This window comes from Nocardiopsis sp. NPDC049922, assembly GCF_040660275.1.
In the GTDB taxonomy this organism is placed as follows: domain Bacteria; phylum Actinomycetota; class Actinomycetes; order Streptosporangiales; family Streptosporangiaceae; genus Nocardiopsis.
Map to the genome: position 1 here is coordinate 170,605 of NZ_JBFAME010000003.1, position 111,907 is coordinate 282,511.

A 111,907-nucleotide genomic window follows, 5' to 3' on the forward strand; every position below is an offset into this window, starting at 1 on the left:
GAACATGAGCAACAGGCACCACGACATCGACTACGTCGAACTGACCGTCACCGACCTCGACCAGGCCAAACGCTTCTACACCGAGGCCTTCGGCTGGAGCTTCAACGACTACGGTCCCGAGTACTCGGGCATCCAGAGCCCCGCGGGCGGGGACGCCCCCGAGATCGGCGGCCTCGCCCTGGGCGAACGACCCAGCCCGGGCGGGCCGTTCGTCCTGCTCTACTCCGAGGACCTGGACGCCTCCGCCGAGGCCGTGCGCAAGGCGGGAGGCGAGGTCGTCAACGGCCCCTACGGCTTCCCCGGCGGGCGGCGGTTCCACTTCACCGACCCGAGCGGCAACGAACTGGGGGTCTGGTCGGCCGCCTGACCCGGTCGCATCCACCGGCAGCCGGTACGGTGCCCCCGCCGCCCCGGGCGGCGGGGGCACCGCCCGAGGTCAGCCGCGCTCGAAGTGGCGGCGGCGCTCGAAGTCGGTGACCGACGCCGAGAACGCGGCCAGCTCGGCGCGGGCGGCGGCGGCCTGGTGCCGCACCACGTCCGGGCCGAAGCACGCGCGGGCGATCTCACTGCCCTCCCACGCCAGGACGGCCTCCTCCAGGGAGGTCGGCAGCCGGGGCCCGTCCTGGGCGAACGCGTTGCCCACCGTGGGCTCCGGCAGGGGGAGCGCCTGCTCGATCCCGTACAGCCCCGCCGCGACGATCGCCGCCACCGCCAGGTAGGGGTTGGCGTCCCCGCCGGGCACCCGGAACTCGATCCGCGCCGACTCCCCGGAGCCCACCACGCGGACCGGGCACGTCCGGTTGTCCAGCCCCCACGCGATGCTGCTCGGCGCGAACGCGTCCGGCGCCAGCCGCTTGAACGAGTTCATGTTCGGCGCGTACATCAGCGCGAAGTCGCGCATGCACGCCAGCTGCCCGGCCACGAAGTGCTCCATGTACTTCGACATGCCGTGGCGACCGGTCCCGTCGTCGGCGAAGACCGGCGTCCCGTCCGCGTCGCGCAGCGACAGGTGCACGTGGCAGGAGTTGCCCTCACCGCCGTCGTACTTGGCCATGAACGTCAGCGCCGCACCGGCCTGCGCGGCCAGCTGCCGGGCGCCCGCCTTGTACACGACGTGGTTGTCGCAGGTGCGCAGCGCGTCGTCGTAGCGGAACACGATCTCGTACTGCCCCGGGTGGCACTCACCGCGCGCCGACTCCACGGTCATCCCCGTGCGCTCCATCGCCGTGCGGATCCGGCGCATCAGCGGGTCGATCTCGGTGACCTCGGGGACGGCGTAGTCGGAGTTGAACCGCGTCGCCGGGGTCAGGCCCCGGTAGTCGGCCTCGAACGCGCTCTGGTAGTCGTCCCGGAACACCAGGAACTCCAGTTCGGTCCCGGCCAGCGCCCGCCACCCGCGCTCGGCGAGCCGCGCGAGCTGGGTCTGGAGCACCTGGCGGGGCGCGACGGCAACGGGCGCGCCGTCGGCGCCGTGCGCGTCGCCCAGGACGAGCGCCGTCCCCGGGTCCCACGGCAGGTACCGCAGGGTGGACAGGTCCGGCATGATGTCGAAGTCGCCCAGGCCGCCGCCCCACGGGTCCGTCGCGTACCCCGGGCGCGCCTCCATCTCCACGTCGGTGGCCAGCAGGTACAGGCACGCGCCGAACCCGTCCCGGACGATCCGGTCGGTGAAGTCGCGCGGGTTGACCCGGCTGCCCTGCACCCGGCCCTGGAGGTCGGGCAGGGCGACCAGCACGTCGGCGATCGCCCCCGAGGCCACGTCCGCGCGCAGCTTCTCCAGCGGGACCGGGAAGGGCGGCGGCGGGGGAGACGTCGGCAGCGTCTCGGTCAGCGGCGGCAGGTCGGCGCCGAACCCGGCGGTCACTGCTCCCCCTCCGACGACGGGCCGCGGTGCAGCGGGTTGGGGATGGGCGGCGCGTCGAGGTGGAACTCGGCGTCGCGCTCGGCCCGCTCGTGGTACCCGCCGCCCAGCAGGCGCTCACGGTTCAGGCACACCCGCTCGAACTCGGGCTGGAGCAGGTCGAAGGCGGCGAACCGCTCGGCCAGCTCGGGGAACTCCTCCTGGTAGCGCAGGATCTCGGCGCGCACCAGCTCCCAGAACCGGTCCTCGGCCACGCCCAGCTGCTCCTCGACCAGCGGCGCCAGGTACCGGAAGTGCCCGATGAACAGCGACTTGGCGATCGAGGACGTCAGCTCCCGGGCGTCGAAGCGCATGAGCACGCCCAGCGCCGCCTCGGGCAGGTCCGCGTACTCGGGCAGGTCGGTGTCCAGCAGCTTCATGTCGTCCACGAAGTCCTTGACCGCGAGCCGGGTCGGGCGGTCGCGGTCGTCGTAGACCACGATCGCGTTCTCCCCGTGCGGGTTGAACGCCAGCCCGTAGCGGTAGAGCAGGTGCAGGACGGGCGGCAGGATCGCGCCGAACAGCGCGGTCAGCCACGCCTCGGCGGACAGCCCCGAGCGCTCGACCAGTTCGGCGGTCAGCGCGCGCCCGCGCCCGTCCACGTGCAGCAGGGCGGCGAGCGTGCGGGCGGTCTCGTCCTGGCGCAGCTGCTCGGTGACCGGCTCGCGCCACAGCGCCCCCAGTAGCTGGCGGTGCCGGTAGGGCGCGTCGGGGATGTCCTCCAGCACGGGGTGGCGGACGGCGACGGCGGCCACCTCGCCGGGCAGGATGACCTCGCACCGCTCGGACAGGAAGGCGTCCTTGTCGCGGAGCTGGTGCACCCACGCGGTGCTGGCGGGCGCGGCCCGGCACAGCTCGGTGGGGATGCCCCGGTAGACCATCGTGTTGAGGATGGCCAGCGACAGCTTCACGTTGAGCCGGTCGGGGCGGGTGAGGTTGGTGAAGGTCCGGATCGACTGCTGGGGCAGGTAGGCGTCGGGCACGGTGCCCAGCGAGACGATCAGCCCGGCGGCCACCTCGGCGGCGAACAGCGGCACGACGACCTCGTCCCACTGCCAGGGGTGGACGGGCATCCACACGTACTCGTCGGCGCGCTCGCCCGTCTGGTCCTCCAGGCGCGCGGTGAACCGCTCCAGGACCTCGGGGTCCAGCTCCTGGGCGCGCAGCTCGGGCTGGGACAGCCCGGGCACGCCGTGGTGCTCGGCCAGCGAGCGGTGGACGGCGATCCACGGCAGGCGCTGGGCCCGGCGCTCCTCCGGCGGGTACAGCGCCCGGTCGCCCGCCGAGAAGCCCACCCGGCCCTTGTTGGCGAAGATCCACGGGTGCCCGCCCTGGTGCCCCTCCAGGTGGGCGTGGTCCAGGTCGGCCAGGTGGGCGGCGGTCGCCTCGTCCTCGGCCAGACGGGTGTCGGAGGAGAGCGTGGACATCAGCTCGCCGACCGTGAACGCCTCCACCGCCGGGTCGACGACCCCGGCCGCGCCCAGGTCGCGCAGCAGACCGAACGGGGTGGCCGGTGCGGCGGTGCCGTCAGGGGAGTGCCGCTCGACGCTGCCGGGCTCGACCCGCCAGGCGTCCATACTGGTCCGGCGGCCGGTGAACGTGTAGGCGGCGCCCGCACCGGTCTCGGCCCGCCACCGGCCCTCCCCCTCGGGGGTGGGCCGCAGCGCGTACTCGAAGCACAGCTCCGCGACCATCTTGGCGGTCAGGTGCTCGCAGGCGCGGTCCCACCGCTCCCGGGAGAGCTCGGTGGGCGCGGGCAGCGGATCGGGCGGGGTGACGGGGGGCCGGGTGGCGTGCGTGTTCATGGTGTTCTCGCTTACGGGAGAGTGGTTCAGGGCTGGGCGAGCGGGTTGTCCACCATGCCGTGCATGACGTCGAACTCGGCGTCGCGCTCGGCGCGGTCGTGGAAACCTCCGCCCATGAGCTGCTCGCGGTTGAGCGCGACCCGCCCCACCTCGGGGGCCAGCAGGTCGAACCACGCGAAGCGCTCGGCCAGCTCGGGGAAGCGCTCGTGGTAGGCGACGACCTGCTCGCGGGCCAGCGCCCACAGCCGCTCCTCGGAGACGCCGAGCTGGCGCTGGACGATGTCGGAGAGGTAGCGCAGGTGTCCGGCGCAGATCGCCGACAGCACCGAGTGGGCCAGCTCGCCGGGCTCCCAGCGGTGCAGCATCGCGCGCACGTGGTCGGGGATCTCGGCGTACTCGGGCAGGTCGAAGGGGAGCAGCTCGACGTCGGAGCCGAAGTCCTTCAGGGCGATGCGCACCGGCACGTCGGCCTCGTCGAAGATCAGCACGACGTTCTCCCCGTGCGGGGTGAACGACGCGCCGTACCGGTACAGGTAGTGCAGCACGGGCGGGAACAGCGCCCCGACGAAGCGCCGCAGCCACTCCTCGGCGTCCAGCCCCGAGCGCTCCACCAGCTCGGCGACCATCGCCCGCCCGTCGGTGCCCTCCAGGAGCAGGCACGCCATGGTGCGGGCGCGCTCGCCCGCCGCCAGGCTGTTGTGCACCGGTTCGCGCCAGATCGCGCCCAGCAGCTCGTTGAACCGGTAGGGCGCCTGGGGGAGGCGGTCGAAGACCGGGTGCGGGACGGTCGCGGAGGCGACCTCGCCCAGCATGACGACCCCGCACTCCTCGCGCAGGAAGTCGTCCCGCGCGACCAGCGACTGGAGCCAGGCGCTGGTGTGCGGCGCGCACGCGGTCTGGGTGCCCGACAGTCCCCGCCACACCAGGGTGTTGCGGATCATCAGCGGCACCTTGACGTTGCGCCGGTGCGGCCGGTCCAGGTTCATCAGGGTGCGGATGGACTGGAAGGGGCGGTAGCGGTCGCGGCTGCGGCCGAGCACGACCACCCGGCCCTGGGCGATCTCGGCGGCGAACAGCGGCGCCACGATCTCGTCCCACTGGAACGGGTGGACCGGCAGCCACAGGTAGGCGTCCGGGTCGCCGCCGCGGGCGCGCACGGTCTCGGCGAAGTCGGCGCGCTGGTCGGCGTCGAGCTCCTCCTCGACCAGGCGGCGCCGGTCGGTGCCGGGCATGGTCTGGAAGCGGCCCAGGTCGGGGTGGACGGCGATCCACACCAGGTGGAAGGCCCCGCGCGCCTCGGGGGTGTACCGGTCGACGTCGGAGGCCGAGAAGCCGAGCCTGCCCTTGTTGAGGAACATGCACGGGTGCCCGGTCTGGTACCCCTCCAGGTCCTCGTAGGCCAGGTCGGCCAGGGCGGCGGCGCCCGGGGTGGCGGCCAGCAGGCGGGCGTCGGCGGTGTGGGTGGCCAGCAGGTCGCGGACGACGTCGGCCAGGGAGTCGCCGGGCAGGCCCACGGTCTCCTGGGCGTCGGTGACGAACACCGTGGGGTCCCAGGCCGGGGCGGTGCCCTCCGGGGTGGTCCGGGTCAGGGAGTGGGGGTCGACGTGCCAGGAGCCGAACCCGCCCCGGCGGGCGGTGAACCGGTACTCGACGCCGCCGTCGACCGTCAGCGACCACGCGGGGTCGCCGTCGCCGTCCCCCTCGGCGGGGACGGGCACCACCATCTCCTCGTAGGCGGTCTCGGCGATGACCCGCGCGAGCAGGCGGCGGCCCGCCTCGCGCCAGTCGCGCGCGTCGGGGTGGTCGGCGGCCCCGGTCGCTTCGGGCGGCGCGGTGGTGTCAGTGGACATGCTGGTCCTCCTCGTCACGGTCCCGCGCGGACGGCTGGGGGTCGCGCGCGGTGCCGGGTGCGGGGTCGGTGGCGGTCGGGTGTGCGTGGACGGTCGGGGCCGCGGGGGCGGTGGCGGACGTGGGGGCCGCGTGGGGCACGGGGTCCTCGGGCGGGCCCTCGGGCAGGGCGATGAGCAGGAGGGACAGGACCGCGAACAGCGCGGCCCCGGCGGCCAGCGGCAGCGCGAGGCCGGTGGTGGCCAGCCCCGTCGCCAGCAGCGGGCTGATCAGGGTGGCGCCCACGCGCACGGTCTCCACGGCGGCGAAGGCCGGGCCGCGCGCCCGCGTGACCGCGAACACCCGCAGGTCCAGGGCGACGTGGCCCAGACCGAGTCCGACGCCGAAGACCACCCGGCCCAGGGCCAGGAGGGCGAGATCCGGCGCCAGGAACTGGACGAACAGCCCCAGCGCCGCGACCGCGCACGCGATCGGCAGCAGGGCCCGGCCCAGCACGGCGTGGACGCGGCCGGCGAACGGCAGCACCGCGAGCACGGTCAGCTGCGGCAGGAGGAACAGGGCGGCGGCCACCGTGGGGTCGATCCCCGAGTCCTCGGCGTAGAGGGTGAAGAACGGTCGGACCACCAGGCGGGCCGACTCGGCGGCCAGCACGGCGGCGCACACCGCCACCAGCGGCAGCAGCAGGGCCGGGCGCGCCCAGAAGCGGGCGGGGCGCGCCTCGTCGTGGGCCGACCGGGACGGGGCGGCCTCGGCGGACTCCGTTTCTGCGTCGTCCCTGATCGCGGGCTCGCTCGCGCGGCCGCGCGGCAGATGGCGGTGGCACAGCACCGCCAGCGCCACGTACAGCAGCGCGCACGCGGCGATGCCCCAGCGCGGGTTGGGCAGCGCCATGATCCCCGCGCCCAGGACGGTGGCGGTCACCGTCCCGACGTTGATGATGTAGGTGTGCGCGGTGACGTCGCGCATCCGGTCGCTTCCGCTGCCCACGAAGGCCGGGTAGGCCAGCGCGAAGGACATGGTGACCGCCACCTGCACCGCTGACAGCACCGTGAAGACCGTGTAGGTCGGCGCGGCGGCGATCATCAGCTCCAGGGCGGCCGCGACCACCAGACCCCAGGTGACCAGCGACGCCATCGAGAAGCGGCGCGCCACCAGCCCCCACAGCGGCATCGCGACCAGGGCGGTGACCCGGCACACCCAGATGTAGGTGCCGGTCGCCGACATGTCCGTGACGCCGAACAGCCGCTCGAAGAGCTGGGGGTAGAAGGGGCTCAGGGCCACGTCCGACACCAGGTGCAGGACGATGACGAGCAGATACAGGCGGCGGAAGGCGGGAGCCGTCACTCGCGGTCCTCCGGGGCGTCGGGCGCGCCGAAGGACGTGAAGGCGGTCCGCTCGGGCAGCCGGTACACGGTCCGGCCGGTGACGCTGTTGAGGATGCCGGCCGCCCGCCACGCGCCCAGACCCAGGTCGGGGGTGCCGACGCCGTGCGTGTGCAGCTCGGCGTTCTGCACGTGGATCGGCGCGGTGAGCGCGGGATCGGTGCGCAGGCGGTGGTCGGCGTCGATCGCGAACCGGCCCCGCTCGTCGGTCTCGATGAGCTTCAGGACCGGCTCCAGGAAGTCCGGGCGGCGCTGGGCGTACCCGGAGGCGGCCACGACGCCGTCGGTGCGGGCGGTGAACACTCGGTCCTGCTCGCGGTGGCGGAAGGTCAGCGCCAGGCGGTCGCCGTCCTCGCGGGCCTCCAGCAGTTCGCAGTGGGCGCGCAGGGTCACGTCGACCGGGGCTCCGCCCACGCCGCGCTCGTACAGCGCGTCGTGGATGTCGGAGATGGTGTCGGCGCTGATGCCCTTGTACAGCTGCCACTGGGAGGGCACCAGGCGGTCCTTCACCGGCTGGGGCAGGGCGTGGAAGTAGCGGGTGTAGTCGGGGGTGAAGTGCTCCAGCCCGAGCTTGGAGTACTCCATGGGCGCGAACGCGGGGGAGCGGGTCAGCCAGTTGACCCGGGTGTCGGCGTGCGCGGGGGAGCGCAGCAGGTCGAGGAAGACCTCGGCGCCGGACTGCCCGGACCCGATCACGGTCAGGTCGCGCGCCCCGGCCAGGCCCGGGGCCCGGTCCAGGTACTCGGCGGCGTGGAACACCCGCTCGCCCGCCAGGTCGCGCAGCGCCTCGGGCAGGACGGGTTCGGTGCCGATGCCCACGACCAGGGCGCGGCCGCGCACGGTGTGCGTGGCTCCCGAGGAGTCCTCGTGCTCGACGGTGAACACCCCGTCGTCGTGGTGCACCGAGCGGACCCGGGCGTCGAAGCGGCACGAGTCCAGGTTCTGGGCCACCCAGCGGCAGTAGTCGTCGTACTCGCGGCGCGGCACGTGGAAGCTCTCGGTGAAGTAGAACGGGAAGAGCCGGTCGTGCTCGCGCAGATAGGACAGGAAGGACCACCGGCTGGTCGGGTCGACCATGGTGACCAGGTCGGCGAGGAACGGCACCTGGAGCCGGGCGCCCTCCAGCAGCAGGCCCGGGTGCCAGGAGAAGCCGGGGCGGGCCTCCAGGAAGCGGGCGCTGAGCCCGGGGACGGCGTCGGCGAGAGCGGCCAGGGCCAGGTTGAACGGGCCCAGGCCGACGCCCACGAGGTCGTGGACCTCCGGCGCGGCGCCGGATCCGTCGGTGGGGTTCTGGGCGGCGGTCATCGGGCGTCCTCCGGGTTCTGGACGGCCGCGGACTCGGTGTCGCCGGCGGCGACGACGAGGTCGAGCAGGGCGGCGATGTCGTTGGGGGTGGTCTCGGGGTTGAGGAGGGTGAGCTTGAGCCAGACCCGTCCGTCGATGTGGGTGCGGCCCACCACGGCCTGCCCGCGTTCCAGCAGGCGGCGGCGCAGCCGCGCGTTGACCAGGTCGGTGTCGGGGCCCGCGTCGTAGCGGAAGACCACGGTGGTCAGCGAGGGGGCCGCGGCCAGGGTCAGCTTCGGGGCGGCGATCACCTGGGAGCTGGCCGTCAGCGCCAGGGAGCGGCAGGCGTCCACCATGCGGCCCAGGCCCTCCCGGCCCAGCGCGCGCAGGGTGACGGCGATCTTGAACACGTCCGCGCGCCGGGTGGTGCGCAGCGAGTAGCCGAGCAGGCTGGGGTAGCCCGCCTCCTCGTCGTCGGTCGGGTTGAGGTAGGACACCGACCGCGACAGCGGCGCGAACGAGGCCCGCTCGCGGGTGAGCAGGACGCCCGCCGCCACCGGCTGCCAGCCGAGTTTGTGCAGGTCCAGGCTGACCGAGTCGGCGCGGCCGAGGCCGTCCAGCAGGCCGCGCAGCCGGTCGGAGAACAGCAGGCCGCCACCGTAGGCGGCGTCGACGTGCAGCCACACGCCGTGCTCGGCGGCGATGTGCGCGATGGAGGCCAGCGGGTCGATGCCGCCCAGGTCGGTCGTGCCCGCCGTGGCCACGATCGCGACCGGGACGTCGCCGTCCTCGCGCAGGCGGCGCAGGGTCCGGCGCAGGGCCTCGGGGCGCATGCGGTGCTCGGAGTCGACGGGGACGGTGACGACCGCCTCCTCGCCCAGGCCCAGCAGGGCGGCGGCGCGCTGGACGGAGAAGTGGGCGACCTCGCCGCACAGGATGCGGGGCAGGGCCCCGTTCGCGGCGGCGGCCACGCCCGTGCGGCTGGCGTCGAGGTCGGAGTGGGCGGCCAGCGCGTGGTCGCGGGCCAGGAGCAGCGCGGTCAGGTTGGACTCGGTGCCGCCGGAGGTGACCACACCGCCGGCCCGCTGCCCGTCGTACCCGGCCAGGTCGGCCAGTTCCGCGATGATCCGGGTCTCCATGGCGGTCGCGGCCGGAGCCTGGTCCCAGGAGTCCAGGGACTGGTTGAGGATCGAGGCGACGGTGTCGGCGGCCACGGCGACGGCGAGCGGGGGGCAGTGCAGGTGGGCCGCGCAGTGCGGGTGGGCCGGGTCGGCGGCGCCCGCGGCGAGGGCGGTGGTGAGGCGGTGCAGCACCTCGGCGGAGCGGTCGGGGCCGTCCGGCTGGACGGTGTCCAGCGCGTCGGCGACCATCGCGGCCACCTGCTGGGGGGTCATGGCGGGCAGGGGGCCGCCACGGCGGGCCGAGGAGTCGACCAGGGCTCGGGCGGCGGACTCGACGAGGGAGGCGACGGTGGCCGGTCCGCTGGCGGCCCCGGCGTGCCCGAGGGATCCGGCGAGAGCGGAGGGGGTGAGGGCGGGGAGGGGGCGGTCGGCGGCGTCGGTGACGGTCGTCGGGGGCCCGGTCCTGGGCGTGGTGTGCATGAGGCGTCAGAACTCCGTTTCTGTGACGGGTCGGTAACGCGCGGATGGCGGGCATGGACAGGGGCGTCCGCCGTGGACGGATGCCCGATGGTGTCGTCGGTGTCGGGTGGTCGTGGCGGGGCCGGTTCCGCCGTGGGCGGCGCAGGTCGCCCGGGAGGCTTCGGCCGGGGATCCGACCCGAGCACCTGGCCCGTCCGGACGGGCCAGGTGCTCGGGTCGGACGGTCAGTCGCGCAGCGGCATGATCAGGCAGTGGTGGCGGCGCCAGCCGTCGTGCGGGGCCAGGTCGCCCACGTGCTGCCAGCCGTGGCGCAGGCTCAGGTTGAGGGCGTGGTTGTTGTCCTCGGCCACCAGGGACGCGGCGCGCTCCTCGGGCCGACCGGCGAGGAACAGCGGAAGGCCCCGCTCGACGAGTCCGCTGTTCCGGAAGGGGGTGCGGATGAGCGCCTCGCACACGGCCAGGGTGCGGCCGGGACGCTCGTCGGTCATGTCCTGGGCGTCCACGCCCGGGGCGGGGGTGAAGCCGTCCCACCAGCCGGTCGTGGTCGGCAGCGTGTAGCCGTAGATGAATCCGGCCAGCACGCCGTCCCTGTGACCGGCGGTCAGCCGGAAGCCCGGTCTGGCGGCGCTGAAGGCCAGCCGTTCGCCGAACGGCGGGTCGTTGTGGTCGGGCAGGTGCAGGGCGTGGGCGTAGACCTCCTCGTAGGCCGAGACCCAGGGGCTGAGGTCGGCCAGGACGTCGGCGCCGGTGAGGTTGCGCAGGTCCAGCTGTGTGGTGGTCGGGGCTGAGGTGGCCATGGGGGTCTCCTCGTTGGGGGATTGGGTCGATGGGGATCGGGTCGGGGCGGGCGGGCGCGGTCGAAGGGGGGTGACCAGCATGTTTATTAGGTCAGGCTTACCTAAGTATGTCAACCCTGTGAACTAGAGGGTGTCCGGCGCCACAGCCGCGACGGGCGCGTTCTGGGTGCTCACCGTCATGCGCGGCGCCCTCGGGTGGGCCAGGAACGCGGGCATCGCGAACTCGTGCCCGTAGGCGCCCGCGTTCGGGAACACCAGCACGTCACCGGCGTGGACGGACTCCACGCGCACGTCGCGCGCCAGCACGTCCTCGGGCGTGCACAGCTCGCCGGAGACGGTCACCGGCACACCGGCCACCCCCGGTCGGGGCAGTGACGACGGCCACGCCCGGCCGGGCAGCACCGCGAAGTTGTGGCGGATCTCCCAGGAGGTCGGCAGCTGGAAGTGGTTGATCCCACCCCGCACCACCGCGAAGTGGCCGCCGTAGGCCGACTTCACGTCCGTCACACGCGCCACGTACCAACCGGTCGGCGCGGCGATCCACCGCCCCGGCTCGAAGACGACCTCCACGCCGGGGTCGTCCAACTCCGCGAGCGCGGCGCCGAACGCCGCCAGGTCGAAGGCGGTGTCGCCCTCCTCGAAGGGCACGCCCAGACCACCGCCCACGTCCACGACCCGCAGGTCCACGCCCCGCGCCCTCGCCGTGGCGCGCGCCCACTCCAGACACCAGCGCACGTAGGCCGCGTGCGCGACGGCGTCGGTGTTGCCGCTGACCGCGTGCACGTGGAAGCCCACCAGGTCCAGACCTGGCAGCAGGGAGGCCGTGCGCAGCGCCGAGGGCACCAGCGGCTCGGGCACGCCGAACGGGCCGGGCGTCCCGCCCATGACCAACGCGCCGCTCACCGGCACCCGCTCGGGGTTCACCCGCAGCGTCACCGGAAGGACCGTGCCCGCCTCGCGCGCCGCCGCCGAGATCCGGTGCAGCTCCAGCTCGCTCTCGGCGTTGACGACGACGTCCGCGCCCTCCTCGGCGCGCAGCCTGGCCAGACCGGCCAGCAGTTCGGGGGTCTTGCCCGGGCCGCTCACCGCGATCCGCCCCGGCCGCGGGCCGTGGCGGCGCTCGGACAGCGAGGCGAGGCAGGCGCGCGCCTCGTGCAGCGAGGCGGCCTCGAACCCGTCCACCGCCTCGGCCAGGTGGGCGAGCACGGGCGCGAAGCCGTTGGACTTGGCGGCGAAGTACACCCGGGCCCAGTCGGGCAGCGCGGCGCGCAGCGTCCGCGCGCGCTCGGCGGCCAGGGCGGGGTCGTAGACGTAGCCGGAGCCGGGGTCGGCGGCGAGCGCGTGGGCGGCCTCGCGCACCCGCTCGGGGATCCGGTCGGCGGGCAGACAGGGGGCGTTCTCGAAGGAGCGGGGCGGTTCCACGGCGGATCCTTCCGGTACGGAGTGCCGCCCCGGGCACGCGGGGTGCCCGGGGCCCGGCACGACGGAGGGGCCCGTTCGTCGACCGACGGACGGGCCCCGTAGACGGTCTCGTCTGGTGGTGCGCTTAGCGCTGCGGGTCGACCCCGAAGACCTCGGCCATGTCGTCGAGCACGGCGTGGGCGGCGATCAGGCCGACGCCGGAGATCCAGTGGGCGTCGTCGACCTCGCTCTTGTCACCCTCCAGCTCGCCCCACAGCGGGCTGTTCGAGTACTCCTCCTGCTGCTCGGCGACACCGTCGGCGCCGTCGTCGTCGTAGGCGGCGACGAAGATGCGGTCGGCGTCCAGGTCGAGCAGGCGCTCCTGGCTGTGGTAGGTGACGATGTCGTCGGCGTTGGTGGAGGTGCCCTCACCGGACGGCAGGCCCAGGTCGTCCAGGATCACGCCGATGTAGGAGTTGCGCGTGTACAGGCGCACGCCCTCCGCGTCACCGGCGAAGCGCACGATCGAGACGGTGGGCGCCTCGCCGCCCTCGGCCTCGACGATCGCCTCGCCGATCGCGGCGGCCCGCTCCTCGAACTCGGTGATGAGCGCCTCGGCCTCGTCCTCGGCGCCCAGCGACTCGGCGGTCAGGCGCAGGTTGTCCTTCCACGTCGCGCCGGTGGTCTCCGACATGACGGTCGGCGCGACCTCGCTCAGCTGGTCGTAGCCGTCGCCGTGGCGCACCTCGGCGGACAGGATCAGGTTCGGCTCCGTCTGGGCGATCAGCTCGGGGCTGATGTCCCACAACAGGCCGACCGGGACGGCCTCGTCGTAGGCGCCCGTGTTCCAGTCGCTGTCGACGAGGTACCCGGGCAGCTCCTGGGTGTCCTCGGAGAAGGTCGTGAAGCCGACGACGTTGCCGCCCAGGGCGAGCGTGGCGTCGACGTAGGTGGAGTCCAGCGGCAGGACCCGCTCGGGGGCGTCCGGGATCTCGGTCGATCCCATGGCGTGCTCGACGGTGCGCGGGAAGCCCTCGGCGGAGCCGCCCTGGGTCGCGCCGTCGTCGGAGGCGTCGTCAGCGGGCCCGGCCGCACCGCAGGCGGTGAGCAGGCTGACGGCGGCGGCGACGGCCACGGCGGGAAGGCCCGCGCGGCGCAGGAGGGTGGAGGATGTCATGAGGCAACTCGCAATCGGGGTCGGGACACGTCCTCGCGACCGTGCGAACGGGGGCAGCACTGTCGCCGACGATGTGTTGTCCCAGGCTGGGACGTGGCAAACTTAGATCATCATCGTATGGCTAGGCAAACCTAAGTTAGGTTTACCTGGCTCTCGTCATGAGGGGAGCAGTGGGTGAGTGACACCCCCGGGGCCGCAACGGTCGGCCCCGTCACCACGGCCGGGAGCCCCGCCACCCCCGGCGCCGACGACCCTCCGCGCACGGGGGTGATCGGCGCCCGCCGCGCCCGCCGCCTCGCCGGTCTGGGCCTGCTCGTCGCGGTGCTCGCGCTCGCGGCGCTGAGCAGCGTCCTGATCGGAGCGCGCACACTCGACCCCGGCACCGTCTGGCAGGCGCTGTCCCACGCGGCCGGTGACGAGGCCAACATCATCGTCAACGAGATCCGCCTGCCCCGCACCGCGCTCGGACTGCTCGCCGGGATCAGCCTCGGCCTGGGCGGCGCGCTCATGCAGGGGCACACGCGCAACCCCCTGGGCGACCCCAGCATCCTCGGCGTCACCTTCGGCGCGGCCTTCGCGGTGGTCCTGGGGATCTACTTCCTCGGCATCTCCGACCTGCGCACCCAGTCGTGGCTGGCGTTCGGGGGCGCCGGGATCGCGGTCGTGGTCGTCTACCTCATCGGCTCCGTGCCCGGTCGCGGACCCACACCCATCACCCTGGCCCTGGCCGGAACCGCGGTGAGCTGGCTGATGTACTCGCTGGTCTCCGGGGTCGTCCTGCTCGACCAGGCCACCATGGACAACTTCCGCTTCTGGCGGGTGGGCTCGCTCACCGGCCGTGACCCCTCGGTCATCCCCCAGATGATCCCGTTCGTGGTCGTCGGCGTCGTCCTGGCCCTGGTCAACGCGCGTGCCCTCAACGCCCTGGCCCTGGGCGAGGACACCGCCCGCGCCCTGGGCTTCCGCGTCGGGTGGGCCCGGGTCACCGGCCTGGTCGCCATCACCCTGCTCACCGGCGTGACCGTCGCCGCCTGCGGCCCCATCGCCTTCGTCGGACTCATCGTCCCGCACCTGGCCCGGGCGGTGGTCGGCTCCGACCACCGCTGGCTGCTGCCCTACTCCGCGCTGCTCGGCGCCATCCTGCTCATGGCCGCCGACGTCCTCGGCCGCTTCCTGGCCCCGCCCGGGGAACTCCAGGTCGGTGTGGTGCTCGCCCTCCTGGGCGCCCCCTTCTTCATCTACGTCGTCCGACGCAGGAGGCTGCTCACCCTATGAGTTCCACCCTCGTCCCCACCGACCCCCGCACCCCGACGCCCGCGCTCCCGCGCACCGTGCGCGCCCTGCGCGTGGGACCGGTCGCGCTCCCCGTGCGCCCGAGGGCGCTCACGGTCTCCCTCCTGACCTGCGCGGCCATCCTCGTCCTGGTCAGCCTCAACCTGGCCATGGGCGACACCCCGGTCTCCATCCCCGAGGTGTGGGCCAACGTCGTCGGCACAAGTAGTGACCAGTACTTCACCATCTGGCGGGTGCGCATGCCCCGCGTCGTGGTCGGCCTGCTCGCCGGGGCCGCCCTGGCCGCCGCCGGCGCCATCACCCAGACGATCATGCGCAACCCCCTGGCCAGCCCCGACCTGCTCGGCGTCACCCACGGCGCGAGCGCGGGCGTGGTCGCGGTCATGGCCTTCGGCGGCAGCTACGGCATCGTCACCGGCCCCCTCTCCGACATCGGCGTGCCCGCCGTCGCCCTGGCGAGCGGCCTGGCGGCCGGGGCCCTGTGCTACGCGCTGGCCTGGCGTTCGGGCGTGGACGGCTACCGGCTGCTCCTGGTCGGCGTGGGCATGTCCGCGGTCCTGATGAACGTCACCCTGTGGATGCTCACCCTCGGCGAGGTCAGCGACAGCGGCCGCGCCATGGTGTGGATCGCGGGCAGCCTCACCATGCGCACCTGGCCGAACGCGGTCCCCGTCGCCCTGGCCCTGCTCGTGTGCCTGCCCGCCGCCCTGATCATGGCCCGCACCCTGGACGCCCTGGCCTACGGCGACGACGTGGCCCGGGGACTGGGCGTGCGCGTGGAACGGGCCCGGACCGGACTCCTGGTCCTGGCGGTGCTGCTCGCCGCCTTCGGCACCTCGGCCGCCGGCCCCGTCCTCTTCGTCGCCCTGGCCTCGCCGCAGATCGCCCTGCGGCTGGCCCGTGCGCCCCGACCGCCGGTCCTGCTGTCCGCCCTGGTCGGGGCGGGGCTCGTGTGCGGGGCCGACCTCATCGCCCGGAACCTGTTCGCGACCATCCAGCTCCCCGTGGGCGTGGTCACCGGCAGCCTGGGCGCCCTCTACCTCATCTACCTCCTCGTCCGCGGCAACCGAAAGGTCCAGGCTTGACCACGACCTCCAGCAACCCCACGCGCGTCGACGCCCCCGCCGTCCAGCCCGACCCCGGCGCCCGGGCCCGGCTCAGCGCCCGCGGCCTGACCCTCGCCTACGACGACCGCACCATCGTCGACGACCTGGACGCCGACATCGTCGAGGGCACCATCACCTGCGTCATCGGCCCCAACGGGTGCGGCAAGTCCACGATGCTGCGCGCCCTCGGGCGGCTCATGCGCCCCCGCGCGGGCGTGGTCGAACTCGACGGGCGCGACATCCACCGCGCCCCCACCCGGGAGGTCGCCCAGGTCCTGGGGATCCTGCCGCAGCAGCCGACCGCCCCCGACGGGCTGACCGTCGCCGACCTCGTCGCCCGGGGCCGCCACCCCGCCCAGCGCTGGTACCGGCAGTGGTCGGGGGACGACCACCGCGCCGTCGCCGACGCACTGGCCCAGACCGGTCTGCTGGAGCTGGCCGACACGCCGTTGGACGAGCTGTCGGGCGGGCAGCGCCAGCGGGCGTGGATCTCGATGGTGCTCGCGCAGGGCACCGACCTGCTGCTGCTGGACGAGCCCACCACCTTCCTGGACCTCGTCCACCAGGTCGACGTGCTGGACCTGGTCCGCGACCTGCACCAGCAGGGCGGGCGGACGATCGTCATGGTGCTGCACGACCTCAACCTGGCCGCCCGCTACGCCGACACCATCATCGCCATGCGCGAGGGCAGGGTGGTGGCCAGCGGGGCGCCGACCGAGGTGCTGACGCCGGATCTGCTGGCGGAGGCGTTCGGGCTGGAGGCCGTGGTCGTGGAGGACCCGGTGGCCGGGGGGCCGATGGTCGTGCCCGTGGGGCGGAGTGGGAAGGTGTCCTAGACCGTCGAGGAGGCACCGGAATGGAGCAGCGCCGGGTGGACCGGGCCGTGCGCAGCCTGCGCGGGCTGGCCGTGGGGGACGCGTTCGGCGACCAGTACTTCCTCGCGGAGGGGCGGGCAGCGGAGGCCGTCGCCGCCCGGTGGCTGGCCGACCCCGTGTGGCACTGGACCGACGACACCGCCATGGCGCTGTCCGTGGTCGGGGTCCTCGTCGAGTACGGCCGGATCGACCAGGACCGCCTGGCCGAGGACTTCGCGGGCCGCTACGACCCCGGGCGGGGCTACGGGCCGTCCATGAACCGTCTGCTGCGCCGGATCGGCGACGGCGAACCCTGGCGCGGGCTCGCCGCGGGCCAGTTCGGCGGTGAGGGTTCGCACGGCAACGGCGCGGCGATGCGGGTCGCGCCCCTGGGCGCGTACTTCGCCGACGACCTCGACCGTGCCACCCGGGAGGCGGCCCGCTCCGCCGTCGTGACCCACACCCACCATGAGGCCGTCGCGGGCGCCGTGGCGGTCGCGCTCGCGGCGGCCCTCGCCGTCCGCGGTCGCGGACGACCCGCCCCCGACCGCCGTTCCTTCCTCGACCGGGTCGCCGGAGGACTCGAACCGTCGAAGGTGCGCTCCGGGCTGCTCCGCGCCGCTCGGCTGGCCCCGGGCATCTCACCGGAGCACGCCGCCGCCACGCTCGGGAGCGGCGACGGGCTGTCGGCCGCAGACACCGTGCCGTTCGCGCTGTGGTGCGCGGCCGGACACCCCGACGACCTGACCGAGGCACTGTGGACCACGGTCGCGGGTCTGGGCGACCGGGACACCACGTGCGCGATCGCCGGGGGCGTCGTGGCGGCCCGCTCGGGCCGGTCGGGTCTGCCCGACCGCTGGTCGTCGAGCTGCGAGCCCCTCCCCGCGTGGGTGGGGGCCGTCGCGTCCGGCCACGACGCCGCGGAGCCCCGGACCTAGCGCGCGGGACACGGCCCGAGGGGGTCTGGCGCGGGACGCTCCGGTAGGACATGATCACGTTTCGTGTCGACCGTGGGTGCCCCCAACCCGACCCACTCAGGGATGAGCTGGAGTTGTAGGGGCGTTCACCCTGGTTTCACCACCGCGTGTGGAACCTCGGCCAGGGTCGAGACCGGTCGGCGGCCCGTCCGCCGGTTGACCAGCATCGTCCTTCGCGCCAGCCCCCGGTTCCCCGCCCGGGTGCGGCGCGCGGGAGCCGTCACGATCCCGAGGAGAACGTGTGTCCGAGTCCGCGCCCCACCGCCGCCCGCTGCCGCTGATCGGACAGGTCGGCGGTGGGCGATCCCGCGCGACGTGCCGACTGCGCTGCGATGACGCCTGTTTCCACCCCGCCCCCAACACCAGCGACAACGCCTACTTCGGCGACATCTTCCAGAAGGTGGTCTCCCGGCGCGCCGCGCTCCGGACCAGCGCGATCACCGCCGGCGCCGGAGCGCTCGGGTTCGCCGCCCTGAGCCCCGCCCACGCCGACCGCGGCCCGAACCGCCCCAAGCGCAACCCCCGCGCCACGTTCCGCAGCGTGCTCCCCAACAACGACGACCAGCTCACCATCCCCCGGGGGTACGAGCAGCACGTCATCATCCGCTGGGGCGACCCGGTCGTGCCCGGCGCCCCCGAGTTCGACATCCACAACCAGACCGCCGAGGCCCAGGCGCAGCAGTTCGGCTACAACTGCGACTACGTCGGCTTCCACGAGCTCGACGACGACCGCGCCCTGCTGTGGGTGAACCACGAGTACACCAACGAGGACATCATGTTCGCCGGGTACCCCGGCGGCGACGCGGCCGACCCCGAGCTCATCCGGATCGCCATGGCCGCGCACGGCGGCTCGATCGTGGAGCTGGAGCGGGTGGGCCGCACCGGCCAGTGGCGGCTCGCCGGGGGCGAGCGCCCCTTCAACCGCCGCATCACCGCGACCACGCCCTTCCGCATCGCGGGCCCGGCGGCCGGTCACGAGCTGCTGCGCACCGAGGCCGACCCGGCGGGCACCGAGGTCCTCGGCATGCTCAACAACTGCTCGGGCGGCATGACGCCGTGGGGCACCTTCCTCAGCGCCGAGGAGAACTTCAACCAGTACTTCGGCTCCGCCCCCGGCACCCCCGAGACCGACCGCTACGGCCTGCGCGCCCGCGCGTCGAGCCGCCGCTGGGACCGGGTCGACGAGCGCTTCGACCTGTCCAAGCACCCCAACGAGGCCAACCGGTTCGGGTACGTCGTCGAGATCGACCCGCTCGACCCGGAGTCCGCCCCCGTCAAGCGCACCATGCTCGGCCGCTTCAAGCACGAGGGCGCCAACACCCGCCTGACCGAGGACGGCCGCGTCGCCGTCTACATGGGTGACGACGAGCGCTTCGACTACATGTACAAGTTCGTCAGCGACGGCCAATACGTCGAGGGCTCCCGCCGCCACAACCTCACCCTGCTCGACTCGGGCACCCTGTACGTGGCGCGCCTGGAGGGCAACAGCCCCGCCGAGGAGATCGACGGCTCCGGCGCGCTGCCCTCCGACGGCGAGTTCGACGGCACCGGCGAGTGGATCCCGCTGTGCGACGCCACCGAGAGCTTCGTCGACGGCTTCAGCGTCGCCGAGGTGCTCGTGCACACCCGCCTGGCCGCCGACGCCGCGGGCGCGACCAAGATGGACCGGCCCGAGGACTTCGAGGCCAGCCCGGTCACCGGCAAGGTCTACTGCGCGCTGACCAACAACTCCGCCCGCGAGCCCGGCCAGGCCGACGAGCCCAACCCGCGCGGCCCCAACCGCTACGGGCACATCCTGGAGATCATCGAGGCCAACGACGACGCCGCGGCGACCTCCTTCACCTGGAACGTGCCCATCATCTGCGGCGACCCCGAGGACGACGACACCTACTTCGCGGGCTTCGACAAGTCCAAGGTCATGCCGATCTCCGCCCCGGACAACCTCACCTTCGACGCCCAGGGCAACCTGTGGATCTCCACGGACGGCCAGCCCGGCAGCCTGGGCTACAACGACGCCCTGCACGTGGTGCCCGTCGAGGGCCGCTTCCGCGGCGAGCTCAAGACCTTCGCCACCGTCCCCGTGGACGCCGAGGCCTGCGGTCCGTTCGTCACTCCGGACAACAAGACCGTCTTCCTGGCGCCGCAGCACCCCGGTGACGGCGGTTCGTTCGACGCGCCCACCAGCACCTGGCCCGACGGCGACTTCCCGCGTCCGTCGGTCGTGTGCATCTGGCACTCCCGCCGCCGCGACGTCGGCAGATAGTCCGGGTTCCGGGCCCGGTCACCGCACGGTCGGTGGCCGGGCCCGGCCACGTTCCCCGAGCGGTGTTGACAACCGTGTTCGGGTTGTCCGCAGAATGGCCCATGGCCACCGACCCCTCCGCCCCCGACGGCGACACCGACTTCGTCGACGCCGACCCCGTCTCCGACTCCGCCGAGGCGACCGACCGGCTCATCGCCCGCCTCGACCTCTTCGACCAACGGCCCGACGCCCGGGACCTGCGCGCCCGGATCATGGAGCTGCTCGGCATCAGGCCCGGCGTCTCCGTGGTCGATGTCGGGTGCGGCTCCGGCCGCGCGGTCGCGGAGCTCGCCGACCTCGGGTCGGCGGCGGTCGGGGTCGACCCGGACCCGCGCATGCTCGCCCACGCCCGTGGTCGCCGACCCGACCTGGAGCTGCGCGAGGCCGGCGCCTACGAGCTGCCCTTCCCCGACGGCTCCGTGCACCGCTACCGGGCGGAGAAGGTCTACCACGTCCTCGACGACCCGGCCCGCGCCCTGGCCGAGGCCCACCGCGTGCTCGCACCGGGCGGCCGCCTGGTCCTGGCGGGACAGGACTGGGACGCCTACGTCATCGACTCCGACCACCCCGACACCACGCGCGTGATCGTCCACGCCAGCGCCGACGGCCTGCCCGCCCCGCGCGCGCCGCGGAGCCAGCGGGCGCTGCTGCTGGACGCAGGGTTCGAGCGGGTGCGCGTCGAGGGCCGCGTCCTGACCTTCACCGACCGCGACGTCCTCGGCCTGCTGCTGGGCATGGCTCAGGCCGCCGTGACCGAGGGAGCCGTCAGCGAGGAGCGGGCCGAGGAGTGGACGCTCGACCAGCAGGACCGGGCCGAGCACGGACGGCTGTTCGTCGCGATCCCGTTCTTCCTGGTCAGCGCGGCCAAGCCGACCGAGGAGGCACCCGCCTCGTAGGTGGCCGGGGCGGGTGGTCGGCCCTCGACGCCCGCCCGGTCGCGCTCACGGCGCCGGGATCGGGCGCTCTCGCCGCACGACGGCCCGCACGCCCACGGGCTGGAGCGCGAGCGCCGGACGGGGCCGCACCCGCTCGGGTCCGACCAGCTCCAACCGCACGCGCGCCCGCAGCGCCGAGGCGATCACCTCGACCTCGCGCAGGGCCATCGCGGCCCCGACACAGCCGCGCTGACCCCCGCCGAACGGGAAGAACGCGTAGCGGTGGGCGGGGCCGCCGCCGTCCAGCCAGCGTCGCGGACGGAAGGACGCGGGCTCGGCGAACCACCGCTCGTCCCGGTGGGTCACCCACTGGCTCAGCCCCAGCACCGTCCCGGCGGGCAGCGTGTAGCCGCCCGCCTCGAAGGGGCGCACGGTCTCGCGGCTCATCACCCACGCGGGCGGGTACAGCCGCATGGCCTCCTTGGCGGCCGCCCCGGCGAAGCCCGTCCCCTCTCCGCCGGGGCGCCCGCCCTCGGCCACCCGCCCGTCCGCCTCGGCGTCCCCGCCCAGGGCGAAGAACAGCCAGGTCAGGGCGTCGGCCGTGGTCTCGTAGCCGGACATCAACAGTGTCGCCAGCTCGTCGCGGACCTCCGCGAACGGCGGTGGGGGATCGGCCTCCAGCAACCGGCCCAGCGCCGTGGTCCCTCCGTCGGGTCGGTGCTCGTCGACCAGTTCCGCCAGCACCCGGTCCAGGGCCCGCAGCGAACGGCGCAGCTCCAGGTTGACCGGGGTCGGCACCCAGCGGGGCAGGCGCGGAGCCGAGGTCAGTCGCATGATCGCCCCCACCGCGTCGGACAGGGCCCGCCCGCGCGATCCCAGTTCCCGACCGGCGATGTGCTCGGCGCCGACCCGCATGGCCAGGTCGGACATCGCCTCGTGCACGTCGATCTCCTGACCGTCGTGCCAGGTGTCGACCAGACGCGCGACCGCCTCGCGCGCCGCGTCCTCCAGGTCGTCCAGCCGCCCGCTGCGGAACGCGGGCCGCAGGCGGGCGCGCTTGCGCTCCCAGTCGGCTCCCTCACTGTTCATCGTGGCGAGCGGGAACCCCGTCCCGCCCCGACGGCGGGCGCCCGGCCGGAGCTTGATGACGGTCTCGCCTCGGTCGACGAGGACGCGGCCGATGTCGTCGGGGTGGGCGAGCAGGACGTTGGAGGGGGTGAGCGCGACCACGTCGCCGTGTTCGCGTGCCGCGCGGGTGAGGAAGCCGAGCGGGTCGACGGCGTAGTCGGCGACGTTGGCGGTGCCGCGCCCGTCGCGCGGGCCGGGGGGAGTACGCCCCGGAACGGTCGGGGAGGCCGTCACGGTGTGCGCCCCCGCCACGGGGCGGACCCGCGCCGCGTCCACGGCACGGGTCCTGGAGTCCGATCCTCCAAGGTTCAGGCCTAGTAGTAGATGTAGGGGGCGGTCAGGCGCTGGTCGTCGACGAGGCCGAGCCTGGCGGCGATGCGGTAGGCGACTCTCTTCACGGGGCGGGTCCCTTCCACTCGTTTCCGGACCCGTACGGGTCCGGATAACGGCGGAATCTACCGAGCGCCGTTCTGGCGAACAACTGTCCGAGGAGTGAGGCGGCCCTGTCGCCCGGGTGGTGTGGACATGGCGGCAGGGGGAGTGCGGCCTCCCTGATCTGCGCCGTCCCGCCACCGGTGGGCGACTGTCCGGAATTCGGGTCCGAGAGGTGACACCGTGTTCACCTGACCCGGGTCGTCGGCGCCCGGTGTCCAGGGCTCAGGGTGGCGCTAGGGTGGTGCCCCGCTGGGGCGGACGAGCGCGGAGGGACGGACGAACGTGGCCGATCTGGGGACCAGGCTGGGGCGCCGGGTGGTGGCGGCCGCCGACGCGGCCGTCGCGCGGAGCGGAGCGGTGTCGGTCCTGGACACCTTCACCGCGTTGGGCTGGGTCACCGACCGGGCGGTGGACACCTGGCGCCAAGGCCGGGTCGACGCCCTCCAGGAGCTGGTCCAGGCGCCGCTGGACACCCAGCGCGCCGCGATCGGACTGCTCACCGCCTGGGCGGCGGAACAGGGGATGGAACGGCGCGAGGGCGAGTACCCGGCCGCGGCACGCGACCGCAGGGAACTGCGCTTCACCGCCGACGCCGACCCGGACGACGAACGCGGGTTCCGCGGCCACTGGGTCTCCCCGACCGCGACCGCCGCCCAGCGCGGCCGTGCGGAGCGGCGCCGCGTGAAGGTTCCCGACCTAGAGGTCCAGGAGGCGGCCGGACCGTGGGAGTGCGCGTCCTGCGGGCTGACCGGAGAGGGCCCGCAGCTGGTCGAGGACGGCGCGCCGCACTGCCTGACCTGCGTGGACCTGGACCACCTGGAGTTCCTGCCCGCCGGGGACGCCACCCTGACCCGCCGCGCGAGGAAGGAGAGCGTGCTGTCGGCCGTGGTGGTGCGCTGGGTCCCCTCACGCCGCCGCTTCCGCCGCCTCGGCCTGCTCGTCGAGGAACGCGCCCTGGCCACGGCCGAGGAACAGTGCCTGGCCGACGACGACGCCCGCGCCCGCCGCCGCGAACGCGACGCCGTGCGCAGGGCCGCCCAGGACGTGGTCTTCCAGGAGCGCTTCGCCGCCGAGATCACCCGGCTCCTCCCCGGCTGCCCCCACGACCGCGCCCGGCGCATCGCCGAGCACGCGGGGGCGCGCGGCAGCGGTCGGGTGGGGCGCTCGGCCGCCGGGCGCGACCTCGACCCCGGGGCGGTGCGCCGCGCGGTCGTGGCCTCCGTCCGGCACGAGGACACGCCCTACGACCGGCTGCTCATGGAGGGCGTGCCCCGGGAGGAGGCCAGGGCGCGGATCGCCGACGTTATCGACCGCGTCCTGGCCGGGTGGGCCCGTCCGACTCCACGGTGACCGTGCCCGCCGTGCCGTCGATCGTGATCACCTGGCCGGTCCGGATCTCCCGTGTGGCGTCCCGCACGCAGATGACGGCGGGGATCCCGTACTCGCGCGCCACCGTGGGGCCGTGCGCGACGGGGGAGCCGGTCTCGGTCACCAGCCCGGCCGCCGTCATGAACAGCGGCGTCCACCCGGGGTCGGTCGTCGGCGCGACCAGGATCTCCCCGGGCTCGACGTGCGCGCCGGACGGGTCGCGGACCACCCGCGCCCGCCCGGTGGCCCGACCGGCCGCCGCGGGCGTCCCTGGCAGCGTCCCCTCCTCGGTCTCCGGGCGCGGCAGGATCGCCTCCACGTCGGTGCCGTCGGACATCAGCAGGGCCGGGACGCTCGGCCGCCTCACCTCACGGTCGTGGACGGCGCGGCGTGCGGTGACGAGGGAACGGTGGTCCGCCCCCTCGTGCACGGCCGCGCGCACCTCGTCCAACGTCAGGAACATGACGTCGTCGGCCCGCTCCAGCGGGCCCCGCCGCACGAGGTCCTCGCCGATGAGCAGGAGTTGGCGGCGCATCTCGGCGAACGGGATGAGCCAGGAGAACTTGGCGAGCTCGCGCGACCCGGTGAGCTGGCGCGACCGGCGCATGGCGAAGGAGGCGATCCGTCCGCGGACCGGGCGCCTGGCGCGCCCGCGCAGCGACAGTTCGCTGATCGTCCTGCGGGCCCGCAGCGCGGCCTCGTCGAACCTGCGGTCGGGGGCCTGATCGGGGTCGTCCACCCGCAGGTAGTTGGCGATGGTGGCGAACAGCGGGGAGGGGTCCTCCGCCCAACGCGGCACGCCGATGTCGACCTCGGCCGCGGCGCGGTGGCCGTACACGTCCAGGAAGTCCGCCAGACCGATGTCGGGCAGTGCGCCCCGGCGGTACAGGTCGGTGAGCTCGGCCGGGTCGGTCCCCAGGAAGAGCGCGCGGTGATCGTCCGCGTTCCCGGCCACCCGCCACAGGGCCAGGTCCATCTCCGTGGTGACGTTGTGCGGCATCCCGCCGAGGACGGCGTCGAGCTCGTCCGCGCTGGCCACGCCGTGGAGGAGGGCCGAGGGGAGCGTGCCGAGGATGATCCCGGCGAAGGTCGGCCAGATCACGGCCATCATGGGGGCGCCCAGGATGGGGGCGTAGGCGTCCTCGCTGACGAAGGCGAACCGCTCGGCGGCGGTGGCCTCCGGGCCGGGACGGGGCTGGTTCCGAAAGTCCCGGAGCGCGCGGGCCACCCGGGCCCTGGCCCTCTCCGGACGGGCGATCGTCGCGGCGATGTGCGCCACGGTGGTCGGCAGGATCCGCGCGGCCAACCTCAGGGCGGGACCCGGGGCGAAGGGCAGACCCGGGCGCGGGGCGAACCCCGGGTCGTCCAGGAGGTGCTCGATCGCGCGCCTGACCCGCGGACCGTAGATCTCCATCGCCTGGGGGAGCCGTCCGCGCACGGGCGCGCTGCGCATGGCGTCGGTGAGGTCCAGGTAGAGGCGTCCTCCGACGGGGGTGAGGAGCGAAGCCCCCTCACGGGGATCCACCTCGATGCCGTGGAGCGAGCACCACCTCACCCAGATGCGCGTCAAGCAGTCCATGCCCATGGGGGTGAACGGCCGGAGCATGCCCTGCATGTGCCCGACCTCCAGGTACAGGCGCGGGCCCGGCTTCCCGGTGTCCGGGGGCAGGGGGAAGAGGGTGGTGATCGGCCGGGACTGGAGCAGCCACAGGACGCCGTCGGCGTCGTAGGCCCACTCCACGTCCTGCGGGGAGCCGAAGTGCTCCGCCAGCCGCCTGCCCGCCGCGCGCAGTTCCTCCAGTCGCGCCGCGGTCAGGCACCCGCCCTCGATCGCGGCGGCCGGTTCGCCGTCCACCAGCACGTGGTGGTCGGGGGTGACGCTTCCGTCCACCACGGCCGTGCCCGGGCCGGGGGCGGCGTCCACGACCATCCGGGACCGGCTGCCGGTGAGCGGGTCGGCGGTGAACAGGACCCCCGCGACCGTCGCGTCGACCATGCGCTGCACGACGACCGCCATGTGCGTGTCCGCGCGGTCGATTCCGGCGGCCTCCCGGTAGGCGACCGCGCGCTCGGAGTCCATCGACGCCCAACACCGGCGCACGGCCTCGACGAGGGCGGCGTCCCCGCGCACGTCGAGCACGGTGTCCTGCTGCCCGGCGAAACTGGCGTCGGGCAGGTCCTCGGCCGTGGCGCTGGAGCGCACGGCGACCGGTCCGCCGCCCAGCCGCTCGTAGGCGGCGGCGAGTTCGTCGGCGGGAACCGTCCCGGACGCGTGCGCCTCGGCGGTCAGGCAGAAGCCCGGCGGCACCCGCTCGCCCGACGCGATCATCTCACCGAGACCGGCGGCCTTGCCGCCCACCGTCCCGACCATCCCCGCGTCGACCCGGTCCAGTCCGATCACGTTCATCCCGAAACCTCCGCGAGTGATGCGCGACCAACCTACGCCCCCGCGCCGCGCCCGTCCAGGGACGCGCGACCACCTGAGCACGGCCTTTGCGACGTCTGTTCCGGCATGGTCGAATCGTGGTGCCTCGTCCGGCCCGAGAGCGGAAGGACCCCGCGTGAACGTTCGCCTCCAGTGGTGGGTGCACCCGGTCAACACCCTGATCGCCCCGGCGGCCGGGAGGCCGCCACGCTCGCCCGAACGGTCCTTCGACGCCGCGATGCGCGCCGCCTCCCGGCGCAGCGGACTGCCCTGGCTCCCCGACGAGCCCTTCCTGTCCGACCTGCGCGTCCTGCACGAGGCCTGGCACGCGGTCCCCGACCTCACCCCGATCGGCCGGATCAGCGTCCAGGCCGAGATCAGCCGACGCCTGGAGACGCGCCTGCGCGTGCTCCACCTCCTCGACGTCCACCCGGAGGTCGCCGACGAACCGATCGACCGGCCGGTGGTCATCACGGGCCTGCCCAGGACCGGCACCACCTTCGGACACGGGCTCCTCGCCCAGCACACGGACGCGCGCGCCCCCAAGCTCTGGGAGCTGTGGAGCCCCGTCCCCGACACCGGCAGGCCGGGGGAGCGCACCCAGAGCCGACGCCAGCGCCTGGCCACGGCGCGCACCCTGGTCCGGTCCATGGACGCCATGATCCCCGGCTTCCAGACCATCCACCCGATGCACCCGCTCGAACCGGAGGAGTGCGTCTTCGCCCTCCCACACAGTCTGAGCCACCACGTGCGCGCGCCCGTCCCCGGCTACCGGGCGTGGTTCGAGCGGCGCGACGCCGTGCCCGACTACCTCCACCTCAGGCGGCAGCTCCAGGCGTTGCAGTGGAAGAAGCCGCGGCGGCGCTGGGTGCTCAAGTCGCCGTTCCACCTGCTGACCCTGGACGCCCTGCTCACGGTCTTCCCCGACGCCACGGTGGTGCTGACCGACCGCGACCCGGCGCTCGCCATGGCGTCGTGGGGCAGTCTGGCCGAGGCCGGGATGAGGGTGTACTGCGCCGACGTGGACCCGCGGTGGATCGGCCGGGAGTGGCTGGAGATCTGGTCGCGGGGCGCGGAGCGGGCCAGGGCGGTCCGCCGCGCCCACGACCCCGAACGCTTCCTCGACATGCCCTACGGCGAACTGACCGCCGACCCGGTCGGGACGGCCGAACGGCTCTGGCGGCGCATGGGCGGGGACTTCGACGCCGAGTCCCGCGCCCGGACGCTCGCCTACACCCGGCGCGACCGCAGGAAGGACCCGGGCGGGCACCGGTACGGGCTGGACCGCTACGGACTCGACCCCGACCGGGTGCGCGCCGCGTTCGACTAAGCCTCCGCGTACACGCTCAGGTGCGTGTGGGCCAGGGAGAACAGGGGCGCGGACACGCCCAGCTCGCGGGCGCGGTGGACCAGGTCGCCGATGATGTGGTCGGCCTCCACCGGGTTGCCGTGTGTCAGGTCCCAGTACAGCGTGGTGCTGGTGGTGGCGGTGGTGTCGGAGATGACCGACCGGGCCCAGCGCAGGAACTCCTCGCCCGGCGGGAACCCCGACGCGGTGGCGATCGCGACGGCCTCGTCGGTCATCGCGGAGGTGAACTCGGCGCCGCCGGGAGCACGGTTGACCGACCCGATCGTGCCGCGCATGAGGCAGGTGCAGGCGCCCAGGGTGGCCAGGAACACCCACTTCTCCCACATGCGCTGCCGGATGGCGGGGGTGGGCGTCGTGGCGAACCCGGCGCCGTCCAGGGCCGCGTGCACCTCCTCCAGAGGGAGAACGGGGGTGTCGGACAGCGGTCCGTAGACCAGCTCGGCCAGGTCACCGACCCGCTCGACCTCGCCCTCCGAGCCCAGGCGCGTCTGCACCAGCCCGACCCCGCCGTACACGCGGTCGGCGCCGAACCGGTCGACCAGGGCGTCGACGTGGCGCATGCCGTTGAGGAAGGGCAGGACCACGGTGCGCGGACCCACGGCGGGGGACAGGTCCTTGATCGCGGCGTCCAGGCCGTAGGACTTCACCGCCAGCAGCACGAGGTCGTAGTCCGCGCCGAGCCGGTCGGCGGTGATCGCCGACACCGGCGTGCTCTCCACCCGGCCGTCCAGGTCACGGACGCGCAGGCCGCGTTCGCGCAGCACCTCGGCGCGCGCCGGGCGGACGAGGAAGTCGACGTCGCGACCGGCACGTGCCAGGCACGCGCCGAAGTACCCTCCGAGCGCACCCGCGCCCACGACCAGAATCCGCATGGTTCTCCCACCGTTCGTCGGTCAGCGCCGCACAACGTACGACGACGGGACGTCTCTCCGCAAGGGACATCCGCCCCGTCCAACACCAGAGGGGCGACCGCCCCCGCTCGGCCAACCACAGGGGGGTTGAACGGACACCGTGATCGCCCCGACTCACCCAAGGGGGGTTGGGTTGTCCGGTTCTCGGGTCCGTAGGGGGTTGGGGTTGGTCTCGTGCTGTCCCGGTCACCGCTGGGGGTGTGGCTCGACCCGGAGGGCGTGTTCGCGGAGCGAATTCGTTCCGGAGGGCGAGGTCCCTCACCCACACCCGCCATTTGCCCTCCACAGATATGCAGGACACGGCCACCACCTGGAAACGTGATTCCGAAGTGATGACACCCCCGGCCCCAGGAGCGGGGGGTGGACGGTTCAGGGACCACCGGCCCCAGGCCCCACACAGGTCCGCACGTCCGTCACCGAAGGGGGCTGGGGACACGTGACCGTCCCGATCACCACAGGGGGGTTGGGCGGTCATCATCCTTGGACGCCCCACCACAGGGGGCTGGGGACACCCGACCGCCTCGGTCACCCCAAGGGGGTTCGCGGAAGCGTCCCCGCTCGCCCCACCACAGGGGGGTTGGCCGGACACCTGACCGCTACAGCACTCCAGAGGGTTGGGGACACCCGACCGCCCCGGTCACTACAAGGGGGTTCGCGGAAGCCTCCCCGCTCGCCCCACCACAGGGGGCCAGCCGGACACCCGACCACCCCGGTCACCCCAGGGGGCTAAGGATGGCACAACCACCCCGTCCACTCCAGGGGGGTGGAAAAACACCCCTGCCCGCTCAGCCACAGGGGGCTAGGGACGGTACGACCGCCCCGGCCACCACAGGGGGTGCGGACGGGCCGGGGAATTGCGGCGCGAACGGCGCGAACGGCGCTGTAACAGAGCAGTTCTCGGAAATCGCGGCCTGAGCCCCACGGCCCGTCAGGCGGCCTGCCAGGCGCTGAGGCTCACAGGACCGAACATTCCGCGTAGAAACGGATTTCCAGCCCCGAACCAGCCCCGAACCCGGCGCTCTGGCCTTCCGGCACTCTGGCCCTCCGGCGCTCCGGCCTCCTCGTTCAGGGATCGAACCGCCACCGGGTGGGGCCGTGCGTCGCGTCGTCGAAGGGGAAGGCGTAGACCGTCGTCGGCACGACCGTGTACACCGCGTACGGCGGGGGACCGGCGGTCGGCGCCCCCTCCGCACCGGTCAGCTCCCCGTCACCGGCCGCCGGAGCCCAGCCATACCGCTCGGCGTAGGCGCGGGCGACGCGGCGCACGCGGTCGCGGTCCGCCACCCGCTGCGCCGAACCCTCCACCACCAGGTCCATGCCGCCCGCCTGGAAGGCCAGGCTCACCTGGGGCGCGGCCGACAGCAGCCCCGCCTTGACCGTGCCCTCGCCCGAGGCGAACCACGGTTGGCCGGACACCCACACCGCGAGCACCGGCCGGGTGTGCGGGCGCTGGTCGGCGTGGGGGACCGACAGCCAGTACGTGCCGGTGCAGCTCTCCAGGAGGGGCAGGATCTCCGCCCACGATCCGGGCGCGCCGCCCGTCAGGGCCTCGGCGCGGGGGGTCTGGGGTGTCACGGGGACTCCTTCGCGGTCGCTTCGGGGTGTGCGGACCACGCTAGACCGTGGGAGCGACCCCCTCGGGGATCCACGCCGGGCGCGTCGGTCGGCTACCTCCGCCGATCAGCGCCCCCACTCGTCAGTGCCCCCACCGGTTGCCTGCCTCCGCCGATCAGCGCCCCCACCAGTCGGCTCCCCCCACCAGTCGGCTCCCCCCACCCGTCGGCTCCCCCCACCCGTCGGCTACCCCCACCCGTCAGCGCTCCCGCCGGTGGACGAGGAACGTGGAGACGCCGAAGACGCCGAAGACGACGAGCGCGCCCGCGGCGGTGGCGACCATGACGGCGGCCATGCTCGACAGCGTCACCGGGCCGCCCAGGCCCGCCGTGGCCGCCAGCGCGGAGCCGAGGCCGAACTGCACCGTCCCCAGCAGCGCCGAACCGCTCCCCGCCACGCGCGGCGGCTGGCCGTTCAGGGCGAGCGCGGTCGCGTTCGGGGAGACCAGCCCGGTGCAGACCATCATGGCGAACAGCGCGGCGGTCACGGTGACCAGACCGGCCAGACCGGTGGCCTCCAGCAGCGGCAGCGCGGCGACCGAGGCCAGGGACCCGACCAGGCCCAGCGCCAGCCGCCGGTGGATCTCCACGCGGCGTACCAGGGCGACGTTGACCTGGTTGCCGATGATCATGCCGAGCGTGGTCACCGCGAACACGAGGCTGAACTGCTGCGGGGTGGCGTCGAACCGCGACTGGGACACGAAGGAGAACGCGGAGATGTAGGTGAAGCTCATCCCGAAGCTCAGCGCCAGGGTGAGCGTGGGCCCGGCGAACCGGACGTCGCGCAGCAGCCGACCGAAGAGCCGCAGCTGGGCGGCGGCGCTCGTCCGCTCCCTGCGGTCGGCGGGCAGGCTCTCCGGCAGGGCGAGGAAGACCAGAGCGAGCGTGGCCAGGCCCACCACGCCCAGCGCCGTGAAGATCAGCTGCCAGGGGCCCAGGACGAGCAGCTGACCGCCCAGGACCGGCCCGAGCATCGGGGCGAGCCCGGCCAGCAGGACGAGCCGGGAGAAGAACGTGGCCGCCGCGTCGCCCTCGAACACGTCGCGGACCACGGCGCGCGAGACGACGAGTCCGGCGGCGGCCGACAGCCCCTGCGCGAACCGCAGTGCCACGAACGCCTCCACGCCGGTCACCAGCACGCACCCGAAGGTGGCCGCGGTGAACACCGCCATGCCGACCAGCAGCGGCACCCGCCGCCCCCAGCGGTCGCTGAGGGGGCCCGCCACGAGCTGGCCCAGGGCCAGGCCGACCATCACGGAGGTCAGGGTGAGCTTGACGCTGGCCTCGCTGGTGCCCAGGTCGGCGGCGATGTCCGGCAGCGCGGGCAGGTAGAGGTCGGTGGCCAGCGGGCCGATCGCCGACAGCACCCCGAGGACGAGCACGAGCAGCGCCACGTGGCGGCGCGGGTGCGGCGCCGAGCGTGGCGCCGGGTGCGACGGGGCGGGGTGGGGGACGCCGGGCCCGCCGGTCGGGGCGGGGACCGGCCGGTCGACGGATGCGGCGGGACGGTGTTCCGGGCGTGCGGAAAGCAGGGTCATGGAAGGCTCCAGCGCGGGGCGGGACGAGGATGCGACGCGTCGCGTGCGGGGGCGCCGAGAACCGCCTTCGGGCGGAGCGCCGTCGAACACCGCTCACGGCGGTGCCACCCGCGTCCAACACGGTGCCCGGGGCGGTGAGTCCCCGTCACACGCGCCGATCCGCGTGATCACCGCCACGCGTCGCGATTCCCCTGGCCACGGGCGTTCGCCCGCGCTGTGACGACGCGCATGCCGCTCTTCGACCACGGTCGTCCGCACGCCTGGTAGGGGACCTCACGTCTGGTAGGGGACCTCACGCCTGGTAAGAGGCCTCACGCCTGGTAGGGGACCCCACGTCTGGTAAGAGGCCACACGCCTGGTAGGGACCTCACGTCTGGTAGGGGCCGCACGACCCCCTGCCAGCCGCACGGCCCGCCTCACCCGTCCGGCGCGCCGCCGTTCCTGGGCCGGGCGCGGACGTGCACGCGCTCGCCCTGTCTGCCGAAGAGGCTGAGGATCTCGGCGGGGCCCTCCCCGTCGGTGCCGAACCAGTGGGGGAGCCGGGTGTCGAACTCGGCGGCCTCGCCCGAGGTGAGGATCACGTCGTGGTCGGCCAGGACCAGGCGCACCCGCCCGGAGAGCACGTAGAACCACTCGTAGCCCTCGTGCGCGCGGGGCTCGGGGGTGCTGCGCCGGGCGGGCAGGATCATCTTGAAGGCCTGCAACGGCCCGGGGAAGGCGGTCAGCGGCACCACCGTGCTCCCGTGGACGCGCCTCGGCCGGAGCCGTACACGCGGGTCGCCGACCTCGGGCGCGCCGACCAGCTCGTCCAGGGGGACCTGGTGGGCCTGGGAGATCGGCAGCAGGAGTTCGAGGCTGGGGCGGCGCTGTCCCGACTCCAGCCGGGACAGGGTGCTCCGGGAGATGCCGGTGAGCTCCGACAGCGCGGCCAGCGTCAGGCCGCGGTCGGTGCGCAGCCGACGCAGCCGGGGACCGACCTCGGACAGGGCGCGGGTGATCGTGTCGGGATCGTGCACGTGTCCATCCCACACGCCCGGCGCGGTTGCGGCAAGCGGGCGTGCCGTTTCCGGGAAGGGTGCCGTTTCCGGGAAGGCGGGACGTCGCGGGGCGGGGACGGCGGTTCGGCGACCCGCGTCCCGGAACCGGCAACGGAAGTTGCCCCGCCCCGGACGCCCGCGCACCCTGGTCCTGTCCTGGCTCCGTCCCCGACGGTCGGGGCGACACCGTGCTCCACGAAGGCAGGCGAGACATGAGCGCACACCACGCACACCACGCACACCACGGTGACGACATCGACTGGGAGGGCATGGTCACGCACCTGGAACGCAAGGCGGAGGTGAACGGGCCCTACCTGCGCGCGGCGGCCGACTGGCTGTACGACCTCCTCGGCGCCGACGACTGCGCCGCCACCGTGGGCCGCGTCCTGGACGTGGGCAGCGGACCCGGCGCCATCACGTGCCTGCTGGCACGACGCTTCCCCTCGGCCCGCGTGGTCGCGGTCGACCAGTCGGAGCCGCTACTGGAGCACACGCTCTCACGCGCCGGGAGGGAGGGCCTCGACGGGCGGGTGGAGACCCTGCGGGCGGACCTGCCGGACGACCTGGGGGCGCTGGGCGCCGCGGACCTGATCTGGTCCAGTCAGGCCGTCCACCACCTCGGCGACCAGCAGGGGGCACTGGACGGGCTCGCCGCGGCGCTGCGCCCCGGCGGGCTGCTCGCGATCGCCGAGACCGGTCTGCCGCCGCGCTTCCTGCCCCGCGACATCGGCATCGGGCGTCCCGGGCTCCAGGCGCGCCTGGACGTGCTGTGGGAGGAGTTCTTCGCGGACATGCGCGAGGGGCTGCCGGGGTCGACGGCGGTCGTGGAGGACTGGCCCGCCATGCTCGCGCGGGCCGGTCTGGTCCCTTCGGGGAGCAGGACGTTCCTCACCGACCACCAGGCGCCGTTGGACAGCCGGGTGCGGGAGTACCTGCGACTCCACCTGACGCACGTGCTCAGCGCGCTCGGCGGGGGGCTCGACGCCGAGGACCGCGCCACGCTGGAGCGCCTGGTGGACCCGGACGTGCCCACCGGGGTGCTGTGGCGCCCGGACGCGTTCTACCTCTCGGCCACCACGGTGCACACCGCGCGCGCGTGCACCGAGGACGGCTGACCCGGGCCCGGAGACGGTGGGAGCACACCGCGCTCCCGCCCCTCACTCCAGCTCCCCGCCCCTCACTCCTACTCTCACTCCTCGCTCCCGCTCCCCGCTCCTACTCCCACTCCTCACTCCCGCTCCTAGTTCCTCGCCTTCCAGTCGATGAGGACCACGGGCTCGTCGCCGAGCACCCGCGCGTCGTGGCCGGGCGGGACGCACGCGATCTGGCCGGCCTCGAACGTGGTCTCGGCGCCGTCCCGTGTCCGGCAGAGCAGCGAACCGGAGACGACGTAGCCGCAGTGGTCCAGCATGCACAGGTCGGTGCCCGCGAGCGGGCCGACGTGCTCCGACCAGTGCCAGCCCGGTTCGAGGGTGAGCCGCATGATGTCCGTCCCGCCGACGTGCACGATGTCGACGCGGCTCAGCTCCATCTCCTCGCTCTCGGCCGGTGCGGCGAAGTCGCCCACCTCGGCCCGCGTCGCGTGCTCCTCGTCGAAGGCCTGCACGGTGGCCTGGTGGACGATGCGGCCGTCCCTCAGGTCCAGCATCGTCATGCTCATGACCTTGCTGCCGTCGGGGTAGGAGCACCGCTCGGTGTAGGCGGCGTGGTCGCCCTCGACGACGCACTGGAGCACCTCGTGGGTCATGTCCCTGGCGAACAGCTCCCGCATGCTGGCCGCGATGGCCTCCCGGCCGTGCAGGACGGTCGGGGCGCTGGGCGGGGTGTGCCGGTCGAACATCTCCAGCTCCGCGTCGTCGGAGAACTGCGCGAGGAACGTGTCGGCGTCGCGCGTCTCCACGGCCCGCTTGAGCAGGTCGGCGTCGAAGGGGCGGGCGGTTTCGGCTGCGGCGGACATGATCCGCCTCCTTCCGGACGCGGGCGTGTGCGCTTCCACTTCCAGCGTGCGCCCGACGCCGGTACCGGTTCACCCAAGGGACGGTCAGGTGACGGTCAGCGGAGGCCCGGCGCACGGGGCGGCCGGGAAATGGTCCAAGTCCTTCCCTTTTTCGACGGCGTTTCCACGGCGTGGCGGAGCAGTTTCGCCGCGATGACGCGTTCCCGGGCGCGGTTCCGGGCGCCTTCCCGGACGCGGTTCCGGGCGCGGTTCCGCGCCGCAGGATTTCCCGCGTTCCGGTCCGGTGATCTCCCAGGCCGGAGTTCTCCTCATCCGTGTGGCCGGTTTCGGTCAAATCGCACGGTATAAGTATCCGGCGCTCGGACTTTCCGGACGGAAGGGCGAACGGGGCCTTCGGATTCGGTCCGTCCGGGTAGCGGCGACGGATCTCCGGTCGGGTACGGTGGTCGTCGTCGAGATCCGTTTCCCGTTCGGTTTTTCGCACATCTGCTGATCTCCGGGTGGGGTCCCGTGGCGTTTACCCGTTCGTTCTGGCCAAGGGGCTTCGCCGGCCATTTCGGAAGGGACGTGGGCATGGGGACGAAACAGAAGTTCGACGGCCTGAGTGAAGACTACGACCGGTATAGGCCCCGGTATCCGAAGGAATTCTTCAGGACCATCGCGGCCGAGCTCTCGGCCTTTCCCGAGACGACCGTCGTCGACGCGGGCGCGGGCACCGGAATCGCACTGGAGGGACTGCGCCCCGTGCTGGGGGAGGCCGCCCGCTACCTGGCCGTCGACGTGTCCGAGGACATGGTGGACCGCGGCCGGGAGAAGTTCCCGGACGTGCGGTGGACGGTCGGCGCCGCCGAGCCGTTCGTCGAGGGGCTCGACGCGCCCGTCCAGCTCGTCGTGGCCGCGCAGGCCTACCAGTGGATGGACCGACCCCGGTTCGTCGCGGCCTGCGTGCGGGCGTTGGCGCCGGGCGGCCTGCTCGCGGTCATGCAGAACAACCGCGACTACACCCTCAGCGCGTTCCTCGACGCCTACGAGGACCTGCTGGAACGGCACAGCCCCGGCTACACCCGCCGGTACCGCGACTTCGACATCGCCGGTGAGCTCGCCGCGGGCTTCGACCCCACGGGCGGCCACGTCGGCGTCTTCGTCCTCACCTGGCGCGACCGCGTGGACGTCGCCGACTTCGTGCACATGGCCGCGTCCTCGACCCGGGTGCGACGGGCGATCGACCACGAGGGCGCGGGGTTCCTCGACCGGGTGCGCGAACTGTGCGGGGCCCACGCACACGACGGACGTCTGGAGATCGCCTACCGCTCCGAACTCTTCCTGGGCAACCGCGGCTAGGCAGCTCCGTTGGGCCGTTGGGCCGTTGGGCCGTTGCTCCGTTGGGCCGTTGCTCCGTTGGGCCGTTGCTCCGCTGGGCCGTTGCTCCGTTGGGCCGCTTCGCGGCTACGGGGACGGACGAACCCACGAAGTGGCGCTGGCCTCGCACATCCCATTTGATGATCCGCACAAGATCGCAGATGCGATCCTGTCTCCCGTGGAAGGGTCGCTGAAGCCAGTGCTATGTTCTCCCCATGCCCACGTACCGGATCAGTGACGCCGCGGAGCTCCTCGGCGTCAGTGCCGACACCGTCCGGCGCATGGTCGACTCCGGTCGGCTCCCCGCCACGCGCGACGAGTCGGGCCGACGCCTGCTCGACGGCGCCGCACTCGCCCAGCACCTGCGCGCCGTCCCCGAGGACGACCCCGCCCGCGCGTTCTCCTCCGCGCGCAACCGCTTCCGCGGACTGGTCACCAGCGTCACCCGCGACGGCGTCATGGCCAGTGTGGAGATCCAGGCCGGACCCCACCGCGTGGTCTCCCTGATGAGCCGCGAGGCCGCCGACGAACTCGGTCTCCAGGTCGGCGGCCTGGCCACGGCGATCGTCAAGTCCACCAACGTCGTCGTCGAGACCGGCGGAGGCCGCCATGCCTGAGACCCCCGTCCCCCGGCGCCCCCGCGGCGCCGCCCTCCGCTGGGCCGTCCCCCTCATGGCCGGGGCCCTCGCCCTGACCGCCTGCTCCCCGGCCGAGGACACCGGCCAGGCCGCCTCGGGCGCCGACGCGGAGCAGGCGGCCTCCGGCACCCTGACCGTCCTGGCGGCCGCCTCCCTCACCGACGTCTTCACCGACCTCGCCGAGGAGTTCGAGGCCCGCAACCCCGACGCCGACGTCGAGCTGAGCTTCGCGGGCAGCAGCGCCCTGGCCGCCCAGATCAACTCCGGCGCCCCCGCCGACGTCTTCGCCGCCGCCGACACCGACACCATGGCCCTGGTCGTCGACGGATCGGGGCTGGACACCGCCTGGGCCGCCGACCACGGCGACCACGGCGAGGACGGCGCGATCTTCGCCACCAACACGCTGCGCATCGCCGTGCCCCCGGGCAACCCCGCCGGGGTCGGGGGCCTGGCCGACCTCGCCGACGGCTCCGTGACCACCGCCCTGTGCGCGCCGGAGGTCCCGTGCGGCGCGGCCACCGCCGCCGTCACCGACCAGGCGGGCGTCGAGATCGCGGCGGTCACCCTGGAGGAGGACGTCCGCGCCGTCCTGACCAAGGTCGAACTCGGCGAGGTCGACGCCGGGCTGGTCTACGCCACGGACGTCGCCGCCGCCGGGGACGCCGTCGAGGGCGTCGACTTCCCCGAGTCCGCCTCCGCGGTCAACGCCTACCCCCTCGGTGTCCTGGCCGACGCCCCCGAGCCCGAGCTGGCCGCCGCCTGGGTCGACCTCGTCCTGTCCGACACCGGCGCCGACGTGCTCACCGCCGCCGGGTTCGGGGCGCCGTGACCACCCCCGCCCCCACCCCCGCCCGCGGGCGCGCGCTGCGCGCCCGCTCCGGGCGTGTGCCCTGGGTCCTCGTCGTCCCCGCCCTGCTCGGCGTCGCCTTCCTGGTCCTGCCCCTGGTCGGCCTGCTGGTCCGCGCCCCCTGGGCGACCATGGGCGAACGGATCACCGACCCGGCGGTGCTGTCCGCGCTGTGGCTGTCCCTGTCCACCGCGACCGTCGCCACGGCCGTCTGCCTGGTCCTGGGCGTGCCCCTGGCCTGGCTGCTGGCCCGCACCGAGTTCCCCGGGCGGCACCTGGTCCGCGCCCTGATCACCGTCCCCCTGGTCATCCCGCCGGTGGTCGGCGGTGTCGCGCTGCTCCTGGTCCTGGGACGCAACGGGCTGGTCGGCCGCCACCTCGACGCCTGGTTCGGCCTGACACTGCCGTTCACCACGGCCGCCGTCGTCATCGCCCAGGTGTTCGTGGCGATGCCCTTCCTGGTCGTGAGCGTGGAGGGCGCGCTGCGCGGGGCGGACCGCCGCTTCGAGGAGGCCGCCGCCACCCTCGGCGCCAGCCGCACCACCGTCTTCGCCCGCGTCACCCTGCCCACGGTCCTGCCGGGCGTCGGCGCGGGCGCGGCCCTGTGCTGGGCCCGCGCCCTGGGCGAGTTCGGCGCCACCATCACCTTCGCCGGAAACTTCCCCGGCACCACCCAGACCATGCCCCTGGCCGTCTACATGGCCATGCAGCGCGACCCCGAGGCCGCCGTCGTGCTCAGCCTCGTCCTGCTGCTCGTCTCCCTGGCCGTCCTGGCCAGCCTGCGCGGGAGGTGGACATGACCACGACCGACGACCGGCACGCCCCGGCGGCCGGACCCGGGGCCGAGAGGCCCGCGCTCGACGCCCGCCTGCGCCTCACCCGGGGGGACTTCACCCTCGACGTCTCCCTGGAGGTCGCCCCGGGCGAGGTCCTGGCCCTGCTCGGCCCCAACGGCGCGGGCAAGTCCTCGGCCCTGCGCGCCCTGGCCGGGCTGGTCCCGCTCACCGACGGGCACGTGCGGATCGGCGGCCGGGACGAGACCACGACACCGGTCGAACGCCGCCCCATCGGCGTGGTCTTCCAGGACTACCTGCTCTTCCGCCACATGAGTGCCCTGGACAACGTCGCCTTCGGGCCGCGCTGCCAGGGCCTGTCCAAGGCGGCGGCGCGCGCACGGGCGGCCGTACTGCTGGAGGGCATGGACCTGGCCGCCCACGCGCGCTCCCGGCCGGGCCGGCTCTCGGGCGGTCAGGCCCAGCGGGTCGCGCTGGCCCGGGCGCTCGCGGTGCGCCCCCGGCTGCTGCTCCTGGACGAGCCGATGGCGGCCCTGGACGCCAGCACCCGCGTCGACGTGCGCGCGCGCCTTCGCCACCTGCTGGAGGGGTACGACGGCGCGGCGGTCCTGGTCACCCACGACCCGCTGGACGCGATGGTCCTGGCCGACCGCGTCGCCGTGGTCGAGTCGGGCCGGATCGTGCAGCAGGGGACCCCGGCCGAGGTGGCCCGGCGGCCCCGCACCCCGTACGTGGCGCGCCTGGTCGGGCTCAACCTCTTCCGGGGCGCCGCCGAGGGGACCGAGGTGACCGTGGAGCGGCCGGACGCGGCGGAGCCCCCGGCGGTCCACGTACACGAGCCGCACACCGGCGAGGTCCTGGTGGCCTTCCCGCCGAGGTCCGTCGCCCTGTACGCGGACCGACCGCACGGCAGCCCCCGCAACCTGTGGCGGCTCACCGTGGACGGGGTCGAGCGGTTCGGGGACCAGGTCCGGGTCCGCCTGACGGGGCCGATGCCGCTGGCGGCCGACATCAGCCCGGCCGCGCTGGCCGAGCTGGGACTGGTCCGCGGCACGGTCGTGTGGGCGGCCGTCAAGGCCGCCGAGGTGGAGTGCTATCCGGGGTGACCGCCGCGGGCCGCTCACCGGCGGGGACGCGGTGACGGAGGCCCCGACCAGGGCATACGCCCAGCGGGGAAATGCCCGAATCCGACCGAGGAAAACCCGCGGACCCTGGATATCTGACCCCCACCCGGGGGAGACTGAAAGCACCCGGTGATGACAGTCCTTCCCCCCGGCGGCTGAGGAGGGTGCCATGTCCTTGAGAGAGCATGAGCGAAGAATCCTCGCGGAGATCGAACGTCAGCTCAGCGAGGAGGCGCCGGATCTGGCCGGACGCCTGTCGGCGTTCGGGTCGGACGATCCCGACGCCCCGCTCGACCCCAGCCTGAGCGGGTGGCGGCCGTGGGTGGCGTGCGCCGTGATCGCGGCGGTCACCGCCGGGTTGTTGGTGCTGCTCTTCGTCCTCACCCCGAGCGCGCCGCCGCCCTCACCGCCCGAACCGGCCGAGACCAGCGAGCCCGCCGACACGCCGGTGGCTCCCGCCCCGGTCGGGATGGACCCGGCCGGGACGGCGCCGTGAGCCACGGCGTGCCGGAGACGCCGGTCAGAGCGCGTTGGTGAACCGCGCGGCGATCGGACCGGCCACGGACCCGCCGCCACCGCCGCCCTCGACCACCAGGGCGAAGGCGACGTCGCCCTGGTATCCGACCATCCACGCGTGGGTGGGCAGTTCCCCGTCCTCGTCCGCCGTGCCGAACTCGGCGCTGCCGGTCTTGCCGTACACCTCGCCCTGGAAACCGGCCTCGCTGGCCGTGCCGTCGGTGACGACCGCGCGCATCATCGGCCGGATCGCCTCGGCGTGGGGGACCGGGGTCGGCTCGGGCAGGCCGTCGCGGGCGGGTTCGGTCACCAGCACCGGGTGGCGCCAGGAGCCGTCGGCGATCGCGGCCGGAACGGTGGCCATGTGCAGCGGCGGGGACACGACCTGGCCCTGACCGATGCTCTGCGCCCCCAGCATGACGGAGCCGTCCGGGGTCGGGAAGCTGGGTTCGAGGGTGGGCACCCCGATGTCCAGCGGCGCGTTCATGCCGAACTGCTCCGCGCTGGCCGTCAGAGCCTCCGCTGACGAGCGCTCGATGATCTCGGCGACCAGGGCCGTGTTGCAGGAGGTCGCGAACGCCTCGGTCATCGTCTGCTCGCCGTAGCCGGCCCCGCCCGCGTTGACGAAGTCCCAGCCGCCCGGGTTGTACTCCTCCGGGCACTGCATCGCCGCGTCGGCGGTCAGACCGGAGTCGAGCAACGCGCTGTAGGAGATGATCTTGAACGAGGAGCCGGGCGGGTACTGGCCCTCGAAGGCCCGGTTGAAGCCGCCCGGGACGTTCACCACCGCCAGGATCTCGCCGGTCGAGGGGCGCACGGCGACCATGCCGGCGGGGTCCTCCGCGGTGAGGATCGCGGTGGCCGCCGCGTCCTGCACGGCCAGGTCGATGCTCGTGGTGACGTCCTGGCCGTCGCTGCCGTCGAGGGTCGCGAGCGTGTTCTCCTCGGTGGCCTCCAGCGAGTCGGGGTCCTCGGCCGCGGCCGCGTCGACCCGCAGGATGGTCGTGGCCGCCTGACCGGCCAGCCGCTCCTCGTAGGTCTGCTGGAGCCCCGAGACGCCGATGGTGTCGCCGACGCGGTAGGCCGGGCCGAGCCGCTCGACGTCCTCCGCGGTGGCCTCGCCCAGGGAGCCGACGAGCATCTGGAGCGAACCGGTCGCGTCGTCGAGCTGGGTGCCGTCGGCGGCCAGGACGTGCCCCCGCTCGCCCCAGACCGCGGTGCGGGCCAGGACCTGGCCCTCCCCGAGCTCGGGGTGGGCGACCTCGGGGGCGAACGCGATCCGCCACTCGCCGTCCTCGCGCAGGAGCGGGAGCTCGCCCTCCCACCCCCAGTCACTGGCGTTGGTCAGGCCGACGGTGACCTCGTAGGGCGCACTGCCGCCGCCTCCGTCGACGGTGGGTGCGCCGACCTCGACGGAGACCGACTCCAGGCCGAGTCCCTCGTCGATCGCGGTCATCACGGCGGCGGCGTCGCCCCCGGTGGTGACGGCGGCCAGACGCTCGTAGTCGCGCTCCTCCCAGGCGGTGGAGTACGCGGCGAGCGCCTCCTCCGGTTGGGGGCGGGTCAGCACGAACCAGGACACCCCGCCGCCGACCAGTGCCAGCACGACCACCGCGGCGATCACGCCGATGAGCAGGCCGCGACGGGAGCGCCGTCTCGGCGGTTCGGGGGAGGCGGGATCGCCGGGACCGTACGGCCCCTCGGGGCCCTCCGGGCCGCCGGGGCCGCCCGCACCGCCGTAGAGGTACTCGAATCCTTCGGCGCCCGGACCGCCCGGACCGCCCGGACCGCCCGCGGCCGACCCGGCCGGGTCCGGACGCTGGGGGGTGTGCGGACCGTGGGCCTGATCGGGCCGGTCCCAGCCGTCGCCGTGCGCGGACGCGGGGACCGGATAGGGCGTGTCGCCCTGGTGCCCGGGAACGTCCTGACGTGGGGGGACGTCCGGGCGGAACGGCTGCTCGCGGTGGGCCTGGGCGTCGTCCTCCGAGGCGCCCGTGTACGGCTGGGGGACCGGAGTGCCCCAGTCGTCGTGGAGGCCGTCCGGGATGCGGGGCGCCCCGGGGGCCTGGGGGGTGTCGGGGACCTGGGGAGCCTCGGGGAGCTGGGAGGCGGGTGGGGTCTCGGGGGGAGCCGCGGGTCCGGCGGGGCCGGGGGGCCCGGGCGCGGGGCCGCGGGGCTCCTCCGCCCGGCTCGGGATGCGATAGGGGTTCCCGGGCCGGGGGCCCTGGGATCGCGTGCCGTCCGCGTCGTCGGGCGAACCGGAGGAATCCGGCTGCCGGGGGGACCAATCATCCACGCCTGATCGTCCTTCGCTGCGTTCTGAGGGGACATACCACAATGCCCCACTCCCACCACGAGGCGGGAGCGGGGCACGAGGTTTGATGGTCGGTATGGCGGTCGCCTCTCGGCGCGGGGCACAACGGGGCTCCTGTCCGTACGGTCACCCACCCGGAGGGCGGGGCCGTACGCGGTATTCCGCGAAGGCAATAGTTGAGGCCCGGGGGACACTTGCTACCACACCGACCAACAGTGACTCTAACCCATGCGGCCCGCGCGTTGTTCCGGGACACGGCACCGAACCGCATGAGCGATCTCACGGTGAGAACCGGCCAGGAGTGGGAACACGAAGTGGCCGGTCCCGCAGAGGGGCGCGGGACCGGCCGGGACGCTCGCGCCCAGGACTACTCCTGGCGCGCGATGCTGGTCTGTTCCTCGCGGGAGAGCAGCTTGAGGCGCTTGCGGCCGCGCTCGGCGCCCAGCTCTTCCTCGCGGGCCTCGATCCGCTGCCACCCCTCCCAGGTGGTGTAGCGCACGCCGCGCTCCTCCAGCAGGGCCCGGAAGGCGATCGGGTCGGGCTCGCCGGCGGGGGTGAGGGACTCGCGGTCGGCCACCAGGTTGGTGACGGTCTCCAGCGCGTCACCCTTGGTGTGGCCGATCAGGCCCACGGGTCCGCGCTTGATCCAGCCGGTGGCGTACACGCCGTCGATCGGCTGCTCGTCCAGGTCCAGGACGCGGCCCTCGGCGTTGGGGACGACACCGCGGTCCTCGTCGAAGGGCAGGTCGGCCAGGGGCGAGCCCAGGTAGCCGATGGCGCGGTAGACCGCCTGGACCTCGTGCTCGACGAACTCGCCGGTGCCCCTGACGTTGCCGTCGCCGGTCAGCTCCATGCGCTCGGTGCGCAGGCCGCTCACGCGGTCCTCGCCGAGGATCTCCACCGGGCGGTGCAGGAAGTGCAGGTGCAGGCGGCGCTCGGCGCCCTTGGGGTCGCGGATCGCCCAGTTCTGGAGGACCTTGACGTTCGTCTTGACCTGGTTGGACTCCTCGCACGCCTGGAGGCTGCCCTCGTCCATGTCGAAGTCCTCGGCGTAGACGATGACCTCGACGCCGGGCTGCTTGTCCAGCTCGCGCAGCTCCATCGGGGTGGCCTTGCACTGCGCGATGCCGCGGCGCGCGAAGACGTGGACGTCGGTGATCCGCTTGGCGCGCAGACCGTCGTAGACGTTGTCGGTGATGTCGGTGTCGAGGAGGTCGTCGGCGCTCTTGGCCAGGATCCGGGCGACGTCGACGGCGACGTTGCCCGCGCCGAGCACGGCCACGCTGGTGCCCTCGACGTGCCAGGAGGGGGAGACGTCGGGGTGGGAGTCGTACCAGAAGACGAAGTCCGCCGCGCCGTGGCTGCCGGGCAGGTCCACGCCGGGGATGTCCAGCGGCCGGTCGCGGTCGCTGCCCGTCGCGAAGACGACGGCGTCGTAGTGGTGGCGCAGGTCCTCGAGCTTGAGGTCGACGCCGTACTCGACGTTGCCGTAGAAGGTGATCTCGGGCTTGTCCAGGATCTTGTGCAGCGCCCCCTGGATCTGCTTGATCCGGGGGTGGTCGGGGGCGACGCCGTAGCGGACCAGCCCGTAGGGGGAGGGCAGCTTGTCGAGGATGTCGATGCTGACGGACGTGCCGCACGCGGACAGGGTCTCGTCCTTGGTGAGCAGGTCCGCGGCGTAAATGCCCGCGGGCCCCGCACCCACGATTCCCACTCGCAGTGGTCGCGTCATCGCACAGCTCCAAGTCTTCGCGCCAAGGTCGGACGCCATTGGTTAGGCTTACCTAATCTAACCGGTGGTGGCACCGGGAAAACCTACTATAAAGGTAGGCAATTGCGCTCACCGCCCCGAGGGGGCGCTGGGCGCGCGTGCGGGGCCGCGCGTGCGGCATCCCAGGTGGGAGCCGGGTCGGCGGCCCCTCCGGCGTGCCCCGCAGGGGTCCCTCACCGGGGGTCAACACCCGGTCAAGGGCGGATCAGCCCGCGGCCGGGTGTGGGGAAAGTCACCGTCCGACGCTGGGGCGCCAGGCCGGACGGAGGCGACCGAGGTCAGCTCCGCCGGGGCAGTTCGGCCTTGACCGACGCGGCGAACCGGGGCACCTGTTCCTGGCCGGACAGCTTGGCGATCGCGGCCATGATGGCGTCCGTGGCCGCGCGGCGCGCCTTGGCCCTGTGCGCCTGGCCCTCCCACGCGGACAGGTCCACCGACTCCCCGAACCGCACCCCGACGCGGTTGAACGAGGGGATCCGCCGCCCGCCGGGCAGGATGCGCTCGGTCCCGGCCAGCGCGACCGGAACCACGGGGGCGCCCGTGGTCAGGGCGAGCCAGGCCAGTCCGGTCTGGCCCCGGTAGAGGCGGCCGTCGGGGGAGCGCGTGCCCTCGGGGAAGATCCCGAACACCTCGCCGCCGCGCAGCACGTCCAGGCTGTTGTCCATGGCCTCCTGGGCGCTCTGGCCCGGGCGGCGGTCGACCGAGAGCTGCCCGATGGCGCGCAGCGCGCGGGTGAGGGCCCGCTTGGGCAGGGTTCCCTCGTCGAAGAGCTCCTGCTTGGCGATGAACCGCACCGGCCGCGGACAGGCCACCCCGATGAAGAGCGGGTCGATCAGGGCGAGGTGGTTGGCGGCCAGGATCACCGGTCCCCGCGCGGGGACGTGGTGGACGCCCTCCACGCGCTGCGGCCAGACCAGGCGTGTCGCGGGCGCGAGGACGACCTTGGCGGCTCCGTACAGTGACACGATGAGGTCGCCCCTTCTCCATGGTTGCCGGGTGGTGCGGGGGCCGAGGGCGCCACGGTCCACCGCCGTGTTGCCTCCGAGCCTATCGGGGTCCGGGGGCGGGTGGTGTGTCCCGGTCCAGCGCCCTCGTCCCGCCTTTTTCCTCGTTCGTCCCTCTGCCGTGACGTGCGCCACACGCGCTAGGCTCTTGGTCTAGACCTCTGGCGAGGGCCCGGAGGTCGCGCCGACGCTGAGCGAGGAAACAGCCATGCGGAAACTGGTCGACGTCAGCCACCAGATCACCGACGGGATGACCACCTGTCGTGGCCTGCCGGAGCCGGTCGTGGAGGAGGGGAGCGCCTCCTGGGGCGCCGAGTCCGGTCACGAGGCCAGCAGCGGTCGGGTCACCATGGTCGGCGCCACCGGCACGTACGTGGAGATGCCCTCCCACCGGTACCGGGACGGAGCCGACCTGGCCGACCTCGACCTGGAGCGGGTCGCCGACCTGCCGGGCGTGGTCGTCACCCCCGCCTCCGGTCGTGCGATCGGCCCGGACGCCTTCTCCGGCGTCGACGTGCGCGGCCGGGCCGTGCTCGTGCGCACCGGCTGGGACCGGCACTGGCGCACCGACGCCTACGGGAGCTCCGACCACCCCCACCTGACGGAGGACGCGGCCAAGGTCCTCGTCGACGGCGGCGCCGCCCTGGTCGGCATCGACGGGATCGGCGTGGACGACACCTCGCCCGCCGCCGAGGGCGCCCGCCCCGCGCTCGCCGTCCTGTTGGCGGCGGGCATCCCGGTCGTGTCCCACCTGTGCCTGCTCGACCAGCTGCCCGAGGAGGGGTTCGCCTTCCACGCCGTGCCCGCGAAGGTGCGCGGGATGGCCGCCTTCCCGGTGCGCGCCTTCGCCGTGCTCCGCTGACCGCTGCCCGGTCGGCTCGCGGAACCGCCCCTGGACGCCGGTCTCCTCCCCGGGAACGGGGATCCCTCAGAGGTCGGCGTCCACGTCCTTCTGGGCGCGCCGCCTCTCCCTCTGGGCACGCCGTTCGGCCTCCTGCTGGGCCGCGCGCTCGTCCTGGGCGACCGCGTTGGTCATCGCGTTGGACAGCGCCCGCAGCTCCATGTTGATCCGCGGGTAGGCGGGCAGCCTCGGCAGCGCGCCCAGACGCGGTGTGCGTCGCTCGTCCATCGAGGCGACCAGCTCCTTGAAGGCCAGGTCCACCCGTTGCAGCGTGATGATGCCCACCGGCGTGGGGTGCTCCAGAGCCAGCGCGGACAGCGCCAGGTACCCGGTGCGCTGCGTGGCCACCACCACCGGCCACAGCGGGCGGGTGGAGGCGGCGCGGGGCACGTCGCCGATCGCGCTCTCGTAGACGCCGCGCAGGTTGACCAGGGCGGCGCGCATGTCGCGGCGCAGCTGGTAGCGGCGTTCCGGGCCGAGCGGCAGGTCCTGGTCGAGCACCGCCACCACGCACTGGCGGGCCGTGTCCAGGACGCCGCTGATCGCCTGCGGCAGCCGGGTCGCCGACGCGCCCCGCCACAGCAGCAGCGCCCCGGCCAGCCCGAACACCGAGCCGATCACGGTGTCGATGATGCGCGACTCCGCCAGCGCCGTGATCGGGTGCGGGGAGGCGGTGTAGGACAGCAGCAGGGCCATCGGGGTGAGCGCCACCGACGCGTAGAAGAAGCTGCGCCCCACGACCAGCTGCGTCAGACCCTGGAAGGTTCCGGCCAGGACCACGACCGTGGGGAGCGGCAGGTCGAGTGTGAGCAGGAACGCGCCGACGACCACGCCGATCAGGGTGCCCAGCGAGCGCTGCACCGCCCGGTTGGTGGTCAGGACGACGTTGCCGCCCTGCAGGACGGCGGTCGCGGTGATCGCCACCCAGTAGTAGTGGTCCAGACCGATCCACAGTCCGAACATGCCGCCCAGGGTCACCGTGATCCACATGCGCAGCGCGGTCGGCCGGATCAGGGACTCGGCGCTCAGGCTGGAGCGCAGCGCGCCCCACAGTGCCGGGTAGCGCTGGTCGTCCAAGGCGCGGGCGCGTTCGTCCTCCTCGTCGTGGCCGGGCCGGTGCGCGGACTGGGCCGTCCTGGCCAGCAGCCCGTACAGCCGGGCCTCCAGGGAGCGGGGGCGCATGCCGCGCCGCAGGTCGTCCAGGTCGGTGGGGTCGGGCGACAGATCCGCGTCGGCGATCGCGGGCACCAGCCGGTCGGCGAACGCGGCGGCGCCCTCAGGCAGGGGCGTGGTCCGCGCCATGCACACCTGGGTGGTGGCCAGGTGGATGTCGGACACCCAGCGCAGGAGTGAGCGCAGCCGGGCAGCCTCGGGGGTGGCGCGGTAGCCGCGGGTCTGCGCGAGCAGGACGATCCGCCAGGCCTCGGCGACCGCCACCGACGCGCGGTGCTGGGCGTGGTCGAGTTCGGGGGTCCCGACCGCGCGCAGCAGCGCGGCGAGCTCCCGGTAGGCCTCCGCGACCGCGCGGTACTCGGGGTGCCGGGCGCGGACGGGCGCGCCCGACATCGACACCGCCCAGCCGATCGCCGCGCCCATCGCCGCCACGCCGGCGTGCAGCGGCACGTCGGACAGCCCGCCGGGGGCGATCGTGGAGATCGCGCAGACCAGGACGAAGAAGAGCGGTCCGGGCTTGTCCACCCGCCAGGCGGCGCAGACCCAGGTGGCGAGCCCGGCGATGAGCCCGATCACCGCGACCGACGCCCACACCGACAGCGCCGAGGCCAGCGATCCGAGGGTCACGCTGGCGACGAACCCCAGCCCGACCAGGGCCAGGGCGGCCGACCGGTAGACGTAGGGGGTCTTCTTCTCGTAGAGGACCGTCATGGAGCCCAGGGCCGCCAGGGTGCCGATCTCGGGGCCCAGCAGCCACGCGGCCAGCCCGAAGGACGTGGCCATCGCGACCGCCGCCTGCACGGCGGTGGTCCAGGCCCACGTGCCCGACTCCAGGCCGAACACCGCCTTGAGGTCGACCCTGGGCCGGGGGCGCTCCGCCACGCGGGCGCGCTCGGGTCCCTGACCGGGTGGCCCGCCCAGGTGCATCGGGCCGGTGTCGCCGGTCGTTCCCAGATCTCGCACGACTTCCATCCTAGAACGGGACAAAGGGGAGATTTGTGGCTATTGGTGGGTGTCGGCGGCGCGTGTGTCCGAACCGGCCAGTGCCGGATCGGCCCCGTCGCCGTCCCGGAGCGCGGCCTCGGCGCGCTCGGCGCGTTCCTCCGCGCGGGCGCGTGCCTCCTCGGCGACGGCCAGACGGGCGGCCGCGGCCGTGCGGGACTCGCCGAGCGTGATCTCGGCGTTGCGGCGCTGGGTCTCCAGCTCGGCGGCCAGGCGGGCGCGTTCGGCGTCGGCGCGCTCCAGCTCGGCGGTCAGCCGCGCGCGCTCGGCGTCGGCAGCGGCGCGGTCGGCCTCGCGCCGCTCGTGGGCGCGCTCCACCTCGGTGTCGAAGCGGGCGCGTTCGGCGGTCAGCGCCTCCGCCGCCTCGCGGGCCCGCGCCTCGGCGCCCTCGGCCCGGGCGGTGGCCCGTTCCGCGGCCACGGTGGCCTCGTCGCGCAGCCGGGCGTACTCGACCGCCTCCGCCCTGAGCTGCTCGGCCTCGGCGTGCGCGTGCTGGAGGCGGCGCGCGGCCTCGGCGCGGGCGTGCTCCAGCTCGCCCCGGACCCGCTCCACCTCCCGCCGGGCGCGCGCGTCGGCCTCGGCGACCCGGCGGTGCGCGGCGGCCAGACCGGCGTTGGCCTCGGCGACGGCGGCGTCGCGATCGGCCCTCGCCAGCGCGGCCTCGTCCCGGAGGAGGTCGCGCTCGGACTCGGCCGCGTCCCTGCGCTCCAGCGCCTCCTCGGCGATGCGCTCGGCGGCCTGGGTGGCGGCCACCGCCGACGCCGCCGCGTCCTCGGCCACGCGCCGGGCCGACTCGGCCTCGCGGCGCCGGTTCTCGGCCTCCAACCGGGCGGCGTCGGCCTCGGCCGCGCGCCGGGCGCCCGCGAGCCGGGCCGCCTCGACCTGGGCCTCGGCCTCGGCGGGGTCGGTCATGGTGCGGAAGGCCTCGGCCGCCGAGCGCAGGGTCTCGGCCATCTGCTCGCTCTGCACGGAGAAACGGGTGAGGAGGTCGTCCGCGCGCAGCCGGGCGGCGGTCACCGGTTCGGCGGGGGCGGCGGGGGCGTCGCCCGCGGCGAGCACGGCCTCCTCCTCGCGGCGTTCCGACTCCTGCGCCAGGCGCTGCCGTTCGCGCCAGGCGCGCCACCGGGTGTGCTCGGGCAGGTCGCAGTACTCGGGCGGGCGGCCGGGGGAGGAGCCGCGGGGCACGGGCCGGTCACAGCCGGGGAAGTTGCACGTGTTGGAGTCGGAGGTGGCCACGGGGGTGAGCGTAGCGGTTCGCCGCGCCCCGCGCCGGGCGTGTCGGGGCGGGCGTGCGCCCGCCCCCGTGCCGGGGGACCGCACGGGGGCGGGACGGGGCCACCGGTCCGTGCCTCAGTCGTGCGCGCCGAACCCGTCGACGCGGCAGACCATCGTGGTCACGAACGGCCGGAAGCCCTCCTGCTCCAGGAAGCGGATGTCCTCGGAGCTGGTCGCCAGCGCGGAGAACTCGATGTCGCGCACGCCCATCGCGGAGAGCTGACGGCGCATCTCCTCCAGGAGCTTGGAGCCGACGCCGCTGCCGGCGTACTCCGGGTCGATGGCGAAGGTCTGCACGACCGCGACGCGTTCGCCCCGGTCCCAGCTGCCCTGGGCGTTCTCGCGGATGGTCACCATCGCGTACCCGGCGGGGTCGTCGCCGCTCTCGGCGAGGATCGCCATGGTGTCGGGGTCGGCGAGCCAGGAGACGTACTGGGCGCGGCGGCGGCGCCACGACTCGTCCAGGCTCACGGCGCTGATGATGTCCGCGAGATGCGGGGCCGTCACCGTGTGCTGCTGGTGGAGGGCGCCCCACAGGTCCACGAGCTCGTCCACCTCATGAGCGCCCAGGTAGCGAAAGCTGAGGACGCCGACGTCAGACGGCCGAGGTTTGGTCATCAGCGAAGTTTGCATGTTCTTTCCACCCGTTCCACCAGCATTGGGTGCTGATCCCCTGGGGCGCGTGTCCCAACGGCCCGTGGTTGAACTGTGCGTCTGACTGTACGTGCCGGTACTGACCGGGACATCGCCGACACGAGGAAAGACGGTCACGAGATCACCATAAGGAAAGAAGTTCTGAATTTCTTTGATCGATCACGGCGGTGCGCCACGTGGTCGCCCCTGGACGGTGTGCAGCGAATCACGTGGCGAACTCGGGCAACATGTCGGAAACCTCCGCGAAACACGGCCGTCCTGCCATAAATTGGGACACATGATCGACGTTCGGCGGTTGCAGCTCCTCCAGGCCCTCGATCGCCACCGCACGGTGGCGGCCACGGCGGAGGCGCTCAACGTCACACCGTCGGCGGTCTCCCAACAGCTCGCCGCCCTGGCTCGGGAAGCCGGGGTTCCCCTCGTCGAACGCTCGGGCCGCCGATTCCTGCTCACCGGTGCCGCGCGGGTCCTGCTGGAGCGCGCCCCCGCCATCTTCGCGGAGATGGAGCGCGCCACCTCCGACCTCGCCGAGTACGTCGCGGGCGACCGCGGCGTCGTGCGCGTGGGCTCCTTCGCCACCGGTATCAGCGACCTCGTCGCCCCGGCCCTGGCCCGGCTGCGGGTCAGCCACCCCGGCTGGTCCTTCGAGGTGGTCCAGGCCGAGCCCGAGGAGTGCACCGAGATGGTGCGCTCGGGCCGCCTCGACATCGCCGTCACCATGTCCTCGGAGGACCTGCCCTCGACCGGCGACCCGGAGTTCCGCACCGACCCCGTCATGGTCGAGCTGTTCGACGCGATCCTGCCCTACCAGCACCCGCTGGCCACCCGCACCAGCCTCCACCTGGCCGAGGACCTCGCCGACCAGGACTGGATCATGTCCGCTCCGGGCAGTGCCTGGCACTCGTGCGTGGCCGCCGCCTGCAACCGGGTGGGCTTCCAGCCCCGCGTGGTGCACGCCGTCGACGACTTCAGCGCCGTGTTCGGCATGGTGCAGGCCGGACTGGGCGTGACCCTCATGCCGCGCCTGGCCTGGACCGGGCTGAGCACCCCGCACATCGTCGTGCGCGGGGTGCGCGAGACCGCCCGGCGCCACGTCGTGGCCCTGTCCAGGGCCGGGGCCAACCCCGAACCCCTGCTCACCGCCGTCCGCGAGGCCGCCAGCAAGGTGCCCGTGCCCTCGGTGGGGCCGTTCGCGGTCGCCGGGTAGGGTCGGGCGCCGTATCGCCGCGCCGCTTCACGTCTCCGGGAGCGGCGGAACCTCGTCGAGGACGTCCCGGGCGGCCTCGTGCAGGTACCGCGCCACCACCCGGATCGGTCGCCAGGCCCACCCGCCGGTGCGCCCGGCCAGGAAGATCCGGCGCACGCCGCCCAGCTCCCCGAGGGGCGCGTGGGTCACACCGCGCCGGGTCGACACCGACAGCCGTGACATCACCCCCACCGCCACCCCGGAGGCGACCAGCTCCTCGCACAGCTCCAGGTTCTCGATCCGGTGCGTGATCCGCGGCGTGAACCCGGCGTCGGCGCACATCCGCTGGACCAGGGCCTCCTCGTCCCCCCGGTACGGGCTGGCGAACCACGACGCCCCGGCGAACTCGCGCAGCCGCCGCCGCGTCAGCGTCCGGCTGTCGCCCCGGTCCGAGGGCTGGGACAGCAGCAGCCCCTCCGTCCCGATCGGCCGCACCGTCAGCGTCCCCGGAAATTCCCGGGGCAGCAGGCTGTACTGGTAGACGACCCCCAGATCCGCCTGGCCGTCCTGGAGGAGCGCCAGCGCCTGCTCCGACTCGTACTCGGTCAGGCGGACCTCGATGCCCGGGTGGTCGTCGCGAAGACGGCGCAGCGCGGGCAGCACCACCGGCGCGGCACTGGTGTACATGACCAGGTGAACGCGGCCGGCGGGGGCGCCCTCACCCTCGAACTCCGCCTGGGCGGCCTCCACGCGGGCCAGGATCCCCACGGCGTGCTCCGCCAGCCGCCGACCGGCCGGGGTCAGCCGCACCCGGCGTCCGTCCGGGACGAGCAGCGGTACGCGGGTCTCCCGTTCCAGGACGGCGAGGTGCTTGGAGACCGCCGAGGTGCTCATGCCCGTGACCTCGGACACAGCCGCCATGGTGCCCAGGCGCTCCAGTTCGACCAGCAGACGCAGCCGGGTGAAGTCCATCTACCAAAACTACATGGTCCGTCAACCACTGGTTCGTGGACAGAAACGGACGAGATCGATCCAATGGTCGGGTGATCCCCTCATCCATCTCCTCGCTCCGCCGTGCCGACGTCCGGGTCCCGGCCCCGTTCCTGCTGCTCATCGGCATGTTCACCCTGCACACCGGCAGCGCGCTGGCCGTCACCGCCTTCGACCAGGCCTCCCCCGCCACCGTCACCTGGCTCCGGCTCACCTGGGCGGCGCTGCTGCTGCTCGCCCTCGGCGGTCGCTCGCTGTGGCGGGCCGTGCGCGAGGCGACGTGGCGCGAACGCGGCTCCGTGGTGATCCTGGGCACAGCGAGCGCGGGGATGATGCTGTTCTACTCCGAGGCCACCGCCCGGATCGAACTCGGCACCGCGACCTCCATCGAGTTCCTCGGCGCCCTCGTGGTGGCCGTGGCCGCCATGCGCCGCCGCCGCGAACTCGTGTGGATCGCCGCCGCCGGAGTCGGCGTGGTCTGCCTCACCCGCCCCTGGCAGAGCGACCTGGACGTGCTCGGCCTCGGCCTGGCCCTGGCGGGCGCGGTCTGCGTCGCCGCCTACATCGTGCTCACCCAGCGGGTCGGCGCGGGCTTCGGCGCCGTCCACGGCCTGGCCCTGGCGATGACCGTCGCCGCGCTGGTCAGCGCCCCCCTGGGCGCCCCCGCCGCGATCGCCTCCCCCGACCTCGACCTCATCCTGCTCACCCTGGGCATCGCGCTCCTGTTCCCGCTCGTGCCGTTCCTGCTGGAGATGGTGGCACTCCAGCGCATGAGCCGCACCGCCTACAGCACCTTCGCCAGCCTCGAACCCGCGGTCAGTCTCGTCATGGGACTGCTCATCATCGGCCAGGCCCCCGCGGCGGTGCAGGTCGCGGGTATGGTCCTGGTGGTGGTGGCCGGTGTGGGCGCCTCCCGGGGCGACGGCGGGGGACGAGCGGCCCCATCCCCGGAACCAGACACGCGTCACTCGTGTCACGACGGCTCCGCGGCACGAAACGACGCCACGATGCACTAATTTGGTCCGATCATGGCCGCGACATCTGATCTCGAACTCCTGCGTGCCCACGAACCGGTGCTCATGTGCACCAAGGGGGAGCTCTTCTTCCCCACCCGCGTGGACAGCTACGTACGCAACTGCAGCCTCTGGATCGAGGAGCCGGGCGGACGCGAACGCGTCCTGGTCCCGGCCGGGGAGCTGACCCTCGAACGCCTCGGCCAGGCGGAGGAGGAGTGGCCCGGCCGCCACAAGCACCTGCGGTTCGTCCAGGAGGAGTCGATCCGCGAGGAGGCGCGCCGGTTCCGCGGCATCGCCCGCACCGTCATCCCCAAGAGCGGGCGACTGGCCGCCGTCGGCGTCCTCGGCCGCATCCTCGACATCCTCATGAAGTTCTCCCTGCTCATCCGGGGCGCCGTCCCCGGCGGGGTGACCTTCGCGGCCGTGACCCGCTACCGCGAACGCGTCGACGACGGCGGCGCCACCTACTACGGGCGCGTCATCCGCGAGGGCGGCTACGTCATCCTCCAGTACTGGTTCTTCTACGCGATGAACGACTGGCGGACCATCTACGGCGGCGTCAACGACCACGAGGCCGACTGGGAGCGCGTCACCGTCTACCTGGCGGAGAACCCCGACGGCACCTGCCGTCCGGCCTGGGTGGGCGCCTCCTCGCACGAGTACCAGGGCGACGACCTGCGCCGCAGCTGGGACGACCCCGACCTGCACCGGGTCGGCGACCACCCCGTGGTCTACGTCGGCGCCGGATCGCACTCGCACCAGATGCTGCCCGGCGACTACCTCATCCAGGTCGACCCCGCCGTCCTGCGCGGGGCCGTGCGCGCCTACCGGAACGTCACCCGCCTCCTCTTCCGCGCCGACAGCGCGATCAACCGCCACGGCATCGGCGTCCCCTTCGTCGACTACGCCCGCGGCGACGGCATGCGCGTGGGACCCGGCGGCGACCGCGAGTGGAACCCCGTCCTCATCGACGACGACACCCCCTGGATCCGGGGCTTCCGCGGCCTGTGGGGACGCGACACCGGCGACTTCTTCGACGGGGAACGGGCCCCCAGCGGCCCCCGCTACGAACGCGACGGGACCATCCGCCGCTCCTGGGCCGACGCGCTGTCGTGGGTCGGCCTGCACAAGGTCGCCCCCACCGAGACCGCCGCCCGCGCCGAACTGCGCAGCCACGTGGACACCCTGGACGCGCGGCTGCGCGAACTCGACGCCGACATCGTCGCCCGCCGCGACCGCCTGCGCCAGCTCGACTCGGCGCGCATGGTCCTGCACCGCCAGGCCAGCTCCCGCCCGCTCGCCCGCGAGCACGCCGAGCGCATGGAGACCCTGGAGAAGGAGCTCGCGGAGCGCTACGAGGAGCGCGTCCTGACCGCCGACGAGCGCGACACCCACCTGCGCGCCCTGGCCGACGACACCCCGCTCGTGCCCGAGCCCACCGGCCACCTCAAGGCCCCGCACCTGCCCTACTCCTCGGGCAAGCAGCGCAGCACCCGCTTCCTCCACCTGTGGGTCGCCCTGAGCACCCCGCTGCTGCTGATCTCCCTCGGACTGACCCTGTTCCTGCTCACCGGTCAGGTCACGCTGTACGCCATGCTCGGCGTCGTGGTGGGCTTCGCCGCCGTCGACGCCCTGGCCCGCCGCAAGTTCCTCCAGTTCCTCACCGGGCTGGCGATCCTCGCGGTCGTGGTCGGGGTCGTCGTGGGCGTGGTGGCCGCCTTCATCGCCGACTGGCGGATCGCCCTCGCCGTCCCCATGGCCGTGGTCGTCGTGGTCCTGCTCGTGGTCAACGTGCGCGACCTGCTCCGCCGCTGACCCCCCGCCGGGGCGCGCCCCGGCGGGGAGGGGAGACCGGGGGAGAATGGAACCATGACCGACCCGCTCTTCGGCGCCCCGCCGGTGACCGTCGCCCCCGGCGCCGTCCACCTGCCCGGCTGGCTGTCGCCCGAGGACCAGGTCGACCTGGTCCGGCGCTGCCGCCGGTGGGCGCGCGCCGGGATGGTCCAGCACGCCATGCCGCGCGGCGGCGTCATGAGCGTGCGCATGCTCAGCCTGGGCTGGTACTGGGAGCCGTACCGCTACTCCCGCACCCTGCCCGACGGGACCCCCGTCCCGCCCTTCCCCGGCCTCTTGGGCACGCTCGCCGAGCGCGCCGTCGCGGACGCCCTCGGCGCGCCGCCCCCACCCGACGCCGCCCCCTACGACGTCGCCCTCGTCAACTTCTACGGCGCCCACGCCCGCATGGGCATGCACCAGGACCGCGACGAGCGCTCCGACGCACCCGTGGTCTCCCTCAGCCTCGGCGACGCGTGCGTGTTCCGCTTCGGCAACACCGAGACGCGCACCAGGCCCTACACTGACGTGGAGCTGGGCAGCGGCGACCTGTTCGTGTTCGGTGGCCCGTCCCGCATGGCCTACCACGGCGTCCCGCGCACCCGCCCCGGCACCGCGCCGCCCGCGTTGGGCCTGGAGGGGCGGCTCAACATCACCGTCCGCGCCTCCGGCCTGGCCCCCTGACCCCCCGGACATCGTGACGAGAGGCCGACCGGTGCACGACGACGAGACCGCCTCACGCGAACTGATCCGACTCATGACCGGCCCCTGGGTGGCCAGGTCCGTCGCCGCGGCCGTGCGGCTGGGCGTCATCGACCACCTCGAGGGCGGCCCCCGACCCGCCCCGGAGCTGGCCGAGGCGCTCGGGCTGGACCCCGACCGCCTGGGGCGCCTCCTGCGGCTGCTCGCCGCGGTGGGGGTCGTGCGGCGCTCCCCGGACGGCCACACCCTCACCGCCACGGGCGAACGGCTGCGCCGCGACCACCCCTCCGGCCTGCGCGACCTCGCCCTGCTCTACGACAGCGACCTGTTCACCCGGGCCTGGGAGCACCTGCCCGAGGCCGTGCGCAGCGGGCGGACCGGGGTCGACCTCGCCCACGGCACCGACGTGTTCTCCCTCCTGGAGGCCGACCCCCACGAGGCGGCGCGGTACGCGGCGGGCATGGCGGCCGGGGCGCGCTTCGTCCGGGACCTGCCCGGGGTGTACGACTTCACCGGCGCGCGCACGGTCGTCGACCTCGGCGGAGGCAGCGGGGAACTGCTCGCCGCCGTGCTCGACCACGCGCCCGGCGCGCGCGGTGTCCTCGTCGAGCGCCCGCCCGCCCTGGTGGCCGCCCGCCACCGCCTCGCCGCCCACGTGGAGGCGGGCCGCTGCGACCTCGTCGAGGGGGACTTCCTGGCGACGGCCCCCGAGGGCGGCGACGTCTACGTGCTCTGCCGGGTCCTGCACAACTGGTCCGACGCCGAGGCCGGGCGGATCCTGCGGCACTGCCGCCGGGCCATGGCCCCCGACGGGCGCGTCCTGGTGGTCGAGCGCGTGCTCCCGGACGCGCACGACCCCTGGCTGTCCCTGGTCTTCGACGTGCACATGATGGTCATGACCACCGGGGCCGAGCGCACCGAGCGCCAGTACGAGGAGCTCCTGCGCGGCGCCGGTCTGACCACCGACCGGATCCTCGACCTGCCGCTGGAGATGCGCGTCCTGGTCGCCCGGCCGGTCGGCCCGTAGCGGGGTCGGTCACGCGCCGAGCAGGGCGCGCACCCGTTCGGCGTCCCGCTCGGCGGCCTCCGCCGACTCCCCGGCCGCCGCGAGCCGCTCGCGCCACCGGTCGACCGCCGCCTCGACGCCCTGGCGCACTTCGCGCTGGGCCGCGGCCAGCGACGCCTCGATCTCCTCCCGCTCCCTGCGGCCCTTGCGGTGACCGAACAGGGCCGCGGCCATGCCGAGCACGGTGAGGACCAATGCCAGCACGGATCCGGTCGTCAGCCCCACCAGCAGGAACACACCGGCCAGGCCCAGACCCGACCACATCAGGGCGGGGCCGCCCGTCTCGGTCCGGTGACGGGCCAGGGCCCGCTTCTCGGCGTTCCGCAGGTCGCCGAAGTCCGCTCCGGCACTGGTCAGTGCCACCCGCTCACCCGCCACCGTGGCCCAGGACGCGTCGGCGACCGGCTCGGTGGCCCGGTCCACCAACGATGCGACGGCCGCCAGGACGGCGGGGCGCTGGAGGGTGAGCGCGAAGGCGCGCCGCTGCGGTGGCGCGTCGTCGCGGGCCAGATCCGCGTCGAGGTGGTCGGCGACCGTGCCCACCGTGTCCCCCCACTCCGGTCGCGGACCGGTGCTCCCGCCGGCCTCGACCACCGCCCGCAACTCCCTGGCGCGGGCCAGCAGCGGAGCCTCCTCGGGGGCGCCCTCCTCGACGAGGATCCGCAGGGCCGATTCCAGGAACGCGGTGCTGGCCGCGTCCGGGGCGGTGGGTGCGTCGGGGACCTCGGCGGAGTCCAGAGCGGCGATCCGGGCGACGTTGCCGCGCAGGGCGGCCAGGGCACTGGCCGCCTCCGCCCGCTGGGCCATCGCGTCCGTGCCGTCGCGGCCCCGGCCGGGACGCGGGCGGGGCCGGGGGCCGGCGCCCATGTCGGGCGCGAACAGCGCGTCGGCGGCGGACGCCGACACCTCCTCCCGCGACCACGCGGCCACCGTGGACAGCAGCAGGTCCTCGCGGGCCTCCTCACCGAAGGCGCCGTCGGCGACGAGGATCCACAGGGCGCGCTGGCCGCGCGTCACCCAGGCCGAGGGCGCGGGCAGGTACGGGAGCAGGCCGGCGGTCAGGGCCTCACCGAGGGCGCGGGCGTGCCCGGCGTCGCTGAGCGCGACGGCCAGCGCCGCGAAGTGCCGGGCGCGCTCCTCGTCGCGCTCGGCGGCGTCGTCGAAGCGGACCCGGGCCGTGGCGATGTCACCGCGGAGCAGGGCGTGCAGGCCGTGCGCGGCGGGGACGAGCCAGTAGTCGGGGGCGTCGTCCAGCTCCAGGCGGGCGGGGACGGCCCCGTCCAGCATCTGGAGGGTCCGGTGGCGGGCGATCGCGGTCCGGTCGAACATCGCCAACGTGGCGCGGATGTCGCTCAGCTCGACGAGGGCGTCCTGGGTGGCCGACACGCGGCCGAGTCGGTCCGCCAGGCTGCCCCGAAGGGACGACAGCGCCGAATGCTGGCGTGTCATCGACGCGTGGGCGTCCCCCAGGCTCTCCTCGAGGTCCTGGATCCTTCGGTTCTGTACGTAGTCGGCGAAGTCCATCGATCCCCTTCCCGCCGTGTGGTGGCGTATCCGGGGATCGGACGTGCGCGACGCGTCCGCGGTTCGGTCTCGGAGTATCCGGTGACCGCGTCGTTATCTCGTGGACGCCGTGGGCCCGCGCATGGGCGGATAGGTGCTCAGACGCCCTGGCGCGCGACGGCGCCGAAGGCGCCCACCACCGCGCCGAGCGCGAACATGGACGCCTCGTCCTCGTCCATGTGCACGATCCCGGCGGGGACGCGCACCCGGTAGGGCTTGACCTCGGCGCGGAGGATCTCCAGGCCGTCGATGATCCTCTGGCCCTCCAACATCAGCAGTGCTTCCTCGACCCTGCCCGTGCGGTCGCCGCGTGACCAAATCGACATGTGCTCACCCTAACGACCGCCCGGGCCGGGGACAACGGCGCCGTGGACGGGGTATCGCCCGTGGTCGGGGCGGTTCCGCGCCTGAGCCGCTCCGGAGCGCGCGACGTGCGCGGCGGTCGGGGAGGGGGCCGTCCCGGGGCGCGGGCGGTTGTCCCGGAGGGCGGCGGCGGTGCATTCTGGCCGGGCTCTCCGGACCGGTGGGGCTGGGTGCGGTACCCGTACGCCACCGCGAGTCGGAACCCGACCCAGCCACGCCAACGAGCCTCGACCGTCTCCTGCGAACCCGAACGGACCGGCCGACCGGGCCGCAGGCACACCGGGACACGGTCCCGCGTCCCGCCGTGTCACGCGGCCCGGGTCGTCCCGGACACGGCCCGTGACGGGCGACGACGCCCCCGGGTCCGATCGGGTCCGATCGCTCCCAGAAAGAAATCTACATCGTAAGGGTGGCGTTGTGGTTCGCGCTGTGCCAAGAGCCGGGCGACTCACCCGGCCCGCGCGGGTCAGCGACGCTGGCCGAGGATCCAGTGGCCGCCGGAGGACCAGCCCAGGAACCGGCGCGCCGTCTCGGACTCCCCGTCCGTCGGTTCGCCGCCGTCCAGGACCAGGCGCAGCCCGCCCAGCACGGGGGTGAGCCGTTCGCCCGTCAGGCGCGGCAGGCCGCCCAGGCGCTCCGCGCGGCCTCCGCCCAGCCGTGGCGCGGCCGCGCGCCGACGCTCACCAGGGCGGCCAGATGGTGGGCGTGCAGGAGTCGGGAGAGCGCGGGGTTGGCGACGGCGGCCGTCTCGGCCTCGGCGGTCAGGTCGGGAATCACTGAGGCCAGGACCTCCGCCGACGGGATGACTCCCCACTCGACCAGCTCGTCGGGGGTGCTGGCGCTGGCTCGGACGACGATCGCCCGGAGCGGTGCGGGGACCGGCCAGGTGCCCGGGACGCCCTCCGCCCCGGTCGTGGGGCGCAGGATCGCGTCGGTGTCGGCGATGCCGGAGCCGCCGGTCAGGGGAGCGAGCCGGTCCAGCAGCATCCGGGAGAGCACGTCGTGCGTGGGACGGGCCGCGTGCTCGGCCTGTTCGCGGCGCACCGCCGTGTGCCGGGCCGATCCGGGGACGCCGCGCTTGCGCACCATGGAGTCGACGGCGTGCTGGAGCAGGCCGCGACGGCGCGGGGAGGGGCCGGTCCCCTCCACCGCCTCCCGCAGGGCGGTGAGCAGGACGGCGAGGTACTCCTTGGGCTTGCGGTGCTTGGCGCACAGGGTGTGCTCGGCCGCCAGACGGCGGTACTCCTCCAGCAGCGCCCTCCCGCGCGCGGTCCAGTCGCCGGGGCGCCGGACGTCGACGCGGCCGTCGACCGCGGTCTCCAGCCAGTGCGCCAGCACCCGGTCGGCGAACGGGTTCCACACCGCCAGGGCCTCCTGCTGGACGTGGGGCGGGCCGGTCACGTGGGTGCGCGCGCGAAGGGAGTCGCGGACCTCACCGAGGGTGTGCCGGAAGACCGTGCCGGGGGGTGTGTCCTGACGGGGCGCCGGGCGCGGGGTGAAGCACAGCCGGTCGGCGAACGGCTCGATGTCGGCCAGGACGCGCAGCGCGGCGGCGGTGTCCCCGGCGCGCAGCAGCCAGGCGACGGTGAGCAGCGCGCCCTGTTCGGGAAGGTCCAGCGCGTAGTCGCCGCTGTCGAGCAGGGCGGTGAGTTCGGCCAGCCCCTCCTCGGTCAGCAGGTGCGCGTGGATGGCGTGGCGTCGGGAGGGCAGGCCGTGGCGGGCGGCGAGGGCCTCCTCGTGGGGGCGCGGGGATCCCTCCGCGGCGGCGCCGCCGGTGGCGAACCCGCCGTGCACCACATCGGGGGTGACCCAGGCGGGCAGGTCGCGGACCGGGGTGCGGGAGCCGATGGTGAGCGTGCCGTCGCACATGCCCTCGATGACGCGGGTCCACGCCTCGACCCGGGCGCGCGCCACCGCGCGGACGGCGGGGTCCTCGTGGTCGAGGGCCGTGGTCAGGACCGAGGAGAGTTGCGCGGCGGGGTAGGCGTCGCCGATCGTGATGGGGGTGTCGTTGGGATTCATGCCAGCGCGGCGGGTTCCGCCCCCGCGCCCTCCCGGTCCGGAGCCAGGCGCTCTGCTGCTGAGTCACACGCTGTGTCGGTCCCGGAGGCTGACAGAGGGCCCCGGGGCGGTGCCACCGATTTCTCCGGTTCCTCCGGGTCCGGGCGGGTGCGTCCCGGCTGGGCGCACCCGCGCGGCTGTCAGCGGGTCCTGACGATCGTGGCGAGCAGGCCCGCGATGATCATCATCGACAGGCTCACGATCATGAGCACGACCGCGACGGTTCCGATCATGGTGTGTCCTTACGTTCGTCGTTTCCGGGCACCGTGCGTACGCGCGTCGGCGCCCGACGCGCCGGTGCCGGGAACGGGTGCGGCGCGTACCCCTTCGTGGGGTCACCCTATCTCGGCGTCGCGGGGGTGGCGTGCCGGGGCGGTCGCGCTGACCAGGGACGTGCCCGACCACCCGCGTGCCGGGTCTGGCCGCCGCGGGGCCTTCCGTGGTGCGATGGTGGCATGGGCACACGCGGAGTCCTCATCGACATCGACGGCGTCCTCACCGTGTCGTGGCGGCCGATCCCCGGCGCGGCGCGGGCGCTGGAGCTGCTGCGGCGCGCGGGCCTGCGCACCGTCCTGCTCACCAACACCACCTCGCGCACGCGCGCGGCCATCGCCGGAGCCCTGCGCGGGGCGGGGTTCGACGTGGCCGAGGACGACGTGCTCACCGCGCCGACCGCGCTGGCCGCGTATCTGGCGGGGCACCATCCCGGGGCGCGGTGCCGCCTGGTCAACAGCGGTGACATCCGCGCCGACCTGGCCGGTGTGGACCTGGTGGAGGAGAATCCGGACGTGGTGGTCACCGGAGGGGCCGGGCCCGAGTTCGACTACGCCACGATGGACGCGGCCTTCAACGACCTGCGGTCGGGCGCGCGCCTGGTGGCCATGCACCGGAACATGTACTGGCGCACGGAGGAGGGCATGCGGTTGGACGCCGGCGCCTTCGTGGTGGCGCTGGAGCGGGCCGCCGGGGTGTCGGCCGAGGTGGTGGGCAAGCCGGCGGAGGCGTTCTTCACCGCGGCGCTGGAGCGGTTGGGCCTGTCGGCGAAGGAGACGGCCATGGTGGGGGACGACGTGGTCAGCGACGTGCTCGCCGCCCAGCGGATGGGGATCAGGGGTGTGCTGGTGCGCACGGGCAAGTTCGAGGAGGGCGTGCTGGACCGGATCGAGGGGATGCCCGATCACGTGGTGGGGTCGTTCGCGGACGTGCCCGCGCTGCTGGGGGCGGACGAGGCGCCGTCCGGCCAGGAGGCCCAGGACCGCTGATAGGCGTCGACCAGCCACCGGTCGGCCCAGGCGGCGTCGGCCGCGGGGGGAAGGTCGGCGGTCTCGCACAGCGCGGACAGGCGCCGCTCCAGGTCGTGGGTGCGCTCCAGGGCCTCCCGCCGGGTGTGTTCGCCCCGGCGCAGGGCGCGCAGCCAGGACCGGTCGGGCTCGGGGATCGGCAGCGTGAGGTCGCCGGTCTCCATGAGTTCCACGCCCTGGAGGCCGAGCCGGATCATGTGGTAGGCGTACTTGGTGTCGAAGCCGTGGACGGCCTCCAGTTCGGGCCGGTTGGTGTGCCTGCCGCCCCGGACGCCCTCCATGCGTTCGCGCTGGGCGCGCAGGTAGCCGAGGAAGCGGTGGCCCGCGCGGCGGGAGACGAAGCGCCGGCGGTGGGCGCGCAGGTCGTGGCCGAGCTCGGTGACGGTGACGATCGCGTCGCGGGGGACGAAGAGGGGCAGCAGGACGGTCGGGTTGCCGTCCAGGGCCAGGCGGGTCCACTTGCGCAGGGAGTACACGGTCAGTTCCAGGTCCCCGGCGCCGGAGCGGACGTGGTCGGGCTGGCTGCGGTACATGTACTGCTCGAAGTGGCGCAGTCCGATGACGTACTCGGGCGGCTCCACGCAGACGCCCATCTCGTCGCGGTCGCTGGCGGCGTCGACGGCCAGGCCGTGCACGGTCGAGCCGACCTCGCAGCGCAGGATCATGCCGTGCTCGGCGATGCGGGCGAAGGCGGGGTCGGAGTGCTTCACGGGTCTCCTCGGCGGATCTGGCGGGCAGCGGGGGGCGCGCACGCACGGTAGCGCGCCCGAACGGCGGGACGCGACGGGTGATCCGAGGTGCGGTTCGGGGCCTTTGTGCCGATATCGGTCACCTGGGACTCTTGCCGTGTGAGGGACCGGGGCCGTTTACTGGTCGGGCGTCGCCGGGTCCGGTGGCGCCGCCGATCGACCGCAGAAAGCAGGATCGTGTCCGCCGACAGCCCCAAGATCGACACTTCCGTCCCCCACAACGCCCGCATCTGGAACTACTGGTTGGGCGGGAAGGACAACTACCCGGTGGACCGGGAGATGGGCGAGCAGATCCGCTCGTTCTTCCCGGAGATCGTGGACAACGCGGTGGCCGACCGCGCCTTCCTCGTCCGCGCGGTGACCTGTCTGGCGGAGGAGGGTGTGCGCCAGTTCCTCGACATCGGCACCGGGCTGCCCACCCACAACAACACGCACGAGGTCGCCCAGTCGGTGGCGCCGGAGTCGCGTGTGGTGTACGTGGACAACGATCCGCTGGTGCTCGCGCACGCCCGTGCCCTGCTGACCGGCAGTGAGGAGGGCACCACCGACTACGTGGACGCCGATCTGCGCGACCCCGACACCATCCTGTCGGAGGCGGCGCGGACGCTGGACCTGTCGAAGCCGGTGGGTCTGATGCTGCTGGGCGTGATCAACTTCGTCGACGACGACGCCGAGGTGCGCGCGATCCTGGACCGTCTCCTGGGCGCGCTGGCCCCCGGCAGCTTCCTGGTGGTCTCGCACCCGACCGACGACATCGACCACGAGCGCGCGCACGAGGTGGCGGCGGCGTGGAACGAGAAGGGCACGCCCAAGCTGACGGTCCGGACGGCCGAGGGGATCCGGGCGCTGTTCGACGGCCTGGAGCTGCTGGAGCCGGGGGTGGTCTCGTGCTCCCTGTGGCGGCCGGAGGAGACCGAGGTGGGCGAGGTGCGCCCGGTGGGTGAGTACGGCGGCGTGGCCAGGAAGAACTGACGCGGTGCCGCGCGTGTCCCCGCCCTGGCGGACGGGGTCGGGGACACGCGCGGCAACCGGGTGCGGGCCGGGGCCGGAGGACCGCCGGGTGCGGTCAGCGGGGGCGCTGGTCGATGATGCGGCGGAACTTGCCGACCGACCGTTCGATGCCCTCGGGGTCGACGACGTCGACGGTGACGCTCACCCCGACCCGGTCCTTGACGGTGGCCGTGAGGCGCTGGGCGAGGTCGGCGCGCTGCTGGTCGGTGCGGTCGGGGCGGGCCTCCACGCGCACGGCCATCCGGTCCAGGCGCCCCTCACGGGTGAGCACGAGCTGGAAGTGCGGGGCCAGGCCGTCCAGGCCCAGGACGATCTCCTCGATCTGGGTGGGGAAGACGTTGACGCCGCGCAGGATGATCATGTCGTCGCTGCGGCCGGTGACCTTGTCCATGCGGCGCATGGGGCGGGCGGTGCCGGGGCGCAGGGTGGTCAGGTCGCGGGTGCGGTACCGGATGACGGGCATGGCCTCCTTGGTGAGGGAGGTGAAGGCCAGTTCGCCGTACTCGCCGTCGGGCAGGACCTCGTGGGTGACGGGGTCGAGGATCTCGGGCAGGAAGTGGTCCTCCCACACGTGCAGGCCGTCCTTGGTCTCCACGCACTCGTTGGCCACGCCCGGACCCATGACCTCGGACAGGCCGTAGATGTCGACGGCGTGCAGGTCGAAGCGGTCCTCGATCTCCAGGCGCATCCGCTCGGTCCAGGGTTCGGCGCCGAAGATCCCGACCTTGAGCGAGCTCGTGCGCGGGTCGACGCCCTGGCGTTCGAACTCGTCGAGCAGGGTGAGCATGTAGCTGGGGGTGACCATGATGACGTCGGGCTGGAAGTCCTGGATGAGCTGGACCTGCTTGGCGGTCTGGCCGCCGGAGGCGGGGATGACCGTGCAGCCCAGTCGCTCGGCCCCGTAGTGGGCGCCCAGCCCGCCGGTGAAGAGCCCGTACCCGTAGGCGACGTGGACCTTGTGGCCGGGGCGGCCGCCCGCGGCGCGGATGGAGCGGGCCACGACCTCGGCCCAGCGGTCGATGTCCTGACGGGTGTAGCCGACGACGGTGGGGCGTCCGGTGGTGCCGCTGGAGGCGTGGATGCGGCTGACCCGCTCCTGGGGGACGGCGAACATGCCGAAGGGGTAGTTGTCGCGCAGGTCGGCCTTGGTGGTGTGCGGGAAGTGCCGCAGGTCGGAGAGCTCCCTGAGGTCCTCGGGGCGGACGCCGGCCTCGTCGAACTTCTTCCGGTACAGGGGCACGTTCGTGTAGGCGTGCTCCAGGGTCCACCTGAGCCGCTCCAGTTGCAGGGCGCGCAGCTCGTCGACACTCATGCGCTCGGCCGGGTCCAGCAGGTCGGGTGCGGGCGCCTGGCCGAGGCGGGTGCCGGGGGCGGGACCGGTCGACCGCCGGATGGTGTCGTCGCTGGCCATATGAGACTCTCCGTGTACCGTGCGCGGCGCGCCGCCGGATCGGACGCCTGGACGGGTGCGGCGGCGCGGTCGGCGCGCGAGATGGGCGGCGGCCCGCTACGGGGCGGGCCGACTTGCTTACTGACCGAACGTTCGGTTACTAATGCATTAAGGCAGTCTCCGGGCAGGCGTGTCAAGGAGAGGTGTCGATGAGTTCACACGTGGCGGTGGCGCACACCACCGCCCTCAACATGGGAGGCCCCGCGTGAGCGACGTCTACCTGGTCGACGGGGTGCGCACCCCTCAGGGCCGCTACGGCGGCGCGCTGTCGGCCGTGCGACCGGACGACCTGGCGGCCACGGTCGTGGCCGAGGCCGTGCGCAGGTCCGGAGTCCCCGGCGACTCCGTGGACGAGGTCGTCCTCGGCGCCGCCAACCAGGCGGGCGAGGACAACCGCAACGTCGCCCGCATGGCGGCGCTGCTGGCGGGGCTGGACCCGAGCGTCCCCGGGTACACCGTCAACCGCCTGTGCGCCAGCGGCCTGACCGCGGTGGCCTCCGCGGCCCAGGCGATCCGCGCCGGTGAGGCCGACGTGGTCGTGGCCGGCGGTGTGGAGTCGATGACCCGCGCCCCCTGGGTGATGGCCAAGCCCGGCAGCCCCTGGGCCAAGCCCGGCGAGGTCGCCGACACCTCCCTCGGCTGGCGCTTCACCAACCCCAGGTTCGCCGACCACGACGCCCAGGCCCCGGCGGACGCCTCCCCGAACGACCTGCGCTACACCCTGTCCATGGGCGAGACCGCCGAGGAGGTCGCGGTCCTGGAGGGGCTGACCCGACAGGAGTGCGACGCGTTCGCGCTGCGCAGCCACCGGCGGGCGGTCGCCGCGGCCGAGGCCGGGCGCTTCGACCGCGAGATCGTCCCCGTGACGGTCACCGGCCGCAGGGGCGCCACCCACGAGGTCGGCGCGGACGAGGGCCCCCGCCCCGACACCGACGAGGACTCCCTGGCCAGGCTGCGACCGGTCTTCCGGGCGGGCGGCATCGTCACGGCGGGCAACTCCTCGTCCCTGTCCGACGGCGCCTCCGCCCTCGTGCTGGCCAGCGCCGAGGCGGTCGAGCGGCACGGACTGGCACCGCGCGCCCGCGTGGTGGCCTCGGCCTCGGCCGGGGTGCCCCCGCAGATCATGGGCCTGGGCCCGGTGCCCGCCACCGAGAAGGTGCTCGCCCGCGCCGGGTGGGCGCTCGACGAGGTCGGTTCCGTGGAGCTCAACGAGGCCTTCGCCGCCCAGTCCCTGGGCGTCATGCGCCGACTCAAGCTCGACCCCGAGCGCGTCAACGCCGACGGCGGCGCGATCGCGCTGGGTCACCCGCTGGGCAGCTCCGGCGCCCGCATCCTGGTCACCCTGCTGAACCGCATGGAGCGCGAGGACACCCGGCGCGGCCTGGCCACCCTGTGCGTGGGCGTGGGCCAGGGCGCCGCCCTGCTGGTCGAGCGGGTCTGAGGGGGAGCCTGATGACCGACGTCAAGCACTCCGTCGTCGGCGGCGACGAGGACGGCGACTTCGAGACGCTGCGCGTGGACTGGCGCGAGGACCGCGTGGTGGTGGAGCTGCACCGCCCGCGGGCGCGCAACGCCATCAACGGGACGATGATCGCCGAGCTGCACGAGGTGTGCGCCCGAGTGGAGGCCGCCCCCCGGCCCCTGCTGCTCACCGGGCACGGGGACGTGTTCGCGGGCGGCGCCGACATCGCCGAGCTGCGCGAACGCGGCCGCGAGGAGGCCCTGGCCGGAATCAACAGCCGCCTGTTCGAGCGCCTGCACCGGCTGCGGGTCCCCACGGTCGCGGCCGTGGACGGCTACGCCCTGGGCGGCGGCGCCGAACTGGCCTACGCGTGCGACATCCGCCTGGCCACGCCCACCGCCGTGTTCGCCCAGCCCGAACCGGGCCTGGGCATCATCGCCGGGGCGGGCGCCTGCTGGCGGCTGCGGGAGCTGGTCGGGCTGTCCGTGGCCAAGCAGGTCCTGCTGGGCGGATTCCGGCTGGACGCCGAGGCGGCCCTGCGGCACGGCCTGGTCGCCGAGATCGTGCCCGCCGAGGAGCTGCGGGACCGGGCGCACGCCCTCATCGACCGGATGGCCGCCTCCTCCGCGCTGGCCCTGCGCATGACCAAGATGGTCCTGGACGCCGACGGCGCGCACCCGATCGCCGACGACCTGACCCAGGCGGTGCTGTTCGAGAGCGCCGACAAGCACGACCGGATGACCCGTTTCCTGGAGAGGAAGAAGCGTTGAGCAGCACCGACACGGGCGTGCCCGCGACCGTCGCCGTCATCGGCGGCGGCACCATGGGCGCGGGGATCGTCCAGCAGTTCCTCACCGCGGGCGCGGACGTGGTGCTGGTGGAGGCCACCGACGCCGCCGCCGAGGCGGGCCGGGGCCGGGTGGCCGCCGGGCTGGACCGGGCGCGCGAGCGCGGCAGGATCGACGCCGAACCGGCGGCCTGCCTGGCGCGGCTGACCACCGTCACCGACACCGCCGCCATCCCCGCCGACACCGGGCTGGTCGTCGAGGCGGTTCCGGAGCGGCCCGACCTGAAGATCGCCGTGCTGACCGCCGCCGAGGCGGCCGTCGGCGAGGAGACCGTCCTGGCCTCCAACACCAGCTCGCTGTCGGTGACCGACCTGGCCGCCGCGCTGCGGCGGCCCGGCCGGTTCCTGGGCACCCACTTCTTCAACCCCGTCCCCGCCTCCAAGCTGGTGGAGATCGTCACCGCCCCGGACACCGACGCGGCGGTCGTGGCCGCCGTGCGCGGCTGGGTGGCCGCCCTGGGCAAGACCGAGATCGTGGTCCGCGACGCGCCCGGGTTCGCCACCAGCCGTCTGGGCGTGGCGCTGGGCCTGGAGGCGATCCGCATGGTGGAGGAGGGGGTGGCCTCGCCCACCGACATCGACACCGCCATGGAGCTGGGCTACCGGCACCCGATGGGTCCGCTGCGCCTGACCGACCTGGTCGGCCTGGACGTGCGGCTGGCCATCGCCGAACACCTGGCCAAGGAACTGGGGGACCGGTTCGCGCCGCCCGACCTGCTGCGCCGTAGGGTCGCCGAGGGAAAGCTCGGGAAGAAGACCGGGCAGGGCTTCCACACCTGGGACGAGGGAGAGTAGGCGTGAGCGAGCACAGGGCGGCGGAGTTCGAGGAGAGCGACGGACTGGCCACGGTACGGCTGAACAGCCCCGCGCTGACGGTCGCGGTCAAGGAGGAGCTGCTGGCGGCGCTGCGCGCGGCCGCGGACTCCGAGACCGCGCGGGCGGTGCTGCTGCTGGGGTCGGACCGGGCGTTCTGCGTGGGCCAGGACCTGGCCGAGCACGCCCGCGTCCTGAAGGAGACGCCCGAGCGGGCGCTCACCACCGTCCGGGAGCACTACAACCGGATCGTGCTGGCCCTGGAGGACATCCGCGTGCCGGTCGTGGTGGGTGTCGGCGGGGCCTGCGTGGGCGCCGGGATGGGCTTCGCGCTGGCCGGGGACGTGCGGATCAGCGCTCGCCGGGCCAAGTTCGGCACCGCGTTCACCGGGATCGGCCTGGCCTCGGACTCAGGGCTGGCCTACCGGCTGGTGCGCTCGCTGGGCCAGGCGCGGGCGATGGAGCTGATGCTGCTGGGCGAGATGGTCGGCGCCGACCGCGCGCTGGAGCTGGGCCTGGTCACGGAGGTCGTGGACGACGACGCGTGGGAGAAGCGCGCCCGCGAGGTGGCGGCGCGGCTGGCGTCGGGGCCCACGCTCGCGTTCACGGCGGCCAAGCGCGAGGTGCGCGCGGCGGCCGCGGGCACCCGTGAGCTGCCGTCGCTGTTGGAGGAGGAGGCCGAGCTGCAGAACCGGCTGGGCATGACCGCCGATCACGTCGGCGCGGTGAACTCCTTCCTCGACAAGGAGGCGCCGACCTTCACCGGTCGCTGACCTGCCCGATCCGGTCGCCGGGGGACTTGCCCGGGCGGTCGGATCGGTGGATACTAATTACTGACCGAACGTTCGGTTATGAATGGGGAGCGAGCAATGTCCACCGTGACGGCCCAGGCGCCGCCCGAGGGCGCCGACGTCCGCCAGGCGGAGTTCGACGGCAGGATAGCCGCCGACCAGCGCATCGAACCGCGCGACTGGATGCCCGACGGGTACCGCAGGACGCTGGTGCGCCAGGTGTCCCAGCACGCGCACTCGGAGATCATCGGCATGCAGCCCGAGGGCGACTGGATCGCGTCGGCGCCCAGCCTGCGCCGCAAGGCGATCCTGCTGGCCAAGGTGCAGGACGAGGCCGGACACGGCCTGTACCTGTACGCGGCCGCCGAGACGCTCGGAGTGGACCGCGCCGACCTGACGCAGCGGCTCATCGAGGGCCGCCAGAAGTACTCCTCGATCTTCAACTACCCGTCGCTGACCTTCGCCGACGTCGGCGTGATCGGCTGGCTGGTGGACGGCGCGGCGATCTGCAACCAGGTGCCGCTGTGCCGCAGCTCCTTCGGGCCCTACGCCCGCGCCATGGTGCGCATCTGCAAGGAGGAGTCCTTCCACCAGCGCCAGGGCTACGAGCTCCTCATGCGCATGATGGAGGGCACCGAGGCCCAGCGCGCGATGGTGCAGGACGCGGTCGACCGCTGGTGGTGGCCCTCGCTGATGATGTTCGGTCCGCCCGACGCCGACTCGCCCAACACCGCCCAGTCCATGGCCTGGCGGATCAAGCGCGACACCAACGACGACCTGCGCCAGAAGTTCGTCGACATGACCGTCCCCCAGGCCGAGCGGCTCGGCGTGACCCTGCCCGACCCGGAGCTGGTCTGGAACGAGGAGCGCGGCCACCACGACTTCGGCGAACCCGACTGGGTGGAGTTCAAACAGGTCATCTCCGGCAGCGGACCCAAGAACGCCGAACGGATCGAGCGGCGCCGGGCCGCCCACGAGAAGGGCGCGTGGGTCCGCGAGGCCGCCACCGCCTACGCCCGCAAGCACGCCCAGGAGGCCACGGCATGAGCAGCGACACGACCCCCGCGCGCCCGGAGTGGCCGCTCTACGAGGTCTTCGTCCGGGGCAAGCGCGGACTCAACCACGTCCACGTCGGCTCTCTGCACGCACCCGACGACCACATGGCCCTGCACAACGCGCGCAACCTCTACACGCGCCGCAACGAGGGCGTGAGCATCTGGGTCGTGCGCGCCGAGCACATCACCGCCTCCAGCCCCGACGAGAAGGACCCCTTCTTCGACCCCAGCGGCGACAAGGTGTACCGGCACCCGACCTTCTACCCCATCCCCGACGATGTCCCGCACATCTGAGCGGACGACGGGGCGGGCGCCCGCCGAGGCCGAGGACGATGGGACGAGACCGAGGAAAGCATGAGTGGCGACAACATCTACACGGCCCTGAGCGAGGAGCACGGCGGCGACGCCCGCTGGGCCTTCGGGACCGGGTTCACCGACGCCCTCGCGGGCGTGGACACCACCCTGCCCGAGGGGGTGGACGGCGCCGATCTGGCGCTGTACTGCCAGATGCTCGGCGACGACGCGCTCGTCCAGGCGCAGCGGCTCGTCCACTGGGTGACCGACGCCCCCGAACTGGAGGAGGAGGTCGCCCTGGCCAACATCGCGCTGGACCTGCTCGGCCAGGCGCGGCTGCTGCTCGCGCGGGCCGGACAGGCCGACGGCACCGGTCGGGACGAGGACGCCTTCGCCTACCGCCGACCGGTCGGCGAGTTCCGCAACGTGCACCTGGCCGAGGCGCCCCGGGGCGACTTCGCGCGCGCGATCGTCACCCTCCTGGTGCTCTCCAGCGCCCGCCTGGCCGTGTTCACCCGCCTGGCCGACAGCCGCGACCCCGTCCTGGCCGCGATCGCCGCCAAGGCCGTGCACGAACTCGCCTACCACCGCGAGTACGCGGTCTCCTGGGCACTGCGCCTGGGCGACGGAACCCCCTACTCCCACGAACGCGTGGCCCGGGCCGTGGCCGACGTGTGGCCGCTGACCGGCGAGCCGTTCGCCACCCACCCCGTCGAGGCGAGGCTGGCCGACCGGGGAGTGGCCGTGGACCCGGCGACCGTGCGCGCCGAGGTGCACGACGTCCTCACCCAGGTCCTGACGACCGCCACTCTCGACGCGCCGCCCGCCTTCCCCGAGCCCGCCGTGGCCGGACGCGACGGCGTCCACACCCCCGACCTGGCCCCCCTCCTGGACGAGCTCCAGATGGTGGCCCGCGAGCACCCGGAGGCGACATGGTGACCACCACCAGGGAGCACACGCGCGCCCGCGCCCGGTCGGCGGCCGCAGCGGTCACCGACCCCGAACTGCCCATGCTCACCCTCGCCGACCTGGGCATCCTGCGGGACGTGGCGGTGGAGGACGACGGCGCCGTCACGGTGTGGATCACCCCCACCTACACGGGCTGCCCGGCCATCGCCGAGATGCGCGCCGACGTCGACCGGGCCGTGCGCGCGGCCGGATTCGACCGGGTCGAGGTCCGCACGGCGCTGGCCCCGGCCTGGACCACCGACTGGATCACCGACGAGGGCAGGCGCAAGCTCGCCGAGCACGGCATCTCGCCGCCCGGGAGCGCGCCGCGCCGCGCGTCGGGGCCGATCCCGCTGACCCTGTCACCCACCCGGACCGTCCCGCGCTGTCCGCGCTGCGGGACCGCCGACACCGAGGAGCTGTCCCGGTTCGGTGCGACCTCCTGCCGGTCGCTGCACCGCTGCCGTTCCTGCCTCGAACCCTTCGAGCACGTCAAGGAGGTCTGATGACCACGACCGCCACCGAGACCGCGCCGCCGCGCCGGGGCGCCGCGTTCCACCGGCTGCGGGTGGCCGACGTCGAGCGACTGTGCGACGACGCCGTCGCCGTCACCTTCGACGTGCCCGACGAGCTGGCCGAGGAGTACGCCTTCGCCCCCGGGCAGTCGCTGACCCTGCGCCGTGTCGTGGACGGGGTGGAGGAGCGCCGCAGCTACTCCGTCTGCTCGCCCGTGGGCCAGGCTCCCCGGGTGGGCGTGCGCCTGGTGCCCGACGGCCTGTTCTCCTCCTGGCTCGTCAACGAGGTGCGGCCGGGCGAGGAGATCGAGGTGGGCGTCCCCACGGGCCGGTTCTGCCCCGACCTGACCGTCTCCGGGCGGCACGTGATGGTCGCCGCCGGGTCGGGCATCACGCCGATGCTGTCGATGGCGGCGTCCCTGCTGAGCGCGACCGACTCCCACGTGGTGCTGCTGTACGGCAACCGGCGCAGCGACACCGTGATGTTCGCCGACGATCTGGCCGACCTCAAGGACGCGTTCGGCCCGCGCTTCGAGCTCGTGCACGTGCTCTCCCGTGAGCCGCGCGAGGCCGAGCTGTTCACCGGCCGGTTGGACGCCGCCAAGCTGGAGCGGCTGCTGGACACGGTGGTGGTCGCCGACCCCGCCGACCACTGGTGGCTGTGCGGTCCCTACGGGATGGTGACCGACGCCCGGAAGGTCCTGCGCGGGCGCGGCGTGCCCGGGGAGCGGATCCACCAGGAGCTGTTCTTCGTCGAGGGCGACGAGCCGCCGCCCCAGGCGCGCCACGAGGAGCCCGGCGTGGAGGGCCCGGCCAGCGAGGTCACGGTCGTCCTGGACGGGCGCACCACCACGCTGACCCTGCCGCGGGACGTGCCGGTCCTGGACGCGGCCCAGCGCTACCGCCCGGAGCTGCCCTTCGCCTGCAAGGGCGGGGTGTGCGGCACGTGCCGGGTGAAGGTGTGCGACGGAAGCGTGCGGATGCTGCGCAACTACGCCCTGTCCGAGGAGGAGGTCGAGGCCGGGTACGCGCTCTCCTGCCAGGCGCTGCCCGAGACCGACGCCGTGACCGTGGACTTCGACTCATGAGCGGGATCGGGGAGGCCCTGGGGGGCAACGAGACCGCCCGGCGGATGTTCGAGGCCGACCAGGCGTCCAAGAACCTGGGGATGCGGCTGGTGGAGGCCGGGCCGGGCACGGCGACGGTGGAGATGGCCGTGGGGCCGCTGATGGTCAACGGGCACGGCATCGCGCACGGCGGGTTCGTGTTCACGCTGGCCGACACCGCGTTCGCGTGCGCGTGCAACCGGGACGGGCGCGGGGTGACGGTGGCCTCGGGCGCCGACATCACCTTCGTGGCGCCGGTCCACGAGGGCGACGTGCTGGTGGCCACGGCCGTGGAGCGGGTCGCCTACGGGCGCAACGGGGTGGTCGACGTGACCGTCCGCCGGGGCGAGGACGTCATCGCGGAGTTCCGCGGGCGCAGTCGCACGCTCAACGGCGGCTGAGAGGATACGTGCGTGGGGCCGGGCCGGGAGGGCCCGGCCCCACGTGTGTCCCTGGAGCGGGCGGTGAGAGAGGAGAGGGCCCGTCGGTCCGGCGGACCCGGGCCGGCGCCCGGACAGAGGACACGGCCGCGCATCGAAGCACCCGGTTTCGGAACCCGCACGCCGTTCCCGCCGTCTGCCCACGTGGAATGTCACCGCACACCGAGGAGGCCGCGATGCGGCGGATCCAACGGCACCGAATCATCGCCGGAGCGGCCCTGGGAGCGCTGCCCCTGCTCCTGTCCACCGGCTGCTCGTACAACGTCGTCGTCGGCGGCCCCGCCGTCGTCCCCGCCGATGAGCTCGCCCGGGACGCGAGCGAGACTCTGGTCGAGTCCGGCCGGGCCCCCGAGGACTTCACCTGTTCCCGGGACCTCCCCGCGGACGTGGGCGCCGAGATCCGCTGCGAGTTCACCGAAGGCGGCGAGAGCGTCGGCGTGACCATCACGACGACCTCGGTCGACGGCTCCGACGTCCAGTGGGAGCTCCAGATCGACGAGCAGCCCCTGTAGAGCCGGGCGGCATCCCCCGGGCATAGCTGTGGCCCGCGTCCCCCAACGCGGGCCACAGCGTGCGCGGCCAGTGTGCACTGAGTGCGGTCCGGCCGCTGGGAAGGCGGGTGGGCGTCTGAGTACGTGTCGGTAACCCCCATTGCCGACACGGGCACCAGCACCCGCGCATGGATTGTGTGAGCACCTCGTGGAGAGTTGGGTGGACGGGGTCTTCCGGGGTCCTGTGGGGCGCTTCACCTGTGAGAACGCTTCGTACAGGTCCAGTGTTCCCTACGCCCGGCCCGATTTTCGTCCCTGACGGTAAAAACGGGGTGCGGAGTGGTCCACGGCTCCCTAAGCTGCTCGTCCGATCGGTGCGAGGGAGGTGGCGGTGTGCGCGACGTGTTGACGCTGTGGCGTCCGACGGGCCCCGAGGAGTTGGCCCTGGTCAGGGAGTCCGGGTGGCGCCAGTGGCCCGCCCGCCTGCCCGAGCAGCCGATCTTCTACCCCGTCCTGAACGAGGACTACGCGGTGCGCATCGCCCGCGACTGGAACCTGCCCCGCGACGGCGAGGGCCACGTCACGCGCTTCCACCTGGACGCGGCCTTCGCCGCCCGGTACCCGGTGCGTCAGGCCGGCGGCCGGACGATCCTGGAGCTGTGGGTGCCCGCCGAGGAGCTGGACGAGTTCAACGCGCACATCGTGGGGCCGATCGAGCTGGTGCGTTCGTTCCTGCCCGGCTGAGGACGTCGAGGACCTCGTCGAGGGCGTCGGCCAACACGACCGGCTCGCGGTCGGCCGGGGCGCGGTCGGTGTCGTCGTGGGTGTTCCGGTGCTGGTGGGGGACGTGCCGTCGAGGGTCGAGGGTGGTGGCCATGGGGGGTGTCGGGCGCCCGGTCGGGCGGTCGGCGCCCTCCTCCTTCTCCTGTGCTCTCCAGCCGCGCTCGGCCGCGATGACTCCCGGTGACCGTCGCGGTATCCGCCACTGTCAGGGATAGCACGTTTCGGTGACGTTCAGTGGATACGGAGCGTGCCTGTGGATGAACGCTCGCCCGCCGCCGGCCGGCGGGGAATACCGCGGAGGGGGCCGCTGTTCGGCATGATAGTTTCGCTAGAAACTACTTCTTTGGAAGCTAACTTGGGAGCGGGCCATGCAGTTCGGAGTCTTCACGGTCGGCGACGTGACCACCGACCCCACCAACGGGCGCACGCCCACGGAGGCCGAGCGCATCAAGGCCATGGTCACCATCGCGCTCAAGGCCGAGGAGGTCGGCCTCGACGTCTTCGCCACGGGTGAGCACCACAACCCGCCGTTCGTGCCCTCGTCGCCGACCACCCTGCTCGGCTACGTCGCCGCGCGGACGACGAACCTCGTCCTGTCCACGTCCACCACGCTGATCACCACGAACGACCCGGTCAAGATCGCCGAGGACTTCGCCATGCTCCAGCACCTGGCGGACGGGCGCGTGGACCTGATGATGGGCCGCGGCAACACCGGCCCGGTCTACCCGTGGTTCGGCCAGGACATCCGCCAGGGCATCCCGCTGGCGCTGGAGAACTACAACCTCGTGCACCGGCTCTGGCGGGAGGACGTGGTCGACTGGGAGGGCAAGTTCCGCACCCCGCTGCAGGGCTTCACCTCCACGCCGCGCCCGCTGGACGGCGTGCCGCCGTTCGTGTGGCACGGGTCCATCCGCAGCCCGGAGATCGCCGAACAGGCCGCCTACTACGGTGACGGCTTCTTCCACAACAACATCTTCTGGCCCGCCACCCACACCAAGCGGCTCATCTCCCTGTACCGCCGCCGCTTCGAGCACTACGGCCACGGCACCGCCGACCAGGCCATCGTCGGGCTGGGCGGACAGGTGTTCATGCGCAAGAACTCCCAGGACGCGGTCCGCGAGTTCCGTCCCTACTTCGACAACGCGCCGGTCTACGGCGGCGGGCCCTCGCTGGAGGAGTTCACCCGCGAGACCCCGCTGACCGTGGGCAGCCCCCAGGAGGTCATCGACCGCACCCTGGGCTTCCGCGACTCCTTCGGCCACTACCAGCGCCAGCTCTTCCTCATGGACCACGCGGGCCTGCCGCTCAAGACCGTCCTGGAGCAGCTGGACATCCTCGGCGAGGAGGTCGTGCCCGTGCTGCGCCGCGAGTTCGCCTCCGGCCGGCCCGCCCACGTCCCCGACGCGCCCACCCACGCCTCCCTGCTGGCCGCCCGGCAGGAGGCCGACCCGATCCAGGAGGCCGTTCGATGACCGCCCGTTCGATCGTCACCGTCACGGCGGGGCTGAGCGCCCCGTCCTCCACCCGGCTGCTCGCCGACCGGCTGACCGCCGCCACCCGGGAGGCGCTGGCCGAGCGCGGCGTGCGGGCCGAGACCGCCGTCGTGGAGCTGCGCGAGGTGGCCCACGACATCATGAACGCCATGACCACGCGCGTGCCCACCGGTCGACTGCGCGAGGTCCTGGAGCAGGTGGCCTCCGCCGACGGCGTCATCGCGGTCACGCCGGTGTTCAACGCCTCCTACAGCGGGCTGTTCAAGTCCTTCTTCGACGTGGTCGAGCACGAGGCCCTGGACGCGAAGCCCGTGCTGGTCGGCGCCACCGGGGGCAGCCCCCGGCACTCCCTGGTCCTCGACCACGCGCTGCGGCCGATGTTCGCCCACACGCGCTCGATCGTGGCGCCGACCGGGGTGTACGCGGCCTCGGAGGACTGGGGCTCGGGCGAGGGCGGCGGGCGGGAGCTGACCGAGCGGATCGGGCGCGCGGCCCGCCAGTTGGCGGCGCTGGCGATCGACCACGCGCCGGTCGGCCGGGACGGCTTCGAGGATCCCGTCTCCTTCGACGAGCTGATGAGCGGCCTGGGCCGGTGACGGCCGCCCGCACCTGACCGGGGCGGGGCCGCCACGCCCCGCCCCGGTCAGGCCGAACGCTGTTCGGTAGCGTGTGGCCATGGACTCCACGAGCGTCTACACCGCCTGTCAGAACAGGCTTCTCGACCTGGCCGCCGGGCTCACCGCCGACCGGATCGCCGCCCCCGTCCCCGCGCTGCCCGCCTGGAACGTGCTCCAGACCTACGCGCATCTGGCGGGCGTGTGCGTCGACGTCGGTACCAGGGGCCTGGTCCCGCCCTCCGGAGACGAGGCCACCGCCCGACAGGTGGCCGAGCGCGCCGCAGCGGACCTGCCCGCGATCTGCGACGAGTGGCGCGCCGCCACGCCCGCCCTCCTGGAGGTCTTCGCCGCCCAGGCCAGGTCGCGCTTCAAGCTCCCCGCGCTCGACGTGTGGCACCACGAGAACGACCTGCGCGGCGCCCTGGGCATGGAACCCCAGACCGAGGACGCCGGTCAGGTCGCCGGTCTCATCCTGGGCTTCCACACGCGCGACTGGGACGCGTCCCTGCCCGGCGTGCGGGTGCTGGCCGCCGACACCGGCCAGGAGTGGCTGCTGGGCGCCGAACCCGACCTGGAGTTGCGCGCCACCGCCTTCGAGCTCGCGCGGTCGGTGTCGGGCCGCCGCACCCTCGCCCAGATCGCCGCGCTCGACTGGACCGGCGACCCGTCGGCCGTCGCGGGCCGCCTGCCCACCCTGCCGATCCCGGAGGCCGATCTCTCGGTCTGAGCCGGGCCTGACCGCCGCCGCTGCGGTGCGGGCGTCCATCCTCCGGCCCCGGGCGCGGGCCGGGGGGTCAGCGACGGTAGGGGAGGCGGTCGAGCGCGTCGACCTCGCCCAGAGCGGACCACTCGTTGCGTCCCAGGCGTGCCAACGGCCGCAGTCGGGTCACCTCCGGGTGGCCGTCCACCAGGACGTCCTCGGCCACGGCGGCGTGCACCACCCGGCCGAACACCACCGTGGAGTCGCCCAGTCCGACCGTGGAGTGCAGGACGCACTCCAGGGCCACCGGCGACTCCGCCACGCGCGGAGGCCGTACCGCCTTGCTCGCCTCCCGGGTGAGCCCCACGGCGTCGAACTCGCTCACCTCGGGCGGGTAGGGCGTGCCCGTGGCGTTGACCTGCTCCCGGAGCCCCTCCGGGGCGAGGTGGACCACGAACTCCCCGGTCGTCTCGGCGTTGGTCAGCGAGTCCTTGCGGCCCACCGACGTGAACTGCACGATCGGCGGCTCCGTGCACGCCACGGTGAAGAAGGAGTGCGGCGCGAGGTTGTCCACGCCCGACGCCGAGGTGGTCGAGACCCACGCGATCGGGCGTGGCACCACCACGGCGGTCAGCAGCTGGTAGAAGGCCCGTCCGGGCAGGTCCTGGGGTGTCCATTCGGTACGCATCGGAATCCGCAATCTACCGCACACCCTCGCGCGACTCGGGGCGGCCCCGCCGCGCGCGGTGAGTGCGTGCCGGGGCCGCGCGTGGTAGATGTGCTCTCAGGTCAATTACGGACAGTCGCGACAAGAATCCTCAAAGGAGTCAATCATGCGCAGACCGCTCTCCACCGTCGGAGTCCTCGCCACCGCCGCCGTGCTCGCACTGAGCGCCGCCCCGCCCGCCGCCGCGGCCAGGGGCGAGATCGTCTTCGTCAAACTGGACGGAGCCTCCGTGCACCGCGCGAACCCCAGCGGCTGCCTGCGCGTCCCCGCGGAGACGGCGGGCGTGGTCAACTCGACCAACACCCGTATCAAGGTGATGAAGGGCTCGTGCCACTCGGCCGACGGGCGTGTGGTGGAGGCCAACGACGACGACGTCGTCTTCCCCTGGGAGAAGTACGTCGTCGTGATGTGACGTGACGTCCGGCCGCGGACCGGGATCGGGCCGGTGTGGCCGCATCGGTGCGGGGCATACCGGCGGCATGGAACTGGTCACCGCCGACGACGTCCACGCCGCCGCCACCCGGCTGGAGGGCCGCGTCGTGCGCACGCCCCTGACGGTCGGCCCCGCCGGGGGGCCGCCCTTCCTGGTCAAACCCGAGAGCCTGCAACCCACCGGAGCGTTCAAACTGCGCGGCGCCACCAACGCCGTCGCGCTGCTCGACCCCCACCAGCGCGCGGCTGGCGTGGTCACGCACTCGTCGGGCAACCACGGCCTGGCGCTGGCCCACGCGGCGCGGGAGCAGGGGGTGGCGTGCACGGTCGTCGTCCCCGAGGACGCGCCGAAGGTGAAGGTCGACCGCATACGCGCGTGCGGCGCGCGCGTGGTCCTGGTGCCCCCGGAGCGGCGGTTGGCCGTCGCGCGGGAGGTGGCGGCGGGGGAGGGGCGCACCCTCGTCCCGCCGTTCGACGACCCCCGGGTGATCGCGGGTCAGGGCACGGTGGGTCTGGAGATCCTGGAGCAGTCGCCCGAGGTGACCACGATCGTGGTCCCGGTGGGCGGAGGAGGGCTCGCCTCCGGGGTGGCCACCGCCGCGATGACCGTGCGGCCGCGCCCGGTCCGGGTGGTGGGCGTGGAACCCGAACTGGCCGCCGACGCCGCCGAGAGCCTGCGCGTCGGGCGTCGGGTGGCCTGGCCGGCCGAACGCACCGGGCGGACCATGGCCGACGGGGTGCGGGTGTGCCTGTCGGACCTGACCTTCGCCCACCTGTCGGCGCGGCTGGTCGAGGTGGTGACGGTCAGCGAGGACGAGATCGCCCGCGCCGTGGCCGCCCTGGCGCACGGCGCCCGCCTGGTGGCCGAACCGAGCGGCGCCCTGGCCGCCGCCGCGGTCATGGCGGGCCGGGTGGCCACCGAACCGGGACGGCCCGGGGCGACGGTCGCGGTGGTCTCGGGCGGCAACGTGGATCCGGACCTGTTCGCCCGCCTGGTGCGCCCCGAGCGGGGTTCGGCGGCGTCCGTGGAGTGACGTCCGGGGACCCGCGCACGGCGCGGGCGCCCACGCCGTCGTGCGTCCGCACGGTCGTCGGCCGAGGTCAGCGGGTGGCCGGGTGTCCGTTCTGGCCCGCGATCTCGGCGCTCTCGGTGGCGCGGCGGGCCGCCGCGGCGCGGTCCTCGCGACGGCGCAGGGCCATGTCGGCGATGATGGCCAGACCGAGGGCCAGGACGAACGCGGCGCCGATCAGCAGGGTCCACAGGGCGGTGGCGAAGGACGCGGGGTCGGTCATGGGGACTCCGGGGGTCGGGTGCTGACACCAGAAGCGTAATACCCGTTAACTTCCGCGCCCACTGTTAGCGACAGTGAACTGGCTCATACGGATGGGAGGGATCTGTGCCCCGAAAGGCACTGGCGTCACCATGGGTCACGGGTGTACTACCAGGGTGGTGGCCCACGACGGACGCGGGGTCACCACGTCCGACCCACAGGAGACTCCATGCGGCAGAAGTGCACCGTCCTGCGCGACACCGGGACCCCCGTCACCACCGGCCCCTTCGACCTCAGCGGATTCAGGAGCCCCGCCGCCCGCGCCGCCACCCTCGAAACGGCCGGTGAGCCCGTCGTCGAGGTCCTGGAGATGGACAAGAACGACCTCGAGGACGTCGTGCGGGATCCACGGGTGCGTGCGGTCGCCCCCGTCATGCCCACCCTTCTCATCGAACCCGCGCCCCTCGACTCCGACACCTCCGATACCGCCACCACCGTCGACGACACCCGCACCTGGGGTGTGGCCGCCGTGGGCGCCGACACCTCCTCGGCCACCGGCGCGGGGGTGACCGTGGCGGTCCTGGACACGGGCATCGACGCCGACCACCCGGCGTTCACCGGCGTCGACCTGGTGCAGAAGGACTTCACCGGCTCCGGGGACGGCGACCGGCAGGGCCACGGCACCCACGTGGCGGGCACCGTCTTCGGGCGCGACGTCGACGGCACCCGGATCGGCGTGGCCCGCGGGGTCGAACGCGGCCTCGTCGGCAAGGTCCTCGACGACCGGGGCCGGGGCGACTCCGACATGCTGCTCAAGGGCATCCAGTGGGCCGTCGACCAGGGCGCGCACGTGGTGTCCATGTCGCTCGGCTACGACTTCCCCGGCCTGGTCTCCAGCCTCATCGACCAGGGGTGGCCCGCCGACCTGGCCACCTCCTCCGCCCTGGAGTCCTACCGCGCCAACCTGCGGATCTTCGACTCACTGCTCGACCTGCTCCGGGCGCGCGCGGCGTTCGGCTCGGGCACCGTGGTCGTGGCGGCCGCGGGCAACGAGAGCCGCCGCGGCGTGCACCCCGACTACGAGATCGCGGTCTCCCTCCCGGCCGCCGCCGAGGGCGTGGTGTCGGTCGGCGCCCTCGGCGAGGGGGCCTCAGGGCTGACCATCGCCCCGTTCTCCAACACGTTCCCGCAGATCAGCGCGCCGGGTGTGGGCGTGCTCTCGGCCCGCTCGGGCGGCGGGCTGGTCGCGTTCAACGGCACCAGCATGGCGTGCCCGCACGTGGCCGGGGTGGCCGCCCTGTGGTGGGAGCGCGTGCTGGCCGACTCCTCCCCGCACGCGGCCACGACGGTCACCTCGCGCCTGCTCGCCCACGCCGACACCGGCGCGATCGACCCCGCGGTGGCCGCCGCCGACCGCGGGGTGGGCATCGTCCGGGCCCCGTAACCCGGTCCGCGGACGCGACGGGGCCCGGAGGGCGACACCTCAACCCTCCGGACCTCGCGGGAACGCCCTGCCCGGACGCGCGTCTCGCCCGCGCTAGAGGATGGCGCCGGGGCTGTAGGCGGCCGCCTCGGGGTGCTCCTCGGTGATCTCGATGACGCGTTCCACCACCGCCGCCACCTGGTCGGCCGCCGCGCCGGTGAACGTGATCCGGCTGCCGAGCAGCGCGTCCAGCTCCGCCCGGTTCAGCGGGAACCGCTCGTCCTCGCCCAGCCGGTCCAGCAGGCGGTTGCCCGAGCCCTCCTGGCGCATCGCCAGGGCGGAGGCGACCGCGTGCTCCTTGATCAGCTCGTGCGCGGTCTCGCGGCCCACGCCCGCGCGCACGGCCGCCATCAGCATCTTGGTCGTGGCCAGGAACGGCAGGTAGCGGTCCAGCTCGGCGGAGATCACGGCGGGGAAGGCGCCGAACTCGTCGAGCACGGTCAGCATGGTCTCGACCAGCCCGTCGAAGGCGAAGAACGCGTCCGGCAGCGCCACGCGGCGCACGACCGAGCACGACACGTCGCCCTCGTTCCACTGGTCGCCCGCCAGCTCACCGGCCATGGAGGCGTACCCGCGCAGGATCACGGCCAGCCCGTTCACCCGCTCGCACGAACGCGTGTTCATCTTGTGCGGCATCGCCGAGGAGCCGACCTGGCCCTCCGCGAACCCCTCGGTGACCAGCTCGTGCCCGGCCATCAGCCGCACGGTCTTGGCCAGCGACGACGGCCCCGCCGCCAGCTGCACCAGCGTGGTCAGCACCTCGAAGTCCAGCGAGCGCGGGTAGACCTGGCCGACGCTGGTCAGGCGGTGCTCGAAGCCCAGGTGGGCGGCGACCTCGTCCTCCAGCGACACCAGAGCCGCGCGGTCACCGCCGAGCAGGTCCAGCATGTCCTGGGCGGTGCCGACCGGGCCCTTGATCCCGCGCAGCGGGTAGCGGGCGATCAGCTCCTCCAACCGGCCGTGGGCGACCAGCACCTCGTCGGCGATCGACGCGAACCGCTTGCCGAGCGTGGTGGCCTGGGCGGCGACGTTGTGCGACCGGCCCGCCATCACGGTGTCGCCGTACCGGGCCGACAGGTCGCCCAGCCGCGCCAGCAGCGCCACCACGCGGTCGCGCACCAGCAGCAGGCTGTCGCGGATCTGGAGCTGCTCGACGTTCTCGGTCAGATCGCGCGAGGTCATGCCCTTGTGGACGTGTTCGTGGCCCGCCAGGGCGTTGAACTCCTCGATCCGGGCCTTGACGTCGTGCCGGGTGACCCGCTCGCGTTCGGCGATGGAGGCCAGGTCGACCTGGTCGAGGACCTTCTCGTAGTCGGCCACGACGCCGTCGGGCACGTCGACGCCCAGGCGCGCCTGCGCGCGCAGGACCGCCAGCCACAGCCGCCGTTCGGCGACCACCTTGTACTCGGGGGACCACAGCTGGGCCAGCTCCGCGGACGCGTACCGGGCAGCCAGGACATCGGGGATCAGAGGTTTCGCGCTCACGTCGTCCCACCCTACCGTCCTGAGCTGGGACGGCCGCGCCGGGACCACGGGCACGGGAGGTAGGGCTGGCCCCACCGCGCAGACGGTGGCGGGACCGATTCCGGCCCCGGTGTCCGGCTCCTACCGTTGGGGGCATGACAACGCTCGACACCGCGTCGCGGCGGCCGGGGTCCCTCACCCAGGCCATGGCCCGCCCGCGCTTCCTCCTCACCGTGTGGCCCTGGCGGGCCCTGCTCCACTCGGTGACCACCGTGGTCGTCGGCACCGCCGCGGCCGTGGTGGCGCTGCCCCTGTACCTGCCCTGGGCGATGGCCCTGGGCACGATGGCCAGCCGCCCCTGGGACACCACGCGGATCGGTGAGCCCGTCATCGCCGGGTTCATCGTGGGGCTGGTGACGATCGCGGCCTTCTCCCCGTGGGTCGCCCTCCCCGTGGGCTCGCTGGAGCGTCGACGCCTCCGGATGGTCTCCGCCGGGCCGGTCAACAGCGGCCACCGTTCGCCGCCGCCGGGCCTGTGGGGGTGGGTCCGCACGCGGTACACGGAGGGCGCGACCTGGCGCGAGGTCGCCTACATGTACCTGCTGCTGCCGGTGAGCGGACTCGTACTGCTGGTCCTGGGCGCTCTGGCCAGCACGGGCGCGGTGATGGCGCTCTCCCCGTTCCTGCTGTACGCGGAACCCGACACGGCGATCTCCCTGGGCGCCTACACCGTCACCACGCCGGAGCAGGCGATTCCCCTCGCCATCGTCAGCCCGGTGCTCCTGGTCATGCTGCTCTACACCTCCGGCATGCTCGCCCAGGGGCACGCGGTCATCGCCCGGGCCCTGCTGGTCGGGCCGCCCCGGGAGGAGTTGCGCGCCGAGCTCACCGAGGTCACCGAGTCCCGGGCCCGCCTGGTCAACGCCTTCGAGTACGAACGCCGACGCATCGAGCGCGACCTGCACGACGGCGCCCAGCAGCGGCTCGTCGCCCTGTCCGTGGACCTCGGCCTGGCCCGGCTCGACCTGGAGGAGTCCTCCGAGGCCGACCGGCGGGTCGCCGCCGCCCAGGCCAAGGCCAACGACCTCATCGACGAGCTGCGCGGACTCGTGCGCGGCATCCACCCCCGGGTGCTCACCGACCGCGGACTGCCCGCGGCGCTGGCCGAACTCGCCGACCACGCCCGCGTCCCGACCCGCGTGGACACCGAGATCCCCGGCCGCCTGCCCCCGCACGTGGAGGGCACCGCCTACTTCGTCGTCGCCGAGGCGCTCACCAACGTCCACAAGCACGCCGAGGCCACCGCCGTCACCGTCCACGCGCGCACGGCGCCCGATGACGACCCGGAGCCGGACACGCTCGTCGTCGAGGTCGCCGACGACGGCGCCGGCGGCGCCGACCCGGCCGGGGGCAGCGGCCTCACCGGCCTGCGGGACCGGGTCGCGGTCATGGGCGGCACAATGGACCTGTCCAGCCCCGACGGGGGACCGACGCGTATCAGAGTGGAGCTGCCGTGCGGCCCGATCCCGCCGACGCCGGGGCTGTGACCCCCGTGCCGACCGTCCTGGCCGAGGACGGCGTGCTGCTCCGGGAGGGGCTGACGGGGGTCCTGGAACGGTTCGGGTTCCCGGTCGTCGCCGCGGTGGGCGACGGGGACGCGCTGGTCGACGCGGTCGCCGAGCACCGCCCCGGACTCGTGGTCACCGACATCCGCATGCCGCCGGACCTCACCGACGAGGGGTTGCGCGCCGCCGTGCGCCTGCGCCGGAGCGACCCCGGGCTGGCCGTCGTCGCACTGAGCCAGTACGTCGAGCTGAGCTACGCCTCCGACCTGTTGGACTCCGGCAACGGGCGGGGGGTGGGCTACCTCCTCAAGCAGAGGGTCGGCGACGTGCGGGAGTTCGCCTCGGTGCTGCGTCAGGTCGTGGACGGGGGCACCGTCGTGGACCCCGAGGTGGTCCGCCAGCTGCTCCGCCGCGGCGCCGACCCGTTGCGGCGGCTCACGCCGCGGGAACGGGAGGTGCTGGGCCTGATGGCCGAGGGCCACTCCAACGGCGCGATCGCCCGCCAGCTGACCGTGAGCGACGCGGCGGTCGGCAAGCACGTCGGCAACATCCTCGCCAAGCTCGACCTGCCCCCGGACGAGGGGGCGCACCGCCGCGTCCGCGCGGTCCTGGCCTACCTCAGGGGGCGCGGCGACTGAGGGCCGCCCCCCCGGGGCCGGGTCCGATCCGGGGGTGACCAGCCGGGTCGGGCACTTCGGGCACCCGCCCGGAAGGCGGACCGACCCCGCCGTATCGTGGAGGCGGAGTCCGCGGTGCGAACCCTGTGAGGAGAGCCGGATGCAGCCGACCGTCGCCGCCCCGGAGAGCGTCACCTGGAAGATCCACCTGGACCGCTCGATGTGGGTGGCGGGCGTGCGCGCGCTCATGCTCCAGGCGCTGCACCCCGTGGCGATGCAGGGGGTGTGGCAGCGTTCGGACTTTCGGTCCGACCCCACCGGGCGGCTGCTGCGCACGGCGCACTTCGTGGCGGTCACCACCTACGGCAGCCCCGACGAGGCCGAGGCGCTGGGCACGCGCATCCGCCGGGTGCACCGCGCCCTGGGCTTCACCGACCCCGCCACCGGCCGCGGCCACCGCGTCGACGAGCACGACCTGCTCGTGTGGGTGCACTGCGCCGAGGTCTCGTCCTACCTGGAGACGACCCACCGGGCCGGACTGCCCCTGACCGAGCGGGAGATGGACCGCTACGTCGACGAACGGGCGCGCGCGGCGGTCTACGTCGGCCTGGACCCCGACGACGTTCCCCGCGACGTGGCCCAGATGCGCCGCTACCTCGCTTCGGTCCGGCCCGAGCTGCGGGTCACCCCCGAGGCGCGCCAGGCGGTGCGGTTCCTGCTCTGGCCCAGCGTCCCGGACCACCTGTCCTGGCTGGCCCCGCTCAGACCGCTGTGGTTCCCCGTGGGCGCCCTCGCCTACGCCACGCTGCCCGCGTGGGCCCGGCGCGCCTACGGAGTCCTGCCCGAGGCGCCCGGGGCGGGCGCGGCGGCCACCACCGCGCTGCGCGCCCTGCGCTCGGGGCTGAACCGCGTCCCCGAGCGCTACTACAACCTCGTCTTCGACGAGGCGACCGTGCGCAGCGCCGACGCCGCCCGCGAACGGCTCCTGGCCGCCGGGTACCGGGTCGAGAACGGCTTCCGGGCCCTGCGGGCGCGTACGCTCTTCACGACCCCGCCGGTCCCGGAGCCCCGTACCCCGTCCTGACCGGCGTCCACGCACACGAGGAGGACGACGGTGAGGCACGCCCACGGCACGGGTGTCGAGTCGGGAGCCGCGACGACGGACGCCGCACCGGACGGGACGATCCGGATCACGCGGGTCCACCACGACGATCCCCGGATGGACGGACTGCTCGCCGGACTCCTGGAGGAGTACACCGAGCGCTACGGCGCACGCGGTGCCGCCGACGAGCTGGCGCGCTACCCGGTCACGGAGTTCGCGGCGCCGCACGGGCGCGTGGTGCTGGCCGAGCTCGACGGCGAGGTCGTGGCGGGGGGAGCGCTGCGCCCCTACGAGGAGGGCCGCGCGGCCATGCCGGACACCGCCGAGTTCAAGCGGATCTGGACCTCGCACCGGCACCGCCGCAGGGGTCTGGCGCGTCGCGTCATGGCCGCGCTGGAAGGGGCCGCGCGCGATCTGGACTACACCCGGGTGCGGCTGTTCACCGGCCCCTCCCAGCCCGAGGCGATCGCCCTCTACGACCGGCTCGGCTACCGGCGCCTGGAGCGGCACGAGGTGGCGGAGTGGCCCTACGTGGAGGCCATCGGCTTCGCGCGGGACCTGAGCGTCTGACCCTCGCACGACCGAGCCCTCCGGCGCGCCCTCGTCGGGCGGTCGGCCCGGTGGGCGGCCGTGCGTTATGGGGGTCGCTATGTCCGCGGAGCGGTCAGGCGGGCGGCGCCACCGTACGATGGGTCACACGGGCCGCCACAAGCGGCCGAGGATCCCGCGACCGACGAGGAGAGCCACGACGTGAGCGACCAGCAGCGCCCCGGAGCCGAGCAGGACGGCTTCGTGTTCACCCCACGCAAGAACGGCCAGGCTCAGTCGGTCTCCGACGAACTCGCCGCGTGGATGCGCACGGGGTGGGCCGACACGGAGCGCCGCGACCTGGAGCCCGTCGCCCAGGCCGAGCACACCGCCCGCCGTCGCGCCGCGATCGGCGCCGCCTTCCCCGGCGACCGGCTCGTCGTCCCCGCCGGACAGCTGCTGACCCGGTCCAACGACACCGAGTACCCCTTCCGCGCCGCCACCGACTACGCCTATCTGACCGGCGACACCTCCGACGGCGGCTGCCTGGTGCTGACCCCGCGCGCCGACGGCGGCCACGACGCGGTGCTCTACCTCAAGCCGCGCTCCAACCGCGACAACGGCGAGTTCTGGCTCGGCGGGTACGGCGAGCTGTGGACCGGCCGCCGCAACAGCCTGGGCGAGGCCGCCGACCTGCTGGGCGTGGCCACCGCCGACGTGCGCACCCTGCCCGACGCCCTGCGCGCCGACACCGTGACCACCCGCATCGTGCGCGGCCACGACGTCGAGCTGGACGCGATCGTGGACGAGCTGCGCGCCGACGCCGACGACGAGGCCCGCGCCAAGTCCGCCGAGCTCGACGAGGAGCTGGGCGTCACCCTGGCCGACCACCGCCTGGTCAAGGACGAGTGGGAGATCGCCCAGCTCCAGCTGGCCGTGGACGCCACCGTGCGCGGCTTCAACGACGTCGTCACGGCGCTGCCGCAGGCCAAGGACACCTCCGAGCGCTTCGTCGAGGGCACGTTCTTCCTGCGGGCCCGGGTGGAGGGCAACGACGTCGGCTACGGCACCATCGCCGCCTCCGGGGCCAACGCCACCACCCTGCACTGGACCCGCAACGACGGCCCCGTCCGCGACGGCGACCTGCTGCTGCTGGACGCGGGTGTGGAGACCACCACGCTGTACACGGCCGACGTCACCCGCACCATGCCGGTGTCGGGCGCCTTCACCGACCTCCAGCGCACGGTGTACGACCTGGTGTACGCCGCCCAGGAGGCCGGTATCGCCGCCGTGGCTCCGGGGCGCCCGTTCACCGACTTCCACCACGCTGCCCAGCGCGTGCTGGCCGAGGGCCTGATCGAGTGGGGCCTGCTGGAGGGTCCGGTCGACCGCGTCCTGGAGCAGGGCCTCCAGCGGCGGTACACCCTGCACGGGACCGGCCACATGCTCGGCCTGGACGTGCACGACTGCGCGATCTCCCGCCAGGAGGTCCACCTGTACGGCGAGCTGAAGCCGGGCATGGTGCTCACCGTCGAGCCGGGCCTGTACTTCCAGCCCGACGACCTCACCGTGCCGGAGGAGTACCGGGGCATCGGCGTGCGGATCGAGGACGACGTCCTGGTCACCGAGGACGGGTGCCGCGTCATGTCGGCGGGGCTGCCGCGCACCTCCGCCGACGTCGAGGCGTGGCTGGCCGAGCGCATGCCGCGCTAGCCGCGCACACCCGTGTGTCCGGGCCGTCTCCCCGCGGGGGAGGCGGCCCGTCGTCGTCGGGACACGGTACGCCTCGCCCCACCGGGCGGGACGGCCGTCGAGCTCGACTGACCCGTTCCGGGGCGGCTCTTCGACGCGGCGGCGCCCCCCGGGGGGCGGTCTTCGCCAGCACCTCGGGAGGTGTGAAGGTCGGGCCCGGCCCAGGCGGCGCACCCGGCGCACGCGTCAGAGTCCGGGCCCGCCCCAGCCTCCGGTGAGCAGGTGGAACACCAGGTAGGGGACGGCGATCAGCGGGGTCCAGGCCAGCCACGGACCTGGACTCCGTTTCCTCCACAGCGGGATGGCGACGTCGACGAGCAACGTCAGGAGGATGAGGAGGCCGCCGAAGACGACGAGCCCCGTCAGCACGACGGGGTAGTGGTCGAGCGTGGTGTAGTTGCAGTTCTCGATGCCGGGGGCGCCCATCTCCTCGACGCTCCGGCAGTCCATCGGCAACAGGTAGGTCACCAGCCAGAACACGAAGAACAGGGGGATCAGGGCGAACACGCCCAGGAACAGGTTGGCGACCACGGGCTTCCACACGGGTGTGGGCGGTGGGACGGGCACGGGTGCTCCCTGGGTTGGTGGCACGGCTCGGTGGAGGGACGCTCAGGACCCGCCGGGGGTTGACTCCTGCGGTTGCGGGTTCGCGACAGAACGCACTGACCGGTGGTTTTTCCGAGCATCCTGTGTTCTGGTGAGGAACATGAGGGACGACCGGTTTCGGCATCCGTTCTTCGCCCGCTTCTACACCTGGGTGGCGGGGGCGATGGACGACGCCGGACTGGTCGGACACCGCCGGGTGCTGGTGGCCGGACTCCACGGTCAGGTCCTGGAGGTCGGTGCGGGCCACGGGCCCAACTTCCCCCACTACCCTCGCACCGTCGACCAGCTCACCGCCGTGGAGCCCGAACCCCACCTGCGTCGCACCGCCCAGGGGCGGATCGCGGCCGCGCCCGTACCGGTCAGCGTCGTCGACGGCCGTGCTGAGCGCCTCCCGTTCGAGGCGGCCCGGTTCGACGCCGCCGTGGTGGCGCTCGTCCTGTGCTCGGTCGCCGACCAGGGCGCCGCCCTCGCGGAGATCCACCGCGTCCTGGTCCCCGGCGGCCGGTTGCGCTTCCTCGAACACGTGCGCGCCGACACCGTCTGGATGTGCCGGACCCAGCGGTGGATCGACGCGACCCTCGGCCCGCGCCTGCTCGGCGGCTGCCACTGCGCCCGCGACACCCTCACCGCGATCGAGCGGGCCGGGTTCACCGTGACCGTGCTGGAGAACTTCCTCTTCCCCAATGCCCGCACGCCGCACTCCTTCCACGTGCGCGGTGAGGCGGCCCGGTCCTGACCCGTGGGCCGGGCGGTCGACCGTCGGGGCCGGGAGGCGCCGTCGCGCGTCCCGGCCCCCGGCACACGTCAGCTCGTGCCCGCCAGGGCCTCGGGCACCCCGTCCTCGGGAGAGTCGATGAACTGTCGGCGCATGCGCTGCGCCCGTCAAGTCGCCCCTGTGTCGGCTGGCGTGTCACATCCAACCCCAGCGGGGTCAGAGCCGCGCGGGGAGTGGAGAGGCCCCGCCGTGATCGGCGGGGCGCACGGGGTCAGAGTTTGGCGGTGGCGAGGAAGGCGTCCCACTCGGCGGCGGGGAAGGGGAGGTGGCCGTTGGCCGGGTGCTTGGAGTCCCGGACGGCCGCACCGCAGGGGAGGGAGCCGACCTCCACGCAGTTCTGACCGTGGCCGCTGTAGCTGCTCTTGCGGAAGTTCGTGGGGATGTGGGCTACCTCGACGCAGTCCTGGGCGTGTCCGCTGTAGCTACTCTTGCGAAACTCAAGGTCGGTATTCATGGTGTGCCTTCTAGGGACTTGAGCGTGTCGGTGATCAGCACGGCGGATCGTGTTGTGCTCAGGGCAGATCCCTGAACATCGCCGAAGGTATCACTATGGGCTTCGACCTCGTCCCGTTCTTCTAGGAACATCCCGTTTGAGGCGGTGTCTATATACACGATGGGGAGATCCAGCGGTTCAGGGAAGTCCAGGATCGTGAACGGGGCACAGAGGGCGGCGTGCGAACCCACACTGAACGGTAGGACCTGGACGTCGATGTTCGGTAGCTGGGCCATGTAGAGCAGGTGCGCAAGCTGCCCCTTGAGGACAGAGGTGCTGCCGATGACGCGCCGGAGGGCGGCTTCGTCGATGACGGCGCGGAACCTGGCCGGGTTGCTGCGGGTCAGGACGTTCCTTCGGGCCGTTCGTGCTTCCACCTTGCGTCGAATGCTCTCAGGGTCGGCGTAGCGACCGCCTTTGAGGAGAGCTTCCATGTACTCAGGCGTTTGAAGTAGACCTGGGATCATCTGACTCTGGAACGTTCGGATCAGGGACGCCTCTGCCTCGAGGTCGGGCAGAGCGTGATCCTTGAAGACGTCCTTGTACCTGGACCACCATCCACGCTGCCGGGCGTCCTTCGCCAGCGCCTGCATGACCTGTCGCGTGTCGGGGTCCGTGATCTCGTACAGGTCCATCAGCTTGTCGAGATCACCCGAATTGATGCGTTTTGTCTCGGTGGTCTCCATCTTACTGACCTTGCCCGGGCTCCACTTGTACTTCGTGGCGACCTGGGAGGTCGTGTATCCAGCGTTCTCGCGGGCCTGTCGCAGCATCGTCGCGAGACGGCGAAGCCTGAGTGTCGGGCTGTGGGGAGTGCTCATAGGTGGAGCCTAACGAATAAATCGCTACTTTGTAGTTTTGAGCGGTTGAGAAACTCTACGAAGTAGTCTTACTGTAGATGCGTGGACAGTGACCGGTGTCTCACTCAGTGCTCATGCTGGTCACGCTACTGCGGGCCCGTTCTCCACGTCCTGACAACCGGGAAATCTCCAACGGGCCCGCGTGAACCGTCGCCCACTCCCACACGCCAAGGAGCCTGTTCGCCATGCACTCTCTCGCGCCTCCGCCCGCCCTGCCCGAGGTGACCGTCCCGCTCATGGAGCTCGTCCACCCCTACCAGCGGCACTACTTCACCGGCAGCCCCGACGACGCCCACTACCGCGTCCGTCGCTACGACTTCGGCCCCTCGCCGCTCTACCTGCCGCTGGTCCGCGCCTACCTGGGCACCCTCTCCGCGCACCGCGACGACGAGTACCGCCACCTGTTCACCCTGCTCGGCTCGGAAATGGCCGCCAACGCCCTCGCGCACACCCGCTCCGGCCTGCCCGGCGGCTCCTACTCGCTGCTGGCCGAACGCCACCGTGACGGCATCACCCTCACCTGCCGGGACGAGGGCAGGCCCACCGACCGCGTCGTCGGCCACCGCGACCGCGAGTACCTCGCCCCGGACCCCGGCGGCCTGGACCCCTCCGCCGACGCCGGGCGCGGCCTGGCGATGATCGACGCCCTGTCCACCCGCTGGGGCGACAACGGCCTGCCCGGCCACCGCCAGGTGTGGTGCTTCCTCGCCTACGACCTCGCAGACAGCGCCTGGCCCAGGCTCTGAACCGCCCGAGAAAGCCAGAAGGGCTCAGAAGGGCGCGGCAACGCCCTTCTGAGCCCGGCGAATCAACCCCAACCCGTAGCAAAGAGTCAAAGGAAGGATTCGATGACGCATCGTATCCCCTCCCCGCGCCCGTCCAGCGACCCGCTCCACCGCTCCCGACCGCCACTGCCCCGGCGCACCCCGCTGATCGGCCCCGTGTGCCCGGCGTGCTCGCACCCGTCCTGCCGTCGACGCCGTGCCGAGCGCTCACCCCGTCTGGGCGGCCACCGCGCCGAATTCGCTGCTGAGCACGTACTCGCCGCCACCGTCCAGTCGCGGTACCCGGACCTGACCGTCTGGTACGGCGAACAGACGGGTTCGTACTGGGTGGCTTCCTCCACCGGCCTGGCCGAGGTGCCCGACGCCGGAACCCTGACCCGCCTCCTGGCCCCGACTCCAGAACACCGCTGGTGCGACGCACCTGAGGTCCCAGTTCGCCGTCCACCTGATCCGTGACAACCACGGCACCCGCATGGCACCGGCAGTCCGCAGGTGGCTGGAGGCCCATTTGGACCAAGGATGCCGACGAGATCCTCCAGCGACTCGCCTCGTACTTTGATCGAATTCCTCACGCGAAAGACTGAGGAGCGGCGGTTCCGGCTCCGGAAATCACCGCCGCAGCGGTGATGGCGATGATGTCGCCGAAGCGGCGGACCGCCATCATCCGTGTACCTATGGCGTAGGGCGGTTGATCCGGAACTCCGTCACCAAGGGTTCTCAGGAGGAGCTCATGGCCGAAGAACTCCAACACCGCTGGTCCTGGCTCCGGGTCATCGAGAACCGCTGAAAGGGAGCGGCCATGCTGGATGGCACTACTGACGGCAAACTCGACCGGGTGGTCACCTTGGAGGTCGGGATACGAGTACGCGTCCTCGAGCAGCTCCTGCCAGCCCTCTTGCATGATCTCGATCGCGGTTGCCAGCGCCAGCTCGACCTCCAACACGTGTGAACCGCCAAGGCGCTCCTGATCGAAATTCATCGTCGCGATCGTTGCGCCAGCAACCGGAATCCATTCGCCATCCAGCCTGCACGCCACGGGATCGAGGCTGCCACCGGATGCAGTCATGCCATCAGACCTACTCTCAATAGTCAGTAGCCCGGCCCTGCGGCAGTCGACGGTCACCCACCTGAGGAAAGGCGGTTTTCCAGTGCCCGAGGCAGTGGGTAGGCGCGCTCGGTGGGGAGGAGTCGCCGGGCTCGTGCGGCATGCCCGGTCTGTATCAGGGAAGCGGCCTTGCGGACCTGCGGGGTGAGGTCGGTGAGACTCACCATCCAGTCGTCGGTGAACGCGCGAATCAGATGGCGGCTGATGCCGACCTGGATGCTGTAGTGGTTGAGCGCCGCCCCGCGCGGCGAGCGCTCCGGGTCCCACTGGACATGCACTGCCGCCTCGGCGACCGCCGCTGGGTCCGCGGTCGTGAGCACGGCCTGGGACAGGGCCTCCTCCCAGCCCTCGCGCGTGATCCGCACCGCGAGAACGCGCTCCTGACCGGGTTTGCGGGCCCAGTTGCTGCGGTGCATCAGCCACATGAACGACGGCTTGATCCACGTCATCCTGTGGAATGAGAACGGCGCGACGAAGCGGCCTGCCCGCAGTGCCGCGTCGGCGATGGCGGGTGCGTACGCCTGGTAGACCACGATCGTGCGAGCGTCGTAGTCGGCACGAATCTGATATTGGGGTGTCATGCGCGGCACTCTGCCATCCGTCCCATGAGCCCCGCGAGCCGTTTTCTCGCACCGTGGCTGTGTATCGGATCGGTGACCGGTCCTGGCCAGTTCCCCTGACACGGAGCAGCCAACGGGTTACCGTCATTCGACGACTGGACGGGCCGGTTCGTGACCCAGCTGGCGGCTCCCCGCACGAGGCCGCCCCTCCGCTGGCGCCGATGATCGGCGCGATCGAAGCAGTCACGTCGGCTGCTCCAGACACGCGGACCCTGGTGTGCGATGCTCGTGCCCGGACGAACGCCGACCGCACGAGGGGACCCGCATGGGACTGGACGCCTTCGTCCGCTGCCGGTGCTGGCAGGACGGACTGACCAACCCGCTCCCGGTCGCCCGGGAGTTCGTCACCGAAGTTGAGGGGGACCTCTGCCTCACCCTGCCGTGGGAGGGCAGCGAGGAGAGCCACGCGCGCTTCGACCGCTGGGTGGCCGAGGGCGCCTGCCCCCACCCGGACATGGAGCGGGCATCGGAACACATCGCCAACTGGAGCGGGTACCGCCTGTTCCAGCACGCCTTGGACGCCGGCGGCGGACAGATCCGCTTCCCGGTCCTGTGCGCCCGACTGCCCGACGCCAACGGCGGCACCCTGGAGCCGGAGGAGGCCCGGCTGGCTCTGGAGGAGCTGTGCCGCTTCGACGGCCTCGCCGACCTGGGCACGAAGACGATCCTGCTCGACGAGGACACCGGACAGACCGTCACCACCCATGTCGCCGCGTACAGGGGCGTGTTCATCTACGCCCGCGCCTACCGGGCGGGGATCGACCCCGGAGGATTCTTCCTGTGGGACGGCGGTGCCGATCCCCCGACCGAGCTGTTCCGCTCCCGGCGCTTCACCCAGGAGGCGCTCGCCGACCGATCCGTCAGGTTCACCGCGCTCGACCGCGCGGCGGAGGTCACCCTGGCGGAGATCGCCCCCCTGGGCGCCGCACGGCGCTCGGACACCGCCGGGTACCCGAGGCGGCTGCGGGTGGACACGGTACGCCGCACGCCGCAGGAGTTCGCCCACATCGTGCAGCCGCTGACCGCGGTGTGCGAAGCCTCCGTCGAGACCGGGAACCCGGTCATCTGGTGCTGACCGGCCGTCTCCGGGCGGCCGGGCACGGCTGGTCGGGGCGCGTCGACGGACGGGGGTCGGGCGAACACCGGCGATCAGCGACTCCTCTCCTCCTCGAAGGCGGGCGCACCGCCCGTGCTCTGACCCGTCCGAAGGCCAGCACCGCTCAGCCTCTCTCCTGACGAAACCCCAGGCCAGGACGGCGTGGGGCCGCACGCCGCCTCGCAGTCATGTCTAACTTTCTTGACATGAGGTCGGGTCTTCTTTACATTCTCTGTCATGTCAAAGATGCTTTACATCGCAACGCGTCAGGGGATGGGTTCCACCGTCGGAACCGCCCGGCTGACCGGCCTGGCGTACCTGGGCCTGGCGATCACCGGCGTACTCGGCTTCCTGGCGGCCCGCCCCCGCCTGTTCGTCGCCGACGACGCCGCCGCCACGCTGGCCAACCTCACGGCACAGGAGCCCCTCGCGTGGGGCGTCGTCGCGCTGGAGCTCGGGATCGTCCTGACCCAGGCACTGGCCGCCCTGCTGTTCTTCAAGCTCTTCCGCCCGGTCGACGGCTTCGCGGCCGGTGCCGTGGCGGCCTTCGGCCTGGTCAACGCCATCATGATCCTCGTCAGCGCCGGGTTCCTGGCCACCGCCGCCCACGTCGCGCTCGACTCGCCGCTCTCGGCCACGGACGACACCGCCGCCACCGTTCAGCTCCTGTACTTCGCGAGCGGATTCATGTGGGACGTGGCGGCGCTGTTCTTCGGCCTGTGGCTCATCCCGATGGGCTGGCTCGCGTACCGGTCGCGGTGGATGCCGCGACCGCTCGGGGTGATCCTGATGGTGAGCGGGATGGGTTACGTGGTCAGCGCCTTCCTCGGCTACGTTGTACCCGATGCGGCCGTGGCCAAGGAGATCCTCACCCTCCCGGCCACGGTCGGCGAGTTCTGGATGATCGGCTACCTCCTGACCCTGGGAGTGAGCCGCAAGGCCACGCCGAAGGACGCCGACCACACACGGACGGGCGTCGATGGCTGACGTGCCGGAGCGGACGACGCCGACCCACCGCGTCGTCCGCTCCGGTCATCGTCGCCCGTGTCCCGGCGCGATCGGTGTCGAAAGAGGTGGAGCGGACGTGTCCTACGAGGAGAAGGGCACCTGGGCCTTCCTGGTGGCCTCGGTCGCGGTCTACCTCGCGTACGTGGCAACGGTCCTGAGCAGGGCCGTCGACCCCATCACCGAGACCCCCTACCAGTTCCCGCTGCTGTGGTCCATCGCCGCCTGCGTCGCCGTCGCGGTCGTCCTGCGGGTCCTGATCGAGATCGTCAGGCCGAGCGAGACCCATCGAATCGACCCCCGGGACCGGGAGATCGCCCAGCTGGGAGTACTCCGCTCCTGGGGGTTCCTGATCGCCGCGGCCCTGGCCGCCATGGGGCTGGCGATGCTCGAGGTCGCGCACTTCTGGATCGCGAACCTCCTCTACCTCGGCTTCGTCCTCCAGGCGGTCACGGGCGCGGTCGTCGGCCTGGTCGCCTACCGGCGGGGGTTCTGAGTTGGTCAAGCCGACACGGGTCACCAACCGCATCCGCACCCTGCGGTTCGAGCACGGCGAGATGACCCAGGCCCAGCTCGCCGACGCGGTCGGAGCCACCCGGCAGACCATCATCGCCATCGAGCGGGGCCGGTACTCGCCCTCACTGGAGATGGCCTTCCTGATCGCGCGGGCCTTCGGGGTGGGTCTGGACGACGTCTTCCAGTACCCCGACGACGCGCCCTGAGCGTCCGCCGGTTCCCGCCGTGCGGAGGCTTTCCGCGGCGCCGAGAACACCGTTGCCCCTGGCCCGCGCCGTTCCGTCCGGTGTGCGCGGGCCCGGGGCCACGGGCACGGCCGTGACCCCGCGCCCGGGTCAGCTGGCGAGGTCGGGCGCGGCGGTGCGGGGGTGGCGCGCCTCCACGGAGCTGAAGGCGACGTGTCGCCACGCGGCGAACCAGAGCTGGACCTCGTCGGGGATCCGTTCGGCCGGGTGGTCGCCCGCGATCAGGCACGCTCTGACCAGGGCCCGGGTGAACTCCATCCGTGGCAGGCGGGGGAGTCCGCGTCCGGACAGGACGTAGGAGGTGGTGCTCGGCGGCAGCGCGGCGACCCGGGCGCCTCCGGGCGTGACCGTCGTACCGGCGAGCTGTCGCAGCCGCCGAAGGGAGGGGGCGCCCGCCCACAGACGCAGCTCGGCCAGGGCCGTGACGAACTCCTCCGGGGTCCGCACGGTGCCGGGGTCGGGCGGGGGCGAGGGGACGGAATGACGATTCATGGTCGTGACTCCCGTTGGCAGTTCGGTAACGCGATCCGGGCGGGGAGCGGATCAGGGGATGTGTGCGTCGGTGCGATGGACTTCCCAGGGTCTCGTGGTGGGTGTCCTTCCGGTTTTCTCTTCTCGTGCTCGCTTTCACGACGTGTGATGCTCGGGCGGGAGGAATGGATCCTTTATTCGAACCGCATGGCCAGATTCGGACATGTCGATGAAGTCCGCCCTGCTTCTGGTGTTGGAGAAAAGTGTGTGAACACTGGTGCTGATGAGGCGTCCGGCGAACACTCCTCGGCGGAACAAGAAACGCGACTTCCGCGAGCGGTCCGTGCATCCTCGGCGACGCGCGGTGAGTGCGGCTGTTCCACGCCGTCCAAAACCGTTCCTGTCTGTCTGTTTTCGTTCCCACCCTTCCTTTGCCGGGAGTCCCGCGCATCCTGAATTCGGGAGCACGGGAGGCGACGTGTCCCCCGTCATGTCTCCCGGCGTGTGATTCCGGAAAGGAAGAAGAATGCGGTTGACACGAATCCTGTCCGGCGGCGCGGACCGTCACCTCACCTGGCACTGGGCATTCGCGCTGATCGGCGCCTTCATGGTGCTCTTCGGGGTGCTCAACTTCGCCGAACTGCCCCTGGGCTGGAAGGACCGGACCGACCAGATCGGCGGCTACCTGGACGCCACCGTGGGCCTGGGACCCGAGTGGGTTCCCGCCACCCTGTGGGGGATGAAGTCGATCGAACTACTGCTGGGCCTGGTCGCCCTGGTGGCGGTGGCACGACGGGACCCCAGGTTCCTCGTCGCCGCGATCCTGGGGTGGATGGTGGTCATGACCGGGATGGCCGGCATGGACATCTGGGCGAACGACCGCGCCGAACTCCAGGAGCACACCGTGTACTTCGCGGCCTTCGCCCAGCTCCTGATCGTGGTCGTCGCCCTGGGTCTGGTCCGGCCCGCCAGGCATCTGCTCGCCCGGCTCGACCGCACGGTCGAGGAACCCCGCGTCCGGGTGCCGGAGCAGCGCGAGGTCACTCCTCGCTCGTGAGCGTGTTGTATCCGGCGGCGCGCTCCTGGCCGGACAGACCGTGGATGGCGTCCATGATCCGGTCGGTGATCTCCCGGCGGGCCCTGGCGGGGGAGAGGTGGTCGTATCCGGTGGAGAAGTCCATGGGCGTGCCGAAGCGCACCGTGAACGGGTGCGGCCGGGGGACCGGCGCGCCGATCGGCTGCACGTGCTGGGTCCCGGTCACCGCCACCGGCACCACCGGCGCCTTGGACTCCAGCGCCAGGTGCGCCACGCCCGTCCGGCCCCGGTAGAGCCGCCCGTCGCGCGACCGCGTCCCCTCGGGGTAGACCACGCACGCCTCGCCCTCGCGCAGCCGGTCGAGCATCGTCTCCAGGGAGAGCATCGCGTCGCGGGCGTTGCCCCGCCGTACGGGCATCGCCCCCAGCGAATCGAACAGCGCCTTGGTCGCCCGCCCCCTGACCCCCGTGCCCTCGAAGTAGTCGCTCTTGGCCAGGAACCGGACCCGCCGCGTCCGGACCGCCAGCGGGATCACCACGCTGTCGACGAAGGACAGGTGGTTGCTGGCGAGCAGGACCGCCCCCGTCGAGGGAACGTTCTCCCGGCCCTCGATGGTCGGTCGGCACAGGGTCCGGGCGAGGACCGCCGCGGTCTGCCGCAACGCGCCATAGAGCACGTGTTCTCCCTCACGAAGGTGGTCGGATGTGGACCCCAATGTAAGGGCGACCCGTGGGTAACCATGGCGCGGGGCACGTGAACGACATCACGTCGCGGACGTGGGTGATCGCTCACCAGTACCTCCATGACGTGCGAAAACGCCACACACCAGGCGTGGACACCCGTGGGCTCAGCTCACGCGCCGCCAGTCCGCGTTGGCCCCGCACACCACCAGGCACGGGTTCTCACCCGGCACGCGCCCGGCCAGCCACGCGGCGAACGGCACCGCGGCGGCCGGTTCGGTCGCGATCCGGAACTCCTCCCACAGCCGGTCCTGAGCCCGGGTGATCTCCTCGTCGCTGACCAGCGCGGGCGTGACCGGGTGGGCGCTCAGCACCTCGAACGGCACCCGGCCCAGGATCGCCGCGCCCAGCGCCGAGGCCGCGATCGAGTCCACGGGGCCCGCGACGGGGCGCCCGGCGGCCAGTGCGGCGTGCAGGCTCTGGCAGCCCTCGGGTTCCACGGCGACCACGCGCCGCCCGCCCGCGCCCAGCCGCACCCCCGCGACCAGGCCGCCGCCGCCCACCGCCACGGCGACGGTGTCGCACTCGGGGGCGTCGGCGGCGATCTCCAACCCGATCGTGCCCTGCCCGGCGACGACCAGCGGGTCGTCGTAGGCGTGCAGGTAGCGCACCCCCTCGGTCTCGGCCCGGGTCCGAGCGGCGTCGGCGGCGTCGGCGTACTGCTCGCCCACCCGCACGATCTCCGCGCCGGTCGCGGCCAGCGGCGCGGCCTTGGCCTCGGGGATCGTCTCGGGTACGTACACGGTGGCCCGGATGCCCAGGAGCGAGGCCGCGGTGGCCACGCCGAGGCCGTGGTTGCCTCCGGAGGCGGTGATGACCCGGTCGGCGGGCTCCCCGCCGAGCAGGGCGTTGAGGGCGCCGCGCAGCTTGAACGCTCCGGTGCGCTGGAGGTACTCGAGCTTCAGGGTGAGCGGACGCCCGTCGACCTCGGTACGCATGACCGGGGTGCGGCGGGCGTAGGGAGCGATGCGTTCGGCTGCGGCACGGACGTCGGTGGCCGTGGGCGTGCGCGCGGCACGCGCGGTACTCGGGCTCATGGCCCCATGCTGCCGCTACTGACCATTAACTTAAAGTTGGGTCTGCTAAAGATTGTTAAGCAGAACTTTGTACCTGATTTTGTTGCGCTGGGGAGGGAGTACCCGTGCTCGACGCCAACCGGCTCCGCGTCCTCGTCGAGATCGCGCACGCCGGATCGATCGCCGCCGCCGCCGAACGGCTCTCGTTCACCCCTCCGGCCCTGTCCCAACAACTCACCAAACTCGAACGCGAGGTCGGCTGCCCGCTCGTGGAACGGGGGCGCACCGGCGCCACGCTCACCGAGGCCGGCCGGGTCCTGCTCGACCACGGCGAACGCGTCATGGGCGAGCTGCGCGACGCCGAGGCCGCCGTCCGCGCCATCGCGGGCGAACCCCCGCGCCGCCTGTCCCTGGGCGCCTTCGCCAGCGCGGGCAAGGTGCTGCTGCCCGACACGCTCGCCGCCTTCGGCCACGCCCACCCGCACGTGCGCCTGTCGCTGTCGGACATCGAACCGCCCGGCGGGTACGGCCTGGTCACCTCGGGCGACCTGGACCTGCTCGTCACCCACCGCTACCCGGGCGCGCCCCTGCCCCGGATCGGCGGGCTGCACCGCGAACGCGTCCTGGTGGATCCGCTCATGGTCGTCGCCCCGGCCGGTCACCCCGTCGTCGGGCGCCGGTCCCCGACCCTGGCCGACCTCGCCGACGAGGAGTGGATCTGCGGCGCCCCGGGCATCCCCAACCGGGTCAGCCTGGACACCGCCGCCGCGGCCGCCGGGGTCCGGCTCACCGTGGCCTACGAGACCCGCGACTACGAGGTCGCGCTGGCGCTCATCGAGGCGGGTGTGGGGGTGGCGCTCGTCCCGCGCAGCATCCTCGGCGCCGCCCGGCGGGGAGACTGGGTCAGCCGCCCGCTCCGCGGGACCCGCCTCGCCCGGGACATCTTCACCGTGCACCGCCGTCGACCCTCCGAACCGGTGTCGGCGATGGTGGCCACCCTGCGCCGCACCGCCGCGGGCGTCCTCGACCGGGGCGGGGTCCCCGCCGAGGACGGCGACGCCTAGAGCGACGGCGCGCCGGGCGGGCGCGGCGCGTTCCACCGGTAGCGCAGCGCCAGGACGCGGACGGTGAAGCACGTCGCCGCGCCGCCGACCGCGACCCACCCCGCCCCGAACCCGAACACGTCCACGACCACCACGAACCCCGCGCCGAGCATCGCCGGGATCGCGTACAGGCGCGAGTCGGCGCTCAGCACGGTCGGCACCCGGTTGATGAGCACGTCGCGGACGGTGCCGCCGCCCACCGCGCTCAGCGCCCCCAGGATCGTCGCCTGGAGCGGACCGACCCCCAGCTCCAGCGCCTTGGTCGCCCCGATCACCGCGAACAGGCTCAACCCGGCCGCGTCGAAGAGCAGGATCGGCTTGTTCAGATGGTGCAGCCACCGGCTGAGGAAGAACGCCACCGTGGCCCCCAGCAGCGCCGTGACCAGGTACCGCCAGTCCTGGAAGGTCGCCGGGGTCACCCCGAGCAGGACGTCGCGGATGATGCCCCCGCCGATGGCGGTGACCACGCCCAGGGCCATGACGCCGACGATGTCCACCCGCGCCGAGCGGATGGCGGTCAGGGCCCCGTCCAGGGCGAACGCGAACACGCCCAGCAGGTCGAGGGCGAGGAGGATGGTCTGGGTGGACATACGGGTGCGCCGGGACGGCTTCCTCTCCGGGACGGATGGTGCGACAACCGGCCAGTACACCATGCCGCCCCGCCCCGGCGGCGGGAGCACCCCGGATTCGGCGCGTGTCGCCCCGGCCCGGGTGCCCCTGCCGCCCCGCGCCCGTCGCACTCCCACGCGTGTCACCCCTTCCGCAGTCGGCCGGCAGGCGACACGATCGAGTGGACCGACAGGCACGGGGCGGAGTTGAGGCACATGGAGCACGTCGACGCGATCGTCATCGGCATGGGGCCGGGGGGTGAGACGGTCGCCTCCCGGCTTCTGGACGCGGGGCGCCGCGTCGCCGTGGCCGAGCGCGCCCTCATCGGAGGGGAGTGCGCCTACTACGCCTGCATCCCCTCCAAGGTCCTGCTCCGCCCACCCGAGGCCCGCGAGGAGGCCGCGGGCGCGGCCGGGCTGGAGACGCCCGACCTCGACTGGCCCGCCCTGCGCGCCCACCGCGACGCGATGATCCGCCACCTGGACGACACCGCGCAGGTCCAGGGGTACCGCGACCAGGACGCCCTGGTGCTGCGAGGCGCCGCCCGGATCACCGGGCGCGACCCGTGGCGGGTGGCGGTGGGCGACACCGAGCTCACCGCCGACCACGTCGTCGTGGCCACCGGATCCGAGGCCGTGCGCCCGCCCGTGGAGGGACTGGACGAACTCGGCCCCGCACGGGTCTGGACCAACCGCGAGGCCACCACGCTCGCCGCCATCCCCGAGAGCGCCCTGGTGATCGGCGGCGGCGCGGTCGGCCTGGAACTCGGCCACTTCCTCAACCGGATGGGCACTGACGTGACCCTCGTGCAGCGCGGCCCCCGCCTGCTGGACCGCGAGGACCCGCGCCTGTGCGCCCTGGTCGGGGGGCGGTTCGCCCGCGACGGCGTCGACGTGCGCGTGGGCACCCAGGTGGTGTCGACGGCCCGCGACGGCTCCGGGGTGCTCTCGACCCTCGACGACGGCGCGCGCGTGCGCACCGACGTGGTCCTCCTGGCCTCCGGGCGCCGCCCGCGCGCCGACGGCCTCGGGCTGGAGGACTGGGGGGTAGCCCTGGAGGGCACCGCGCTCCCCGTGGACGAGTGGTGCCGGGCCGCGCCGGGGCTGTGGGGCGTGGGGGACGCCACGGGGCGGGCGATGTTCACCCACGTGGCCAAGTACCAGGGACGCGTGGTCGCCGACAACATCCTGGGCCTGAGCCGGATCGCCGACTACACGGCCGTCCCCCGCGTGGTCTTCTCCGACCCCGAGATCGCCGCCGTGGGCCTGACCGAGGAACAGGCGCGCGAGCAGGGCATCGACGTGGCCACCGCCGAGGTCGACGTCCCCGCGACCACGGCGCGCCCGTGGACCTACACCACCGACCCCGAGGGCACGCTCGGCCTGGTCGCCGACCGCGACCTCGGGGTGCTGGTGGGGGCGTGGGCCTTCGGGCCCCTGGTGTCGGAGTGGATCCACACGGCGGCCCTGGCGATCCGGACCCGGGTGCCGGTCCGGGTGCTGGCCGACTCGATCCCGCAGTTCCCCACGTTCAACGAGGCCTACCTCGTCGCCCTGGAGGAGCTCGGCGTCTGACCGGGGGCCTCGACGCCGGGGACCCGGGCCCGCTCGGGTGCGGGCGGCGTTCGTGCGCCGTCCCGTGGGTCAGGCGGCGTCGCTGCGGCCGCCGCGCCGCCCCGCCCGGGTGAACTCCTCGTGCAGCGAGCGGTCGGTGTCGGACACGCCCGCGCGCAGGGCCGCCAGCCACGCCGCTCCGCCCGCCGTGCACCCGGACATGACGATGTCCGTCCCCGACGCCCCCAGCGCCAGCTTGCGGGTGAGCGCGGCGCGCACCGGCTCCGAGTGCGTGAGCACCCCGCCGGACAGCACCACCGGGGTCCGTTCCCCCGGAGTGCGCACCTGGTGCACCGTGTGCGCCAGGTGCCCGGCGGCGGCCTCGACGATCACGTGCGCGGCCGGGTCTCCCGCCGTGTGCGCCTCGCTGACCAGCGGCGCCAGCGTCGCCAACGCGATCGGCGGGCCCTCGGTCAGTGTGCGGGCGAAGTTGCGGGCGTGCTCCTCGGGCCGGTGGTCGTCCCCGCCCACCGGGCGCTGACCGGGGATGACCCGTTTGGCCACCGTGCGCGCCAGCGGGCTGAGGTCGCCGCCCCGGGACAGCTGCCGCGCGGTCTCCTTGGCGGCCTGGTGCCCGATCCAGAACGCCGACCCGTCGTCGCCGATCAGCCACCCCATCCCGTCGGCCGACCGGGTGCGCCGCCGCCCCTCGATCCGCGTCGCGATCGCCCCGGTCCCGGCGATGAGCACCGTCCCGTCGGGCAGCGGCGTGCCCGAGGCGAAGGCGACCTCGTCGTCCCCGGTGAACTCGGCCGTCCCGGGCGGCAGGCCCGCCTCGGCCAGGGCCGCCTCCATCCGCGCGCGCACGTCCGGGTCGCGCAGCGCCGACACCCCGGCCAGGCCGATCACCGTCGCCACGACCTCCTGGCGGGCCCAGCGTTCGGCCCGGTCCAGCGCGCCCTCGACCGCCTCGGTCAGCTGTGCGGCGGCACGGATCACGCCGTGGGTGTTGGGGTTGGCTCCGCCCGCCCACGACTCGCCCAGCCGTTCGCCGGACAGGGTGGTCACGAGCGCGCGCGTGGTCGTGCCGCCCGCGTCCACCCCCACCACGAGACGCGCGGGACCTCCGCGCGCGGACCGGGTTCGCTGTCGCTCGGGCGCCGAAGGAGGAGTCACACCGTAGAGGTGCCCCTCCGTGAAGTCGGCTACTCCTCCGTGGGCGTGCGGCGTCCGCGCCGGGGGGACACCGTGCGCCGTGGCGCGTCCCGCGGAAAACCGTTGGCGACCTGCCCGGGGCTCCTGATAGGCAGACTGTCATGACGCAGACTTCCGAACCCGACCAGAGCCGGACCCCCGCCACGGAGTGGACGGTACGCGGCAGCGACCGAGACGAGTTCCCCGAGGTGGCCCGCGTGGTGGGGGAGGCGCTCTTGGCGCCGGAGACGGCGGAGGAGCGGCTCGAGTCCATCCGCCCGCTCATCGACGCGCACGGGTACGACCGCATCCTGGTGGCGACGGACGGGGACGAGGTCGTCGGAGCCGTCAACGCCTTCCCGTTCGAGATGACCATGCCCGGCGGCCCGAGGCCGGTCGCGGGTGTCACCGGGGTGGGCGTGTGGCCCACCCACCGCAGGAGGGGCGTGCTGAGCGCGCTCATGCGCCGCCAGCTCCGCGACCTGCGCGACCGGGGCGAGAGCCTCGCGGCGCTGTGGGCGTCGGAGGGCGGCATCTACGGCCGCTTCGGCTACGGCGCGGCCTCGATGGAGGCGGAGTTGACCGTCGCCCAGCCCCACTCCGCGCTCATCCCGGACGCTCCCCGCGACCCCGCGCTCACCCTGCGCCTGCTCGGTGCGGAGGAGGCGCGCGACCAGGTCGCCGAGGTGTTCCGGAGACAGGCCCCCGCCCAGATCGGCCGGTTCCAGCGCGAGGAGGTCTGGTGGGACCGGGCGCTCAAGGACACCCGGGACGCGCGCGGTGACCGCAGCGCCCTGAAGGTGGCCCTGGTCAGCGACGCCGACGGGCCGGTGGGGTACGCCCTGTACCGCACCCGGGCCGAGTACGGCCAGGCGGGCTGGTACAGCGAGTTGCGGGTGAACGAGCTGGTCGCCGCGACGCCCGCCGCGCGCGTGGCCCTGTACGACCACGTGTTCAACCGCGACCTGGTCGCCAGGGTGGTCGTGGAGAACACCGCCGTGGACGACCCGCTGTGGAACCTGCTGGCCGACCGGCAGCGGATCGGAGCGGTGCCGATCACGGCCCTGTGGATGCGGCTGGTGGACGTGCCCGCCGCCCTGGTCGGGCGCTCCTACGCGGCGCCGGTCGAGACGGTGGTCGAGGTCGCCGACCGGTACGCGCCATGGAACGCCGGGCGGTGGCGGATCAAGGCCGACGAGGACGGCGCCGGCGTCGAGCTCACCGACGACGCCCCGGACCTGTCCCTGGACGTGTCCCATCTGGGGGCGGCCTTCCTGGGCCAGCACACGCTCGCCGCCCGGGTGGCGGCGGGGGTGGTCACCGAGCACACTCCCGGCGCGGCCGCCCGGTTGGACGCGGCACTGCGCGTGCCCCACGCTCCCGTGTGCGGCATGATCTTCTAGGCGGTCGAGGGGTTCTGGGCGCTCCCGTGCTTCGGGGGCGCCGGAACCGCTGGCCGCCGCCGATCCGCCGACGGGCCGGGCGGCGTGTGGAGTCGACGCGTCCCGGGTAGGGCTCCACCGTCAGACACAACGCTGTGCTACTCATCAGACACGGAGGGCGATGTCCGGTGCGATGGGCCTCGGCCCGCGACCGCCCTGGGCCGTCGTCGGGACCACCCGAGCCGTGGAGGAGAGGGGCCGGCGACGGGCGCAGGGGAGCTGGAGACATGCACGCGACTGTGGGGGACCGGGTCCGGATCAAGGGCAGGATCGTCGGCATGAGGGAACACGTCGGCGAAATCCTCGAGGTCCGCGGGTCGCGGGGGGAACCGCCCTACGTGGTGAGGTTCGACGACGGGCACGAGTCCCTGATCTTCCCGGGGCCCGACTGCGTCATCGAGCAGCGTGGCCCGGTGGACTGACCCAGCACGTGCGGTGACTCTGGGCGTATCCGGAGGCCGGGCACGCCCAGAGATGCCCGGGAGGCTCAGCAGTCCCTAAGTCAACGCCTTGACCAGGCGGTCCACGTCGTCCTCGTCGTTGTACAGGTGGAACGACGCGCGCAGGCGTCCGTCCCGCAGGGCGGTGACGATCCCCGCCTCCGCCGCGCGTCGGGCGGCCTCCTCGGACACCTCCAACGAGACGATCGCCGACCCGGCCGGTTCCAGGCCCATGGCGGTCCGCAACCGGTCGCCCAGGGCGGTGTCGTGCGCACGGATCGTCTCCACGCCGACCTCCTCGATCAGCTCCAGCGCCGGGAGCAGCCCGTACCAGGCGGGCCACACCGGCGCGAGGTCCAGACGGCGCGGCGCGTCGGCCAGTCGCAGCGGCCCTCCGTACAGCGAACTCCACGGGTCGGCGCCCGCGAACCAGTTCGGCGCGAGCGGTCGGAGCGTGGCCAGCGCCCCGGGCGTGCCGGTCAGGAACGCGGCTCCGCGCGGACCGAGCGCCCACTTGTACGTGCTGCACACGGTGAAGTCGACGCGGTCCGCGGGCAGGGGGAGCCAGCCGAAGGACTGCGTCGTGTCCAGCATCAGCCGGGCGCCGTGGTCGGCGCACGCCGTGACCAGGTCCGCCAGGGGCGCGATCGCGCCGTCGGCGGACTGGACGGCGGCCACGGCCACCAGGGACGTGCCCGGGCCGACCTCGTCGGGCAGACGGTCCAGGGGGACCTCGCGCACGCGGATCCCCTCGGTCTCCCGGGCCATGAACGGGAAGACCACGGAGGTGAACTCGTTCTCCGCGACCAGGACCTCCGAGCCGACGGGCAGGCTCGCGGCGATCGTCCCGGCGAACTGGGACACGTGGGTGCCCACGGCGATCCGCTCGGCGGGGACGCCGACCAGGCGGCCGTAGGCGGAGCGGGCGGACTCGACGACGCTGTCGGCGTCCTTGGGCTGGAAGCGGCCCGCGGCCACCTCGTGGGTGAGCCGGTCCAGGGCCTGTCGTGCCCGGAGGGGCGGGAGCCCGTGGGTGGCGGTGTTGAGGTAGGTCACCTCGGGGGAGAACTGCTGTCGGGCGGCGTGCAGGCGGGCACGGCTGGTGTCGGTCATGCCTTGATGCAAACAGTCGGGGAGGGGCGGCTCAAGGGCCAATCCGGGCCGAAGTGGTGTGCCCCGCCGGGACGTGTCAGCTGCGGAACTTGGCCCGTGCGGTGGTGGATCCGGCCATGAGCTTGTTGAGCAGGCGGACCAGTTCGTGGCGTTCGTCGGGTTCGAGGGCCTCGGCCCAGGCGCTCTCGCGTCGGTTGTGGGCGCGGAACCCGCCGAGGATCGCGCCGTAGCCCGCCTCGGTGAGGCTGAGTTGGAGGGCTCGGCGGTCGTGTTCGGAGCGTTCGCGCACGATGAGTCCGTCGCGTTCGAGGGTGTTGAGCAGGGCCGACAGGGCGGCGCGGCTCATTCCGGAGATCTCGGCGGTGGTCTTGGCCTCCATCGGTCCGGCCAGCCAGAGCGCGAAGATCACCCGGAAGCCCGGCCAGGTCAGGCCCCGGGGCCGGTGGACGGACGACTCCAGATCGTAGATGACCATGCTCGTCGCCCGGTTGAGGGTCAGGACCATGCGCATCGCCTCCGCGTCGACGGAGGGCAGCTCTCGTTCCGCCTTCTGCACCGCGTAGTCGACGAAGGACCAGAAGGTGAGATCGCTTGGGGGAGCGGTGTTATGGGTCACCCGACCAGCCTAGTGCCTGGATCCGGGCGCGGAGTGGCCGACGCGTGCCCGTCTCGTTTGTGGCGCGTGGCGGGTCGGCGGTCGTGGTGAGCGGCCCGCGAGGGGTGTGATGGGTACCCTCGTGTTGTGATCTGCATCACTGGACGATGGGCCGCGACCCCCTTGGCCGTGTGGTGCAGGGCACGTTATGGTCGGAATCATCAAAGGTTTGATCAATTGGGCGGCCGACCGCCGTCCGTGAGCGAGTGAAGGGTCCATCGACCATGGCCAAGCCGTTCGCCTCGTCCGCCGACACCGAGGCCAAGCAGCAGACACTGGAGGTCCTGGCCGACGGCGTCTACGCGCTCACCGCCGAGGGCGACCCCAACGTGGGCGCGATCGAGGGTGAGGACTTCGTCGTCGCGTTCGAGGCCCTGGCCACCCCCGCCGCCGCACGGGACTGGCTCGCCCTCCTGCGCGAGCACACCGACAAGCCGGTCCGCTACCTCGTGCTCTCGCACTACCACGCCGTCCGCGTCCTGGGCGCCAGCGCCTTCGACGCCGACATCATCCTCACGCACGAGAAGACCCACGAACTCATCCGCGAGCGCGGCGAGGAGGACTGGGCCAGCGAGTTCGGCCGCATGCCCCGCCTGGCCAAGGACCCCGACTCGGTCCCCGGCCTGACCTGGCCCACCCAGACCTTCGCCGACCGCACCACCATCGACCTGGGCGGTGACCGCGGCGAACTGGTCCTGGAGTACTTCGGGCGCGGCCACACCGAGGGCGACATCGTCGCCTGGCTGCCCCAGCAACGGATCCTCTTCGCCGGTGACCTGGTCGAGGCCGAGGCCGCCCTGTACACCGGCGACGCCTTCCACCACGACTGGGCCGGGCCCACCCTCGACCGCGTCGCCGCCCTGGAGGCCGAGGTCCTCGTCGGCGGACGCGGGGCCGTCACGCGCGGCCGCGCCGCCGTCGACGCCGCCGTCGCCCAGACCCGCGGCTTCCTCACCACGATGATCCGCGAGGTCGGCGCCGTCCACGAGCGCGGCGGCACGCTCAAGGAGGCGTTCCAGGCCGCCCACACCGCCCTGGAGGGAACCTACGGCCACTGGCCCATCTTCGAGCACTGCCTGCCCTTCGACGTCTCGCGCCTGTGGGACGAGTTCTCCGGCATCGAGCGCCCCGTCATCTGGACCGCCGAGCGCGACCGCGAGGTCTGGGCCCAGCTCCAGGACTGACGCCGCCGCCATCCCCCTGACCAGCGCGCCCCGCACGGGCGCCCCACGCCGAACGGAGCCCACCATGCGCCCTCCAGCTCCACGTCCCCCCGCCGACACCGTCGCCGAACCCGTCCTGGTGCTCGGCGCGGGCCCGGTCGGCCAGACAGCGGCCCTGCTCCTGGCCCGGCGAGGGGTGCCCGTACGGGTCCTGGACACCCGCCCCGAACGCGACGCCGTCGGCTCCAAGGCCATCTGCCAGCAGCGCGACGTCCTGGACGTGTGGGACTGGCTCGGCGCCGGGGCCATCGCCGAGGAGGGGCTGACCTGGGACACCGCCCGCACCTTCTACCGCGACCGCGAGCTGTTCAGCGTCCGCCTCACCGACCCGGGCGCCTCGCCCCTGCCCCCGTTCGTCAACATCTCCCAGTCCCGCACCGAGGAGGTCCTCGACGCCCTCATGGCCGAGGCGGGCGTCGAGGTCCTGTGGAACCACCGCGTCACCGGGATCGCCCAGGACGACGACGGCGTCGACGTGCGCTGCCAGACCCCCGGCGGCGAGGTCGTGCTGCGCGGCTCCCACGCCCTGGCCTGCCTCGGCGCCCACGGCGGCATCGTCCGCGACGCGCTCGGGCTCGGCTTCGAGGGCACCTCGTTCGACGACCGCTTCCTCATCTGCGACATCCGCGCCGACCTGCCCGGCTGGGAGCGCGAACGCCGCTTCTACTTCGACCCCGAGTGGAACCCCGGCCGCCAGGTGCTCATCCACCCCTGCCCCGACTCGGTCTTCCGCATCGACTGGCAGGTCCCCGCCGACTTCGACCTCGACCGCGAACGCGACAGCGGCCGCCTGGACGCGCGCATCCGCCAGATCATCGGCGACACCCCCTACGAGATCGTCTGGCACTCGGTCTACCGCTTCCACACCCGCGTCGCCGACCGCATGCGCGCGGGGCGCGTCCTCCTCGCCGGCGACTGCGCCCACCTCGTCGCCCCCTTCGGCGCCCGCGGCCTCAACTCCGGTGTCCAGGACGCCGAGAACGCCGCCTGGAAGCTCGCCTACGTGCGCGCCGGATGGGCGGGCGAGGAACTCCTGGAGAGCTACCACACCGAGCGCCACGCCGCCGCCCTGGAGAACGCCGAGATCACCAGCGCCACCATGCGCTTCCTCGTCCCCCACGGCCCCGAGGAGCACGACCGGCGGCTCACCGTCCTCGAACGCGCCCTCACCGACCCCGCCGCCCACCCCCGGGTGGACTCCGGCCGCCTGGCCGAACCCTTCTGGTACACCGACTCCGCCCTCACCACCCCCTGCCCCGACCGTCCGTTCGGCGGTCGCCCCCCGCGCGGCCGGACCCCCGACCCCTGCCCCGGCGTCATCCTGCCCGACGCCCCCGCCGCCCTCCCCGGCGCCGGGGAACCCACCCGCGTGCGGAACCTGCTGCGCGAGGGGATCACCCTCCTGCTCGGCCCCGCCCCCGAGAACGAGGACCCGGGCGCCCTCCTCGACCGGGTGCGCGCCGCCGCCGAACGCGCCTGCCCCGCCCCGACCGCCGCCCTGTACCTGGCCGACGTCGACGCCACCGGCGCCCTCACCCGCGCCCTGGACCCGGAGCCCGGGCAGGTGTGGATCGTGCGCCCCGACGCGCACGTGGCCGCCGTCGTCCCCGGAACCGACTCCGGCGCCGTCCACACGGCGGTGCGCGCCGCTCTCGGACACGGTCCCGACCAGGCCACCCGCGACACCCGTCGCCCGCAGACCACGACCACCCGCTGATCCCGACCAGCCACGGCTTCGGCCGACCGGCTCGACGACCACGGTAAGGAGATCACCGCCATGGCCCACTACCGGAAGGTGGGCGAGGTGCCCCGCACCCGCCACACCCAGCACCGCACCCCGGACGGCGGCCTCTACTACGAGGAGCTGATGGGGGAGGAGGGCTTCTCCAGCGACTCCTCGCTCCTGTACCACCGCGCGATCCCGTCGGCGATCGTCGACGCCGCCGAGTGGGAGCTGCCCGACCTGACCCGCACCCGCAACGCGCCCATGGTGCCCCGCCACCTGAGGCTGCACTCGCTCTTCGCCGACCAGGACTGGAAGGCCGCCGACGTCGTCGAGTCGCGCCGCCTGGTCCTGGGCAACGACGACGTGCGCATCTCCTACGTCGTCGCCGGGGCGCCCTCGGAGCTGTACCGCAACGGCATCGGCGACGAGTGCGTCTACGTCGAGTCCGGCGAGGCCCGGGTGGAGACCGTCTTCGGCGCCCTCGACGTCGGCCGCGGCGACTACGTCATCCTGCCGCGCGCCACCACCCACCGCTGGGTGCCCACCGGCGACGGCCCGCTGCGCGCCTACGTCGTGGAGGCCAACAGCCACATCGCGCCGCCCAAGCGCTACCTGTCGCGCTACGGGCAGTTCCTCGAACACGCGCCCTACTGCGAACGCGACCTGCGCGGGCCCTCCGAGCCCCTGCTCGCCGACGGCGAGAACGTGGACGTGCTCATCAAGCACCGCGGCGACGGCCCCGGCGGCATCTCCGGCACCCGCTACACCTACCCCACCCACCCCTTCGACGTCGTGGGCTGGGACGGGTGCCTGTACCCGTACGTGTTCAACATCGACGACTTCCAGCCGATCACCGGCCGCGTCCACCAGCCGCCGCCCGTCCACCAGGTGTTCGAGGGGCACAACTTCGTCATCTGCAACTTCGTGCCCCGCAAGGTGGACTACCACCCCGAGTCCATCCCCGTGCCCTACTACCACTCCAACGTGGACTCCGACGAGGTCATGTTCTACTGCGGGGGCGACTACGAGGCCCGCAAGGGCTCCGGGATCGGCCAGGGGTCGATCTCCCTGCACCCCGGCGGCCACTCGCACGGACCGCAGCCGGGCGCCTACGAGCGCAGCGTCGGGGTGCACTACT

Annotated in this window: 107 protein-coding genes and 1 tRNA gene (2 of these 108 running past the window's edge); 62 read left to right on the forward strand and 46 right to left on the reverse strand. The window is 73.4% G+C overall.

Translation table 11 applies throughout. The annotated features are described in order from the left end of the window. Positions 1 to 367: the 3' portion of a VOC family protein gene (locus tag AB0I72_RS07425; protein ID WP_358564060.1), read on the forward strand. Its footprint begins 5 nt before the window's first position; only the last 367 of its 372 coding nucleotides appear in the window; its start codon lies beyond the left edge, outside the window; the stop codon is at positions 365 to 367. 69 nt (positions 368 to 436) lie between these two features. Here AB0I72_RS07425 and AB0I72_RS07430 read toward each other — a convergent pair whose 3' ends face one another. From AB0I72_RS07430 to AB0I72_RS07470, 9 genes are all read right to left on the reverse strand, one after another. Beyond that, complete coding sequence (locus AB0I72_RS07430) at positions 437 to 1,864, reverse strand: glutamine synthetase family protein (protein ID WP_358564062.1); 1,428 nt, start codon at positions 1,862 to 1,864, stop codon at positions 437 to 439. Further along, a complete protein-coding gene (locus tag AB0I72_RS07435; RefSeq protein ID WP_358564064.1) occupies positions 1,861 to 3,705 on the reverse strand; it encodes an IucA/IucC family protein in 1,845 nt (614 codons plus the stop codon). The genes AB0I72_RS07430 and AB0I72_RS07435 overlap by 4 nt, the downstream gene beginning before the upstream one ends. A gap of 26 nt (positions 3,706 to 3,731) precedes the next feature. After that, positions 3,732 to 5,555 (reverse strand): IucA/IucC family protein, encoded by a 1,824-nt coding sequence (locus AB0I72_RS07440; protein WP_358564066.1) that lies wholly within the window; start codon positions 5,553 to 5,555, stop codon positions 3,732 to 3,734. Continuing rightward, on the reverse strand, positions 5,545 to 6,897 hold the full coding sequence (locus tag AB0I72_RS07445; RefSeq protein WP_358564068.1) for an MFS transporter: 1,353 nt from the start codon (positions 6,895 to 6,897) through the stop codon (positions 5,545 to 5,547). Before AB0I72_RS07445 ends, AB0I72_RS07440 begins: the two co-directional genes overlap by 11 nt. Beyond that, the gene (locus AB0I72_RS07450) at positions 6,894 to 8,240 is read right to left on the reverse strand and encodes a SidA/IucD/PvdA family monooxygenase (RefSeq protein ID WP_358564069.1); all 1,347 of its coding nucleotides are present in this window, start codon (positions 8,238 to 8,240) and stop codon (positions 6,894 to 6,896) included. The genes AB0I72_RS07445 and AB0I72_RS07450 overlap by 4 nt, the downstream gene beginning before the upstream one ends. Then, the gene (locus AB0I72_RS07455; RefSeq protein WP_358564070.1) at positions 8,237 to 9,820 is read right to left on the reverse strand and encodes a pyridoxal-dependent decarboxylase; all 1,584 of its coding nucleotides are present in this window, start codon (positions 9,818 to 9,820) and stop codon (positions 8,237 to 8,239) included. The genes AB0I72_RS07450 and AB0I72_RS07455 overlap by 4 nt, the downstream gene beginning before the upstream one ends. A 224-nt stretch (positions 9,821 to 10,044) precedes the next feature. After that, positions 10,045 to 10,617 (reverse strand): GNAT family N-acetyltransferase, encoded by a 573-nt coding sequence (locus tag AB0I72_RS07460; RefSeq protein WP_358564072.1) that lies wholly within the window; start codon positions 10,615 to 10,617, stop codon positions 10,045 to 10,047. A gap of 123 nt (positions 10,618 to 10,740) precedes the next feature. Further along, entirely contained in the window at positions 10,741 to 12,039 is a 1,299-nt protein-coding gene (locus AB0I72_RS07465) for an alanine racemase (RefSeq protein ID WP_358564073.1), read from the reverse strand. Between the two features lie 124 nt (positions 12,040 to 12,163). Further along, positions 12,164 to 13,195: an iron-siderophore ABC transporter substrate-binding protein gene (locus AB0I72_RS07470; protein WP_358564075.1), complete on the reverse strand. Its 1,032-nt coding sequence runs from the start codon at positions 13,193 to 13,195 to the stop codon at positions 12,164 to 12,166. Positions 13,196 to 13,369: 174 nt separating this feature from the next. On the opposite strand from AB0I72_RS07470, the gene AB0I72_RS07475 reads away from it, so the two are divergent. The 6 genes from AB0I72_RS07475 (at position 13,370) to AB0I72_RS07500 (ending at position 20,623) form a co-directional block, all read left to right on the forward strand. Beyond that, positions 13,370 to 14,470 (forward strand): iron ABC transporter permease, encoded by a 1,101-nt coding sequence (locus tag AB0I72_RS07475; protein WP_358564077.1) that lies wholly within the window; start codon positions 13,370 to 13,372, stop codon positions 14,468 to 14,470. Continuing rightward, on the forward strand, positions 14,467 to 15,573 hold the full coding sequence (locus AB0I72_RS07480; RefSeq protein ID WP_358564079.1) for an iron chelate uptake ABC transporter family permease subunit: 1,107 nt from the start codon (positions 14,467 to 14,469) through the stop codon (positions 15,571 to 15,573). The genes AB0I72_RS07475 and AB0I72_RS07480 overlap by 4 nt, the downstream gene beginning before the upstream one ends. Continuing rightward, positions 15,570 to 16,430, forward strand: a complete 861-nt coding sequence (locus AB0I72_RS07485) for an ABC transporter ATP-binding protein (RefSeq protein ID WP_358564081.1) — start codon at positions 15,570 to 15,572, stop codon at positions 16,428 to 16,430. Before AB0I72_RS07480 ends, AB0I72_RS07485 begins: the two co-directional genes overlap by 4 nt. Positions 16,431 to 16,450: 20 nt before the next feature. Further along, positions 16,451 to 17,386 carry an ADP-ribosylglycohydrolase family protein gene (locus AB0I72_RS07490; RefSeq protein WP_358564083.1) on the forward strand — a complete coding sequence of 312 codons (936 nt, stop codon included), beginning with the start codon at positions 16,451 to 16,453 and terminating at the stop codon, positions 17,384 to 17,386. A gap of 280 nt (positions 17,387 to 17,666) precedes the next feature. Then, positions 17,667 to 19,688, forward strand: a complete 2,022-nt coding sequence (locus AB0I72_RS07495; RefSeq protein ID WP_358564085.1) for a PhoX family phosphatase — start codon at positions 17,667 to 17,669, stop codon at positions 19,686 to 19,688. 101 nt (positions 19,689 to 19,789) lie between these two features. Next, positions 19,790 to 20,623, forward strand: coding sequence for a methyltransferase domain-containing protein (locus tag AB0I72_RS07500; protein ID WP_358564087.1), 834 nt, complete (start codon positions 19,790 to 19,792; stop codon positions 20,621 to 20,623). Positions 20,624 to 20,668: 45 nt separating this feature from the next. Here the strand turns inward: AB0I72_RS07500 and AB0I72_RS07505 are convergent, their stop codons facing one another. Both AB0I72_RS07505 and AB0I72_RS07510 read right to left on the reverse strand, forming a co-directional pair. Further along, positions 20,669 to 22,006 (reverse strand): cytochrome P450, encoded by a 1,338-nt coding sequence (locus AB0I72_RS07505; RefSeq protein ID WP_358564089.1) that lies wholly within the window; start codon positions 22,004 to 22,006, stop codon positions 20,669 to 20,671. Positions 22,007 to 22,044: 38 nt separating this feature from the next. Next, a complete protein-coding gene (locus AB0I72_RS07510) occupies positions 22,045 to 22,146 on the reverse strand; it encodes a cittilin family RiPP precursor (protein WP_358564091.1) in 102 nt (33 codons plus the stop codon). A 301-nt stretch (positions 22,147 to 22,447) separates the two neighbouring features. On the opposite strand from AB0I72_RS07510, the gene AB0I72_RS07515 reads away from it, so the two are divergent. Further along, complete coding sequence (locus AB0I72_RS07515) at positions 22,448 to 23,515, forward strand: DUF2293 domain-containing protein (RefSeq protein ID WP_358564093.1); 1,068 nt, start codon at positions 22,448 to 22,450, stop codon at positions 23,513 to 23,515. Here AB0I72_RS07515 and AB0I72_RS07520 read toward each other — a convergent pair. Further along, positions 23,469 to 25,940 carry a PEP/pyruvate-binding domain-containing protein gene (locus AB0I72_RS07520; protein ID WP_358564095.1) on the reverse strand — a complete coding sequence of 824 codons (2,472 nt, stop codon included), beginning with the start codon at positions 25,938 to 25,940 and terminating at the stop codon, positions 23,469 to 23,471. The two genes, AB0I72_RS07515 and AB0I72_RS07520, sit on opposite strands and share 47 nt — an antisense overlap. A 154-nt stretch (positions 25,941 to 26,094) precedes the next feature. Here AB0I72_RS07520 and AB0I72_RS07525 point away from each other — a divergent pair, with 154 nt between their 5' ends. Next, entirely contained in the window at positions 26,095 to 27,288 is a 1,194-nt protein-coding gene (locus tag AB0I72_RS07525; RefSeq protein WP_358564097.1) for a sulfotransferase, read from the forward strand. Here the strand turns inward: AB0I72_RS07525 and AB0I72_RS07530 are convergent. The 4 genes from AB0I72_RS07530 to AB0I72_RS07545 form a co-directional block, all read right to left on the reverse strand. Continuing rightward, positions 27,285 to 28,199 (reverse strand): ketopantoate reductase family protein, encoded by a 915-nt coding sequence (locus tag AB0I72_RS07530; RefSeq protein WP_358564099.1) that lies wholly within the window; start codon positions 28,197 to 28,199, stop codon positions 27,285 to 27,287. The two genes, AB0I72_RS07525 and AB0I72_RS07530, sit on opposite strands and share 4 nt — an antisense overlap. 1,104 nt (positions 28,200 to 29,303) lie before the next feature. Beyond that, positions 29,304 to 29,813: a pyridoxamine 5'-phosphate oxidase family protein gene (locus AB0I72_RS07535; RefSeq protein WP_358564101.1), complete on the reverse strand. Its 510-nt coding sequence runs from the start codon at positions 29,811 to 29,813 to the stop codon at positions 29,304 to 29,306. Positions 29,814 to 30,051: 238 nt separating this feature from the next. Then, positions 30,052 to 31,389, reverse strand: a complete 1,338-nt coding sequence (locus AB0I72_RS07540) for a multidrug effflux MFS transporter (protein WP_358564103.1) — start codon at positions 31,387 to 31,389, stop codon at positions 30,052 to 30,054. 416 nt (positions 31,390 to 31,805) lie between these two features. Then, complete coding sequence (locus AB0I72_RS07545; RefSeq protein ID WP_358564104.1) at positions 31,806 to 32,405, reverse strand: XRE family transcriptional regulator; 600 nt, start codon at positions 32,403 to 32,405, stop codon at positions 31,806 to 31,808. Between the two features lie 233 nt (positions 32,406 to 32,638). Between AB0I72_RS07545 and AB0I72_RS07550 the strand changes: the two genes are divergently transcribed. Next, a complete protein-coding gene (locus tag AB0I72_RS07550) occupies positions 32,639 to 33,541 on the forward strand; it encodes a class I SAM-dependent methyltransferase (protein ID WP_358564106.1) in 903 nt (300 codons plus the stop codon). 125 nt (positions 33,542 to 33,666) lie between these two features. On the opposite strand, the gene AB0I72_RS07555 is transcribed toward AB0I72_RS07550, so the two are convergent. Beyond that, positions 33,667 to 34,383, reverse strand: coding sequence for a nuclear transport factor 2 family protein (locus AB0I72_RS07555; protein WP_358564108.1), 717 nt, complete (start codon positions 34,381 to 34,383; stop codon positions 33,667 to 33,669). 573 nt (positions 34,384 to 34,956) lie between these two features. On the opposite strand from AB0I72_RS07555, the gene AB0I72_RS07560 reads away from it, so the two are divergent. From AB0I72_RS07560 to AB0I72_RS07585, 6 genes are all read left to right on the forward strand, one after another. Then, a complete protein-coding gene (locus AB0I72_RS07560; RefSeq protein ID WP_358564110.1) occupies positions 34,957 to 35,724 on the forward strand; it encodes a class I SAM-dependent methyltransferase in 768 nt (255 codons plus the stop codon). Positions 35,725 to 35,957: 233 nt separating this feature from the next. Then, a complete protein-coding gene (locus AB0I72_RS07565) occupies positions 35,958 to 36,359 on the forward strand; it encodes a TOBE domain-containing protein (RefSeq protein WP_358564112.1) in 402 nt (133 codons plus the stop codon). Beyond that, positions 36,352 to 37,209 carry a molybdate ABC transporter substrate-binding protein gene (gene modA / locus AB0I72_RS07570; RefSeq protein WP_358564114.1) on the forward strand — a complete coding sequence of 286 codons (858 nt, stop codon included), beginning with the start codon at positions 36,352 to 36,354 and terminating at the stop codon, positions 37,207 to 37,209. The genes AB0I72_RS07565 and modA overlap by 8 nt, the downstream gene beginning before the upstream one ends. Beyond that, positions 37,206 to 38,027: a molybdate ABC transporter permease subunit gene (gene modB / locus AB0I72_RS07575; protein ID WP_358564116.1), complete on the forward strand. Its 822-nt coding sequence runs from the start codon at positions 37,206 to 37,208 to the stop codon at positions 38,025 to 38,027. Before modA ends, modB begins: the two co-directional genes overlap by 4 nt. Then, positions 38,024 to 39,127, forward strand: a complete 1,104-nt coding sequence (locus AB0I72_RS07580; RefSeq protein WP_358564118.1) for an ABC transporter ATP-binding protein — start codon at positions 38,024 to 38,026, stop codon at positions 39,125 to 39,127. Before modB ends, AB0I72_RS07580 begins: the two co-directional genes overlap by 4 nt. 187 nt (positions 39,128 to 39,314) lie before the next feature. Next, on the forward strand, positions 39,315 to 39,641 hold the full coding sequence (locus AB0I72_RS07585; protein WP_358564120.1) for a DUF3040 domain-containing protein: 327 nt from the start codon (positions 39,315 to 39,317) through the stop codon (positions 39,639 to 39,641). Between the two features lie 24 nt (positions 39,642 to 39,665). On the opposite strand, the gene AB0I72_RS07590 is transcribed toward AB0I72_RS07585, so the two are convergent. From AB0I72_RS07590 to AB0I72_RS07600, 3 genes are all read right to left on the reverse strand, one after another. Further along, on the reverse strand, positions 39,666 to 41,957 hold the full coding sequence (locus tag AB0I72_RS07590) for a penicillin-binding transpeptidase domain-containing protein (RefSeq protein ID WP_358564122.1): 2,292 nt from the start codon (positions 41,955 to 41,957) through the stop codon (positions 39,666 to 39,668). A gap of 385 nt (positions 41,958 to 42,342) precedes the next feature. Beyond that, entirely contained in the window at positions 42,343 to 43,689 is a 1,347-nt protein-coding gene (locus AB0I72_RS07595) for an FAD-dependent oxidoreductase (RefSeq protein ID WP_358564585.1), read from the reverse strand. Between the two features lie 335 nt (positions 43,690 to 44,024). After that, positions 44,025 to 44,711 (reverse strand): lysophospholipid acyltransferase family protein, encoded by a 687-nt coding sequence (locus tag AB0I72_RS07600; RefSeq protein WP_358564124.1) that lies wholly within the window; start codon positions 44,709 to 44,711, stop codon positions 44,025 to 44,027. 247 nt (positions 44,712 to 44,958) lie between these two features. Here AB0I72_RS07600 and AB0I72_RS07605 point away from each other — a divergent pair, with 247 nt between their 5' ends. Then, entirely contained in the window at positions 44,959 to 45,612 is a 654-nt protein-coding gene (locus AB0I72_RS07605) for a cyclase family protein (protein WP_358564126.1), read from the forward strand. A gap of 66 nt (positions 45,613 to 45,678) precedes the next feature. Here AB0I72_RS07605 and AB0I72_RS07610 read toward each other — a convergent pair whose 3' ends face one another. The 3 genes from AB0I72_RS07610 to AB0I72_RS07620 form a co-directional block, all read right to left on the reverse strand. After that, the gene (locus AB0I72_RS07610) at positions 45,679 to 47,751 is read right to left on the reverse strand and encodes an FUSC family protein (protein WP_358564587.1); all 2,073 of its coding nucleotides are present in this window, start codon (positions 47,749 to 47,751) and stop codon (positions 45,679 to 45,681) included. A gap of 75 nt (positions 47,752 to 47,826) precedes the next feature. After that, positions 47,827 to 49,062, reverse strand: a complete 1,236-nt coding sequence (locus AB0I72_RS07615) for a hypothetical protein (RefSeq protein ID WP_358564128.1) — start codon at positions 49,060 to 49,062, stop codon at positions 47,827 to 47,829. 114 nt (positions 49,063 to 49,176) lie between these two features. After that, the gene (locus AB0I72_RS07620) at positions 49,177 to 49,719 is read right to left on the reverse strand and encodes a GNAT family N-acetyltransferase (RefSeq protein ID WP_358564130.1); all 543 of its coding nucleotides are present in this window, start codon (positions 49,717 to 49,719) and stop codon (positions 49,177 to 49,179) included. Between the two features lie 313 nt (positions 49,720 to 50,032). Between AB0I72_RS07620 and AB0I72_RS07625 the strand changes: the two genes are divergently transcribed. Next, a complete protein-coding gene (locus AB0I72_RS07625; protein ID WP_358564132.1) occupies positions 50,033 to 50,962 on the forward strand; it encodes a LysR family transcriptional regulator in 930 nt (309 codons plus the stop codon). A gap of 27 nt (positions 50,963 to 50,989) precedes the next feature. On the opposite strand, the gene AB0I72_RS07630 is transcribed toward AB0I72_RS07625, so the two are convergent. Beyond that, positions 50,990 to 51,913, reverse strand: coding sequence for a LysR family transcriptional regulator (locus AB0I72_RS07630; RefSeq protein WP_358564134.1), 924 nt, complete (start codon positions 51,911 to 51,913; stop codon positions 50,990 to 50,992). Positions 51,914 to 51,984: 71 nt separating this feature from the next. On the opposite strand from AB0I72_RS07630, the gene AB0I72_RS07635 reads away from it, so the two are divergent. Genes AB0I72_RS07635 through AB0I72_RS07650 form a run of 4 tightly spaced genes read left to right on the forward strand, consistent with a single transcriptional unit; the run spans position 51,985 to position 56,509 of the window. Continuing rightward, positions 51,985 to 52,947: an EamA family transporter gene (locus AB0I72_RS07635; protein WP_358564136.1), complete on the forward strand. Its 963-nt coding sequence runs from the start codon at positions 51,985 to 51,987 to the stop codon at positions 52,945 to 52,947. Positions 52,948 to 52,959: 12 nt separating this feature from the next. Continuing rightward, on the forward strand, positions 52,960 to 54,762 hold the full coding sequence (locus AB0I72_RS07640; RefSeq protein ID WP_358564138.1) for a hypothetical protein: 1,803 nt from the start codon (positions 52,960 to 52,962) through the stop codon (positions 54,760 to 54,762). Between the two features lie 54 nt (positions 54,763 to 54,816). Beyond that, positions 54,817 to 55,464, forward strand: coding sequence for an alpha-ketoglutarate-dependent dioxygenase AlkB (locus tag AB0I72_RS07645; RefSeq protein WP_358564140.1), 648 nt, complete (start codon positions 54,817 to 54,819; stop codon positions 55,462 to 55,464). A 31-nt stretch (positions 55,465 to 55,495) separates the two neighbouring features. Next, positions 55,496 to 56,509, forward strand: a complete 1,014-nt coding sequence (locus AB0I72_RS07650; RefSeq protein ID WP_358564142.1) for a methyltransferase — start codon at positions 55,496 to 55,498, stop codon at positions 56,507 to 56,509. A 9-nt stretch (positions 56,510 to 56,518) separates the two neighbouring features. Here AB0I72_RS07650 and AB0I72_RS07655 read toward each other — a convergent pair whose 3' ends face one another. The 5 genes from AB0I72_RS07655 to AB0I72_RS07675 all read right to left on the reverse strand — a co-directional run bounded on the left by AB0I72_RS07655 (position 56,519) and on the right by AB0I72_RS07675 (position 60,569). Beyond that, a complete protein-coding gene (locus AB0I72_RS07655) occupies positions 56,519 to 58,072 on the reverse strand; it encodes a hypothetical protein (protein ID WP_358564144.1) in 1,554 nt (517 codons plus the stop codon). A 137-nt stretch (positions 58,073 to 58,209) separates the two neighbouring features. Continuing rightward, positions 58,210 to 58,437 (reverse strand): hypothetical protein, encoded by a 228-nt coding sequence (locus tag AB0I72_RS07660; RefSeq protein WP_358564146.1) that lies wholly within the window; start codon positions 58,435 to 58,437, stop codon positions 58,210 to 58,212. 503 nt (positions 58,438 to 58,940) lie between these two features. Beyond that, positions 58,941 to 59,063 carry a hypothetical protein gene (locus AB0I72_RS07665; protein ID WP_358564148.1) on the reverse strand — a complete coding sequence of 41 codons (123 nt, stop codon included), beginning with the start codon at positions 59,061 to 59,063 and terminating at the stop codon, positions 58,941 to 58,943. A gap of 20 nt (positions 59,064 to 59,083) precedes the next feature. Then, entirely contained in the window at positions 59,084 to 60,496 is a 1,413-nt protein-coding gene (locus AB0I72_RS07670) for a hypothetical protein (RefSeq protein WP_358564150.1), read from the reverse strand. A gap of 1 nt (position 60,497) precedes the next feature. Continuing rightward, positions 60,498 to 60,569, reverse strand: a tRNA-Arg gene (locus tag AB0I72_RS07675). Between the two features lie 421 nt (positions 60,570 to 60,990). Between AB0I72_RS07675 and AB0I72_RS07680 the strand changes: the two genes are divergently transcribed. Then, complete coding sequence (locus tag AB0I72_RS07680; protein ID WP_358564152.1) at positions 60,991 to 61,797, forward strand: TIGR01458 family HAD-type hydrolase; 807 nt, start codon at positions 60,991 to 60,993, stop codon at positions 61,795 to 61,797. On the opposite strand, the gene AB0I72_RS07685 is transcribed toward AB0I72_RS07680, so the two are convergent. Continuing rightward, entirely contained in the window at positions 61,713 to 62,546 is an 834-nt protein-coding gene (locus AB0I72_RS07685; protein ID WP_358564154.1) for a nucleotidyltransferase domain-containing protein, read from the reverse strand. The two genes, AB0I72_RS07680 and AB0I72_RS07685, sit on opposite strands and share 85 nt — an antisense overlap. A gap of 216 nt (positions 62,547 to 62,762) precedes the next feature. Between AB0I72_RS07685 and AB0I72_RS07690 the strand changes: the two genes are divergently transcribed. After that, complete coding sequence (locus AB0I72_RS07690) at positions 62,763 to 63,557, forward strand: SAM-dependent methyltransferase (protein ID WP_358564156.1); 795 nt, start codon at positions 62,763 to 62,765, stop codon at positions 63,555 to 63,557. A gap of 94 nt (positions 63,558 to 63,651) precedes the next feature. Here the strand turns inward: AB0I72_RS07690 and paaK are convergent, their stop codons facing one another. Further along, positions 63,652 to 65,007: a phenylacetate--CoA ligase PaaK gene (gene paaK, locus AB0I72_RS07695; protein WP_358564158.1), complete on the reverse strand. Its 1,356-nt coding sequence runs from the start codon at positions 65,005 to 65,007 to the stop codon at positions 63,652 to 63,654. A gap of 244 nt (positions 65,008 to 65,251) precedes the next feature. On the opposite strand from paaK, the gene AB0I72_RS07700 reads away from it, so the two are divergent. From AB0I72_RS07700 to AB0I72_RS07770, 15 genes are all read left to right on the forward strand, one after another. Next, entirely contained in the window at positions 65,252 to 66,487 is a 1,236-nt protein-coding gene (locus AB0I72_RS07700; protein WP_358564160.1) for a thiolase family protein, read from the forward strand. Between the two features lie 11 nt (positions 66,488 to 66,498). After that, on the forward strand, positions 66,499 to 67,278 hold the full coding sequence (locus tag AB0I72_RS07705) for an enoyl-CoA hydratase/isomerase family protein (RefSeq protein ID WP_358564162.1): 780 nt from the start codon (positions 66,499 to 66,501) through the stop codon (positions 67,276 to 67,278). Continuing rightward, entirely contained in the window at positions 67,275 to 68,150 is an 876-nt protein-coding gene (locus AB0I72_RS07710) for a 3-hydroxyacyl-CoA dehydrogenase family protein (RefSeq protein WP_358564164.1), read from the forward strand. The genes AB0I72_RS07705 and AB0I72_RS07710 overlap by 4 nt, the downstream gene beginning before the upstream one ends. A 2-nt stretch (positions 68,151 to 68,152) precedes the next feature. After that, complete coding sequence (locus tag AB0I72_RS07715) at positions 68,153 to 68,941, forward strand: enoyl-CoA hydratase-related protein (RefSeq protein ID WP_358564166.1); 789 nt, start codon at positions 68,153 to 68,155, stop codon at positions 68,939 to 68,941. Between the two features lie 96 nt (positions 68,942 to 69,037). Further along, positions 69,038 to 70,006 (forward strand): 1,2-phenylacetyl-CoA epoxidase subunit PaaA, encoded by a 969-nt coding sequence (gene paaA, locus AB0I72_RS07720; protein ID WP_358564168.1) that lies wholly within the window; start codon positions 69,038 to 69,040, stop codon positions 70,004 to 70,006. Further along, a complete protein-coding gene (gene paaB, locus AB0I72_RS07725; protein ID WP_358564170.1) occupies positions 70,003 to 70,308 on the forward strand; it encodes a 1,2-phenylacetyl-CoA epoxidase subunit PaaB in 306 nt (101 codons plus the stop codon). The genes paaA and paaB overlap by 4 nt, the downstream gene beginning before the upstream one ends. A 60-nt stretch (positions 70,309 to 70,368) precedes the next feature. Then, positions 70,369 to 71,247, forward strand: coding sequence for a 1,2-phenylacetyl-CoA epoxidase subunit PaaC (paaC, locus tag AB0I72_RS07730; protein WP_358564172.1), 879 nt, complete (start codon positions 70,369 to 70,371; stop codon positions 71,245 to 71,247). Then, positions 71,241 to 71,762 (forward strand): 1,2-phenylacetyl-CoA epoxidase subunit PaaD, encoded by a 522-nt coding sequence (paaD, locus tag AB0I72_RS07735; protein WP_358564174.1) that lies wholly within the window; start codon positions 71,241 to 71,243, stop codon positions 71,760 to 71,762. Before paaC ends, paaD begins: the two co-directional genes overlap by 7 nt. Then, positions 71,762 to 72,859 (forward strand): 1,2-phenylacetyl-CoA epoxidase subunit PaaE, encoded by a 1,098-nt coding sequence (gene paaE / locus AB0I72_RS07740; RefSeq protein ID WP_358564176.1) that lies wholly within the window; start codon positions 71,762 to 71,764, stop codon positions 72,857 to 72,859. Before paaD ends, paaE begins: the two co-directional genes overlap by 1 nt. After that, positions 72,856 to 73,278: a hydroxyphenylacetyl-CoA thioesterase PaaI gene (paaI, locus tag AB0I72_RS07745; protein ID WP_358564178.1), complete on the forward strand. Its 423-nt coding sequence runs from the start codon at positions 72,856 to 72,858 to the stop codon at positions 73,276 to 73,278. The genes paaE and paaI overlap by 4 nt, the downstream gene beginning before the upstream one ends. A 188-nt stretch (positions 73,279 to 73,466) precedes the next feature. Next, positions 73,467 to 73,829 carry a DUF4333 domain-containing protein gene (locus AB0I72_RS07750; protein WP_358564180.1) on the forward strand — a complete coding sequence of 121 codons (363 nt, stop codon included), beginning with the start codon at positions 73,467 to 73,469 and terminating at the stop codon, positions 73,827 to 73,829. Between the two features lie 372 nt (positions 73,830 to 74,201). Beyond that, the gene (locus AB0I72_RS07755) at positions 74,202 to 74,552 is read left to right on the forward strand and encodes an ADP-ribosylation/crystallin J1 (protein WP_358564182.1); all 351 of its coding nucleotides are present in this window, start codon (positions 74,202 to 74,204) and stop codon (positions 74,550 to 74,552) included. 407 nt (positions 74,553 to 74,959) lie between these two features. Further along, complete coding sequence (locus AB0I72_RS07760) at positions 74,960 to 76,063, forward strand: LLM class flavin-dependent oxidoreductase (protein WP_358564184.1); 1,104 nt, start codon at positions 74,960 to 74,962, stop codon at positions 76,061 to 76,063. Continuing rightward, on the forward strand, positions 76,060 to 76,680 hold the full coding sequence (locus tag AB0I72_RS07765; RefSeq protein WP_358564186.1) for an FMN reductase: 621 nt from the start codon (positions 76,060 to 76,062) through the stop codon (positions 76,678 to 76,680). The genes AB0I72_RS07760 and AB0I72_RS07765 overlap by 4 nt, the downstream gene beginning before the upstream one ends. A gap of 79 nt (positions 76,681 to 76,759) precedes the next feature. Beyond that, the gene (locus AB0I72_RS07770) at positions 76,760 to 77,428 is read left to right on the forward strand and encodes a maleylpyruvate isomerase N-terminal domain-containing protein (RefSeq protein WP_358564187.1); all 669 of its coding nucleotides are present in this window, start codon (positions 76,760 to 76,762) and stop codon (positions 77,426 to 77,428) included. Between the two features lie 67 nt (positions 77,429 to 77,495). Here AB0I72_RS07770 and AB0I72_RS07775 read toward each other — a convergent pair whose 3' ends face one another. Further along, positions 77,496 to 78,089, reverse strand: a complete 594-nt coding sequence (locus AB0I72_RS07775) for a flavin reductase family protein (protein WP_358564189.1) — start codon at positions 78,087 to 78,089, stop codon at positions 77,496 to 77,498. A 145-nt stretch (positions 78,090 to 78,234) separates the two neighbouring features. Between AB0I72_RS07775 and AB0I72_RS07780 the strand changes: the two genes are divergently transcribed. Together AB0I72_RS07780 and AB0I72_RS07785 are read left to right on the forward strand one after the other, a co-directional pair. Then, a complete protein-coding gene (locus tag AB0I72_RS07780) occupies positions 78,235 to 78,540 on the forward strand; it encodes a hypothetical protein (RefSeq protein WP_358564191.1) in 306 nt (101 codons plus the stop codon). A gap of 67 nt (positions 78,541 to 78,607) precedes the next feature. Beyond that, a complete protein-coding gene (locus AB0I72_RS07785) occupies positions 78,608 to 79,594 on the forward strand; it encodes a threonine/serine dehydratase (RefSeq protein ID WP_358564193.1) in 987 nt (328 codons plus the stop codon). Between the two features lie 67 nt (positions 79,595 to 79,661). Here AB0I72_RS07785 and AB0I72_RS07790 read toward each other — a convergent pair whose 3' ends face one another. Further along, a complete protein-coding gene (locus AB0I72_RS07790; protein ID WP_358564195.1) occupies positions 79,662 to 79,853 on the reverse strand; it encodes a hypothetical protein in 192 nt (63 codons plus the stop codon). A 207-nt stretch (positions 79,854 to 80,060) separates the two neighbouring features. On the opposite strand from AB0I72_RS07790, the gene AB0I72_RS07795 reads away from it, so the two are divergent. Beyond that, a complete protein-coding gene (locus AB0I72_RS07795; protein ID WP_358564197.1) occupies positions 80,061 to 81,275 on the forward strand; it encodes a S8 family serine peptidase in 1,215 nt (404 codons plus the stop codon). A gap of 93 nt (positions 81,276 to 81,368) precedes the next feature. On the opposite strand, the gene purB is transcribed toward AB0I72_RS07795, so the two are convergent. After that, positions 81,369 to 82,799, reverse strand: a complete 1,431-nt coding sequence (gene purB, locus AB0I72_RS07800; RefSeq protein ID WP_358564199.1) for an adenylosuccinate lyase — start codon at positions 82,797 to 82,799, stop codon at positions 81,369 to 81,371. A 134-nt stretch (positions 82,800 to 82,933) separates the two neighbouring features. On the opposite strand from purB, the gene AB0I72_RS07805 reads away from it, so the two are divergent. The 5 genes from AB0I72_RS07805 to AB0I72_RS07825 all read left to right on the forward strand — a co-directional run bounded on the left by AB0I72_RS07805 (position 82,934) and on the right by AB0I72_RS07825 (position 88,303). Next, entirely contained in the window at positions 82,934 to 84,325 is a 1,392-nt protein-coding gene (locus tag AB0I72_RS07805; RefSeq protein ID WP_358564201.1) for a sensor domain-containing protein, read from the forward strand. After that, positions 84,292 to 84,981, forward strand: coding sequence for a response regulator transcription factor (locus tag AB0I72_RS07810; protein WP_358564203.1), 690 nt, complete (start codon positions 84,292 to 84,294; stop codon positions 84,979 to 84,981). Before AB0I72_RS07805 ends, AB0I72_RS07810 begins: the two co-directional genes overlap by 34 nt. Before the next feature lie 139 nt (positions 84,982 to 85,120). Further along, entirely contained in the window at positions 85,121 to 86,044 is a 924-nt protein-coding gene (locus AB0I72_RS07815) for an oxygenase MpaB family protein (RefSeq protein ID WP_358564205.1), read from the forward strand. 99 nt (positions 86,045 to 86,143) lie between these two features. Next, entirely contained in the window at positions 86,144 to 86,632 is a 489-nt protein-coding gene (locus tag AB0I72_RS07820; protein ID WP_358564589.1) for a GNAT family N-acetyltransferase, read from the forward strand. A gap of 180 nt (positions 86,633 to 86,812) precedes the next feature. Continuing rightward, positions 86,813 to 88,303 (forward strand): aminopeptidase P family protein, encoded by a 1,491-nt coding sequence (locus tag AB0I72_RS07825; protein WP_358564207.1) that lies wholly within the window; start codon positions 86,813 to 86,815, stop codon positions 88,301 to 88,303. A gap of 225 nt (positions 88,304 to 88,528) precedes the next feature. On the opposite strand, the gene AB0I72_RS07830 is transcribed toward AB0I72_RS07825, so the two are convergent. Beyond that, on the reverse strand, positions 88,529 to 88,909 hold the full coding sequence (locus AB0I72_RS07830) for a hypothetical protein (protein ID WP_358564208.1): 381 nt from the start codon (positions 88,907 to 88,909) through the stop codon (positions 88,529 to 88,531). A 139-nt stretch (positions 88,910 to 89,048) separates the two neighbouring features. Between AB0I72_RS07830 and AB0I72_RS07835 the strand changes: the two genes are divergently transcribed. Then, positions 89,049 to 89,684 carry a class I SAM-dependent methyltransferase gene (locus AB0I72_RS07835; protein WP_358564591.1) on the forward strand — a complete coding sequence of 212 codons (636 nt, stop codon included), beginning with the start codon at positions 89,049 to 89,051 and terminating at the stop codon, positions 89,682 to 89,684. Between the two features lie 250 nt (positions 89,685 to 89,934). Here AB0I72_RS07835 and AB0I72_RS07840 read toward each other — a convergent pair whose 3' ends face one another. Beyond that, entirely contained in the window at positions 89,935 to 90,177 is a 243-nt protein-coding gene (locus tag AB0I72_RS07840) for a DUF397 domain-containing protein (RefSeq protein WP_358564210.1), read from the reverse strand. Next, positions 90,174 to 91,037 carry a helix-turn-helix transcriptional regulator gene (locus tag AB0I72_RS07845; protein WP_358564212.1) on the reverse strand — a complete coding sequence of 288 codons (864 nt, stop codon included), beginning with the start codon at positions 91,035 to 91,037 and terminating at the stop codon, positions 90,174 to 90,176. The genes AB0I72_RS07840 and AB0I72_RS07845 overlap by 4 nt, the downstream gene beginning before the upstream one ends. A 224-nt stretch (positions 91,038 to 91,261) precedes the next feature. On the opposite strand from AB0I72_RS07845, the gene AB0I72_RS07850 reads away from it, so the two are divergent. Both AB0I72_RS07850 and AB0I72_RS07855 read left to right on the forward strand, forming a co-directional pair. Further along, positions 91,262 to 91,822: an ATP-binding protein gene (locus tag AB0I72_RS07850; protein ID WP_358564214.1), complete on the forward strand. Its 561-nt coding sequence runs from the start codon at positions 91,262 to 91,264 to the stop codon at positions 91,820 to 91,822. Positions 91,823 to 91,924: 102 nt separating this feature from the next. Further along, a complete protein-coding gene (locus AB0I72_RS07855) occupies positions 91,925 to 92,317 on the forward strand; it encodes a hypothetical protein (protein ID WP_358564216.1) in 393 nt (130 codons plus the stop codon). Between the two features lie 112 nt (positions 92,318 to 92,429). On the opposite strand, the gene AB0I72_RS07860 is transcribed toward AB0I72_RS07855, so the two are convergent. Both AB0I72_RS07860 and AB0I72_RS07865 read right to left on the reverse strand, forming a co-directional pair. Next, positions 92,430 to 92,927 (reverse strand): hypothetical protein, encoded by a 498-nt coding sequence (locus AB0I72_RS07860; RefSeq protein ID WP_358564218.1) that lies wholly within the window; start codon positions 92,925 to 92,927, stop codon positions 92,430 to 92,432. A gap of 53 nt (positions 92,928 to 92,980) precedes the next feature. Then, complete coding sequence (locus AB0I72_RS07865; RefSeq protein WP_358564220.1) at positions 92,981 to 93,547, reverse strand: DUF4291 domain-containing protein; 567 nt, start codon at positions 93,545 to 93,547, stop codon at positions 92,981 to 92,983. Positions 93,548 to 93,851: 304 nt separating this feature from the next. Here AB0I72_RS07865 and AB0I72_RS07870 point away from each other — a divergent pair, with 304 nt between their 5' ends. The 4 genes from AB0I72_RS07870 to AB0I72_RS07885 all read left to right on the forward strand — a co-directional run bounded on the left by AB0I72_RS07870 (position 93,852) and on the right by AB0I72_RS07885 (position 96,409). Then, complete coding sequence (locus tag AB0I72_RS07870; protein ID WP_358564222.1) at positions 93,852 to 94,661, forward strand: hypothetical protein; 810 nt, start codon at positions 93,852 to 93,854, stop codon at positions 94,659 to 94,661. A gap of 258 nt (positions 94,662 to 94,919) precedes the next feature. Beyond that, a complete protein-coding gene (locus tag AB0I72_RS07875; protein WP_358564224.1) occupies positions 94,920 to 95,669 on the forward strand; it encodes a DUF4386 domain-containing protein in 750 nt (249 codons plus the stop codon). A 97-nt stretch (positions 95,670 to 95,766) separates the two neighbouring features. After that, a complete protein-coding gene (locus AB0I72_RS07880; protein ID WP_358564226.1) occupies positions 95,767 to 96,183 on the forward strand; it encodes a hypothetical protein in 417 nt (138 codons plus the stop codon). Position 96,184: 1 nt separating this feature from the next. Continuing rightward, the gene (locus AB0I72_RS07885) at positions 96,185 to 96,409 is read left to right on the forward strand and encodes a helix-turn-helix transcriptional regulator (RefSeq protein ID WP_358564228.1); all 225 of its coding nucleotides are present in this window, start codon (positions 96,185 to 96,187) and stop codon (positions 96,407 to 96,409) included. A 129-nt stretch (positions 96,410 to 96,538) separates the two neighbouring features. Here AB0I72_RS07885 and AB0I72_RS07890 read toward each other — a convergent pair whose 3' ends face one another. Continuing rightward, positions 96,539 to 96,940: a hypothetical protein gene (locus tag AB0I72_RS07890; protein ID WP_358564230.1), complete on the reverse strand. Its 402-nt coding sequence runs from the start codon at positions 96,938 to 96,940 to the stop codon at positions 96,539 to 96,541. Between the two features lie 505 nt (positions 96,941 to 97,445). Between AB0I72_RS07890 and AB0I72_RS07895 the strand changes: the two genes are divergently transcribed. Further along, positions 97,446 to 97,976 carry a hypothetical protein gene (locus AB0I72_RS07895; RefSeq protein WP_358564232.1) on the forward strand — a complete coding sequence of 177 codons (531 nt, stop codon included), beginning with the start codon at positions 97,446 to 97,448 and terminating at the stop codon, positions 97,974 to 97,976. Here the strand turns inward: AB0I72_RS07895 and AB0I72_RS07900 are convergent. Beyond that, the gene (locus AB0I72_RS07900; protein WP_358564234.1) at positions 97,960 to 98,631 is read right to left on the reverse strand and encodes a lysophospholipid acyltransferase family protein; all 672 of its coding nucleotides are present in this window, start codon (positions 98,629 to 98,631) and stop codon (positions 97,960 to 97,962) included. The two genes, AB0I72_RS07895 and AB0I72_RS07900, sit on opposite strands and share 17 nt — an antisense overlap. 171 nt (positions 98,632 to 98,802) lie before the next feature. Then, positions 98,803 to 99,732 (reverse strand): threonine/serine dehydratase, encoded by a 930-nt coding sequence (locus AB0I72_RS07905; protein WP_358564236.1) that lies wholly within the window; start codon positions 99,730 to 99,732, stop codon positions 98,803 to 98,805. A gap of 104 nt (positions 99,733 to 99,836) precedes the next feature. On the opposite strand from AB0I72_RS07905, the gene AB0I72_RS07910 reads away from it, so the two are divergent. Further along, entirely contained in the window at positions 99,837 to 100,775 is a 939-nt protein-coding gene (locus tag AB0I72_RS07910; protein ID WP_358564238.1) for a LysR family transcriptional regulator, read from the forward strand. On the opposite strand, the gene AB0I72_RS07915 is transcribed toward AB0I72_RS07910, so the two are convergent. Then, positions 100,772 to 101,404, reverse strand: coding sequence for a trimeric intracellular cation channel family protein (locus AB0I72_RS07915; RefSeq protein ID WP_358564240.1), 633 nt, complete (start codon positions 101,402 to 101,404; stop codon positions 100,772 to 100,774). The genes AB0I72_RS07910 and AB0I72_RS07915 overlap by 4 nt on opposite strands. A gap of 234 nt (positions 101,405 to 101,638) precedes the next feature. Between AB0I72_RS07915 and AB0I72_RS07920 the strand changes: the two genes are divergently transcribed. Beyond that, positions 101,639 to 102,997: an NAD(P)/FAD-dependent oxidoreductase gene (locus AB0I72_RS07920; RefSeq protein ID WP_358564242.1), complete on the forward strand. Its 1,359-nt coding sequence runs from the start codon at positions 101,639 to 101,641 to the stop codon at positions 102,995 to 102,997. Positions 102,998 to 103,066: 69 nt separating this feature from the next. On the opposite strand, the gene AB0I72_RS07925 is transcribed toward AB0I72_RS07920, so the two are convergent. Further along, on the reverse strand, positions 103,067 to 104,077 hold the full coding sequence (locus AB0I72_RS07925; protein WP_358564593.1) for a BadF/BadG/BcrA/BcrD ATPase family protein: 1,011 nt from the start codon (positions 104,075 to 104,077) through the stop codon (positions 103,067 to 103,069). A 215-nt stretch (positions 104,078 to 104,292) separates the two neighbouring features. Between AB0I72_RS07925 and AB0I72_RS07930 the strand changes: the two genes are divergently transcribed. Together AB0I72_RS07930 and AB0I72_RS07935 are read left to right on the forward strand one after the other, a co-directional pair. Further along, positions 104,293 to 105,573: a GNAT family N-acetyltransferase gene (locus AB0I72_RS07930; protein WP_358564244.1), complete on the forward strand. Its 1,281-nt coding sequence runs from the start codon at positions 104,293 to 104,295 to the stop codon at positions 105,571 to 105,573. Between the two features lie 266 nt (positions 105,574 to 105,839). Then, positions 105,840 to 106,034 carry a DUF1918 domain-containing protein gene (locus AB0I72_RS07935; protein WP_358564246.1) on the forward strand — a complete coding sequence of 65 codons (195 nt, stop codon included), beginning with the start codon at positions 105,840 to 105,842 and terminating at the stop codon, positions 106,032 to 106,034. Positions 106,035 to 106,109: 75 nt separating this feature from the next. Here the strand turns inward: AB0I72_RS07935 and AB0I72_RS07940 are convergent, their stop codons facing one another. Together AB0I72_RS07940 and AB0I72_RS07945 are read right to left on the reverse strand one after the other, a co-directional pair. Beyond that, a complete protein-coding gene (locus AB0I72_RS07940; protein ID WP_358564248.1) occupies positions 106,110 to 107,165 on the reverse strand; it encodes an aminotransferase class V-fold PLP-dependent enzyme in 1,056 nt (351 codons plus the stop codon). Between the two features lie 76 nt (positions 107,166 to 107,241). Then, complete coding sequence (locus tag AB0I72_RS07945; RefSeq protein WP_358564250.1) at positions 107,242 to 107,781, reverse strand: MarR family winged helix-turn-helix transcriptional regulator; 540 nt, start codon at positions 107,779 to 107,781, stop codon at positions 107,242 to 107,244. 263 nt (positions 107,782 to 108,044) lie between these two features. Here AB0I72_RS07945 and AB0I72_RS07950 point away from each other — a divergent pair, with 263 nt between their 5' ends. The 3 genes from AB0I72_RS07950 to AB0I72_RS07960 all read left to right on the forward strand — a co-directional run. Continuing rightward, entirely contained in the window at positions 108,045 to 109,004 is a 960-nt protein-coding gene (locus AB0I72_RS07950) for an MBL fold metallo-hydrolase (RefSeq protein WP_358564252.1), read from the forward strand. A gap of 64 nt (positions 109,005 to 109,068) precedes the next feature. Beyond that, positions 109,069 to 110,760 (forward strand): FAD-dependent monooxygenase, encoded by a 1,692-nt coding sequence (locus tag AB0I72_RS07955; protein ID WP_358564254.1) that lies wholly within the window; start codon positions 109,069 to 109,071, stop codon positions 110,758 to 110,760. A 60-nt stretch (positions 110,761 to 110,820) separates the two neighbouring features. Then, on the forward strand, positions 110,821 to 111,907 hold the 5' portion of the coding sequence (locus AB0I72_RS07960; protein WP_358564256.1) for a cupin domain-containing protein. 119 nt of this gene lie beyond the right edge of the window; the window shows 1,087 of its 1,206 coding nt (coding positions 1-1,087); its start codon is at positions 110,821 to 110,823; its stop codon lies off the right edge, out of view.

What these genes read in the sequence shown, in the direction of transcription:
- AB0I72_RS07435 (WP_358564064.1), bottom strand. Translation starts at nt 3,705, where the DNA reads ATGAACACGCACGCCACCCGGCCCCCCGTCACCCCGCCCGATCCGCTG.
- AB0I72_RS07440 (WP_358564066.1), bottom strand. Translation starts at nt 5,555, where the DNA reads ATGTCCACTGACACCACCGCGCCGCCCGAAGCGACCGGGGCCGCCGAC.
- AB0I72_RS07450 (WP_358564069.1), bottom strand. Translation starts at nt 8,240, where the DNA reads ATGACCGCCGCCCAGAACCCCACCGACGGATCCGGCGCCGCGCCGGAG.
- AB0I72_RS07455 (WP_358564070.1), bottom strand. Translation starts at nt 9,820, where the DNA reads ATGCACACCACGCCCAGGACCGGGCCCCCGACGACCGTCACCGACGCC.
- AB0I72_RS07460 (WP_358564072.1), bottom strand. Translation starts at nt 10,617, where the DNA reads ATGGCCACCTCAGCCCCGACCACCACACAGCTGGACCTGCGCAACCTC.
- AB0I72_RS07470 (WP_358564075.1), bottom strand. Translation starts at nt 13,195, where the DNA reads ATGACATCCTCCACCCTCCTGCGCCGCGCGGGCCTTCCCGCCGTGGCC.
- AB0I72_RS07480 (WP_358564079.1), top strand. Translation starts at nt 14,467, where the DNA reads ATGAGTTCCACCCTCGTCCCCACCGACCCCCGCACCCCGACGCCCGCG.
- AB0I72_RS07490 (WP_358564083.1), top strand. Translation starts at nt 16,451, where the DNA reads ATGGAGCAGCGCCGGGTGGACCGGGCCGTGCGCAGCCTGCGCGGGCTG.
- AB0I72_RS07500 (WP_358564087.1), top strand. Translation starts at nt 19,790, where the DNA reads ATGGCCACCGACCCCTCCGCCCCCGACGGCGACACCGACTTCGTCGAC.
- AB0I72_RS07520 (WP_358564095.1), bottom strand. Translation starts at nt 25,940, where the DNA reads ATGAACGTGATCGGACTGGACCGGGTCGACGCGGGGATGGTCGGGACG.
- AB0I72_RS07530 (WP_358564099.1), bottom strand. Translation starts at nt 28,199, where the DNA reads ATGCGGATTCTGGTCGTGGGCGCGGGTGCGCTCGGAGGGTACTTCGGC.
- AB0I72_RS07540 (WP_358564103.1), bottom strand. Translation starts at nt 31,389, where the DNA reads ATGACCCTGCTTTCCGCACGCCCGGAACACCGTCCCGCCGCATCCGTC.
- AB0I72_RS07550 (WP_358564106.1), top strand. Translation starts at nt 32,639, where the DNA reads ATGAGCGCACACCACGCACACCACGCACACCACGGTGACGACATCGAC.
- AB0I72_RS07555 (WP_358564108.1), bottom strand. Translation starts at nt 34,383, where the DNA reads ATGTCCGCCGCAGCCGAAACCGCCCGCCCCTTCGACGCCGACCTGCTC.
- AB0I72_RS07560 (WP_358564110.1), top strand. Translation starts at nt 34,957, where the DNA reads ATGGGGACGAAACAGAAGTTCGACGGCCTGAGTGAAGACTACGACCGG.
- AB0I72_RS07565 (WP_358564112.1), top strand. Translation starts at nt 35,958, where the DNA reads ATGCCCACGTACCGGATCAGTGACGCCGCGGAGCTCCTCGGCGTCAGT.
- modA (WP_358564114.1), top strand. Translation starts at nt 36,352, where the DNA reads ATGCCTGAGACCCCCGTCCCCCGGCGCCCCCGCGGCGCCGCCCTCCGC.
- AB0I72_RS07580 (WP_358564118.1), top strand. Translation starts at nt 38,024, where the DNA reads ATGACCACGACCGACGACCGGCACGCCCCGGCGGCCGGACCCGGGGCC.
- AB0I72_RS07585 (WP_358564120.1), top strand. Translation starts at nt 39,315, where the DNA reads ATGTCCTTGAGAGAGCATGAGCGAAGAATCCTCGCGGAGATCGAACGT.
- AB0I72_RS07605 (WP_358564126.1), top strand. Translation starts at nt 44,959, where the DNA reads ATGCGGAAACTGGTCGACGTCAGCCACCAGATCACCGACGGGATGACC.
- AB0I72_RS07610 (WP_358564587.1), bottom strand. Translation starts at nt 47,751, where the DNA reads ATGCACCTGGGCGGGCCACCCGGTCAGGGACCCGAGCGCGCCCGCGTG.
- AB0I72_RS07620 (WP_358564130.1), bottom strand. Translation starts at nt 49,719, where the DNA reads ATGACCAAACCTCGGCCGTCTGACGTCGGCGTCCTCAGCTTTCGCTAC.
- AB0I72_RS07625 (WP_358564132.1), top strand. Translation starts at nt 50,033, where the DNA reads ATGATCGACGTTCGGCGGTTGCAGCTCCTCCAGGCCCTCGATCGCCAC.
- AB0I72_RS07630 (WP_358564134.1), bottom strand. Translation starts at nt 51,913, where the DNA reads ATGGACTTCACCCGGCTGCGTCTGCTGGTCGAACTGGAGCGCCTGGGC.
- AB0I72_RS07640 (WP_358564138.1), top strand. Translation starts at nt 52,960, where the DNA reads ATGGCCGCGACATCTGATCTCGAACTCCTGCGTGCCCACGAACCGGTG.
- AB0I72_RS07645 (WP_358564140.1), top strand. Translation starts at nt 54,817, where the DNA reads ATGACCGACCCGCTCTTCGGCGCCCCGCCGGTGACCGTCGCCCCCGGC.
- AB0I72_RS07655 (WP_358564144.1), bottom strand. Translation starts at nt 58,072, where the DNA reads ATGGACTTCGCCGACTACGTACAGAACCGAAGGATCCAGGACCTCGAG.
- AB0I72_RS07660 (WP_358564146.1), bottom strand. Translation starts at nt 58,437, where the DNA reads ATGTCGATTTGGTCACGCGGCGACCGCACGGGCAGGGTCGAGGAAGCA.
- AB0I72_RS07670 (WP_358564150.1), bottom strand. Translation starts at nt 60,496, where the DNA reads ATGAATCCCAACGACACCCCCATCACGATCGGCGACGCCTACCCCGCC.
- AB0I72_RS07680 (WP_358564152.1), top strand. Translation starts at nt 60,991, where the DNA reads ATGGGCACACGCGGAGTCCTCATCGACATCGACGGCGTCCTCACCGTG.
- paaK (WP_358564158.1), bottom strand. Translation starts at nt 65,007, where the DNA reads ATGGCCAGCGACGACACCATCCGGCGGTCGACCGGTCCCGCCCCCGGC.
- AB0I72_RS07705 (WP_358564162.1), top strand. Translation starts at nt 66,499, where the DNA reads ATGACCGACGTCAAGCACTCCGTCGTCGGCGGCGACGAGGACGGCGAC.
- paaA (WP_358564168.1), top strand. Translation starts at nt 69,038, where the DNA reads ATGTCCACCGTGACGGCCCAGGCGCCGCCCGAGGGCGCCGACGTCCGC.
- paaB (WP_358564170.1), top strand. Translation starts at nt 70,003, where the DNA reads ATGAGCAGCGACACGACCCCCGCGCGCCCGGAGTGGCCGCTCTACGAG.
- paaC (WP_358564172.1), top strand. Translation starts at nt 70,369, where the DNA reads ATGAGTGGCGACAACATCTACACGGCCCTGAGCGAGGAGCACGGCGGC.
- paaD (WP_358564174.1), top strand. Translation starts at nt 71,241, where the DNA reads ATGGTGACCACCACCAGGGAGCACACGCGCGCCCGCGCCCGGTCGGCG.
- paaE (WP_358564176.1), top strand. Translation starts at nt 71,762, where the DNA reads ATGACCACGACCGCCACCGAGACCGCGCCGCCGCGCCGGGGCGCCGCG.
- paaI (WP_358564178.1), top strand. Translation starts at nt 72,856, where the DNA reads ATGAGCGGGATCGGGGAGGCCCTGGGGGGCAACGAGACCGCCCGGCGG.
- AB0I72_RS07750 (WP_358564180.1), top strand. Translation starts at nt 73,467, where the DNA reads ATGTCACCGCACACCGAGGAGGCCGCGATGCGGCGGATCCAACGGCAC.
- AB0I72_RS07760 (WP_358564184.1), top strand. Translation starts at nt 74,960, where the DNA reads ATGCAGTTCGGAGTCTTCACGGTCGGCGACGTGACCACCGACCCCACC.
- AB0I72_RS07765 (WP_358564186.1), top strand. Translation starts at nt 76,060, where the DNA reads ATGACCGCCCGTTCGATCGTCACCGTCACGGCGGGGCTGAGCGCCCCG.
- AB0I72_RS07770 (WP_358564187.1), top strand. Translation starts at nt 76,760, where the DNA reads ATGGACTCCACGAGCGTCTACACCGCCTGTCAGAACAGGCTTCTCGAC.
- AB0I72_RS07775 (WP_358564189.1), bottom strand. Translation starts at nt 78,089, where the DNA reads ATGCGTACCGAATGGACACCCCAGGACCTGCCCGGACGGGCCTTCTAC.
- AB0I72_RS07780 (WP_358564191.1), top strand. Translation starts at nt 78,235, where the DNA reads ATGCGCAGACCGCTCTCCACCGTCGGAGTCCTCGCCACCGCCGCCGTG.
- AB0I72_RS07785 (WP_358564193.1), top strand. Translation starts at nt 78,608, where the DNA reads ATGGAACTGGTCACCGCCGACGACGTCCACGCCGCCGCCACCCGGCTG.
- AB0I72_RS07790 (WP_358564195.1), bottom strand. Translation starts at nt 79,853, where the DNA reads ATGACCGACCCCGCGTCCTTCGCCACCGCCCTGTGGACCCTGCTGATC.
- AB0I72_RS07795 (WP_358564197.1), top strand. Translation starts at nt 80,061, where the DNA reads ATGCGGCAGAAGTGCACCGTCCTGCGCGACACCGGGACCCCCGTCACC.
- AB0I72_RS07805 (WP_358564201.1), top strand. Translation starts at nt 82,934, where the DNA reads ATGACAACGCTCGACACCGCGTCGCGGCGGCCGGGGTCCCTCACCCAG.
- AB0I72_RS07815 (WP_358564205.1), top strand. Translation starts at nt 85,121, where the DNA reads ATGCAGCCGACCGTCGCCGCCCCGGAGAGCGTCACCTGGAAGATCCAC.
- AB0I72_RS07835 (WP_358564591.1), top strand. Translation starts at nt 89,049, where the DNA reads ATGAGGGACGACCGGTTTCGGCATCCGTTCTTCGCCCGCTTCTACACC.
- AB0I72_RS07840 (WP_358564210.1), bottom strand. Translation starts at nt 90,177, where the DNA reads ATGAATACCGACCTTGAGTTTCGCAAGAGTAGCTACAGCGGACACGCC.
- AB0I72_RS07845 (WP_358564212.1), bottom strand. Translation starts at nt 91,037, where the DNA reads ATGAGCACTCCCCACAGCCCGACACTCAGGCTTCGCCGTCTCGCGACG.
- AB0I72_RS07850 (WP_358564214.1), top strand. Translation starts at nt 91,262, where the DNA reads ATGCACTCTCTCGCGCCTCCGCCCGCCCTGCCCGAGGTGACCGTCCCG.
- AB0I72_RS07855 (WP_358564216.1), top strand. Translation starts at nt 91,925, where the DNA reads ATGACGCATCGTATCCCCTCCCCGCGCCCGTCCAGCGACCCGCTCCAC.
- AB0I72_RS07860 (WP_358564218.1), bottom strand. Translation starts at nt 92,927, where the DNA reads ATGACTGCATCCGGTGGCAGCCTCGATCCCGTGGCGTGCAGGCTGGAT.
- AB0I72_RS07865 (WP_358564220.1), bottom strand. Translation starts at nt 93,547, where the DNA reads ATGACACCCCAATATCAGATTCGTGCCGACTACGACGCTCGCACGATC.
- AB0I72_RS07870 (WP_358564222.1), top strand. Translation starts at nt 93,852, where the DNA reads ATGGGACTGGACGCCTTCGTCCGCTGCCGGTGCTGGCAGGACGGACTG.
- AB0I72_RS07875 (WP_358564224.1), top strand. Translation starts at nt 94,920, where the DNA reads ATGTCAAAGATGCTTTACATCGCAACGCGTCAGGGGATGGGTTCCACC.
- AB0I72_RS07890 (WP_358564230.1), bottom strand. Translation starts at nt 96,940, where the DNA reads ATGAATCGTCATTCCGTCCCCTCGCCCCCGCCCGACCCCGGCACCGTG.
- AB0I72_RS07895 (WP_358564232.1), top strand. Translation starts at nt 97,446, where the DNA reads ATGCGGTTGACACGAATCCTGTCCGGCGGCGCGGACCGTCACCTCACC.
- AB0I72_RS07905 (WP_358564236.1), bottom strand. Translation starts at nt 99,732, where the DNA reads ATGAGCCCGAGTACCGCGCGTGCCGCGCGCACGCCCACGGCCACCGAC.
- AB0I72_RS07915 (WP_358564240.1), bottom strand. Translation starts at nt 101,404, where the DNA reads ATGTCCACCCAGACCATCCTCCTCGCCCTCGACCTGCTGGGCGTGTTC.
- AB0I72_RS07920 (WP_358564242.1), top strand. Translation starts at nt 101,639, where the DNA reads ATGGAGCACGTCGACGCGATCGTCATCGGCATGGGGCCGGGGGGTGAG.
- AB0I72_RS07930 (WP_358564244.1), top strand. Translation starts at nt 104,293, where the DNA reads ATGACGCAGACTTCCGAACCCGACCAGAGCCGGACCCCCGCCACGGAG.
- AB0I72_RS07935 (WP_358564246.1), top strand. Translation starts at nt 105,840, where the DNA reads ATGCACGCGACTGTGGGGGACCGGGTCCGGATCAAGGGCAGGATCGTC.
- AB0I72_RS07940 (WP_358564248.1), bottom strand. Translation starts at nt 107,165, where the DNA reads ATGACCGACACCAGCCGTGCCCGCCTGCACGCCGCCCGACAGCAGTTC.
- AB0I72_RS07950 (WP_358564252.1), top strand. Translation starts at nt 108,045, where the DNA reads ATGGCCAAGCCGTTCGCCTCGTCCGCCGACACCGAGGCCAAGCAGCAG.
- AB0I72_RS07955 (WP_358564254.1), top strand. Translation starts at nt 109,069, where the DNA reads ATGCGCCCTCCAGCTCCACGTCCCCCCGCCGACACCGTCGCCGAACCC.